Genomic DNA, 115343 nt, shown 5'->3' with positions numbered 1-115343 from the left:
TGCGCGCCACCGTGGAGGAGGCCGAGGCGATCGTCCCCGACATCGCCGTACGCGGCCTCAACGTGGGCGTGCACCTGGTACTCACCGCCAACCGCTGGGCGGAACTGCGAGCCAACCTGCGCGACACCATCACCGGACGCCTGGAGCTGCGGCTGGCCGAGCCCGCGGAGTCGGAGATCTCCCGGCCGCTGGCCAAACAGGTGCGTGCCTTCGTCCCGGGGCGCGGCCTCACGGCACCGGGCAGCTTCTTCCAGGCAGTGCTGCCCCGCCTGGACGGCGCCGCGTCCGTCGACAACCTGACCAAGGCACAGGAGACCGCGGTCGCGGATCTCGCCACCGCCTGGAAGGGCGCCGTGGCCCCGCCGCTGCGCGTGCTGGCCGACGTGGTGACGCCCAAGGACCTGGCGCAGGCCGTGGAAACCCTCCCCGGAGGCGCCGAGGCGCTGCCTGCGGGCGCCGTGCCGATCGGCATCGGGGAACTCGACCTGGCCCCCGCGGTCATCGACCTGGAGACGGACGGGCCGCACTTCCTGGTCTACGGCGACTCAGGATCGGGCAAGACGTCGTTCCTCCGGTCCTGGATGCGGCAGACGGCCGCCCGCCGGTCGCCCTGGGACGTGCGGTTCATCGTCGTCGACTACCGGCGCGGACTGCTGGGCGCCGTACCCGACGACTACATGGGCGCGGTCGCCGGCGACCCGGACACCGCCACCGCGTACCTCGGGCAGGTCGTGGAGAAGCTGAAGGAGCGCATGCCGCCCCCCGGCATCACCCCGCGCCAGCTCAAGGAACGCGACTGGTGGGCCGGGCCCGAGCTGTACCTGGTCGTGGACGACTACGACCTCGTAGCCCCCGCCGGGGCGGGCGGACGCGGGCCGCTGGCCGCGATCGGCGACTACGTGACCCAGGCCGCCGAGATCGGCTTCCACGTGGTGCTGGCCCGCCGCAGCGGCGGGCTGTCCCGCTCCCTCTCCGACCCGGTCGGCGGACGCATCCGTGAACTGGGAGCCGACGGGCTGCTGTTCTCGGGCGACCCCCGCGAGGGGTCCGTCCTGCACGACCAGCGGGCCCGGCGCCTCCCGCCCGGCCGCGGCCTCCTCGTCTCCCGCCGTGCCGGCGCCGCCCTGCTGCAGACCGTCTACGACCCGGCCGACGACTAGCAGGTGCGCGGGGTCCACGGCCCCGCGCACCACCGAGACCGACACGCGAACCTCTTGACCGGACCGCGGTCTACCGCCCCGGCCCCCGCTTGTGAGGACACACCATGCCAGTCCACTACGACGACGCGCACATCCGAGAACTCGGCCAACTGTGGATCTCCACCGGCGAGATGCTGCAGGAAGCCGTCGGGGTCATGGACGGCGCCGTGAGTTCCATGGCCGGAGGCTGGACGGGCAAGGCGGGCCAGGCGGCGGAACTCGTCTGGAACGGCGTCGCCGACCACAACATCCGGCACGCGCTGCTGGAGGCGGGCACGGTGGCCGTCGAGATCGGGCAGGCGATCATCAACTACGCCGACGAGTTGCAGAAGGCCATCGACGAGATCAACCGCGCCGCCCTCATCGGAGCGCTGACCACGATCTTCGGCATGGTCCTCGGCGTCGCCTCGTTCGGCATCGGCGCCGTCCTGGCGCGGCTGACCTCGCTCGTGGGCCAACTGGTGCAGAGCATCGCCTCCAGCATCTCCCGGATCGCCGCCGCGGCCGCGAACGTCGGGCGGGCGGCGGCGTTCACCGCGGACTCGGTGCTCAACGCGGGCGTGACCCTCGGCACCGACCTGTTCGCAGGGTTGCTGGGCTCCAAAGCGGGGCACGGGCCCATGCACATCGACTGGGAGTCCGAGGGCGTCAACATGGGCCTGGGCGTGTGGACGGGCTGGGGGATGGGCGGCGTCGACATCCTCAAGGGCCCGAACACCGCCGCGGGCGGCAAGGGCCTGCCGAACATCGCCACCCCCGGCCCCGCCCCCAGCCCCAGCAAGGCGTCCAGCCTCTCCGTGCCGCACGCGGGCAACAACATCCCCAACGTCGGGCTGCCGCACGTGGGAGACCTCGCCCCCTTCCCGAACTCGGTCGTCCAGACCAACCACGCACCGCCCACCGATGCCGGCGCCACCAACCCCGTGACCGCCGCGCCCGGACCGAACGCCGGGGCTCCGGGCAGCGCCACCCCGCTGCCGGGCACCGTGCGCCCCGGGCAGGAGCGGCCGGGCGCGCAGACACCCGGCACGGTCCGGCCGGACTCCCCGGCGCCCCACCCCCTCCCCACCTCCTCCGCGGGCCGGACCGAGGGCGGCGGACAGCGGCCCCACACCGTCCGGCCCGGTCAGGTCCACCCCGAGGGGACGTCCCCGGCAGCGTCGGGACCGAACGCGCCGGTCACCCCGCGTCCGGGGGAGGTCCGCACCGGCGGGAGCTCACCGGCTGCCACGGTGCCGAACGCGCCGGTCGCCCCGCGGCCGGGCAACCAGGTCCCCCACACCGCAGGCAACGACATCGCCACCGGCAACGGCACACCGCCCGCCGCCGTACGCAGCAGTCCCTCCACCCCCCAGACGCCGCACGCCTTTCTGGACGGTCCGCGCAGCGCCGGCCTCCCGGACGCCCCGGCGGTCTCCCCGAGCCCGCACGGCGGCGCCGGAGCGGTGCGCGAGACCGCCCCCGCCGGCCCCGGCGGCGTGCCCCGCACGAACAGCCCCCGGGGCGAACAGAACACCGCCACCGCGACGTCACACGCCCCGGGCCCGGGGGAGACCACCCCGCGCAACACCGTCACCTCGCACGCGGGCAACCCCCGGGCACCCCTCGCCGAGGGCGCCGCGGGGACGGCGGGCGCCGGACGGGCCACGACGCCGACGCCGCACGGCACGCCCGCCGAGGGAGCCGGCGTCACCCAGCCCCCCGCCCGCGGCACCGGCACGCCCGAACCCACTCCCGTACGCCCGGGCACGCCCGCACCCGGCACCGGCGAGCGCCCCGCGCAGGGCACGCCGGTGCGGACGGCGGCGAGCGTCGAAACCCCCGCGGCCCCCGTCCGCAGGCCGGACTCGGTGTCCTCCTCGGCCGCCGAGGCTCCGGCGCCCGCCCACCACGAAGCGGCAGCGGGCACCGCGGCCCACGACGGACCCCAGGGAGCCCCGCACCGCGGCGCGCGTCCCGTCGAGCCCGCCCACGGGGCCGCCGCCGTGCCCGCCCGCGCCGACCGTGCCGCGCAGGACACGCTCGGTCCCGAGGGCCCGCACACCCCCGCTCCCGACGGCGGCGCGACGCCCGAGCAGCGGTGGCACACCTACCGGCAGGAGCAGGACGAGCGGACCCTGCCCGTCGTCGAGGCCGAGGCCCGGCTGGAGTTCCGCCGGGAGGAACTCACCGCCTCATGGAACAGGGCGTACGACATGTTCGCCGAGAACAACGTGTTCGGCGGCACGCGCATAGCCCGGGACGGGCACGAGATGCGCAACGCCCACTGGCAGTGGCGCCACGACATCACCCAGCAGTTCCGGACCGAGGTCGAGAGCACGGGACGCGTCTCCTCCGAGGCGTTCGACCGCATCGTCCACGACGCCAAGGCGAGCGCCCACAACTACATCGTGCGCGCGGACCAGAAGGAGAGGTTCGCCGCTGTCGTCAAGGAAAGGATCGACTCCTACAAGGCGAACCGGTTCGGTGACGGGGAACTGCTGCCGGACTTCCAGCACGCGCCTACGAAGTCCGTCTTCGACAAGGACCTCAACCGATTCGTCAAGGACGACAGCAAGCTGTACGGCCACCCCGACGACGGCACCACCGCGCCCGCCGACCCCTTCCGTGACCGGTCGCACGACTACAACGTACTGGAGCAGTACTACCTCACCAAGGAGGCCCAGCTCGACGGGATCCTCGACCGGTACCTGCGCCACGGGGAGACCGGCGGGGGACTGCCCGCCCGCACCGGCCGCCAGATCGACACCCTCGTGGAGGGCGTGTCCGACGACATCGGGGCCATCGCATCCCGGGAGCGGGACATCCGGACCGCGACCGGCGAGCAGTTCGACGACCTCATCCGGTGGAACTCGCGGGGCCGCGACGCGCTGTCCGAGGACTTCGTGGCCAAGGTGCGCCAGGACTTCGAGCACGACCTGCGCACCGACCACGACCTCGTCTTCCGCCACGGCGACGGAGACGGACCCCGCGCTCTGTGGGACCTGAGGACGAGCCGGGCGATCGACGAACTCCCCGGCCGCATCGCCAAGGAGCACTTCGTCCGGGCCCGGTTGGCCGAGGAGACCGCCTTCGCGCAGAACCACCTTGCCCAGTTGGGCGAGGACTTCCTCGGCCGCTTCGGCGAGGGCGGCCGCGAGCGCGTGGTCGCCGAGTACCTCGACGCCGTACGGGCCACCGCCCAGCGGCACTTCGACGAGCGGCTGGACAGTCCGGCGAAGGCAGGGGAGACCGCCGCCGAGTGGTCCGGCGCCCGCGACGACCTGCGTACGTCCCTGCCCGAACGCATCCGGCACGAGGGCGACCTCCAGGCCGTCGTCGGCGAAGCCGCACACGCCTTCCACGAAATCGCGGGCCACCCCGGCAGCACCGAGGCCTTCCCCCTGCACGAGGACACCCTCAGCAGACTCGGCAACGACTTCCGCACGGAGCGCGTCACCCGGTACGACGAACTGTTCGCCCCCGAGGGACACCGGACCTCGGCCTGGCTGTCGCACGAGTCGCGCGGCGAGGACGGCTTCCAGGCCCGCCTCGACGACTTGCGTGACGGCGACTTCGTGCCCGAGTTGCGGAGCTGGTCCTACCCGGCCTTCCGGGACTGGCGCGCGGATCGGGTCCCGTCCGCCGAGGGGCACCCGGCCGCCCGCCCGGACACCCCGGACCGGCCCGTCTCCGGGGACGGCGACGCGGCCCCCGGGCACCGGACATCCGCCCCCGCACACGACGCGACCTCCGACGCACCGGTCCCCTCGCCCTCGCGGACACCGGCGCCCCCGCGGACGGACCCCACCGCTCACACGCAGGCGTCCGCGCAGCCGAAGCCAGAAGCACCCGCACCCGTACGCACGCAGGTGACCCTGGACCGGGACGCGGCCGGCACGCCCGGGACCGCGGTCCGCACACCCGAGGCGAGCGCCCACGGCTCGGAGCAGCAGCACCGAGCGCAGCAGCCGGCGCAGGGACTTCGCCAGGACGACGCACAGACCCTCGACCTGCCCGCCGAGGTGGGCCGCATCGTCCGGGAGTCCTCGGAGTTCACCGGCGCCCGGGCCCAGGCGGAGCACGCCCACCAGCGGCTGCTGGAGCAGCGTCCCGACGTCGTGAAGCTCCCCGCCAGGACGCAGGCGACGTTGGTCGCCGACGAGATGCTGCGCTCCCAGGAGCAGATGCGGAAGGCCGCGAGCCGCACGCTGCTGCGGTACACGGACCGTTATCCCGACAACCAGCGGATCCACCAGGTGCACCAGGAGCTGTTCGAGCAGTTCGGCACCGAGTTCCAGGACCTCACGCCCGCCCAGCGGGCGGACCTCGTCGTCGCACGGACCCTGGACGAGAACTTCGGCAGGCCGGCGGCGGCCCCGTACCACCCTGTCCCGTCCGTCGACCCGGCCGAGGCGGCGGAGACCATCCGGGGCGTCCTGGCAGAACGCGGCATCGAGGACCTCCCGGCCGACCGGATCGACCGCGCTCACGAGGACCTGCTGAACGTCGGCATCCTCACCCCGCAGTCGACACTCGCCGAACGCGTCGCGGTCGTGGCGGACTTCGTGACCGAGAGCGAGCGGCTGACCGACGCGGTCAACGACGAGCTGGGTGCGAGGGCCGGCCGGCCGGTGTCCTACGAGGAGGTCGGCGACGCGGCGTGGCAGCTGTCGTCGGAGACCGGCGAGGCGTTCACGTCCCTGTCGGTCCCCGCGCAGGTGGAGGCCATCGCCGACCACATCCTGGGGACGCACCGGCAGGACCGGGCCGAGACCACGGCAGCGCGCACGGTGGACAAGGGCAAAGCCGTGGACCGCGGCCGGGACCCCGACCCGCAGGAGCGCACCGAGGGGTCGGAGGACGGCTTCGACCAGGAACGGGCCCTTCGCGAACTGCAGGCCCAGGACCCTCTGCTGCGCGACCTGACCCCGGGCGAACTGCGTGACGCGTTCCGCATCCAGGAGCACACCGATCCCGCCGTCGCCGGCGCGGAGCGGCTCACCCGTCTGCACCACCTGGGCCGGATCGGCCGCGAGCTGCACCTGCACGGTGCCGAAGCCGCCTGGGACCTGGCCGGACGGCTGTCCGAACACGGAGACCGAACGGGTCTGTTCGGCGGCAGCTCCGAGCAGGCGGCGACCTCGACCGCCGGTCGGTCCGCAGATCCTTCGGGCGCCACGCAGACCACTGAGCAGGCGCACTTCGCACATCCGGAGGCGCACCTGAGCGCCGACCCCAAGTCGTTCCTCGGAACGCACGTACTGTCCCTGGACATGAAGACCGGTCTCGAGACCCATGCGCCGGGTCTGGGACCGAAGGACCTGGACGACTTCATCAACGCCCTGTCGATTCTGCCGGGTCACGCGGGGCACCTGTCCGAGCACCGCTTCGTCCTGTCGCAGCGGGGCGTGGACACCGCGGGGAAGGCGGTGTTCGCGCTGGCCCCGGCGGTCGAGTGGTACGTCGGGCACTACGGCGCCGACCGCTTCTCCCTCAGCGAGGACACGGTCCTGCCCGCCCCGAGGCCCGAGGGCGAGTACGTGAACGCCGTCTTCGTGCCCTACCTGACGCGCGGCTCGGAGGACTACGCGGACAACGTCGGTCACGCGGACGTGCTGGCGCATCCCGGCCTGTCGGACCCCCGCCTGGTGCTGACGCCGACGATGAACGGCTGCGCCTACGCCGTCACGCCCTCGGCGCGGGCGGGCCGGATCACGGTGTGGCACTACCAGTCGCCGGACACCAAGATGCCGGCCCCGGTGGTGTTCCGCAGGGAGCAGCGGCCGACGGACTGGTACGGCGCGGGCGAGTACTTCGGCGGCGTCGCGGAAGGACAGCTCTTCGAGGTCGCCAACGTGATGGCGTACGGCAGGGACGGCTGGGAGTTCGTCAGCCAGGAGACCCACACGGGGGCGACGGACACCACGACGACCCTGGCCCGCGTCCGCAGCCGCGCGGTGCACACCGAACCGGGCCACGAGCTGACGTACACGAAGACCGCCTACCAGAGCCTGGTCCACAGCGAACTGCACGACTGGGACCTGCCGCAGGCGTTGCGCAACATCGAGGGCGTGCGGCCCCAGGGCCCGGACACCGGGATGCTGCGCGCACTGCACGACCGTATCGCCGCGCACATCCAGGGCGAGATCGACCTGCTCGGCACGCCCACGACGTTCGACGCACTGCGTGGCCTCGCGGACACGTTCTCGAACGGGCGGGCCGCGCTGAGGACCGACCTGGAGGAGCAGGTCGCGCGGGCCGCCGCGGAGGCCGCCTCGTGGGCCACCACGGAGAAGACCAAGGCGGCTGTCACGGCGCGGCGCGACCACGCCGAGCGGATGGTCGACCAGTTCGTCAATCGGCCGGGCCAGGACTGGATCGAACAGTTGCGCAGCGAGTTGGCCCCGGAGAACCCGCGGACGACGGCCGCGTCGTACCAGCGCAAGGCGCGCACCGAGCTGCACAGCGTCCTGTCCACGGTGAACATCGAGATCAACCGCGCCCTGGGCGCCAAGCCGAAGGGCGCGGTGGCGAAGACCGTCTCCGACCTCGCGACCTCGGTGCGCGGGCAGATCAGGCGCGAGATCGTCCGGCTGGGCCGGGCGCAGGACTTCACCGCCCTGTGGGTTCTGGCCGACCGGTTCGCGGCGGAGCGCGGCGACCTGCGCATCACCGGAGAGGCGGAATACCACGCCAGGACTCGCCTGGAGAAGGACCGCAAGCAGGTGGAGAGGTTCCTCCCGCTGGTCCGGAGCATCCTCGACGCTCTGGTTACCCCCCGGCTGGAAGACTGGATCAAGGGCTTGCGTGAGGAGAGCGCAGCCGTGACCGGCGCCAGCGCCTGGCAACGGCTGCCGCACGACGAGCGGACGGAACTGGGCAGGCAGGTGCAGAGCCGGCTGCCCCGGGGCGTCAGGGAGGACCCGTTCTTCGACCTCCGGGTCCAAGACGCCTACGACGGACTGGACGACGCCGTACGCAACGGGCCGCCGGCCGACCGGGCGGAGCGGATCGCCGACTCCCTCTACGGAGGGCCCCGGAACCCCGACGTGGACGATCTCTTCGTCCACTCGGTCAACGACCTGCTCACCGGCATGGGCCGGGAAAGGGTGTCGCCCTGGCGGGTGCACCAGACCCACCGGAGCCTGGAATCCTCGCGTGGAACGGCCTTCTCGCGGGGCAACAGCGTCTTCCGCGCGGAAGCGGTCGCCACCCGTCTCGCGGGCCTGCCCCCCACCGCTCGCCCGGGAGGGGCACGCGACGACTTCGAGCAGCGGCCCCCGCGGACGCGGGCGGACGACACCACGGCCGTCGGCAAGGGCAAGGGCGTCGCACACGACCAGGTGGACGAGGACCCGGAGTTCGTCCAGGGCTCGGCGAGTTCGGGCCGCGTACTGGAGCCCGACCGGGAAGCGGTGACCCTCGACCAGGCCCTGCGGGAGGCCTACGAGGACGAGCCCCTGCTGCACGGACTGCCGCTGGACGCGACGCGCGAGGCCTTCCACATCCGGCAGTCCGAAGGATCCTGGCTCCCCGGGATGAGGCACGGGGAGCGACTTCGGGAGCTGGCCGACATCGGCTGGGAGTTGCGCCGCAACGGTCCCGAAGCCGCCCGGGCACTGGCCGCCCGGCTGGCCCGGGACGACCGCCGGGTCGACACGGACCGGCGGGCCCCGGTGTCGCAGCAGCCCCCGCAGGCCGCCGTCCCGACGGTCACCGAGGAAGTCCATGTCCCGGTCACCGTGTGGAGGTACGACCGTACGGCCTTGCCGCACACCCACACCGGGCAGCGGGGCGACGGCCTGTGGCGGGACGTCCGCAATCCGTCCCGCACCGCCACCTCGGAGCAACTGGGGCTCGGGCCCGGCCACCGGGAGCACGGCGACCAGTTCGACGAGGTGACGGACCGCGCCTACGGCAGCGGAAACGTCAAGATCTCGACGCTCGGCGAGATCACGGCGCCCGACCGCTGGGCCAACACGGTGCGCCGGGTGCTGCCCGACACCAAGCGGCGGGTCGAACTGGCCCTGCGGGAGCTGCGCGCCGCCGCCGACGCTCCTCAGGGGGCGCTGCTCGACGCGCTGACGAGCAGCTTCCCGCTGTTCCAGCGGGCGACCCCGCAGGAGGCCGCCCCCTTCCTCGCCCACCTCACTCAGGTGCTGGAGCGGGTGGGCGCCGGACTCGACTCCGGCACGGCGGCCGTCACCCTGGTGGGCAGGACCTCGTACCACCTGGCCGCGGCACTGGCGGAGAAGGCCGGCGCGGTGGGCTGGGTCGACCCCGTCGCCCGGGATGTGACCGGCCGTCTCCTGGACCCCCACCGGATGAAGCGCGACGAGATCGCACCAGTCTTCACACGCAAGGGCCCCATCCACCTCACCAAGGCGAACGACAAGGACTGGGACCTGGCGTGGACCCTGGTCCACGAGGCCACGCACCGGTACGCCGGAACGGACGACTACCAGTACAGCAGCTACGAGATGGAGCGGGTCGAGGACGCTCTCGGCACCCCGAGGCTGGAGAACCGGCAGGCCCGCGATCCGATGACCTACACCGGGTCGGACGAGGCGGTCCTCCCGGCGAAGCAGCACAACTGGTACGCCATGGGCAGACGTTCGCTGATGAACGCCGACTCCTTCGCGCAGTTCGTCATGACCCTCACCGGGGAGCGGCACGCCGGACTCGGCCGGTGGTACGCCGGACCGGGCGTCTCCCGCGTGCTGGGTCTGGACGGGGACCTGACCCACAGGGTCAACCGGCGGCTGACGCGGCTCGGGCACGAGCCCGTCGACGCCGAGCGGGCCATCGAGGCATACCGGGAGCTGGGATCGGTCGAGGACACCTTCGCGCACCTGGACTTCCGGGCGCGGGTGGAGAGGACCGCGCGGCACATCGCGGGACTGGGGGGCGACCTCACGCCAGGTGGTGCCAAGACGAACGGGCCCGGCGCGGCGGCGGGGCAGGAGGCGCCCGTCCACGCACCCGAGCGGGCGGCGTCGTTCCTGCCGACCACCGAGGGCGTCCCCGGTCACCCCCTGCGCCACGGCATCGCCGCCGATGTCACCACCGCGGCTGGGGCCCCCGAACGCCTGCTCGGCACCGCTCCGTTGGAGACCGTCCCCGAGGGGGAGGAGACTCCGGGAGCTGTCCACGAGACCCCCACGGCCACGACCCGGCCCGCGACGATCGGCGTGGACCTGGAAGAACGCCGGCCGCCGCGACTCGACCGCGAGCTGCCGCCCGCGCCGACGACCACGGGGCCGGTGAAGTTCAGCGACGGCACCCGGCTGCCCGTTCAGATGGCCGAGGGTGTCGGCACCCGGCTGACCCAACTGCCGCCGGACGTCGTACGCCGCTCGTTCGCCTTCGGCCAGAGCAACCCCCGACTGCGCGGCATCGACCAGGTCGTGGGCGAGCTGGGCCGGGAGCTGGCGACCCGGGAGAGCACCCGTCCCGCGCTGCCCAGGGGACAGAAGCAGGGCACCCCCGTCCTGTTGGAGCAGGTGAGCCGCGCCCTGCGGGACGACACACGTGGATTCTTCGGCGACGGCAAGACGTTCGGCTACCGGACGGCGAACGGGAGGACCCGCGTCCTGCGGATCACCGCCCGGGCCTACGGCAGCTGGGAACGGTTCACCTTCGGCTACGCGAACCCGGTCAAGAACGACGTGATGCGCCGGTCGACCACGACCGGTGGACAGGTCAAGGCCAACGGCACCTCCTTCGGTCTGTCCCCGAGCGTGCCCCTCGGCCCCCTCAAGTCGTTCCTGTCACCGTGGGCCCGGCTGCACGCGCAGGTCAACTTCGGCAAGCAGGTGAAGTACAACCAGCAGCGCCAGGTGATCAACCAGACCGAATCCCGCGCCACGGACGCATCGCACCTCCATGTCGACGACGTCTGGTACGAGTTCTCGGTCCACGACCGGCGCGGCCGGCCCGTCGACCTGAACGGCAGGGCGATCACCGACGGCGACACGGACCGGCAGGCGGCCGGGTTCGGCTTCGCCGTGCGCGACGGCCTCACGGTGCGCATCCCCGACTCGTCGACCAGCGGCGCACCGGCCGCGGGCCGGCTGCCGGAACGCCTGACCATGACGGGCGACGTCCGCTACCGGCTGGTGAGCACCGAGGACTTCGGTCCGGTGGGCCACATCCACGACTGGGTGGCCGAGCAGGCCGGTGTGGGACCTGACACCGTGGCCGCGGAACAGATCGGCGCGTTCTTCTCCACCAGCGGCTTCCACGCGATGTCCCGCGTACTGAACTCCGGCCCCGTGTTCACCCCGCCGCTCCTCGGCGGCACGCACGGCGCCGACCCGCTCGGCGTGTTCTCGGTGCGGGTCGAGTCCGGCGAAGCGGTCCTGATCAGCGAGACGAAGGCGGCGGAGCTGCGCGACATCGCGCAGAGCACCTCGCGCAACGAACGGCAGGTCGGCAAGGCGCGGACCGTCGACGTCGGCGCCGTGCTCGGCCCCGCCTTCCAGTTGTTCGACCTGGACGGTGGCGCGCTCAACCTGCGGGCGCAGGCGGGACTGACCGCCCGCTACGCCGCCGCGCGCAACCGCGGCACCGTCTCGGGCGGGACCGCCGCCGTGAAGATCGCCGGGCAGGCCAAGACCACCGACACCGGCCTGTACCTGGTGCACAAGAAGGTCACGGTGACCGCGCCGCCCAACAAGCAGGCCGCGCCGCTCAGGTCCGGGCCGGCTGAGGGGGACCGTCCCGGCAGGCTGCGCAAGCACTCGCCGCGGAAGTGGAGCGAGGAACCGGCCACCCGGGTCTTCGACACCTACGCCATTGAACGGATCACCCGCACCGAGGCCCGGCGGCTGGCAGGGCTGGACAGGACACCCGGGCGGACGACGCCGGAACCGCGGGCGCCGCGCTATCTGACGGAGAACGATCCGACGACGCTCGGCATGAGCCGGGTCGAGGAGTTCACGTTCACCGACGGAACCGTCAGCAAGGTCGTCGGCGGCAGGACGGTGACGTTCCCCGAACACTTCGCCGACGCCGTGCTCAAGGAGGTCGGCAGGGCCTATCCGGACCTGGTCGCCCCCCTGCGCGAGCTGAACCCGGACAACCCCCGCTGGCGCGGCGCCGACCACTTCAAGACGGTGCTGAACAACACCCTGGAGATCTACCACCAGCTCGCCCACCACAGCCTGGCGACGAACGTCGAGACGATGATGACCACCGGGCTCCGCATCGACCTGGTGGAGTCGGCCACGCTCTCCCGCGGCCACCGCTACGTGTGGATCGACGCCAAGCTGACCGGACGGCGCTACGAGGGGGACCAGCAGGATCTGCGGGTGCGACTCAGCGCTCCCGACACCGAGGTCGTCGGCGGCCAGCGCAGCGGTTCCCGCGGCGGCCAGGTGGGAGTGGAGGGCATGCTCTCGCTGAGCGACACCACCCCCAGCGACCTGGGTGGCGTACTCCAGACCGGCACCCTCACGGCAGGCGTCCGTGCGGGTGGGCGCACCGACTCCGAGAGCGGCTACGGCATGTCCGCGGCCAACGAGCAGATGTCGTACAACACCGGCGGCTCCCGCCTCTACAGTTACGCCCTGCGCCTCGAAGCCAAGCGCGGCGGTTACTCCCGTCCCCGCCGGTGGATGCGGGGCCTGGTGCTCCTGAACGTGCTGGGCACCCAGCCGTTCGTGTTCGGCGAGCCGGAGAGCCCCCTGTTCACCCCCCGGCCGGGCACGGAGGAGGCGGCGGGGCTGGGGAGGGTGCTGCTGAGCGTCCCGGTCGAGCACGCCCCGGCCGCCACCACCACACGGACCGAGTCCGGCCCGCGGACGCAGGACGTCTCGGAGACGGCGTCGGAGATGACCCGGCAGGAGGCCCTCGACCTGGCGTTGGGGACGGGCAAGGCGCTGGAGGACGCGGCAGGCCGGGAGGCCTCCGCGCTGGCATCGCACCCGCACCAGACGGTCTCCGTCACGTCCGGCCCCGAGATGACGCGGGCACTGGAGACGACGCTCGACAAGGCCACCGGGCGTTCCTGGACGGCCGGCCGGAAGGGCGCCCCGGTCCACGACGCGGCGATCCAGCTCACCGACAGCAAGACGCTGCGGGCCAACCACGACCAGGCCTCCACCCCCATGGGCTGGCGGGCACCGGAGCTGTGGGCGGCGGCACCGTACCTGAACCGTTCGACGTGGCTCGCCCACCGCACGACCGTCCTGCCGGGCCTGACCGCACTGACCCGGGCGGAGACCATCAACTCCGACTCCGTCGTCGGCGGCACCCTTCAGGCGTCCGGCCGCAGCGCCCGCACCACCACCCTGTTCTTCGGCGGCCAGGTGGGCTTCCGCAGGACCCACGACGCGGGAACGGGCGTCACCGGCAACTACGGCCTGGTCCTCAGCCCCTACCGGCGGGACCTGTCCGAGTCGGTCACGGTGCAGCGCTCCGCGGTGTCGGAGGTCACCCGCAGGGACAGCGGGCGCCACGCCCTGGTGGCCGCCTCGCTTCTGCACGAGTTCGCTGCCGCCTCCGACCGGCTGGGGACCTGGGCGCACCGCGTCCCCCACCTGCCGACGTCCCTTGCCTCGGCCGCGGGGAGCAGGGTCGTGGTTCCCGACGGCCTCCTGGTGCACGTCCCCGAGAAGAACGCCCACCGGCTCGGGGCCCTCAAGGACGCCTTCGGCGACGTACCCCTGTACAAGCAGCGTTCATGGTCGCCCTTCCCCTGGCTGCGCGGGGCGTTCGGCGGCTGGCCGGTCAACCCGCTCAACACGGCCGCGGCACTGAAGCGGTTCGAGGAGCAACTGGCGCCCCTGGGGCTCACCACACAGGACCGGGAGCAACTGCGCCGGCTCGTCTCCGGTCGCGTGATGCGGGCCGTCGGCAAGGAGATGAGCGGCGGTGCCGGCGCCTCCGTGCCCGCCCGCATCGGCCGCTGGGGGGCGGAGTGGGCCGAGACCTGGGTCGGCCACCGCCAAGTGAGGCTGCGGGCCCAGCTCGTACCCGTGCGTGCCACCCCGGACGGCTTCGGCGGCCTGGGCCACAGCGTGGAGCTGGAAGAGGCCCGCCACGCCGTGGAGTCCGTCCAGCGCGCCGAGGGGCGCAGCACGGGCCGGATGATCGGCATCGCCGTGACCGAGGGCGCCCACACCGGTGACACCGCGGTCCCGATGGCGGGACCCACGTACACGCAGACGGGCTCCTCGACGCAGACCCGGGCGCAGACGTGGAGCGAGGGCACCGTCGACATCTCGACGGTCGCGATCTCGCAGGCCCACGGCGAGTACGCCACGCAGTACGAGCTGAGGCTCGACCTGGAGATCACGGACTCCGCACCCGTCACCCCGGCACCGGCGCGGCGCGGCGGCGCGGAGCGGGCGCTGGACGCGGCCGGCGACTGGTGGCGCACGTGGACGGGGCGGCGCAAGCACAGCATCTCCGTCCAGCAGAACGTCGGACGGCTCGTCGAACACCTGCCGATGAGCCTGATGCGCCCCGATCCGCAGCCCACCGACGGGCAGGCCGCCGGAGTGGCGTCGGCCGACCGCCCCGATCCGCTGGCGCCGCCGGAGCTGGACGGGCACGCACAACCGCACCGGGCCGAGCTGCCGCGGGCGTTCGGCGCGGGCGGCTGGCACGAGGTCGCGCACCCGGGGCGCGGCCCGCGGACCAAGCCGTTCGAGATGCCCGAGCAGGGCTTCTCCGTACGCGGCATCGTCGGACTGGAGGGGCTGCACGCCGCCAACACGCTGGCGCTGGGCGCCGCCTACGACGCGTCCCTGCCGGTGCCCGCACACGGCCCGCTCGGCCCCGACCTGCTGGCGCGGGCACAGGACACGCCTCTGACCCGGGCAGGCTCCGGACCGGCCCAGAGCCTGGAGGACGGCACGTCCAACGGCGCGCTGGCCGCGTTCTACGGGCAGACGCTGACGCCGGAGGGTTACCAGGTCGCCGGGCTCACCGACCGCGGCTTCTGGGGCGGAGCGGACGGCAGCCTCACCCTGTACTCCAAGCCGGACCTGTCCGGGGCGCGGCTGCTGACCGTCACGGACGGCGCGAAGTTCGAGCACGCCCACCGCAGCACGCACGGCGCGGGGGCGTCCGCAGACCGGGCGGGGGCGGCCGAGCACGTCCTGCACGCCGGTCCGACGACCACCTCCCCGGCGCTCGGCACCAACCAGATCGGCAGCGGGTCGGGGGCGCAGGGGCTCGACTCGGCCGCCTCGGGCCAGACCGGCGAGCAGCTCGCGTCGGTGAACATCAAGCCGGACAAGGCCCGCACGTTCCTGTTCGCCATCCCCACCACGTGGCTGTCCGTCGCCCACGTGCGGCACCACGTCAAGGACAGCACCCCGGCCCGGTTCGTCCGCAGCGCCTTCGGCAACCCGCAACGGCTACCGCTGGCGGTGGAGACCGGGGCCACGGTGCTCGCCTGGGTGCGCGAGGACGTCGCCCGGCAGCTCGGCCTGATCGACGGCACCCTCTTCCCGGCCGAGGTGTCTGCGTCCTGGGACGCGGTGGCCGACGCGGAGAAGGCCTGGACCACCGCCGACGAGAACTACTGGAACCTGCGCCGCGGCGACGGCTTCGAGCGGGAGACCGCACTGACCGCCGCCGAACGCACGGTGTCCGAACTCAACGGCGGCGAGCCGCTGCCCGCGCTGTCCGTCGAGGACGCCCGCGCGGCCCTCGACGCCCTGGAACGGCAGGACACGGTCGCCGAACCCGACCACGACGGCTGGGCCGAGGTGCGCGACGAGCGGATCGAGCTGGCCCGGGCGCAGGTGGAGCGGGCGGTGGCGGAGCAGCGGCTGAACGAGGTGAAGGAGGACTTGGCGGCGCTCCGGGCCCACGCCGACGGTCTGGCGATCATCTACGCCGAGGTGCGCGAGGCCACTGACCGCCTGACGAACTGGCACCAGCTCAGCGCCACCCCGCAGGGGCGCATCCAGCTCGCGGACACCCCGGCGCCGCCCCGGGCCGTCTTCACGGAACCCGCAGCCCCCGAACCGGCGAGCCGCAAGCTCCCTGCAACCAAGGCGCAGGCCCCGAACGCGCAGCCCCCGAACGCGGCGGCTGTGAGGGGGGAGCCGTCCACGGTGGCGACAACCGCCGGACAGGAAGACGAGACACGGCCCGCGTACTCCGACGCACCCTGGCAGCGAGGGCAGGGCCGCGAAGACTCCGTACAACACCGGTATTTCGACGCCGCGTCCGATCATCGCCGCATCACGGCCACCGAGCCCGACGGCCGCCGCGTGCTCTTCGACCTGCACCGGCCCGAGGGCGACGGCAACGGGTTCTACGCGGCGGTCCTCGCAGCCAGGGGAAGCCGGACCGTTGACCCCGCGCGCCTGGCCGCACAGGTCGCGCGCAGTTCGCACATCCCGGACGGTCTCGGCCTCGACCCGCAGGCCGTCTTCCACACCAGGGAAGTGGCCGCCGCACTGGACCGGGCCTTCCGGGGCGAGCCGGGCCTGCGGGACCAGATCCGCGAGCGGATGTCGGCCGACGGCGGGCGACTGCCCAAGGCGCTGCGCTCCCGGCTCACCTCGCAGGAGACCCGGGGACTGGTCCGCCGGAACCTGCGCACGGCGCGAGGCTGGAACGCTCAGACGGCGGACGCGGCCGCCCGGGCGACCGCGCGGACCCTGGCCGTGAACCTGACCGTCGTCGAAGAGAACGGCACCCACACCACGTACCCGGGAACCGTCGACGACAATTCCGCCACCCTCCCCGAGGTAACCGTCTACCGAAGGGGCGACGCCTACCTCGCCGCGGTTCCGCGCACCACCCGGACCGCCGTAACGGAGCCCGGCGCCGGGCGGCAGACGCTCCGGCAGGTGCGCCTCGTGCGGGCCGCGGCCCTGCGCGACACGCTCGCCCGTAGCGCACCGGCCGAACGGCTGGGCGCCATGGAGGAGTTCGCCGGGGCGGCGCAAGGTCTGGCCGAGGCGTTCACCCGCGGGGCCGCCCTCCGGGAGCGGATCGACGGCGCGGGTTCGTCGGGGGACACCCGTTCCGCCGCCGCACACGCCCAGGTCCTGGACAGCGCCCTGTCCCGGTTCGACGCGGCCGAGCGCCGCATGGAGGAGGTGGGGCTGGGAGATCTCTCCGGCCGGGACGACCCCTTGCTCCCGGCACAGCTGAGCGAGCTGCCGGCCTCGCGGTTCCTCGCCCTCATGGAACGTGCCGGGCGGCTGCTGGGCTCGCCGGCCGTGGTGTTCGGTTCCGAGCGGGTCCTGCGCGAGGCTGCGGACACGTACCGCGCGGCGACCGTCGCCGTCGCGGCCGAACTGCTGCAGGGCGACGAGGCCTCGGCCCGCACCCTCGCGGCAGACCTCTCCGAACAGCTCGGCACCAGCCGCGAGAGACTTCCCGGCGGTGCGGTCACCGTCGGCGGCCATGACCTGACCAGGGACTTCTGGGAGACGGCGAGGGATCTGGAGGAGGGCCTCGAACGGGACCTGGAGCACCTGCGGGCCCAGCTCGACCTGCGGATCAAGCAGGCGAACGCCCCCAAGCAGGCGCCGTCGGTCCGTAGCCGGATCTCGGGATGGTTCGGCATGCGCTCCCGTCCCGTGGGGCCCGCCGTCGATCCGGCCGAGGAGATCGAGGAGCTCCGCGACGAGATAGCCGCGCTCCCCGCGGATGTGCTGCGCGAGCAGCGCAGGCACCTCGCCGATCTCGTCAGACACATCGAACGGAGCCTGGAGAACGAGTACCACCATGAGCTCCTCGACGAGCGGGAATGGCAGGCGCTCCGAGCCGACCGAGACCGGATCCGCAAGAGACTGTCGCGCCTGATCGTGGAGCCCACCGGGCACCGGGGCCACCACGACCTGCTGAGCAGGAGCATCGGCAGGCACCCGGACTTCGGTGCGAAGCGGCAGGACATCATGGTCGACACCTACTCCGACCTGGCCCGCGGCGTCATGGGGTGGATCGCGGCGAAGCCGAACCGGCACGCAGAGAAGGAACTCGCCCTCCGGGTCGAGTCCGAGGGACGTGTCGAACCGCTCCTGGACGTGTTGCTGACCCGCATCCACACGCACGTCCGGGGCCTTCCCGACGGGCAACGGATGCTCGCCGAGATGGAAGCAGGCTTCTCGCACGTCGACGGCACGCCACTGGGCGCCTATCTCAGACACTTCAACAGGCGGAACCTGCCAGAGGACTTGGCGCACCTGGCGACGACGGTGGGGGACCGCGGTGGCATGGCGGGCGTCCTGCGCGACCCCGCGGGGTTCGGCTTCCGCGACAAGATGATGGTCCTGCACGACCTCATGGAGTACTTCAAGGCGAGTTCCCACTACCCGCCGACGTACGGCAGCGGACTCCTGCCCGAGGACACCCTGCACGACCAGCAGGCAACGGTCGTCATCGGCGCGGACGGCCGACGCACCCACTCCTCGGCGCACCGCGCGCAGAACGTCCTCAAGGACGGCACGAAGCACCCCTCGACGCGGGACGAGCACGCTCCGTCCACGATCCTGGCGCGCACGCTGCGCATTCCGGTGTGGGCGGGACAGTCGAACACCGCCATGCGGATGTTCAACATGGCCCGATGGGCAGGCGCGTCCCGGCACGAGATCGCCGCGGAGGCGTGGGGCATCTTCGCCTTCTGGCGCCTGCACTACGACCACCGGGAGAAGCTGGCCTACCACACGCTCCACGAGACGTTGGACGTCGCCTCGAACTTCGGCGTTACCTACTCGCTGACCGACCGCGCGGCCGGGCTCGCCGACGTGAGCGTCGAAGCGGCCCTGGCGGAAATGGAGACCAAGGCCGCGGAACTGGCGATGCTGGCCGCACAGGTGGGCAGGGTCGGCGGAATCCTCTCCGGACGAGAGACGCCGGAGCGGGTCGCGCAGGCGCTGGACGAACTGGTTCCCGCCGTACGCACCATGTCCACCAGCGCCGCGGAGATCGAGCGGGGGGTGCGGTCGCTCCGGTCGCGCGCGGCCGAGCGGCTCACCGAGCCCGAGGTCCGGACCCTGATGGAGCTGCTGGACCACGAACGGACGGGCCTCGCCACGCTGTCGACCGTGGAGCAGCACGCGCCCGTCGTGACAGCCGCCCTCCAGGGCGGCTCACGCGAGCACGGCCTGGATCCGCGGGCCGAGGGCTGGGAGACCGGGCGTGGCATCACCGTCATGGCGCCGCGCTTCGGGCTGCTGGAGCGGGAGCAGGAACATGTGCTCACGGGGCCGGCAGCACACGGCGGCAAGGCAGCGGAGGAGTTCCGTTCCTTCAACCGTCCGTATCCGCACGCCTCGCGGTCGTACCAGTACGAGGTGGGCACCGCAGGCACGCTGGTGCTGCCGGACGGTTCCGTACTCACCGGTGACTGGACGCGGTTCGGAGACGACTTCCTGCACGAGCAGGGATTCGTGCTGCGGGGCGACCACGGCTGGATCGGCAGGGTACTGAACTGGGCCGAACTGCGGGCGGCGCTGCCGGCCGATCCGGCCCGGTACAGCCTGACGGCGGACGATGCACGGATGTATCTCGTCCCCGTCGGACACGTGGGCCGCGTGGTCGCCCTGCCGTTGGCCGAGGAACACGCCGCGACCGACGCGCCGTTGACCGACGGGGCCGAGCCCGCCGAGGCGGCAGCGGCGGCCGCCGAGGAGGCGGCGCTCACCGAGGAGGCGGAGAGCGTCGATCAGGCCGATCTTCTCGACTCGGAGCGGTTCCGTCAGCAGACCACGCATCCGGCGGCGTCCGGCCTCCGGTCGCTGTCGCGCGTGGCGGATCTCGACCGGTTGCTGAACGAGTACGGGCGGATCGACGCCGACGACCACGCCCTTCGCGCGCAGGCGCTCGATCGGCTGGCGGACCGAGCCCGCGCCTACGCGACCACGACGAAGGACGAGACGCGCCGCCTGGTCGTCGGCCGACTCGCCGAGCAGGCGGAGGCCCGGGCCACCCGGCACCGGCGGCAGGCCGAACAGGTGTCCCTCGACCCCATGGACACGGCGTCCACCGGGCCGCTCGGCTACCGCGAACGCATCGCGCTGGCCAAACGGACGTGGCAGGGGCCGGTGACGGAGGAGGTGGCACGACTGGAACGACTGCTGCTGGAAGCGGGTCCCGGCGCCCGCTCGCTCGTCCTGGGCGCGGTCCCCGGCGACCAGGTGTGGGCGATGAACATCATGGGCGAGATGCGCTGGTTGGAGCAGTCCACGGCTCAGGTGACCCGGGCGCCGCAGACCGCACAGGGCATCGTCGTGTCGATCGACCTCGATCCGCAGGCTCGGGTGATCAATCCGGATCCGCGGCTGTTGGCCGCCGAGGCAGGCGGCGGAGCGGCCCGCTTCTGCGAACTGGTGTTGGGCGGGAACCTGAAGCACGTCGTCTGAGGAAAGGCCCCCGGCGCGAAAACGCCGGGGCCGCCCGGACCGTGGCAGGTCCAGGGCAACCCCGGCGTCGTGGTGACGCGCTGCCGTGCGAGGTCGCGGCCGATCAGCCGGGGAAGTTGCCGAGCTGAGAGTCGAGTGACTTCAGCAGCGGCACGAAGTGCTCCTCGTGCCGCACCGCCAGCGCCCGCTGGGCCTCCCGTACGGCGGCCAGGACCAGGTCGGCCAGGCCCTGGGCGTTGTCCGGGGTGGCCACGGCCGGGGTGATCCGCAGGTCGGTGAGGACGCCGTTGCTGTCGACCGTGGCCTTCACCGCGCCGCCCCCTGCCGTGCCCTGCACGGTCAGCGCGCTGAACTCCTCCTGGGCACGGGCCAGGTCCTGCTGGAGCTGCCGGGTGTTGTCGAGGAGTCTCTGAAGGCCGGGGCCGCCGTCGAGGTTCACGTCTGCGTTCCGATCGTATGAAGGCCGGACAGGGGGTGGGGCGCCGGGTCAGCGCTTGCTCCACTTCTGGTTGTCGGTGCCGTAGCAGGTCCAGAGCTGGAGTTTTGTGCCGTTGGCGGTGCGCTTGTCGGTGATGTCCACGCACTTGCCGATCACGGTGTTCACCAGGTCGTGAGACTTGTTCACCTTGAACTTCTGGGCCCAGCCGCCATTGCACCGGGCGAGCTGGACGGGGGTGCCGCTGCCGTCGGAGGCGCCCGCCAGGTCCATGCAGAGGCCGTACATCCGGGCCGTGCCGTCGGAGCGGAAGTCGATCTTCTGGGAGGAGCTGCCGTCGCAGTCCCAGATCTGCAGGCGGGTGCCGTCCTTGGCGGCCGGCGCGGAGATGCAGCGACCGCTGTCGTGGCTGTAGACGGAGACGCCCGGCGCCACGTCCTGATCCCGCTGGGTGCTGTTCTGCTGGGTCGTGTCGGTCGAATCGCCCGAGGACGAACCACCGTTGGAGCCGCCCGAGGCCGAACCCGATCCGGAGGCGGGACGGGTGCCGGCCGGGGACGACGGCGGGTCCGCGGCTTCCAAGGCGGGTCCGCGACGTCGCCACCGGTGCCCCCGGATCCCTTCGTGACCGGCAGGCCGTAGGAGCCGCCTCCGCCCGCACCGCCGGTGCCGGGCGCGGCAGCCCTGCCACCGTCCGACTTGCCCGGCGCGGACGCGGTGTTGTGCGGTGCGGGAGTCGAGGCGGCCGGTGAGAGGACGTCGGCCGCTGCGGTCTTCTTCTTGGCGGCCGGGTCGGACGGGAGGTTGGCGACGGCGAAGACGACCAGGACCGCTACCGCGGTGAGGGCTCCTGCGGCGACCAGCCACTTCCACGGCCGGGGGCGTGGGTTGGTGCCTTGCGAGGACTTCGTCGTGCGCCGGACGAACGCGTCGGCGAAGCGCGAGGAGGCCCCGTCGAGGAGCGAGGGGTCCTGCGGCTTGGGCTGGGGAGGCACTCAGTCTCCTGGGAACTCGGAAACCACGGAGCGGTCATGGAAAGATGATGAGCCGACTGTCGCAGCGTAGCTTAGCGCTCCGGAGCCACACGATGCACACGGTGTGACGCGGTCTTCAGTCACTGGGCAAACGCCCGTGCCCCGGGTCGGCGCCCTCTTCGGGCGCGTGGGCCGCCCGTGCACCCAGTGGGGCGATCACAACGGTATTCAGCGAGTGTTGTGCCGTTCGTCCCCGTGCGGTGCCATGGTGTCGGGTGGGTGATCCGCCGGACGGCTGATCACTCGGGTGCTTGCCGCCGCCGGGCGGGAGGTGTGGGCGTGTGTGCACCCGTGGACTCCCGTACCACCAGATGCGGTGTGAGCCTCTCGGAGCCGACCTCCTGACCCGCCATGCGCCGGATCAGCAGTTCGACCGCCCGGTGTCCCTGCTCGGCCATGGGGGAGTGGACGCTGGTGAGCGGGACGGGGAGTTCGGCGGCCAGGGGCGTGTCGTTGTAGCCGGCCAGCGCGAGGTCGCGTCCGAGGCGAAGCCCGAGGTCGCGGGCGGCACCCGCGGCTCCAATGGCCGCGAAGTCGTTCACGGCGAAGAGGGCCGTCGGCCGGTCGTGTGACGCGGACAGCAGACGGAGCGCGGCACGGCGTCCGCCGGCCGTGTCGAAGGCCGAGTGCACGACACGCCGGGCCGGCAGGGGCACTCCCGCGTCCCGGTAGTAGTCGACGAACCCCTGGGACCGGTCGGTTCCGGTGCTGGCGAAGGGTTCTCCGGCGATGACGCCGACGGAGGTGTGGCCCAGGCTGAGCAAGTGCTCCGCGACGAGCCGACCGCCCAGCCGGTCGTCGCACGTGACGGAGGTGTGGCCGGCGTCGGTCCGGCGATTGACGAGGACGAAGGGCGTGGCGCGCAAGGCCGGCAGGGCGAGGGCCGCGCCGTCCAGGTGCGCGTCACCGATGACCAGGCCGTCCACGCGGCGGGCCAGCACCATGGCGATCCGCTCTCGCTGGAGGTCCGGATCGTCGTGTGTGTTCGTGACGAAGGCCGACAGTCCGTGTGCCGAAGCGGCCTGCTCGGCTCCTTCGTAGATCGTGGCCATCGCGATCTCGGACAGTCTCGGCACGAGGACACCGATGAGATTGCTCCGGCGGGTGCGCAGACCCTTCGCCAACGGATTGGGCCGATACCCCAGTTCGTCCGCGAGTTCCCGGATGCGTCGGGCCGTGGTGCCCGACGCGGCGCGCGTACCGTCGTCGCGCGACCCGTTGAGCACCCGCGAGACGGTCGACACGTGCAAGCCGAGCCGCTCGGCGATGCCCTGGAGCGTCACTGGACCTTCGCCCGTCATGACCGCACCCCGCCCTTCGTTCAATAGCCCACCCGTGCCTGCGGTGGAACCCATTGTCGCGCAGGCCCGTGAGGCACGGTCCGCCACGGGGGAGGGAGTCTGCGCGCGTCGGCTGCCGAAGGCCGGACCGAATCTACCCAAACGTTTGGCGCAAACGTTTGGGTAGCTGCATACTGACGTCGGCACAGACCTCAAATCCCATGACCCACTGATCAGTTGGGTCGGCTGCTCGACGAAGGAGCGAGATGGAGCGGGTGGAGTTCTCCGATCAGGTGCTGGCAGCGTTCCGGGAAGCGATCGCGGGAACCGGCTGGGGGGATGCGCGCTACAGCGTCGGGGGACGAAGACGCGGTGGGTCCTGGTTCGCGCTGACCGTTGCGCTCGGCTTCGCGCTCGTCATCGGTGGCCTGACGACCTGGCTGATGGTCTCCTTGTGGCCCGAAGTGCCGTTGCAGGGCGTCATGGCCCTGTCGTTCGGCTACGTCATGACCCTCCTGACACTGTGGCTCGCGTGGGCCTGTCGACCCGGCCTCCAGCACCCGGCCACCTGGGTCGTGGTGTGGGAGGAAGGGCTCGCATGGCTTTCGGAGGGTGGTGTCCCCGTGGTCCTGGCCTGGGACGAGATCGCAGGCGCGTGGCACACCGTGACGTCGGTGCGGGATCAGTACGGCAAGGAGTTCAAGCGGACCCACAGGCTGGAGGTCCAGCCCGCAGCGGATCCGGGCCCCTTCGGCCGCCTTCGGCTCGAGCCCGAATTCCCCCACGTGGCGGAGATCGCCGCGTTCGTCACAGCCCGGGTCCACGCCCCCTGAGGACTTCCGGAGCGGCGGCCGCGAGCGCCCCGAGAGAGGGCCCTGCCCGGGCCGGATGCAGCGACCCCGGACTCCGTCCGGCGGGCCTCTGCAGCCGTCACACGCGGCGTTCAGCCACCGGCCGGAGAGCGGGAGCCGCCCACGACGTGCACCAGGATGTCCGGCACGCCTACCAGCCCGGCCACGGCCTCGGACGACGCCTTGACGCCCTCGAATGTGCTCAGGTCGGCGGGCACGAAGGCCACGTCGGCCGTCTCCGGAGCCGTGCGGGCGATGGAGACGACCCTCGCCCCCGCCTCCCGCAGCAGCCGTGCCGTCGCCAGCCCGGCTCCCTTGCTGCCGCCCGCCACCACGGCGACGCGTTCGTCGAGATCATTGCTGTTCATGTCCGCCAGCGTGGGCCCTCTCCCGGGGGGAGACTCAAGCCGGGCAGCGGCCTGCCTCCGATCCCGTCGAGGCGTCGACACGGTCCCGGTTCGGGCCGGGGCGTCAGGTGGTGGACTTCTCCCCGAGCTTCCGGGAGAACGCGGTAGCTGACGCACGCGACGCCTCGCTCAGGGGCGGCTTGTCGCCGAAAACGGACTGGAACGGGGGTATCTGATCTTCCGCTGTGGTCTGGGTGATGCCCCAGACGGTGCTGGTCGATTCGTTGTCGCTCTTCTGGATCATGGCAGCGGACTGGGCGCGCTCCTCGGTGCTCAACCTCCGCCCCTGGTCCTGCGCTTGAAGCAGCAGGGTCGCCAGGATGTCCGCCTTCACGATGCCGGCGGTGTCGAAGGCGTCGTGTCCGTACGTCGCCATGGCACCGCTGTCGACGTCCAGTATCGCCACGGACATCCGGTTGTCGCCGAAGAGCGCGGTCACGGGCGCCAGAGCCGGTTCGAGAACGAACGGTTTCCGCGTCGGGGCGGGCGACGGGGACGCTTTTGGCGCTTCCGCAGGCGCCTCGCCCGCCTTTGCCCGGGCCGAGACGGCCGATGGGGACGGAGCTTTCGCCCGGGCGGACGCGGACGACTGACCGGAGTCGCTCCCGGTGATGGCATAGGTGCGAAGTTCGAGATCACCAGGCATCTCGACGGCGCGTCCCTTCCTGGTCGTCGACCGTTTCCTGTTCCGGACGGCGAGACGCACCTCACACCTTAGCGGCGTCACATATCAGGTCACGGATGGTCAAGAAGGGGTGTAACGGCGGAACAGTCATGAGCTGGGACCGACCGACTTACGCCCACGAAGGAGGTTCACTGTCATGAGCGCACTCACCGACCTTCTGTCGGCCGACGGCATCCGGCTCGATGTAGAGGCGGAGGACTGGAGGTCCGCCGTTCGCGCGTCCGGGCAGGTGCTGGTCGACGAGGGCATCAGTACGGCCGAGTACACCGAGGCGATGGTACGGAACGTCGAGGAGAACGGCCCCTACATCGTCATCGCCCCGGGGTTCGCTCTGGCCCACACCCGTCCCTTCGAGGCGGTGCTGAAGACCGGCATGTCCTGGGTGAGGCTGGCCTCCCCCGTGGCCTTCGGCCACGAGACCAATGATCCGGTGCAACTCGTCGTGGGGCTGGCCGCCGTCGACTCCCAGGCACACACGGCGGCGCTTGCGGCTCTGGCGAAGATACTCGCCGACGGCGACAACGTCCGCGCCCTTCAGCAGGCGACGAGCCCCGCGGAAGTGCTGCGGGTGCTCGAGGGTGAGCCCAGCGGCGCCGACGGCCAGACAGGCTCGCGGACTGCCGCGGCCAAGGAGGCTCCTCCGGCCCCTTCGGAGCACAAGATCCTCACCGTCTGCGGCAACGGCGTGGGAACCAGCCTGTTCCTGAAGAACACCCTGGAGCAGGTGCTCGACCGCTGGGGCTGGTCCCGTCAGGTGTCGGTGGAGGCCACCGACACCATCTCCGCCAAGGGGAAGGCGTCGGAAGCCGTCGCCATCCTCACCTCTCAGGAGATAGCCAGAACGCTGGGTGACGTCGGCATCCCCGTGAAGGTCGTCCGCGATTTCAGCAGCACCACCGAGGTCGACGCCGTCCTGCGCGACACCTACGACGTGTGACGAGAGAGAACCTGTCATGGACTGGGTCATAGACATAGCGAAGTTTCTCGTCAACGAGATACTCAGCCAGCCCGCCTACCTGATCGGCATCATCACCGCGCTGGGGCTGGCCGCTCTGAAGAAGTCCGTCGGGCAGACGGTCGGCGGTGCCATCAAGGCCACCCTGGGCCTGCTGCTGGTCGGGGCAGGCGCGGGGCTGGTCAGCTCGTCCCTGGATCCGCTGGGCCGGATGATCCAGGGCACCACCGGCACCCACGGGGTGATTCCGACCAACGAGGCCATCGTCGGCATCGCGCAGAGCGAGTTCGGTGCCCGGGTCGCCTGGCTGATGATCCTCGGATTCCTGGTCAGCCTGGCGCTGGCCCGGTTCACGCCGCTGCGCTACGTGTTCCTCACCGGCCACCACATGCTGTTCATGGCGACGCTGCTGACCATCGTCATGGCCACCGCCGGACAGGGCTCGGTCGCGGTGGTGCTCGGCGGCGGCGTGCTGCTGGGCATCCTGCTGGTCGCTCTCCCGGCCTTCGCACATCCCTGGACGAAGAAGGTCACCGGCAACGACACGTTGGCCATCGGCCACTTCGGCACCGCCGGCTACATCGTGTCGGGCGCCACGGGGCAGCTCGTGGGCAAGAACAGCCGCAGCACTGAGGAGATGAAGCTGCCCGAGGGGCTGCGCTTCCTGCGTGACTCCATGGTCGCCACCGCTCTGTCGATGGTCCTCATCTACCTGGTGATGTCCCTGCTGTTCCTGGCCAAGGTCGGCCAGGACGCGGCGTTCAAGGCGTTCGCCGGAAGCGGCGGTGACCCTGCGGCCAACGTGGGCAACTACATCATGCAGTCGGTGATGCAGGGCCTGCAGTTCGGTATCGGCGTCGCGGTCATCCTCTTCGGTGTCCGCACCATCCTCGGTGAACTGGTGCCCGCCTTCCAGGGCATCGCCAGCCGAGTGGTGCCCGGTGCCAAGCCGGCCCTGGACGCCCCGATCGTCTTCCCGTACGCGCAGAACGCCGTACTGATCGGGTTCATCTTCAGCTTCCTGGGCGGCCTGACGGGTCTGGCGGCGCTTATTTGGGTGTTCAACCCGGCATTCGGGCTGGCCCTGGTGCTGCCCGGCCTCGTGCCGCACTTCTTCACCGGTGGCGCGGCCGGTGTCTACGGCAACGCCACCGGCGGACGTCGCGGCGCCGCGGTGGGCTCCTTCCTCAACGGTCTGCTGATCACGTTCCTGCCGGCGATCCTGCTCAAGGCGCTCGGCTCGTTCGGAGAGGCCAACACGACCTTCGGCGACGCCGACTTCGGCTGGTTCGGTGCCGTGCTCGGCAGCATCGGCAAGCTCGACGGAACGGTGGGTCTGATCGGCATGCTGATCTTCGGTCTGATCATCCTGGCCGGTGCCTGGATCATGCAGACGAAGGTCGTGGACCGCGGCTGGATCCCGGGCGGTGGCATCACCGCCGCCCCCGCGGAAGCGGCCGCCGTCGTTCCCGCGCAGGCTGCGGGGAGGGCGACGTACGCGAAGATCGCCCCACCACGCGGCGCTCCCACCCCACCGCCCGCTCCCTGAGCGGTCGTTGTCGCTCCGGCGGCGGCGGGCGGCGGGCGGCGGTCGTACTCGGCGGACAGTCAGCACTGCCGGCTCCGGGAACGCGGGACGGCCAGCCGCGTGTCAGCGGCTGGCCGTCGAGCAATGCGATGTGGTGTGACGTATCCGGCGTCCTTCGGACCGCAAGCGGCGCCTCGGACACGTCGAGCGGATGGTCTCCAGCCGCTGAGTAACCCCATTACTCATCGTTTCGCCCGTCGGGCGGCCGGGGGCTCTCCCGGCCGCCCGACGGTGCTCTGTGTGAGCGTCGGACACTCAGGCGGTGGCCTGTGCCGCCTCGTTGATGAGGCGCGCGACATCGCCGGGACGCGAGACGCTGACCGCGTGCGAGGAGGTGAGGCTCATGACCGTGGCCTTCGCGCGTTCAGCCATGAAGATCTGGGTCTGCGCCGGGATGTTGCGGTCCTCGGTGGCCACGAGAACCCACGAGGCGATGTCCTTCCACGCCGCGGCCGAGGCGCCCTCCCCCAGCGCGGCATCGGTCACGGGCCGCTGGATGGCTGCCATGACCGCGGTGGTCTCCGCGGGGACGTCAGCGGCGAACTGCTGATGGAACGCGCTCTGCTCGATGTAGAGGTCCGCGGCCTGGCTTCCGTCGAGCAGCGTGACAGGCACCGGGCGGAGCACGTCCGCGAGTGTGCTGCCGGGGAACTTGCCGGACAGTGTGACGGCGCTCTCGCCCACTTCGGGCAGGAAGGCCGCGGCGAAGACGAGCGCCCTGACGTTGTCCAGTCCCTTCGCGGCGACGCTCATGACCGAGCCGCCGTAGGAGTGGCCCGCCAGGACCACGGGGCCGTCAATACCGGCCACGAGTTCCCTCACGTACGCGGCGTCGCTGGTCAGGCCGCGCAGCGGATTGCTTGCGGACACCACCTTGTAGTCATGGGACTGGAGCCTTTCCACCACGCCGTTCCAACTGGACGAGTCCGCGAAGGCGCCGTGGACGAGTACGACGGTGGGCTTCCCTGATGTCATCGGATTGACCTTTCCATTGTCCGCGCGAGGACCGTGCCACTCATGGCGCGCCCTCTCGGGTGAATGTTCCGGAATATCCTCTTCACTCCATGTGACCGCACGGAGGTGTGATGTGTGACGCACCCCGCTACCGGAGATGTCCGCGGGCACACGGCCGCCACTGGGAGCCTGGATCCTCGCGCGTTGGATACACCGTCGCAGCCGGAGGTTGAGCGCCCGGCCGGCCACGTCCGGCCCGGTCTGCCTGATGGCCGAGCGACTCCGCCGACCCCTTCCTCTACAAGGTGGCGGCTCAAGCGCCGCGGTGTCCGCGGTGGGGAAGAACGCCGCACGGATGGCGTCCGTACCACTGGACACGCCCCTGTCTCGGGCCGTCAAAGGTGTTGCTGTGCCGACCGCGCCTTCCGGCACCTCGAGATTCGGCGGGACCTTGTCACAGACGAGGCCCTTGATCGGTCCGTACAGTGACTCCGAGTGGGACAGGTGACACTGTGCGTTTGACTCTCCTGGTTTCCCGTGCGTCAGGGATGGCGCGCGCGGCACACCGAGCTGCGATGGCTCTCCGCGCGACTGTGAGGGGCCGGGCACCGCGCTCGGAAGCCTCGGTCGGCAGCATCACACCGGGACCGGGTTGGCAGCACGTGGGCGGTCCCTTCCTCAGCCGGGCCCAGTGTCTCACCGCGCTGGCGGCCTACCGGGCCCACGACCCGGGACGCGAGTACCGGTACGGCACAGACGGCGAGGGCACCTGGAACGTGTATCTCAAGGCGCTTCCGACGTACGGGCCGGACGGCACCGGCACCACGTCGAGCGGGCGGGGCCGCCCGGCCCTGCGGATCGTCCGTCCCGAAGAGCACTGACCGACGGCCGCGACGGTTCCGGGCCCGCAGCCCACTCCCTCCGGCCGGTCCGCCCCCGGGGCCACGGAACCGCCACGGCCGGCCCACCCCGGGGCCACGGATCCGCCAGGGGGCCTCACGCATCGGCCCACGGCATTCCAAGGGCGCCGCAGGAGGACGCAGGGTGTGCACTGGGAGAAAGAAAGGGCGGAGGCCGGACTCACCCACCCCCCGAGCGACCGCTTCGCCCGCACGACAGCACGAGTGAGGCGATCCGCCGGTCGGCACTGCAAACGCCCCGTGTCTCTCAAGAGGGACGGTAACCAATCCAAGGGGTAGACCAGAAACGGCGCCGTCGGATCAGCCCACGGAACCCGCGCCCCACCAGACGCCTGGACTCCGGCTTCGCCTCCGGCTGCCGCGCACGCCACCGCGCCGGTCGTGTCACATGCCCTGGTTCCGACCGGCCCCACCACGTGCTGGTCGCGGAAGGCAGGGGCGCGTCCCCGTTCCCCGCAGCGGTGGTCGCGCTCCTACCACCGGGAGCAGCACTCGCTGGGCATGCCGGTGCTGACGTCACCCGGCGGCCCGGCCCGGCCCGGTGTTCTCCTGCCGCAGTACGCGCACGTCGCACACGGCCGCCGCGAACGCCTCGGGACGTTCCTGTGGGAGGTTGTGACCGGCGCCGGCCACCTTGCGGTGCAGTCGGGGCCCGGTGAAGTACCGGGCCGTCGCGGAGCCCTCCGTGGCCGGGAAGTTGCCGTCGGCCAAGCCGTCGAGGGTGATCGTCGGCACGGGAACCGGTGGGAGGCCGGCGAGACGTGCTTCGAGCTGCGCGTACGCATCGGCGCCGGGCGCGAAGCCCAGTCGGTGCCGGTAGGAGTGGACCACGACGTCGGTGTAGTCGGGGTTGGCGAAGGCCCTCGCGGTCCGATCCAGGTCGCGCGCGTGGAAGGCCCACTCGGGGGAGTTGCGTTCCCAGATGACCCGAGCGACCTCCCGGGGGTCGGCGGCCAGACCGGTACGGCCCCGTTCGGTGAGGAAGTAGTAGAAGTACCAGAAGCCCACCTCGCGTTCGGGCGGGAGAGGCCGCGTCGCGGCGCCGATGTCCTGAATGAGATAGCCGTTCACCGAGACCAGGCCGAGGACGCGCTCGGGCCACAGGGCCGCCGTGACGCATGCGGCGCGGCCTCCCCAGTCGTAGCCCGCGAGATAGGCCCGTTCGACGCCCAATGCGTCCATGAGGGCGATGACGTCGGCGCCGAGCGCTGCCTGTTGACCGGAACGGGGAGTCGACGGCGACCGGAAGGCCGTGGGTCCGTGGCCCCGCAGGTAGGGGACCACGACGTGGAAACCGTGGTCGGCCAGCAGCGGGGCCACGTCCACGTAGCTGTGGACGTCGTAGGGGAAGCCGTGCAGGAGCAGGACGGTGTCACCGTCCTCGGGGCCCGCTTCGTGATAGGCGACGTCCAGGACGTCCGTTCGCACGCGCCGGATGGGGGTCAGTGTCTGGCGTTCTTGCATGGTGATCCTCTGTGCTCCGCGTCAGGGGGCCGGACGGGCCGGAAACCTCACCGCGCAGCCGGTCGTCGGCGGGCTGCCACTTGATGACATTGATCCGAGGGCTCCTCGGGACCAGGGAGGTTACGGATCACAGACCGCATACCCGTCAGAAGTGTGACAAGGAGATCGGCCTCAGGAACAGGGGAGGGAGATCGAGCCTGGGCGCCCCGACGAGCAGGGGCGTGCGGCCCGCACGGTGACGAAGCACCTCGCCGACACCGTCGGACCCGGCCGCCGTCGGAGGGCTTCTGTTCTGATCCCTCTCTCGGCCGTCCTGCCCGCCCATGTGAAACCGGCGCGTCCGCCGACGGGGGCAACGCATCCCCTACGGCCCACCGGGGGGCCACCACCCAGTTGCCACGGACTTCCCCTGGCGCGGTCACAGGGTCGGCGCGCGAGGTCGGATGCAGCGGCCGACTGGGGCCGTTGCCCCACCGAGCGGAGGACGACGGTGAACACGAACAGGATGGAAGCCGGACACCGCGCGGTGCCGGACGGTCGGGCGGCATCCCCGGCCATGGACGACCTGGACGAGGCCGCGTCGGTGCTCCGGCGTGCTCGGCCCGCTCTCCTCAAGATCGCCCACCAGGTCCTCGGCAACGCCGGCGAGGCGGAGGACACGCTCCAGGAGCTGTGGCTGCGCCTGCAGCGCGCCGACCCTCGGGCCGTGCACAGCCGCGCGGCCCTGCTACGGACGATGACCGTCCGGGTGGCCGTCAACGTCCTCCACTGCGCTCGCCGGCGCCGGGAATACCGCGCCACCCCTACCTGCCGGAACCGGCGGACGACGACGAGACCGAGCCGGACGTGGTGGTCGAGGGGCAGAACGCGCTGGAGTGGGCGGGAGCACGGTTGCTGAAGACACTGACACCGCTGTCGCGCGACCAGTAGCGCCAGGACACCTCACGACGGCGGCGGACCGTCGACGCCGCCACGCACCGCCGGTTCGTGCAGGCGTTCCTCGGCGCCGCACGAGGCGGTGACCTGGAGATTCTGGAGTGGATCCTGCTGCGCGAGGTGGCCCCGACACCGTCGAACAGGCGCCCGCTGCGGTTCACCACCCGGTAGGGGAAGGACGCCCGCGCGCAGCTCACGCCCGAAGCGAGACAGGAAACGCGCTGGTGACGGCTTCCGGAGGGCTCGTGCCGACGTCCGCAGCGCGGGACGTGCGACACCGGCAGGAGTAGGCTCGTCGCTGTCACTGCCTTCTGGTCCAGTGCGGGGTGCGTGGTGCTCGGTCGCAGCCGTGAACGTCAGACCGTGGAACAACTGGCGGCGCAAGTACGGGCCGGCCGCAGCGCCGCCCTTGTGGTGCGGGGAGAGGCCGGTATCGGCAAGACCGCACTCCTCGACCACTTGGCGGCCCACGCGCAGGGCTGCCGCACGCTTCGTGCCGCGGGCAGCGAGGCCGAGATGGAGCTGCCGTTCGCCGGACTCCACCAGCTCTGCGGCCCCCTGCTCGACGACGCCGACCACCTCTCCACCCCCCAGCGCGAAGCACTCGACGTGGCGTTCGGTCTCGCCGCCGGCCCCGCCCCGAACGCGTTCCTCCTTGGTCTGGCGACGCTGAACACGGTCGCGGAGGCGGCCCGGGAGAGACCGCTGATCTGCCTGGTGGACGACGCACAGTGGCTCGACCGCGCGTCCGTGCAGGTGCTCGGGTTCGTCGCCCGGCGCCTGCAAGCGGAATCGGTCGGTCTCGTCTTCGCCGTGCGGGAGCCTGACACCGAGGGGATGCTCGAGGGTCTGCCGGCGCTGACGCTCGAAGGACTGCCGGAGGACGAAGCCCTGGCCCTGCTGCGCTCGGTGATACCCGGACCGATCGACGCGCACGTCCGCAGCCGGATCCTCGCCGAAGCACGGGGCAATCCGCTCGCCCTGATGGAACTGCCGCGCGGCATCACCATGGCCGATCTGGGCGGCGGCTTCCCCCGCCGGGCGTCGCAGCCTTCGGCGAGCCGCATCGAAGAGAGCTTCCGTGACCGGATCGGGTCCCTGCCGCCCGCCACGCGGCGCCTGCTGCTCCTCGCGGCGGCCGAACCGCTCGGTGACGTCACCCTGCTGCGTCGAGGAGCGGAGCAGCTCGGTATCGACATGGACGCGGCGTCACCGGCCCTGGCGCTCGGACTGATTGAGATCGGCGGCCGGGTCCGCTTCCGCCATCCGCTCGTGCGCTCGGCCTGCTACGACCATGCGGACGAGTACGACCGCACCGAGGCCCACCGCGCCCTGGCCGAGGCCACCGACCCGGTGCTGGACGCGGACCGCCGGGCCTGGCACCGCGCCCTGGCCACCGTGCTCCCCGACGAGGACGTGGCCGCCGAGCTGGTGAGGTGCGCCGACCGGGCACGCGCAAGGGGCGGGCTCGCCGCGGCGGCGGCCTTCTTCGAACGCGCCACGGAGCTGACCTTGGACCGTACGACGCGGTGCGCGCGTGCCCTGACGGCCGCCGAGGCGGCATTCGACGCGGCATCGGTCGACTCCGCCTATCACCTGGCCAGAGCGGCGGAGGCCGGCCCCCTCGACCCTCTCCAGTCCGCCCGGGTGCGGCGGTTGCACGCGCGGATCGTCTTTGCCCGCAGCCGCGGCAGCGAGGCCGCCCCGCTCTTCCTGGAGGCAGCCGACCGCCTGGCACCGCTCGATGCGGCGCTGACCCGCGAGACGTGTCTCGAGGCCTTGGCGGCGGCCATCTACGCCGGGCGACTGGGCGGCGGGACAACCGTACGGGAGGCGGCGGACTTCGCCCGGGCCGCTCCTCGCGTGCCCGGCCCGCCCAGCCGCGTGGACCACATCCTCGAGGGGGTCTCGACGCGGTTCACGGCCGGTTACGCCGCCGCCGTGGAACCGCTCAGGGGGGCTCTGCGGGCCTTCCAGCGGGAAGCCGGAGGCGGACACGTGGACACCGCCCGCTGGCTGTGGCTGGCCTGCCCCGTGGCTCCCGAACCCATCGCGCCGGAGCTGTGGGACGACGAGGCGTGGCACAACCTGGCGGACAGCGCGGTCCGGCTCGCCCGCGGTGCCGGCGCGCTCGTGTCGCTCCCCGTCGCGCTCACCTACCGGGCCGGCGTGCACCTGCAGGCCGGTGAGTTCGCCGAGGCGTCCGCCCTGATCGACGAGGCGGACGCGCTGAGCACGGCCACCGGCAACGCCCCGCCGGACTACACCTCACTGTTGCTGGTCGCCTGGCGCGAGGACGAGTACCAAGCGAAGAAGGCGATCGACGAGGCGGTTCGGACGGCAACCGACAAGGGCCAGGGACGGGCCCTCGGGCTGGCTCACCACGTGACCGCCGTCCTGTACAACGGCCTGTCCCGGCACGGCGCCGCGCTCACCGGTGCCCAGCGGGCCTGCGAGTACGAGGACTTCGGCTTCTTCGGCTGGTACCTCGTCGAGCTGGTGGAGGCGGGCGCGCGCAGCGGTGCGCAGGACGCTGCGCACGACGCCCTGGACCGGCTCACCGGGACGACGGAGGCCGCCGGGACGAACTGGGCGCTGGGGGTGCAGGCGCGTTCGCGTGCGTTGTTGGAGAAGGAGGGAAACGCCGAGAAGTCCTATCGGGAGGCCGTCGACCGGCTGAGCCGTACCCGGCTACGGGTCGAACTGGCCCGCGCGCACCTCGTGTACGGGGAGTGGCTGCGGCGGGAGAACCGAAGGGGCGACGCCCGGGAACAGCTGCGGACGGCGTACGACATGTTCACCGACTTCGGCGCGAGCGGGTACGCGGCCCGTGCCGTCGGCGAGTTGCGGGCCACCGGAGAGACGGTGGCGCGGCGTGGCACGGCGGCCGGGGCGGCCCTGACCCCGCAGGAGGCGCACATCGCTGGGCTCGCCCGGGACGGGCTGACCAACCCGGAGATCGGTGCGCAACTGTTCCTCAGCCCGCACACGGTCGAGTGGCACCTGCGCAAGGTGTTCGCCAAACTCGGGATCAGCTCCAGACGGCAACTGCGCACGGTCCTCGCCGAACGGCCGACGACGGCACCCGCCTGAACGGGAGGCCCGCACGGAGGCACATGCATGGGGCCGTGACCGGAGGAACCGGTCTGGTGGGGAAGTCTGCCGCCCACCCCTGGGGATGATCTTCGAGTTGATCACGCCGGAGAGGCCGGGCGCGGAGAGCACGCCGCCGTCGCACAAAGGTCACCGGTACCCGGCCGAGGGCCGTCACCCTTGCGTGGCTGTATCACCGCTTCCCCTCTCAGCTTCCGCGAGGTCGAGTCATTCATGCCCGAGCGGCGGATCGTCGGCTCCCACCGACCTGGACGGGATGTGGTGTCAGGGCGTGGGTGGCCCCGGCCCGGGCCTTCGGTCGCGAGATGCCACCGAAGGCGGTCTCCGGCCCGAGGGGGTCTGCCGCTGCTGAACGGCTCATGATCCTCATGGTCAGTGAATGTCACAGCCGCTGCGGAAGGCGTACATCGACGCATGGGCCAAGTCCCTGCACATGCGGGGGACGGGGCAACCTACCCCGCGCAGTCACCGACGGAGCGCATCAATCTCATCTACGCGACCCGTAAGGTGACGCCCCCGGTCACTCAGGTACTCAGCGGCGACCCGACGGCATCGGAGCACCGTCCGCTCCTCAGCAAGGTGCTTATCGAGCCGTAGGGACATCTCGCAGAGAGCCGCGAGGTGCACGGCATGATTACCGGACACCGGACACCGGACACCGGGCGATGGCGTCGAACGCGCCGCCAGGCGGCGGTGCGGGCAGGCTGCGGCGCTTGCCGCATCCGGCCCGCATCCGCCCCCGTCCAGGACCTAGCTGACGGAATCGGCGGCGACGCCGAGGCTCAGTAGTCCCAGACCGTCGGCACGAAACGGAAGGCGTTGCCGGCGGTCGCCACGTGGCAGACGGACGGGAAGGGCAGGTGGCTGGCCATCAGGTGCTCACCGCTCGCCGCCATCTCGCTCAGCAGACGCATCCGGACCCGAGCCGATTCCTCAGGGTCGTGTTCGAAGCCGTTGTACCAGCCGGGCTGGTCGAACCCGCACTGGAACACGGCGTCGCCGGCGAACGTCAGGCGCTGTCCGCCCGACTCAAGGCGGACGATGCTGTGGCCAGGAGTGTGACCGCCAGTACGCTCGATCAGCACGCCCGGCGCCACCTCGAATTCGCTCTCGAACGGCCGCAACTGGCCGCGGTACACATCCAGGAACCGCGAGGCGGTCGTGACAAGAGTCTCGGGCACCGGCGCCGGCATGGCGGTGCGGGAGAAGTCGGGCGCTTGCCAGAACTCGGCTTCGGCGGCGGCCAGGTGGACGCGAAGATCCTTGCGCAGTCGGCCCCTCAGGCCCTCGACGAGCAGTCCCCCGATGTGGTCCATGTGCAAGTGGGTGAGCACCACGTCGGTCACGGACGCGGGATCGATCCCGGCGGCGTCCAGCCTCATGGCCAACTGCCCGGCCCGGGGGAAGCCCGGGAACTCCGTACCCAGCCCGGAGTCGATGAGGATGGTCCGGTCCCCACTCCGCACCACCGACACGTTCAGCGGGTAGTCGATCACCTCGGGCGGCAGGAAGTTGTCACTGAGCCAGGCCGACAGCTCGGCTTTGGCGGCGTTGGTGGCCAGCGTCGCGGGGTTGATCGCCAGCACCCCGTCGCTGATCACTGTGACATCGATGTCCCCGACCTTCAGCGCGTAGCGCGACGGAACTGCTTCGTCCCTCATCGGTGCGTCCGGGTGTGCGACGTTGATCTGGTTCATGTTGTCGTCCTTTGGAGAGCGTCGACCGAAGCCATCGACGAAGTGACGAGGTCACTCCGTCCTACTCTCTCCACGACAGTTCGCGATCAAAGCTTGTGACGGCCCATCACGCAACCCACACCAATGTGTGAAACCCACCGCAACGAACTCACATCATGTTCACGTCGGTGTCATGGGCGGGATGCCGCCGGTGCCCCGAACCGTTCAAGCGGCGTCAGGACGGCCGGGTGCGGCAACCGTGGTGGACCTGGGCCGGCAGGCCATGGAGCCGGTTGGGCACGCGGGCCGTTTCCCCGGCCGGGTCGTCGTCGAAGCCGACGATCGTCGGACAGACGACCGGACACATCCCTTGTGGCACCTCATCCAGGTCGTGGTACGTCGTGGAACCGATCCGACGCCCAGGCCCCCGGTGGTTCAGGTGAGGGCCGCGCGGACGGCCTTCAGGTACTGATCGACGTCGTAGACGGCATGCGAGATGGCCGGATAGCGTTTGATCATCGCGTCGTAGGCCTCGGGCCCCGCGTCCGATGCGGTGGCGTCGGTGAACGTGGTCACGTGGTAGCCGCGCTCCATGCAGCTACGGGCCGTGGACTCGACGCACATGGTGCCGATCATCCCGGCGACGGCGATGTATTCCACCCCGTGCTGACGGAGCTGCACGTCGAGGTCGGTCGTGGCCAGGACGTCGATGTTCTTGTGCGGAGCGATGACGACCTCGCCCCGGGCGGGAGAGAGGTCCGGGTGGAACTCCGCGCCCCAGCTGCCCTCCTCGAACATGCGGTTCTCGAACATCACCTGGTGGATGCCGGCCGGGCGCTTCCAGGTGGTGTAGTCCTCCTCTGTGTATGACATGGGGGCGAAGAACACCGGGAGGCCCAGTTCGCGCGCCCCTGCCAGCAGTCGCTTGAGGTTGCGGAAGGTGCCGATCCGGTCGAACTCCGCCTGGTAGAACGGGTATCCCTTCCCGTTCTCGTGGAAGACCTCGTTCGTCGTGTCGATGAGGAGCAGCCCGATCCGGCCCGCTTCGTACGGTGTGCTGGTCATGGCGATGCGCTTTCGACGTTGTTGTGACGCTTTTGCCCGAATGACCGACAAGACCCCCGGAGTGTGACACGCCGGACGCCCGAAGCTGTTCGTAGGTACCGCACGGTGTCATACCGTCCCGCTGGGCGCCGTAGAGCCCGTCGCCGGATGCCCTGGCACGTGGATCGCGGCCGCCGGCACGGCCGTCTGCCTCCTCAACCCCAACGGCATCACCCGGTGGCTCGTCACACCCGAGGGGACCACCCCGGGCGGAGCATGCTCATGAACGACGGGGTCGCCGAACCATGGGGCCGCTTCTGGGCGGGCAGCATGGCCTACGACAACACGCCGAACGCCGGCACCCTCTATCGCGTCGACAACGACGGCACCGTCATCCCGCCGTCCGCAGCGGCATGGGCTTCGGCTACACCCACTGCGCCGTCGACGACCACACCCGCCTTCCTCCGCCGGGCCGTCGCCTTCTTCACCGCGCACGGCAGCGACCACAGCAGCCCTGGCAGCCTTGCCTTCCTGCACACCCACAACCACCACCACTGACACGCGCACTCGGCGGCTGCCACCGATCAGCCGCGTGAAGAACGCTGCTGCACGCCTGATGCCGTGGCCTGCCCGAACGTACCGCCGCGGCGGGACCAGTCGTCGTCGACGACAGGCCGGGCCTGTGCCGCCTTGAGGGCTCCCCCTCCGCGGGTAATAGGGGGCTAAAAAATCTCACGACCGGTCACAAGGCCGAACATTCTCCGGTCTCAGTGAATGCGAGCGTGAAGCGTTCCCCTCGGACTGGCGGGGCGGTGTTCCCGGCCCGTCTGTCATCACCTGCCGTGCATGCCGGACGGACGTCCGGGAGAGCGGGGACGGCTCGTGGATGCCTACGCCGTGCAGGGACAGGGATGTCAGACGGCGGGCGGCCAACCAACAAACACGCGGCATGTCGCCGCATGGCCCACCCTTTCGGAGGAGATATGAGCACCACCCTCGACACCAAGGTCGCCCTAGTTACAGGTGCCTCCTCCGGCATCGGCCGCGCGACCGCGCTCGCCCTGTCCGAGGCGGGAGCCAAGGTTGCCGTCGGCGGCCGCCGGGCCGGCCGCATCGCCGGCCTGGTCGAGGAAGCGCCCGGCGAGATGCTGGCGCTCGACATGGACGTCACCGACCCCCAGTCCGTACGGGACGCCGTCGAGGCGACCGTGGACCGTTTCGGCGCCCTGGACGTCGTGGTGAACAACGCGGGGCTCATGCTGAACGGTCTGGTCCTGGACGCGGACACGACGCAGTGGACCCGCATGATCGAGACCAACCTGCTCGGCTCGATGTACACGGTCCACGCCTCACTGCCCCACCTGCTGGAGTCGAAGGGCACTGTCGTGCAGATATCCTCCACGTCGGGACGCACATCGTCGGCCGGGACCGGCGCTTACTCGGCGACCAAGTTCGGCATCACCGCGTTCTCGGAAGCGCTGCGTCAGGAGGTCACGGAGCAGGGCGTGCGCGTCGTCGTGATCGAGCCTGGCTTCGTCTCCACCGAGTTGATCAGCCACTCCACCAACCCCGCCAGCAGGGCCATGGCCAAGAAGCTGGCCGAGTCCATGCGGACCCTTCGGGCCGACGACATCGCGGCCGCCGTGCTGTACGCGGTCACCCAACCTCACCACGTCGCCGTCAACGAGATCCTCGTGCGCCCGACCGACCAGGCGCGCTGATCGACCGGCTGCCACGAAGCCACTGCACCCCCCCGGTCGCCGGGCCGTCGCGTGGACGCAACGGTCCTGAACGACTGTCCAGCTGCCAGCTACCCAGGCGCAACCGCTCTTCGCACGCGTCGATGATGGCGCCCCACGTGATGAAGCGGACCGTGACCCGATTGACCACGCTGCCCGGAATGGACAGCCCACCCGCGCCCCACGCGGGCGCGGGGCGCGGGTGGGCCTGTGGCGAGTGCTCGGTTCAGGTGCCGCGAGCGCTCGGCATCCGTACGGCCGGGCGGGAACTACCGCCGCCTGGCGTTGACCTCGTCCGCGTGTATCAGCGCGGTCTTGTGGCTGTACTGGATCGTGTACATCTTCTTCGCGCCGAAGACGACCTTGCCGCTGGAGGGGAAGAAGTCGTCGGTGAGCGCGGGTGCCGCCGTGGCCACGTACGCCTGCCCGGCGGGCACGCCGTACATGCTCAGCGGGGCCTGCGTCGAGGGCGAGAGGCCCTCGGGGTACTCGTTAGCGTCCGGGTAGCTGGTCCCGAAGACCTTCAAAGCCTCGGTGCCGGCCGGCCGGACGACGGTGACGCCGTGGGCGGGGATGGTGACGCTGCCGCGCGGGTTGTGGAACCACACCTTGCTGCCGCTGTACCAGATCGCGGTCCAGTCGCGCTTCTTGTCGGCGACGACGAACTGCTGGCCGGCCTGGGCGGCGGCTCCCCAGTCGCTGATCCGGTCGGTACCGGGCTCGTTGGGGTGGATCGACTGTTCGCCGAACAGCGGTGCGTCGGCGCGCGGTTCGGTGCGCAGGGGCACGAAGTTCGCCGGCCGGTTCACCGTCGAGCACTCCTCGGTGGTGCCGCTGCCGTCGTCCTGCGGGCACAGCTCCATGGTCTGCTCGTTGTCGGTGAAGCCCGGCGCGATGGTCACGGCCGAACCCACCGGACCGACGCCGTGCCGTCCCCGCAGCGGTGCCCCGACCAGGGACATGAAGCGCTCCCAGTCCCAGGAGGGTCCCGGGTCCCAGTGCTGGTCGTTGGTGAACCGGTCGGCCGGGGCCAGGACGTTGTCGTGCCCGACGATGTGCTGCCGGTCCACCGGGATGTCGAACCGCTTGGACAGGTACTTCACCAGCTCCGCGGTGGCGCGGTACTGCGACTCGGTGTACCAGGTCGCGCCGCGCGCGGCGTAGCCCTCGTGCTCGATGCCGATCGAGTGCAGGTTGGTGGAGTAGTTGCCCGCGTGGAAGCCCAGGTTCTTGGTGGGCACCATCTGGGTCACCGCGCCGTCGGAGGACCGCACCACGTAGTGCGCCGACGTGGAGCTGGTCGGGTCCTGGAACGTGGCGATCGCCGACTCGTAGGACGACTCGGTGTCGTGGATCACGATCTGGTCGATCCGGACCCCGTTCGCCGGCCGGTTCGAGGCCTGCCCGTTGCCCGGGGCCGCCGGGACGAAGGTGCAGTCCACGGTAGGCGGGCACTCGGGGTCCGTGGACGCCGGGGCGCTGGGCAGCTTGAGTGAGGTCACCTGGGAGGTGGCCGGGTCGACCTGCTTGTCGGCGCTGAGCCGCACGGTCTCGCCCGCGTCCGTCTTGCGGGCGGCACCCTTCTTCATGGTCTCGAAGACTCGGTCCGCGAACGCCGAGGCGCCCTGGCGCACCGTGGCCTGGCTGTACCGGGCGACGGCGCCGTACCAGTCGTCCGGGTTCTCGGAGGTCTTGCCGTTCAGCTCTTTCTGGTACGAGGCCAGGAGCGCGGCGCCCGCCCGGATGTTGGACGAGGGATCGGTGCGCACCTTGTCGGCTGACAGTCCGGAGAGCTTCGCGGCCCGCTGGAGGGTGTGCTTCGCCGCACCCTTGGCGAGGTGCGCGGCCTCGGCGCGGCCGGCCATGCCCGCCGAGCCGCCGGCGATCATCTCGGGGGTGACATCGGTCAGATGCATGGGGCCGTAGCCGCCCGAGGCGCTGTGCCGCCCCTTGTGGGTGTCCCAGGCCGACTGCTCGTAGGCCACCGCGAGCAGCACCTGCTGGGGGACGTCGTACTCGGCCGCGGCGGCGGCGAAGTCCTTCTGGAGGGCGGGGTCGTCGGCCGGATTGCCCTGTGTGGCCTGGGCCACCACTGGAATGGCGATGGCTCCGGCCACGGCCACGGCCGCCGCGCCGAGCACCACTGGGCGCCGTCGGAGAGCATGTTTCCGACGGGAGGTCGTCTCTCTTGTCATCAACTTCCCAATTCTGGGCAGAGGTGGGGGTCTCATCGACCGTCGGCGGATCAGATATCCACGCCGACCTGGGTCGATGCCCTTTGAACCTAGCAGACGATCTACACGTCGGATCACAACGTTGTGCTTTGGTGCGCCGCCGTTGTCGGACGTCTCGGGCCAGGTGTGGCGTTCAGAACTTCCAGTCGGACCAGCCCGGATGAAGCACCGCCAGGGTGACGCCGCCCTGGGGTCGATGCCCTTTGGGCATAGCAGACGTTTACGCGCCTGGTCACAACGTTGTGTTCACGGGACGCACCCGCTCGGGCGAATACGGGGTCGTGGTAGAGCCCGCCCACCGTGACAGCGCGTGATGCGGGGCAGGAATGCGGTCAACGAAGTGTACGGGTCGGAGCCCGGTTTGGTTGTGGTCGATGTCGCCGCGGCCGGTGACGCGTTCGCGTTCGCGTTCCACACGGTGTCGGCCGCTCGTTGGGCGACCGACCTCGGCGGTAGAACGTACGACGCGGGATGCGGGCCAACCGGGGGTGAGGCTGCGCTGCTACCTTGACCTGCGCCAGACCGAGCCTCCGCCAACTTGAAGTCGCAGCTCAATGGGCTGGTGTGACCGGTGTACGGGGTGCTCATGCCGGTCGTGGGGGACTGTCCGCGGAGTAGATCGCCCGTCAGCACGGTCGGTTCGCCGGTTCCTGCTCGCGCCGGCCGCACGGCCTCTACGATCCGTTGCATGCTGGATCCTGAGCTGCTGGAACGGATCACTGCACGGTGCACCGAACTGGACGAGCTCGAAGAACAGTTGGCCGAGCAGTTGGCGGAGATACGGGCCAAGGGGGACGAACTCGCCGTCGCCGAGAAGGTTTTGAGCGGATGAGCGAGCAGCTCGCCGGCGAGCGTGCCTCGGCCGTGTCAGCGTCCTGGCCCGCCCGGGCTACCGGGAACGCGCGGTGGCGCACCTGCGTGACCTGACCGGCATCCCCACCCTGGACGTGCCACGGCGCCCGCCGGAGCGAGGCTCCGGCGCTCCGGGTAGGGCGAGGCCGTCCACTGGGTCGGCTCCGGCGACTGGACGTTCACGTCGGTGTATGCGCCCGGCGCGTCCTGAGTTCCCCGGCGGCGCGCCCGCATAGCGCTACAGGCCCTGGCCACCGGTCCGCCCTGTGACCCCGTGCGCTCTCGGTCGTTTCCTGACCACCGGGCCGGTGAAGGATGGGAGCCGGAAGACCGCGGGCGAGAGCGTCCGCTGGGGGGAGGTGAAGCGGCTGATCCCGCCCCCTGGCCGTGTGCACGCCCGACGAGGACTCGTGCATGTCGTCGCCCGGCGCGGTCCCCACCGCAGAGTGCAAACGACCGACTCCAACGACTGCGACCCGCTCCCCGGCCTGCAAGCGAAGTAGGGAGTGTCCAATAGACGGCGGATCCGGTGATCAAGGAGACGCCTGAAGTGATCGAGACCATCAGCGAGCACGAGACGGTGGAGGAGCCGGTAGTCGAGTCGGCCGTGGAGAGGGTGTCGGACGAACAGTTGATCTCGATGCTGGTCGACCGGGCCCGTTCCGACGGGCGGCGGCTGACCGGTGAGAGCGGGCTGCGGCAGCAGCTGACCAAGCCCTGAGCATCGTCACAGACCTCGAACAGGCTGCTACCTCAGTGGCGAGCGGGAGGGCAGGCGCACCCGCTACACCCTCCACTCGGACGGCACCCTCCGCCATCCAGCAGAGGCACACCTGCCCATCCAGGGACTGCTGGAGGTCGCCGCCCGCCACGACAGCGTGCGCTGATCCGCACCATGACCGGCTACACAGCGCCGCACCTTGCCATGGCCTCATCAGCAGGAACAGCCACTGACATCCGTCTCCGACCGCGCGTCGGCGCCGCTTTCAAGTGGCACGTGAGTCCCCTGGCCGACAGCAAGAACCACCCATCGCCTTGAGGCTGGTGACGCTCATGCCTGCGATGCCTTCTTGACGAGCCGGACATCACCCACGCCCACCAGTTAGGTCTGGTCAAGCTCTTGGCTGACGGGCCCGCGGTGCAGATTCTCGCCGATGCCGACTACCAGGGTCTGGGCGTGCAGACCAGCGGCCGGGCGGTGACACCACCGCATCGCAATTCCGGTCGGAAGCAGTACACCGATGTCCATGTCGGCAATGTTCAGGACCTGTGCAAGTGGCGACAATTCCCTGCGGGGAATGGCCTGGGACCCTGCGCCGCCGATACAACAGGCCCGTGGACTTCCCTCGTGCGCTTCGTGAACGTCGTACCCGCCGTCATGTCAGCCAGCTCGATCTGGCGCTGCGAGCGGGCACCACCCAGCGCCACCTCAGCTTCATTGAATCCGGCAGGTCTGTCCCGGGCCGGAACATGGTCGTGCGCCTGGCCGAGTCGCTGGAGCTGCCGCTGCGGGAGCGCAACGAACTGCTGCTGGCCGCCGGGTATGCGCCCGCCTACCCGGAAAGTTCACTGGACGATCCGGTGCTGGCCCCCGTGCGCACGGCGATCGACCACATCCTCCGCGGGCATCTGCCGTATCCGGCGCTGGTTGTGGACCGAGGCGGTGACCTGATCGCCGCGAACGCCGCATTCGACCTGATCACCGAGGGCGCGGCTGACGAGCTGGTGGGTCCCGGCACGAATATTTACCGCCTGGCGCTGCATCCCGACGGACTGGCTCCCCGCATCCTCAACCTCGCCGAGTGGGCGCGCCACATCCTGGTGCGCCTTGGCCATCTGGAGGAGTTGCGCGCCGAGCTCACCGGGTACGTTCCCGAGCTGGAGCCGTCCGCCGGGCAACTCGGTTTCGCGGTGCCACTCCGCCTGCGGTCCTCGTACGGTGAGCTCCGCCTGATGACGACTGTGACGACCTTCGCGACCGCTGTCGACGTGACGCTTACCGAGCTGAAGCTGGAGGCGTTCCTGCCGACCGACCCGACGACGGCCGAGGCTCTCTCAGCAGCCGCCGGGGCAATGGGTTTTGCTGCCGCCGCTCAGGAGCCCGGGAACATGTAATCGGTCTTGATGCGGCCGTTGTCGTCAAGTACGACGATGTCCGAACCACCGCCCACCACGTCGCCGGTTGCGGTGGACACCGCCTCCCAACCGATCCTGACCACGCCGTTGAGACGTATCGCCCCGGGGCGCGCCCGGAACGCGAATCCCTGTTTCTCGACGAACCGCTCGTAGCTTCGCGCCACTCGGGTCTCGATGGCGTCGTATCCCTGTGCCTCCAGAGTCGGGTGGTCGAAGCCGAGCTCCGCGGCGGTCTCCCGTATCTCCGCAGGCGGGTGAAGGATATGGGTGCCGTCCTCGGCCCAGAGTTGCTCGATGGCCGCGCGGCGCTCTACCGCATCGGGCACATTCCATTGAGCCATGTAGCGGTCGGCCAACTGCTGCGGGTCGATTTCGATCATCTTCGTCTCCTTGCGCGGGCAGGTCCATTCGGACCAGATCCTGCGGGGCGCGGTGGAGACCGACAATTCCCTGTAGGGAATGGGACTTTCGAGTCAGAGACGACAGCGGTCATGCGTAGTCTCAGTGGAATGATCACTACGTGAGTGGTGTGATGACGACGTCGGTTCCGTCCTGGATGGTTCCGTTCACTGGGCTGAGCCCGGCGGCTTTCGGCAGCTGGTGGCGCAGCTGCGACGCGAGGGCGCCGACGCGTCCGGTCGGGGACGACCGTGGAAGCTGTCGCTGGAGGACCGAGTGCTGCTGGTGACGCACCAGCCCGATAACCGGCCGCTCCAGCGGCTGGGACGGTTCGTCCGCGTCCACGCTCGGCTTGCCACCAGCCCCGTCTTTGACTGATGCTGGGCAGTAAACATCATGAGGCCGGTCCACCCGGCCCGCGACCGTCCTTGAACTGCTATTGGCTGCAACCGACGCTGTCAAGGACACCCGGCAGAGCTCGCGTTGGCGCGTGGCCTGCCCGCAGGCACCCGGCCGCGGGCGCCGGCTCGGTCGTTCCCGCCCGGACGGCGCCTCAGGGCGGCTTCCGTGATTGGTGACAACCCGTCACGGTTACTGACGATCGGGGAGCGTGGTGCTTGCTGTTGGTGGGTGCCGTGATCGGCTGTGGCTGGCTGAAAAGTGCAGAGAGGGGGAGGGCGAGTGGGGAGGTTCACCGTCGAGCAGCTTCGGGTAGTCGATTTCGTGGAGCACGTGCGGCGACGCCCAGCGAGGTATTTTCTCGTCGACCAGGGCAGTCCCGAGCTTCCCACCGAGGTCCTGCGGGCGGTGGCCTGGGACGCGCTGCACCGTCGCGACGGCAGGCATGGACAGATCAGTATCGAGATCGGATCTGATGTCAGCTTTACCGTGGAGAGCGATCAGCGCCCCGGCGTCGATGAACGGGAGAGGCTTCTGCCGGAATTCTTCGGTTCCCTGCTCGACGTGTTCGACATGCAGCGTTGGGCCCCCTCCGCAGCTGCCGCACTCAGCGTCCGCACGGTCATCGAAGTGTGGCTGGATGGCCACGGCTATCGGCAGGCGCTGGTCGGGATGGACCCGAATGGTCCCAGGGAAGAGTTCATAGCGCCGAAACCGTTCGGAACGCGGACCACGTTCCACCTCGATCCTTCATTCTGCGGTCCGGGCGAGGCCATCGCCTGGGCGCTGCGGCCCGAAGAACTACACGGCGAAGCATGCAAGGGAAGTCGCTCACCCGCGGCGTTTCCGATCCACGATCTTCGCGCGGAGGCTGAGGAGTCACTCAGCGAGTAGGAGTCGTTTTCGCGGAAGGTCGAAGCCCGCGCGGCCGAACATCTGGCGCTTGAGCATCTTCATCCGGTTGACGTGTCCTTCGCCCACGCCTGAGCTCCGGGGCAGGGTGAGGCCGGCGATCACGGCGTCGCGGTCGCGCTCGATGCCCGCGGCGAGGGTATGGAGACTGGGCAGGTCGTCCTGGTGGACGGCCTCGAGTCATTCAGGGAGCCGTTGGCCCTGGCGCTCGGTGAGCATCTGGGCGAAGGACCGGACGTGGCCGGTCAGGGCGTCTGCGGTACGCGGTGTCCGCGACGGTCGGCGCCGCCCGGCAAATGCTGCCGCTGCGGCCCGCCCGGTTTCTGGCGTGGGCGCACCGGGCCGGACTGCTGCGCGTCACCGGGCGCACGTACCAGTTCCGCCACCGATCCCTCCAGAAGTGGTTGATCGACGAGGCACAGCGTCGGCCAGAACCCGAGAAATGACGTCGTCGCATGGGACGGCCTGGTGCCCGTGAGGTCGGGTTGCGTTGGGTCTGAGCTTCTCAGCCCTCGGATCCTGGCTTCCGTGGCGTTGTTCCGGCCGGGCTCGAGGTGCGGAAAGTGCGCCGGTATGCCGACGGGGCGACGCCCGCCTCCGCTGCCAGGTGCCGCCGCAGCGAGGTGGCGGTGGCGAAGCCGACCTCGTGGGCGACGCGTTCCACCGGCAGGTCGCTGGACTCCAGCAGGTGCCGCGCCCGCCGCAACCGTTGCTGGGTCAGCCAGCTGCCGGGGCTCACGCCAGTCTCCTCCCGGAAGCGCCGTGAGAAGGTACGGGCGCTCATAGCCGCGTGCGCGGCCATCTCGTCCAGCGACAGAGGCAGGTCCAGCCGGTGTAGCGCCCAGTCGCGGGTCGGCCCGGTTCCGGTTCCGCTTGTAGGCGGTAGTGGCCGCTCGATGTACTGTGCCTGTCCGCCGTCCCGGTACGGTGGCATGACACAGGTCCGGGCGACCTGGTTGGCCACCTCACTGCCGTGGTCCTGGCGCACCAGGTGCAGGCAGACGTCGACACCGCTCGTCGCCCCCGCGGAGGTCAGCACGTCACCGTGGTCCACGAAGAGCACCCCGGGGTCGAACTCGACGCGGGGAAACAGCTCCTGGAAGTAGTCGGTGAGCGCCCATTGGGTGGTGGCCCGGCGCCCGTCCAGGAGACCGGCGGCCGCCAGAAGGAAGGCGCCTGTGCAGATGGACACCAGTCGGGCGCCGGGACGGACACGGGACAGGGCGGCGAGGGCCGAAGGGTCCGGGGCAGCCGAGGCCGGAGAGATCGCGAACGGGGGGGTGACGACGGTGTCCGCCTCGGCCAGCGCCTCCGGACCGTGCCCGGGGGTGACGGTCAGATCCGAGTCCGTACGCACTGACCGCCCGTCCACGCTCGCGGACAGCACCTCGTAGCGACGGTCGTCGCCCAGCTGGAGGACCCGTTCGAAGTGATGCGTGGCGACGTGTCCTTCGACCTGCTGAAGCGGGTGTGACGCTGAGAGCGGATCCGGTCGGGTGTCACAAGCCGGTCGGCGGCACGGTCAGTTGTACGTGACCGACACCGACCGTCACCCACACCGACACCCGGGCCGTCGGCTCACCGCTCGGACGATTCGAGCTGCTGCCGCCATCCCTGCCGTCCGCCTTGGAGCCTCCATGCCCGAACAGTCGTCGACGCCCCTCGTCCTGGATCCCGCAGCCTCCGACCACCACGCCGAGAACCAGGCGTTACGCGACCGTGGCCCGGCCACCCGTGTGGACCTACTGGGTCTGACCGTCTGGTCGGTGACGGACCCCGCCCTCCTCAAGCAACTGCTCACCAGCACGCAGGTCTCCAAGGACGGCCGCGCCCACTGGCCCGCCTACGCCGACACCGTGTCCACGTGGCCGCTGGCCCTGTGGATCGCTGTCGAGAGCATGTTCACGGCGTACGGCGGCGACCACCGCAGGCTGCGCCGGATGGTCGCGCCGGCCCTCAGCGCCCGCCGCGTCCAGGACCTGCGCCCGACCGTGGAGACAATCGTCACGACGCTCCTCGACGACCTCGAAGCGCGGCCTGCCGGGGAGAGCGTTGACCTGCGCGAACACTTCGCGTACCCGTTGCCCATCGCGGTCCTGGGCCGCCTCATGGGCATCCCCGACAGTCAACTCCAAGGCTTCCGCAACGTGGTGGACGGCGTCTTCGACACCACGGCCACCGCCGCGCAGGCCGCCGAGAACACGGCGTCCCTCTATAAGGCCCTCGACGACCTGATCGCCACCAAGCGCGCCGAACCCGCAGACGACATGACCTCCCTTCTTATCGCCGCCCGCGACGACGAGGGCGACGGCGGCGGTTTCACCGACGGCGAGCTGCGCGACACGCTCCTGCTGATGATCAGCGCCGGTTACGAGACCACGGTGAACGTCATCGACCAGGCGGTCACCGCTCTGCTCACCGAACCCGAACAACTCAGCCACCTCCGCGCGGGCCGGGCGACCTGGGACGACGTCGTGGAGGAGACGCTGCGCCACGAACCCGCCCTCAAGCACCTCCCGCTGCGCTACGCCCTCACGGACATCGCTCTGCCCGACGGCCGGACGATTCCCCGCGGCGAGGCGATCCTCGCCTCCTACGCAGCCGCCAACCGCCACCCCGACTGGCACGGCCCCACCGCCGACCGCTTCGACATCACCCGCCTGAACAAGGACCACCTGGCGTTCGGTCACGGCGTCCACTTCTGCCTGGGCGCCCCGCTGGCCCGGATGGAGGTGGCCACGGCGCTCCGCATGCTCTTCACCCGCTTCCCGGACATCGAACTGGCTGTTCCTGCTCGCGAGTTGCGGACCCTCCCGACCGCGATCGGCAATGGCCACCGGACCCTGCCGGTCCGCCTCCGCCGTATGACCGGTGGGCCCGCCCGCTGACCCGTCCGAACCAGTGCAGGCAGTGCGGAGGCCGTTCCGTACGGAACAGCGCGTCCGCACGCGTGCGTCTCGCCCGTAGCCTTGCCGCCTCACCTGCCCCGGCCCGCACGGCAGCGCTGCGTGTCGTGTGCGCAGCGGATCACGACCTCAACCGGGCCGGCGCGGACCGGCTCGCCTGGTGCTCGTGGATGTCTGATGCGGTTATGCCATCTGTCAAGCAGTCTCAGCCTGTAAGTGTCTCAAGGCTCGGGGCGGCCCTCTTCTGGTCATTCAATGCCGCGTGAGCGCGGACTCATCTGGCCCGGGAAGTGTTCGGCTTGATCGGACCGAGGCATGGAGCGAAGCCGCTCCCTGGCTTCTGTCGCGAGGTCAGCGGCATCCTGCCAGGCGCCGTTCGCCGCGTGCTGGAATCCCTCCTCAGCCCCGGCGCAACCTCCGGAGGCCGCGAGACTATTGCCGAGGTCGATGGCAGCCGTGCCCCCCTTTACCGGATGACCGCTCGCCAAGATCCGACGGTAGACGCTTCTTGCCTCTTGCTCCTGACCGAGCCGGTCCAGCATGACGGCCACCTCGAAAGAGGCGGCGGGCGAGTACTGAGGGTGACCAGTTGCGATGGCGCGTTCGTAGGCTGTGCGGGCGGCATCGACGTCGCCGCTCTGCTGGTACAGACCGGCCTGGTCGGCGGCGGCGAGCTCGGCATCGCCTTCGGCGGCTGCGGCTTGGTACGCCTCACCCACTGACGTCACCGCGTTCCTCGCCAACAGCAGCCCCACCAAGATCAAACCAGCATGTTGATTCCGTGCGAGCCCTTACTGACCGTCTCAGAATGATCGCAAGAGCCGCCGCAGGCAGATGATCGAGCAGGCGAGTTCGAGGAGACCCCGGTGAAGGTCTGTCCGGCGCTCGTAGCGGATGCGCAGGCGCTTGAACTGGTGCAGCCATGCGAACGCGCGCTCGGTTGGGCTCCGGCCGGTGCCCTGACCGCCGGCGAGGCCGGACCGTCGGGGCTGGACCGGCACCGGCGGCGCGTGCGGTGCGCCGCCGGGGGGGGGAGGGGCGTGATCAGCGGGCCCGCGCCGCACAGGTGCGGTCGCTCACGGGCCGCTCGCACGTGGCCAGGGAGGCGACGATCGCGTCCTTCGCGCACTGGTTGCTGCCGTAGGAGTAGACGCAGCGACCGCCCTGGTCGACGGTGATTGTCGTAGCGCGTGAGCCGCCTGCCTGAGGCAGGCGTCGGGCTGCGGCCAGCGGTGTACCGGAGTGTTCGTTCGGCACTGGGACGACATCCGCCGGTCGCCGATGCGTACCTGCGACTCGACCGGGGCGGCCGGCCAGTATGCGCACGGGCCAATGTCGGCTGTCATGGCACCCAGCATCGGGTCAACGGATCCGGTCGACGGCGACCTGCGCCCGGTAGAGCCGGATCGATCGTGGCGAGGCGGTCGGAGGACACGTTCTCTGGGGCGTCCCCGGCACCCTGCGTCAGGGCCGGCCGGCAGTGGAGTGCCGGTGTTGAGGCCTTCCAGAGCCGGGCCACGGTGGTCATGTCTCCGTCGCACACCCCAACGTCAGGGGAATCTTGCCAGGAGCGTGCAGATCGGGACTGCTGCATGATCGGGTGACAGCGGCGGTTTATGCAGCCAGGGCTGCGGGTGGGGTCATGATGGTCTCGTACTCGACGGGGGTCAATCGGCCCAGGCGTCGTTGCCGTCGGCGCCGGTGGTAGGTCCGCTCGATCCAGGTGACGATCGCGATCCGCAATTCCTGGCGGGTGGCCCAGACGCGGCGGTCGAGGACGTTCTTCTGCAGCAGTGCGAAGAAGCTCTCCATGGCGGCGTTGTCGCCGGCGGCCCCGTCCCGGCCCATTGAGCCGACCAGGCCGTGTCGGGTGAGGACGGCGGCGACCTTGCGGGACCGGAGTTGCGATCCGCGGTCGGAGTGCACGATGCATCCCGCAGCGGGACTGCGGCGGGCGACGGCCGACTCCAGCGCGGCCACCGCGAGGCGGGACTTCATCCGGGTGTCGATGGAATAGCCCACGATACGGCCGGAGTACACGTCCTTGACGGCGTACAGATACAGCTTGCCCTCGCCGGTCGCGTGCTCGGTGATGTCCGTGAGCCGCAGCCGGTCGGGCCCGGCTGCGGTGAAGTTCCGCCGCACCAGGTCATCGTGGACCGGTGGCACGGCTTTGGCGTTCTTCCCGCGGCCCCTGCGTTTGCCGAAGGCACTCCACCAGCCCGGCCCGTACAGAGTTTTCACGTCCACGGTGAACGCCCGCACAGCGCAGGGCCCCGCGCAGAGCGCGGATGCTGGTGTCGCTCGCGACGGCCTCGGCGCCGGCAGCCTGCATCGCGGCGAGGCGCCAGTCGACCAGCCCCGGACAGAACGCATCACCGCCGGGACAGGGGAAGGCAGCCTGCCCGGCGGCGAGGGCCAGCACGGCGGTCGTTCGAGCCTGGCGGCCGAACCTCGGGATGGAGGACCGAGCAGATCACCGCACGGGCGGAGGGTCCGACACCACCCGCATCCCCAGCCCCCGTACCCGGTAGATGCACGTGTCGTCGCCCCACAGCGTCGCGTCCGCCACGGCATAGGGCCCGCGTGCGTCCGTACCGGTCTCCACGATGTCCATGTCCACCCGGATCAGCCGGTTGGCGGGGGTGATCTGGCCCCGGTACGTCCACACCGTCTCCCGGCCGGGCAGCACCGGATCGAACCGGGGGTGGACGATCCCGTCCGCCGCGCCGCCTTCGATCAGGTGGTACTGGAGCAACTGGCACATGGCCTCTACCCCCAGCGAGCCGGGCTGCACCGGGTCTTGGAAGAAGTGGGCCCGGAAGAACCAGGCGTCCGGGCGCACGTCCTTCTCCGACCGCAGTCGGCCGAGCCCCGCGCTTCCGCACTCCGGCCAGGAGCCGGTGACCCGGTCCAGCATCAGCAGCATGCGGCCCGGCAGGCGCAGCTCCCCGGCGCAGTAGCGGGCGGGCCTAGCGGTCAGGTCGACCACTCGGTCGCAGGGCTCGTCGAGACGGGCGCGTTCCTCGGCCGGGACCGGCAGCCCTTGCTGGTCGTCGAACGCCGACCGGGGGAAGTAGCCGAAGACCGTGGTGAGTTCGGTGAGGGGCGCGTCGTCGGCCGTGCACACTACCCGGAACGACTCGATGATCATGTCTCCGCTGCGCGAGACACGGGTCAGTTCGGCCCGGGTGCGGATCGTGCGCGTCCCGGAGGTGACTTCGCCGGTGACCGTCTTCACTCCGTCCAGGTTGCGGAACAGCAGGTCCTGCTCGCTGGTCGTCGCGCTGCCGGCGTACGAAGCCAGCCACCCGCAGGGCTGCAGCGCGACCTCCATGAGGACCGCGAGCGGCATGCACCGGGACGGGTTCTGCTCGAAGTACCACGCCCGTTCCGGTACGTCGTACTCGGCGACGACGACGCTGCCCTCTCGCATGCCGCCCTGGACGCCGTCCACCGAGACGATCCGGCTCATGAAGTGGTAGGGCGGCCCGGGGAGCCTGGCGACCTTGCGGGTGCCGTCGAAGGGTTCGTACATGGTGCCGAACGCCTCGCTGGGCCTGCCCCAGGCGCACGCCAGCAATGACGCGTAGTCGAAGCGGAACCCATCGGCCGCGACGGCCACCGCCTTTTCCTCCCGGTGCCCGGACAGCCCGCCGAGCCGTGGGGGCGGCACCGGCGCTCCGTCCTCCTGCACGGCGGGCGGGCCCGAGCCCCGCCACTGCGACAACGGCCAGTCGGGCACCAGCCGCAGTGCCATGCCGCGCCCCAGGAACGCCTTCCTGCCGTCCACCGACCCGAGGACATCGGCGTGGAGCGTCGGCACCGGCCCGGCCGAGATGCCCCGGACGAACACCTCGTAGACGATCCTCCGGGACTCCGGGGTCACCTGGCCCCGGCACATGGTCCGGGACGGCTGGGTATCGACCGGCTCGAAACGCCAGCCGTCCCGGTCGACGGTGTGGCCCGAGGCCGTCAGATGGAAGGCCATGGCCTGGAGACCGGCCTGGAGCATCAGGGTGCCCGGCATGCAGGGGTCGTTCTTGAAGTGGCCGGTGAAGAACCAGTCGTCCGGGGACACCGCCGTCTCGGCGCGCAGATACCCTCGGCCCCACGGTCCGCCGTCGGGGTCGAACACGGTGACCTCGTCCAGCAGGCGCAGCCGCTCCCCGTCGAGCATGGGTGTCCGCACATGGGCTGCTGTCGCCTCCCAGCCCCGCCCGAAGCACTCCGCGGGCGACCCCTGCGCCAGGGCCCGCACCCGGTCCGTACCGAAGCGGGACCGCTCGCAGCGTACGGCCGGAGGGTCGAACGGAAGGTCGTCGCCGGGAGCGTGCTCGACCGGGTCCCAGCGCACCCCGCCACCGGTGGCGAGCTCGGCGGGGGTGAAGAACCCGGCTTGGCCCTCGCGGACGCTGAGCCGCAACTCACCGTCCACGTAGCAGTCATAGTGGAAGAAGGCCAGCCGGACCCCGCCCGCCTCCGCGTGGCCGTCCACATGGATCTCGAAGCGCAGGGTGTCGCCGGGGCGGGGCGGGCCGCCATGGAACGTCACCTCGCAGCCGAGCAGGCGGTAGACGCGCTCGCCCCGGTTGAGCAGGTCCGCCCCCAGCCAGCTGAGCAGCAGCAGATCGGCCTGTCCCGCCTCGATCAGCACGCCGGCCGGCATGCGTCCCGTCGCGTCCAGATACCAGCTTTCGGTCAGGACGTCGGTCTCCGTCCAGATCCGCCCGTCCGTGCGGACCGGCCCCGGCAGGACGAGCGCCGCGGGCACCGCGTCGATGGCGGTGACCCGGTCGGCGAAGAGCATGGGCGGTCCGGGCATCCGGGTCTGCACCGCGTACCGGTCCTGCTCGGCGAAGCGCGGACCGAACAGCGTGGAGATCTCCCCGGAGGCGAGGTGCTCCAACTGGGCCCGATCGAACACCGGCTTCGCCCCCGGGACAGGGCCCGGAGCCGGAGCCGTGCCGGGGCGCGGGGCCGATACCGGGCCCGGCGGCCGCACGGGGACGGGCGGGGCGCCCGGCGGTCGTACGGGGAGGGCGGCGGACGGCGGTACGGAGGCAACGCCACCCTGGGGTGGGGAAACAGCCACGCGTCCGGCGTCCGCCCGGCCGCCCGCCGTCAGCGCCGTGACGGCCAGCGCGGACACGTGCAGGAACCGCCGGTGGGCCTCCGCGTGCGCGGCCATGATCTCCTCGTGCACCAGGGCGGCCCGCCGGCTCTGCCGGGCGATCGTGCCCGCGACCGCCGACGACCCCAACGCCGGGGACGCCGGGTCGGACAGCCGGGACACCGGCCCCACCGCGGCGGCGGATACCGCGGCAACCGGGGCACCGGGCCGTTCCCCGGGAGCGGGCCGCTCCGCCGGCACCGGCGCCAGCTCGGGGGCCCGGGGCAGGACGGTCACGACGGGCTCCAGGGGCGGCACGCAGGGCGTGGGGGGTACGGCAACGGTGACGGTGGGCCCCGGGGTCGGGAGACCAGTAGCAGCCTCGGCGAGCCGTGCGGTCAACGCGTCGGCCCGCACCGGCACCCCGGCCACCACGAGTTCACCGACGGCCAGGCACAGATTGCGCAGCCCGGCGTCGTCCGGGGTGTCGAGCGCCACGGCCACAAACTCCCGGTCCCCGAGGACCCGCTTGATCCAGCCGGTGCACAGCTTCCGGGGCCCGTGCTCCACGAAGACGCGGACACCGTCCGCCCACGCCCGCTCGATCGTCGCCGCGAAGTCGATCGTGCCCAGTCCCTGAGCGGTGAGCGCCTCGGCGGCCCGCTCGGTCGTCGGACGGTACGCCCGGCCGGTGGCCCCGCTGTAGAACCGGACCCCCGGCACCTCGACCGTGGGGCGGCGGTGGGCCTCGCGCCACACCTCGCGGACCTCCGCCAACTCCGGGGAGTGGGCGGCCATGTCGTAGTCCAGCTCGATCGCCCGGTCCACGCCCAGCCGGGTGACCACGGCCGCGCACGCCCCGGACTCGCCGCCGACGACGCAGACCCCCGGCGCGTTCACCGCCATCAGATGGACCGCCCGCTCCCCGGCGAGCTCCGCGCGGACGGCCTCCAGCGGCGCGGCGACCAGATAGCTCGACCAGCGGTCACCGCCGATGCCACGCTGCCGCCAATAGCGCCGCACCGCCCGCAGCTCACCCGTGAGCTCCGTGGTGAACAGCCCACTCTCCCGCGTCGCCTCGTACAGCCCCGAGGCGTCCGGCCACGCGCCCAGCGCGACCAGCGCCGTCGACTCGCCCGAGGAGTAGCCGATCGCGGCGTCCGGCCGCAGGCCCAGCACCTCACGGCTGAACACGGTGTGGAAGACAGCCAGTTCGGCGACGGACCAGATCTGGTCGAGTACGCCAGGCCCCCTCCCGGAGCGCAGCCGCGTCCCGATCGCCCGGTGCCCGGCACGGACGCTCTCGCCCAGCGACGGGCACGCCAGCGTCAGCGCGTGGCCCATCCCGGGGTACGCGGCCGAGCCGTTGGTGTACACGAAGGCGGTCTCGCCGCCGACCGGCGCGTCCCGGTACAGGACATCCGCCGGGCGGGCCCCGCCCTCCGCCAGCCAGCGACGGGCCGCTTCGCGGCGCTCCGCCCAGGCGGTGCCGCCGTCCGCCACGAGAGCCAGCCGGGCCGGACCCGCAGAGGACTCGGTCCCGGCCTCCAGCGCGGCCAGCACCTGAGCGCGGTCCGCCCCGGAGAAGACGCGCAGGCGCGGGGCGGGCCCCGGCAGCCACGGCCGGGGGTCCCCGGCGCGCAGCCGGACGCTCATGGCCGGCCCCTCCGCCGGTACGGCGACGGCCCGCGCGGTGTGCGTGACGGCCGCCGTGTCGGCGGGCGCGTCGGGGCGGGGGACCGCGCGGTGCTGGAGCGAGAGCGCCGCGACGGCGACGGACACCAGCCCGGATGCCGCATGGGCGCGCCCGAAGGCGGACGCCGGATCGAATCCGGCGTCCGGGCCGTCCCCGATGACCATGTCGGGTTCGTCGCCGGCTTCCTCGTCCAGCACGGCGACGACGGTGTCCCCGTCCCGGCGGGCGGCGTCCAGCGGCTTGAGGACCAGGACGACCGCCGCGTCACCGGGCTCCACGCCGGGAGTGGACTCCTGCACGGCGGCCCGGTGGACCGCTTCGCAGGACAGGTCGGTGGCGCCGACGAGCGCGGCGTCGACCTCCCCCGACCGCAGGGCGCGTGCCGCGGCCTCCAGCGCCACCAGCCCGGACGCCTCCTCGGCGGATACCGTGAAACTCGGTCCCGCCAGGTCCAGTTGGGTGCTGATGCGGTTCGCCGCCAGGTTCGGCATGCTGCCCACCACCCCCTCAGCCGTCATGGGCGGGGTGAAGGCGTCCCGGGCGAGGTCCGCCGACGCCGCGGTGACGGGCACACCCGACTCCTCCAGCCAGTGGGGAATCCGCCAGCGCGCGCCCGCCCGGGCCACCTCCGGGTCCACGCCGGTACCGATGACCACCATGGTCCGTTCCCGGGGCAGCTTCACCGTCCGGGCGGCCTCCCGGGCGGCCTCCAGCACCAGGAGTTGATGGCGTACGGTCCGCTCCAGGGCCAGCGGGGGGAAGCACAGGCCCGCCAGCTGCACGGCGATCTCCGCGACCGGGCCGCGCCGTTCACCGCCCAGCACCGCCTGGCGGAGGTCCTCGACCGACGTTCCCTCCCCGACCCGCGCCCCGATGGCGACGATCGCCACGGATACCGCGCATGCCCCGGGCGTACGGTCGCCCGGCGCACCGCTGTCGGCTGCCGCGGCCGAGGTGCCCGGCGCGTCGGGTTCCGGCACCGGGTCCTGCGGTGCCCGGTCCGCCGGTGCGGCCCGGCGCGCGCTGGGCCGCGGTCCGTACGCCGGCCGGGGCACGGAGGGCGGGGGAGCGTCGTCCGGGTCGTCCAGGAGCAGGTGGGCGTTGGTCCCGCCGAACCCGAACGCGCTGACCGCCGCCCTGCGGGGTCCCGCCCACTGCTCCGCCGTGTCCAGCACGCGCAACGGCGTACCCGACAGGGCGTCCAGCGGCCGACGCGCGCCGAGCGTCGCCGGGCGCACCCCGGAGCGCATCGCACCCAGCACCTTCAGCAGCCCCGCCACGCCCGCCGAGGCCAGCAGATGCCCGATGTTCGACTTCGCCGAACCGATCGGCACGTCGTCGGCGGCCCCGAAGACCCGGGCCATGCCCCGCGCCTCAACCGCGTCGCCGACCGGGGTTCCCGTCGCATGGCACTCGACGAGCGACACCGACTCGGGAGCGACGCCCGCCGCCTCGTACGCCAGGCGCATCGCCCGCACCTGGCCCTCCTCGGACGGGCTGATCAGACCGGACCCCCGCCCGTCGTTGGACAGCCCCACCCCGCGGATCACGCCGAACACGGGGAGCCCCGCCGCGCGGGCGTCGGAGAGCCGCGTCAGGGCGACGAACCCGGCGCCCTCGCCGTGCACCAGCCCGTCGGCGTCCCGGTCGAAGGGGCGGCTGCGCCCCGTACGGCTCGTCGCGGACAGCCCGCAGAACCCCACGTGCAGGTAGAGAGGGTCGGGCCGGCTGACCGCACCGGCCACCATCAGGTCGGCCGTGCCGTCGTGCAGGCGGTCGCACGCCAGCTTGATCGCGTACAGCGAGGAGGCGCAGGCCGCGTCGAGGGACCACGCCCCGGCCCCGAGCCCGAGCGCGCGGGCCGCGAGCATGGCCGGGAGGCCGGAGGAGAAGCGGTTGCGGGCATCGGGGCGGGGGCGGCGTCCACCCGGCAGCAGCGCTTCGCGGAGCTCCGGGCGCTGCGCCGACAGCCAGACGTGCTCGGCGAAGGCCGCCCCGGTGGGGGTGGGGTACGACAGGTTGCCCAGGATCAGCCCGCCGCGCCGCAGCGGTGTGGTGCGGCCCGCCTCCGTGAGCGCCTGCCGTACCCCGTAGAGCACCCAGTGGAAGAGCGGGTCCAGCGTCGCGATCCGCTCCGGGGAAAGGAGAAAGCCTTCCGGGTCGAAGACGGATTCGAATCCCTCGACGTACCCCCCGATGTCGGTCCAGGTGCGGTCGAGATGGTCGTCCACCGTGCCCATGACCCGATGACGCGGCAGCCGCCACCGGCCTTCCGGGGCCGCCGTCAGACTCGTACGCCCGGCGGCGACGTTCTCCCAGAACCCGTCCGGGTCCAATGCGCCGGGCAGGACACAGCCCCGGCCGACGATGGCGATCGGTTCGAAACGCATGCGGGTCTCACTTCACGGCGGGGTGGAGAGGGCGGGTTCGGACAGGAGGGAAAGTGCCCGGTCAGGAGGGGCGGCTGACGAGTTCGACGCCGGTCAGCTCCAGCAGGACGGACCCGCCGGGGCCGATCAGCGCAGCGTCGCAGCGTGCCCCGGTGTCGTGGGCCTTCCGTCCCCGCACCACACAGCGCACGGCGTCGTCCACCGGGCCCCGCCGGTACACCCTGCACTCCGCGACGGCCATCGGCAGGGTCGCAGTCCGGAGCACCTTCTCGCCCCAGAGCAGCGCGAGTTGGAGCGCTCCGTCCACGGCGGCAGGATCCAGCGGACCGTGCCCGCCCGGCCAGCCCAGGGACCGCAGGCCCGCGACCGTCGCCTCCGCCCCCTGCTCCGACACACCGCGCACTTCGCGCAGGGCGTGGAACCGGGGGCCGTGGAAGAGGACGCCCCCGTCGTACGGGTCGGCCAGGTCGAGCGGCTTCAAGTCCGCCGGCGTGTCCCAGGAGGACCGGTCGGGCGCACCGTCGCCGGTGTCCACGACGGCACGGAAATGCGCCGGGCCCTCCTCGCCCCGCAGCTCTGCCTCCACCCCGGCCGGGGAGCCGGGCGCGCCCCGGCTGCCGAGCACGGTGAGCCGGTGGCCCACGCCTTCCAGCTCCGGCAGGTCGTACTTCCGGTACACCCGCAGATCACGCAGGACGAGCTGCCCCTCGGCCGGCAGCCAGGCCGCCGCGGCGCCCGCGAACCAGTTCAGGACCAGCGCCACGGGCAGCACCGGGACACCGGCGGGCGCGTGGTCGGCCAGCTGCGGCAGGGTGTCCGAGCTGACCAGCACCTGTGCACGCAACCGCTCGTCCGCGGCGGCCGGCCCGTCGCCCGCCGTCAGCACGACACGGGCCTCGCCGGCCGCACCGTCCAGTTCGGCGGTGCAGGCCGCGGCCCCCTGGGCCGGAGGGATGAGCGGCACCCCGGACCGGCCGAAGTGCGCGGCCAGGGCCGGGGTGACCATGCCGCCCCGCCAGGGGCCCCAGGCCACGCAGCGCACCAGGCAGTCGGGGCGGCGAGCCTGCTCGGCCGACGCGACCTGCTGGAGGACCTCGTTGGCCATGGCGTAGTCGCTCTGGCCCGCGTTGCCGAACACGGCGGCCACCGAGGAGAACAGCAGAATCGTGTCCAGGGGATCGTCAGCCGTCGCCGTCAGCAGCGCCCGCAGGCCGTCCACCTTCGTGGCCATGACCAGCTCGGCCTGCTCGTCGGTCTTGTCCGCGATCCGCTTGTCGGCCAGCACGCCCGCCCCGTGCACGATGCCGGTCACCGGCCCCCACGTCGCGCGAACCTCGCGCAGCGCCGCGGTGAGGGCGTCGGCGTCGCGGACATCCACCCTGACGTACCGGGCGGGCGAACCGGCGGCCTCCAGCCCGGCCAGCGTCGCCCGTACTTCGCGGGCGGCGAGAATCCTCCGGGCCTCCTCCGCGATGCCGGCGGGCGAGGACCCCTCCGCATCCCGGGCCCGCTCCGCGAGCAGTCGGGTGAGGGCCCGTTCGTCGGTGGCCGATTCCAGGCCGGCGGGCTCGGCGGTGGCCTCCGTCCGTCCGAGCAGGACGATTCGTGGCCGGTGGGTCCTGGCCAGGTCGAGCAGCGCGGCGGCGGTCACCCCGCGGGCGCCGCCGGTGGCCACGATCACGGATTTCGCGCCGATGCGCGGGGCGCCGCCGGGTGTGAGCGGGCCGGGCACCATCCGCAGCAGGGCGCGGGTGCCGTCCGCGCGAAGGCCGACCTCCGTGTCGGCTCCGCCTTCGAGCAGTTCGCACACGATCGCGTCGGCGACCTCTTCGTCATCCCGCCCGCCCCGCTCGCAGTCGAGGACCCTCACCTGGATGTCCGGCCACTCCTTGGCGGCGGTCCTCGCCAGTCCGGCCGTCCCGCCCAGCCAGGCACGGCCGGGCGCGTGTCCGCCGAGCCCGAAGTCGCCGCCGCTGTCATGGACGGTGACGAACAGGCCGCCGCCCCCGGCCGCCCGCGGTGCCAGCGCGCGCGCCGCGCGGAGCGCCGAGCGGTGGACCTCCCGGGCCTCGTCCGGTGTGCCGTTCGCGGAGAGACCGCCGAGGTGGATGACGCCGCGCGCCCCTTCGGGCACCTCCGCCACGGCGGTGGCGTCCACACCGCGCTCCGCCAGCTTCCGGGCCACGAGGCCGACGACCGGGCACCCCGCCACGTCCTCGCCGCTCACCACGACCGGCCCGTCCAGCAGCCCCGCTGTGACCAGCCCGGACGCCGGGGACTCGACCATGCGCGGCACCAGCCGGGTCAAGGGCGTCCACGCGTCCGCCCCCGCGTCATCGGCGGACCGCCCGGATCCGGCGCCCCGAACGGCCGGGACATCGACGGTCGTGGAGAACGGGTCGTCCTCGCGAGCCTCCGCCGGGGAGGGCTCGAACGCGCGGGGGGCGGGCACGGCAGGGACGTCCGGCTCCGGCGCTGGCCCGGCGGCCGGGGCGCCGGAGGCGAGTGCCGCGGTGATCTCGCGCAGGGTACGGAGCTTGCCGAGCCGTCCGGGGTCCCCGACCGCAACGTCGCCCACCCGGCGGCGCACGGCCGACAGAATCTCGACACGCTTGATGGAGTCGACGCCCAGGTCCGCCTCCAGATCCATGTCCATGTGCAGCATGGCGGTCGGGTAGCCGGTGAGGTCGGCCACCACCGACAGGAGCAGCTCCTCCAGCTCGGAGGACGACAGCTCCGAGGGAGTACGTTCCGACGCCGATCGGTCCGAGGCCGACGCGTCCCGTGCCGGTGCTTCGGTCGGCGGTGCCGGCTCCGATGCCGAGGGGCGCACCGCGTCGCTCGCCGGAGGAGCGCTCGCCTCCGGCACGGGATACGGCGTCGCGGCCCCGACGACCGCCGCGGGAGCCGGCGCCGCCACCGGGGGCGCCACGGCGGCCGGTACGTCGAGCGGGCCGGCGGAGCGGGGAAGCGGCAGCGGAGCGGGTGCTGTCATGTCCGGGACCGCGCTCGGGACCGGCGCACCGAGCAGCGCGGCCAGGGTCGTCTCGGTCATCCTCAGGAAGGCCATATGGCTGTCCGTCAGCAGACGTTGACAGGCGAGGTGGGTCTCGGCCGTCTGCCGGTGGATGCTCTCGACGGCGAGCTGCCGATCGTCGCCGATGACCGGGCGGGCGTAAGCCGGCGCCTCCGCAGGGTGCGACGGCCCGAACTCCTGCTGCGAGGACGTGGCAGCCGGGACGTATACCGGTGGCAGTGGCGCGTCGCCGGGGGGCTGCGAGGGCAGAGCGACCGCCGGTGCGGGCGGGGCGACAGGCGGTACGGCGTCGGGGCGCGGCCCGTATTCCGGGGCGTGCGTCGGTTCGACGTGCGGGGTTCCGGAGGGCGGGAGCTGACCGTAGTTGGCTCCACTGATCTTCACGGTCATTCGGGGCTCGCGCTCCTTCGCTGGTGTTCCGGGCGATGCGTAGGGGGTCCAGAGGGGGATGAGGTCGAGGGGAACGCCCCGTACGGCGAGTTCACCGAGCGCGGCGTGGAAGGTCTCGGTGCCCGTCCCGGCCGGCCGGTCAAGGGGCACGGCCGCGTGCTCACGGTCGCCGAGGATCTGCCCGACCAGGCCCGTGAGCGTGGTGCCCGCGCCGACCTCCACGAAGGTCCGCACCCCCGCCGCGTACATCGCCTCGATCTGGTCCTGGAAGAGGACCGGCGAGGCGAGATGACCGGCGACCCGGCGGCGCACCGCGTCGGGGCTGGAGGGGTAGGGCGCCGCGTCCGTGTTGCCGTAGACCTCGATCCGGGGTTCCGAGAACGTCACCGTGCGCAGGTGGGCGGCGAGCGGCTCGACAGCCGGGGCGACCAGCGGGCTGTGGAAGGCGGTCGACGCGGACAGCCCGCGGGAGGCGATCCCTGCGGCCGAGAAGGCGCTCCTCGCCCTTTCGACCGCCGCCGCCGAACCCGAGAGCACCGTCTGACGGGGCGAGTTGTGGTTGGCCGGCCAGATGTCCTCGAAGCCACCGTCGGCCAGGACCTCCGCCACGCGTACGCGGTCCGCCGCCACCGCCAGCATCGCGCCCGGGGTGGCCGCCGCCTCCCGCATCAGCTCGCCGCGGCGACGCGCCAGCCCGACCAGCGACTCCGCGTCCAGGGCGCCCGCGCAGTGCAGTGCCACCAGTTCGCCGAAACTGTGGCCGGCCACGCAGTCCGGCCGCAGCCCCAGTTCCCGCACCACCGCCAGCAGCGCGAGCGCGTGCACCGCCAGCGCCGGCTGAGCCCACTCGGTGGCGTTCAGCAGGGCCGCTCGGGCGGCGCGCTCCTCCTCGGTGAAGGCGGGCGGCGGGAACACGACCCGGTGCAGCGGCCTTCCGTCGAAGCGGGTGGAGCCCAGCCGGTCCCACACGGCCAGCGCGGCCGGTGCCAGCATCGCGAGCTCGGCCCCCATCCCGACGTACTGGGAGCCCTGCCCGGGGAACAGGAAGCCGATGCGGCCGGGTGCGGACTCCCCGTACGCGTACCGGATTCCGGAAGGGGCCGAGAACGACGCCTCGGGACGCCGCCGGATGTGCGCGAGCGCCTGCGCGTACTTTTCCCGCAGGTCATCGGTGTCGGTGGCGACGACGGCCAGCCGCACCCGGGCGGTGGGCGAGAACGCGGCGTGGCTCTCCCTCGCCAGCGCGGTCAGCGGCCGTCCGTCCTTGGGCAGTCGTTCCTCCAGGGCGGACGGCGAGGCGGCGGCGAACAGGACCAGCTCGCTCGACGCCGTGCGGTGGCGCAGGGCAGGGCGGCCCGTGGTCTTCGGCGCGGGGCGCGCAGGGGTGTCTGCGTGCGTGCCCGATGAGGGGGCGGGCACGGTCGGCGGGGTGTATTCCTCCAGTGTGACGTGGAAGTTGCTGCCGCCGAAGCCAAAACTCGACACCGCCGCCCGGCGCGGATGACCGGTCGGCCGCACCCACGGCCGGGCCTCCGTGTTCACGTAGAACGGGCCGTGCGGGGCGGCGGCCGCGGGGTTCGGCCGTTCGACCTTGACTGTGGGCGGGAGCACCTTGTGGTGGAGGGCCATCACTGCCTTGAGCAGCCCCGCCGCGCCCGCCGCGCACTTGGTGTGCCCGATCTGCGACTTCACTGAGCCGATCGCGCACCACTGGCCGTCAGGACGTCCCGAAGCGCCGAACACCGCGTTGAGCGCGGCCAGTTCCGCGGTGTCCCCGGCCTTCGTGCCGGTGCCGTGCGCCTCGACCAGCTCCACGGTCTCCGGCGGGTAGCCGGCCTCCTCGTAGGCGCGTCGCAGGGCCCGTTCCTGCCCCTCGGGCAGCGGGGCGTAGATCGCTGTGCTCCGGCCGTCCGACGAGGTGCCGATGCCCCTGATCACGGCGTGGATCCGGTCGCCGTCGCGCTCTGCGTCGGACAAACGCTTCAGGGCGTACATCACTACCGCCTCACCGAGCATCGTGCCGTCCGCCGCCTCCGCGAACGGGCGGCAGTCGCCGCTGGGGGAGAGCGCGGGCGTCTTGGAGAAGCACAGAAACATGCCGATGTCGTTGCCGGTGTCCACGCCGCCGCTGATGACCAGGTCGGCCCGGCGGAGGGACAGCTCTCCGACCGCCGTCGACAGGGCGGCCAGCGAGCTGGCACAGGCGGCGTCGGTGGTGTGGTTGACGCCGTGCAGATCGAACCGGTTGGCGATCCGTCCCGCGACGACGTTGCCCAGCAGACCCGGGAAGGTCGACTCGCGCCACGGCTCGAAGCGGGCGGCGATGCGGTCGCACACAGCCTGCGCCTCGGCCTCGTCGAGCCCGCTCTCCCGCAGCCCCGCCAGCCACGCGGGGCGCTGGGAACGCCCGTACATGTGCGGCAGCAGTTCGAGGGCGGCCGCCCCGAGGACAACGCCGGTCCGGTCCCGGTCGATCCCGGACGTCCCGCCGGCGTCCCTCAGCACCTGGTCGGCGACCATGAGGGCGAGCAGCTGGGAGGTGTCCGTGGCCGGCAGATTGGCGGGAGGCACCCCGTAGGCCATCGGGTCGAAGTCCACCTCGGTAAGGAAGGCGCCCCGGCGGGCGTACGTCTTGTCCGGGGCGGCCGGGTCCGGATCGTAATGGTCCTCCACCCGCCAGCGGGAGGCGGGGACCTCGGTGATCAGGTCGCGGCCGCCGGTCACGACCCGCCAATAGCCGGCTGCGTCCGTGGCGCCCGGAACCAGTGCCCCGACGCCGACCACGGCGACGGGGCACTGGCGGGGGGTGGAGCCGGACATGGTCTCTCCTCGGGGTCGGGCGGCGGTGGACGGTGCTGCGGCGGTGGGACTGCTCATGCCAGCTCACGCGGCGTGTAGGTGAACGCCTCGGAAGTCAACGGAACGCCGTACGTGCGCAGTTGATGGGCTCGGGTGAGTGTCGCGGCCCCTTCCAGCAGGTTGAGGGCGATCTGCGTCACGGACCGGTGGGGCGGTTGCGCCAGGAAGGTGCCGGCCGCCCACCGGTTGAACGCGCCCATCGCCGGCCCGCACCAGATCTGGTAGTCGGCCCGCCGCGCGCTCTCCCCGGTGATCGCCCACCGGCTGGAACTGCCCAGGTACCAGCGGAACACCAGGGCCATGCGGTGCCGGGGGTCGGCCTCCGCACGGACGGTTTCCGCCGGATCGCGCTCCTCCCAGAAGGCACGCGTGCGCTGCCAGACCTCCTCGAACGGGGCGCCCAGTACGTCGCGTTCGATGGCGGTACGCAGCGCGGGCGGGATCTCCTCCAGCGAGCCGTGGTCACGGTAGGCCGTGTACAGGCGGCCGGCGCGCCGGGCGAACATCGTGCCCCGCGACAGCACTTGCAGCTTCACGCCCAGCTCGAACATGTCGGCCGACGGCGCCATGGCGACGTCGGCGACGTCCGCGTCGCACAGCATCGCCTTGGCCTCGTCGGACAGACCGGCCTCGACCGCCGTCTGGTTCACCGAACCGGTGACGACGTAGGACGCGCCGAGAGCGAAGGCGGCGGCCACCGCGTCCGGGGTGCCGAGGCCCCCGGCCGCGCCGAGGCGGACCGGCCGCCGGTACCCGAACCGCCGGCGGACCGTGTCGCGCAGGGCGGCGATCCGCGGCAGCAGGACCGACAACGGCCGGTTGTCGGTGTGCCCGCCGCTGTCCGCCTCGACGGTGATGTCCTCGGCCACCGGCACCAGGGCCGCCAGGGCCGCCTCCTCGCGGGTCAGGCTGCCCCGCGCGACAAGAAGGTCCAGCAGAGCGGGCGGGGCGGGGGAGAGGAACCTCTCGGCCACCTCGGGACGGGAGAGCTTCGCGAGCAGCCGCGTACGCCGGACGACGCCGCCGTCCGCACCCCGGCGCAGGCCCTGCGCCGAGCACAGGACGACCGCAGGGGTCAGCTCCATGAACGCCGACACCGAGATCCGGGGGACACCGCAGCGCAGCAGAAGCTCCGCGACCCGCCACTCCAGCTCCGGTTCGGCCGGTGAGTGGATGAGGTTGACTCCCCAGTTCGTGCGGGACTCCAGCTCTTGCGCCAGGGAGTGCACAGCCCGCTCCACCTCCGGGAGGGGCAGGCCGCCCGCACCGAAGAAGCCGATCATCTCCGCCCGCGCCATCGCCGCGACCATGGCGGTGGTCGCGATGCCGTTCGCCATCTCCCCCGCCACATAGGGGAAGCGGACGCCGTGCGCCTCGCAGAAGGTCCGGCCGCCGAGCCACTCGGGGTACAGCGGCGGCAGCGTGCCGAGCACCGGACCGGCGGGCGGTGCCCCGGTGGCGAGGCCCAGCTCCCGGCCGTCCGGCGCGCTGACGACGTGCACGGGTTCCCGGATCAGCCGGACACGGTCGGCGATGCCCTCGGGGGAGAAGACCGGCGGGCGCGTGGCGTGGGCGCGGGGAGCGGCGAGAACGGACACGGAAGCTCCAACGGGACGGGACGGTTGCTGCTGGTCGGACGTACGCCGGCTGCGACGTACGGGACGCTCAGGCGCACGGTGTGGGCGCGGGTGGGGTGTCCGGGGGCGGGGGGAGCGCCCCGCTCCGGGGGGCCAGTCCGGACCACAGCCGATCGAGACCGACGGGAGCGCAGACCGCTGCCGGACCGAGCAGGGTCCTCACCCGGGTGTCGTCGAACCGCCGCCGGTGGGTGAGGTAGGCCGTGATGCCCGGGTAGAAGTCGATCAGGGTCTCCAACGCCGACGGGTCCTCCGGCTTGGCGTCGACCAGGTCGATCGAGAGGGGGACGAGCCGTTCCAGCAGGGCGACGAGGGTGGGCACGGGGACATCGCGGTCATGGACGACGTGGTACGTGTCGACCCCGTGTGAGGACGGCAGTTCGGACAGGCGGACCATGACGTCGGCCGCGTGCTCCACCGGTAGCAGGTTCAGCCGCCCGTGCGGGTGCCCCACCGTCCGTACCCGGGGCCGGCCCCCGGGGCCCGGGGACCCGGGAGCGCCGCGGGAAGGACCACCCGGAGCCCCGGTGGGAGGGCTCGTGGCGGTCGGTGGTGCGGGGACGGTGGCGCGTCGCGCGTCGCGCAGGATGCGCTCGATGACCTGCAGTGGGTGCGAAGGCAGCTCCGGGTGCGAGGGCACGTCCGTGACGAGGATGCTCGGCCGCAGCACCAAGGCCGGTCGCCCGTGCTCGCGGGACCAGGCGTGAACCAGCAGCTCCGCCTCGTACTTGGACTGTTCGTAGGCGTTCTCGAAACCGGCGCCGTCGTCCAGTTCGTCCTCGTACGCCACCCCGGTGCGCCGCGCGCCGGCCACGAAAGCGGTGCTCACATGGCGCACCACCGGTTCCGCGCGCCCGGCGGCCGCCAATTCCAGGACGTGGCGGGTGCCTTCGACATTGGTCCGTCGCAGCTCGGGAAGGTCCCCCTCCAGATGGATGCTTCCCGCGCTGTGCCAGATCGCGCCGAGGCTGTCGGCCAGCTCCTGGAACGCCCGTGCGGACAGGCCCAGCCGGGGCAAGGCCAGATCGGTCTCCACCACCCTCAGCCGCTCCGGCAGTCGTGCGAGGAACGCGCTCGGCGCACCCGTCAGTTCGAGGGAACGGGTGATGCGGTGCAGCGCGTCGCCCGAACCGGCGTGCGCCAGGACCGTCACGCACGCGTGCGTGTCGAGCAGACGACGTAACAGGTGCAGTCCGAGGAATCCGGTGGCGCCGGTGAGTGCGACGTGCACGAGCGTGGCTCCCAGAGCGGTGAGAAGGGCGGTCCCCCGCCGTGCGGGGCGTGCGGAGGCGGAGCACCGGCGGTGCGGCGGACCGGAAGCGGAAACGAGCGGCACGGCGTCGACCGTCCCGCGGCGCGGGTCGTCGTCGGCGATCGCGCCGCGCACGGTCCGGATCGTCCCGCCGATCCGTGCTGCCGCTGCCCCGGCTCTCCCGACGCCCGTCCCGGAGTGCGCTCACCAGGCCTTCGAACCCCGGTGATCTCCGGCGCCTTCCACACAATGGCAGACGGCGGACGGAACACACCCATCGATCCGCCCTGGCCACCCGAACGGAGGATGTCGCTCGACCGTCCGTGCCGTCGCCGCACGCCGCTCGGTCCGGTCCCTCTTTCGGGGGAACTCGTCGCGGTACCCCAGGATGACGCCCTCGCGGGCCGCGGCCCGGGACACGGCCGCGCTCGCCGGGTACCGGGACCCCGCCGCGGCACGGGAAAACGAGGCCGCGAGGTGCGGATAGCGGGTGGGCGGCGACCGTCGCGGAACCGTCCGGTATCCGCCCGCGGAGACGGGACGGGCCGCCGCAGCCGGCCGACGCTGTCCCGGTCGCCGGTCATCCTGGTGAGCCGCCGGTCCCGGCAGCGCGACCGGCTCGGGTGGACGGGGCGCCCGGCCGCCGGAGTCCCCGCCCTTCGCGCGCTGCCGTACCTCTGTCCCACCACCGGTGGTCATCGCGACCGCCTCGGCCCGAACGGGAGCCCGCACCCGCATGCCCGATTCCGAGCAGTCCACCGTGTCCGCCCCGCCCACCGCGCCGGCGGACCCCTCTACGGGGTCCGGCCGGTCGAAGCGTTCCGTCCCCCCGCCCCGTCATCCCACCCACGCGGTCGACCGCGCGTTCCTCGACCTGGAGCGCCGCCGCCCCGAGGTCCGCTGGGACGCGGGCGGCGTCGCGTATCTCAGCGGTCCGCCCCCGAGCCTGGCCGATCTGCGCGCGTACGTGGCGTTCCGGCTCGGTGAACTGCCGCTGCTCACCAGCCGGGTGACGGGAGGCAGGCGGCCCGGGTGGCAGCCGTCCGAGGAATTCCCCGTCGACCGTCATGTGTTCGAGGTGGTGGCCGACGGACCCGCTGATTGGGACATCGCCCTGCACAGCGCGCTCAACGCCCCGTTCGCGCCCGGCGCCTACTGGGGGGTCTGGCTGATCCACGGCCACGAACCTGACGCGTACGCCCTCTGCTACCGCTTCCTCCACGCCTGCCAGGACGGCTCGGCCGCCGCCATGACGTTCCGTGCAATGCTGGGCGACGGGGAGCCATCAGCGCGTCCGCTGCCGGGCGGGAGCGGCGTGGTCGGCGTGCCCCGGCGGTTCGGTGCGGCCGTCGCGCTGGCCACGAGGTTCCTGGCGCGCACCTTCGCCGTGCGTGGTCACCGCCCGGCCCCGGCCTTCGCCCCTACCGGTGAGCGGCGGCTGTGGCGGGGGCGCGTCCCCGTGGACACCCTGCGGCTGATCGGCGCCGGGCGCGGTGGCTCGGCCCACGACGCGCATCTCGCCGCGCTGGCCGGGGCGTTGTCGGTGTGGGCGGCCCGCTCCGGTGTGCCACTGCCCCGGGTGACGGCCGTGCTGCCCGTCGACGCGCGGCGGGCCGAGGAGGAGCAGACCTGGGGCAACCGCTGCTTCGCGCTTCCGGTCGACCTGCCGGTGGGCCCCACCCGGGGCCGCCCGGACGGCTCCCGGGACGAGGAGGCGCCGCTGCGACGGCTGGACCAGGTCATGGCGGTGACCCGGAAGCTGCGGGGCGACACCTGGCGACAGGCTGTTCAGGACCTGGTCCGCTACATGCCGGACCGTCCCACCGCGTGGTACCTGCGCAGGATGCTGTCCCCCCGCGTCACCAACATCATGGCCACGTCCATGCCGCTCGCCGAAAAGGGGAACCTGGGGGAGACCCGGGTGACGGGGACGGCCCTGCTGCCGCTCCTCGTGCCGGGACACCTCTGCGGAGTGGGGCTGTCGTTCTTCGGTGACTGGGCGGAGGTGTCCTTCGTCGCGGACCGCGCCCTGCCGCTGGGCGAGCTGCTGCCGGAGCTGTGGGAACAGGCCGTGCGAGAGCTGGAGGAGAGCGTGCAGCGGGGATGAACGGGTGTACGGGCCCGGGGCGCGGGCCCTTGCCGCCCCGTGCCCGTACGTGACCGGCCCCGCCCCCTACCGGCGCGGGAGGGCTGGTCACACTGTGTCGGACACCGGAGCGGGACGAGGCGCGTCGAGGCGGCGAGCGGCTGCCCGGCGCGCTCGGCGCCTGCCCGCGCGGAGCTCCTGACGAAGGGCCCGCCGGTAGGCGCAGATGTCGATCTCGATCCCGTGCCGGTAGGTCGGCGCGTAGACCTTGTCATGCCTTTCCCGGGCACGGGCGATCGACCGGGTCATCTCCGCGGGCGTCGGCAGAAGGACCTCCCCTTCGATCAGGTCGGCGATCCATTCGGCCTGCGGTTCGAGCAACGGGAAGGCTGCTCCCGCCGGTTGTGCGAGCCCCATGAAGAAGAGCCCGGGAAGCCGGGGCGGCACCGTGCGCAGATACAGCTCGGTGCGGCCGTCCGGCGCGGCGAAGACGGCGGGGTCCAGGAAGGGGAAGGACAGCGAGTACCCGGTGGCGTACACCACGGCGTCCACGGTCTCGCGGCTGCCGTCCGTGAAGGACGCCGAGTCCCTGCCGAAGGAGCGGATGCCGGGCTTGACGGTGACCGCGCCCCGGGCCAGCTGGACGAGGAGCTCGTCCGACGTGGAGGGGTGGGCGGCGAGAGGCCGCCGCACCGGTTCGGGGAGCCCGTAGAGCGCGGGGGCCCCACGGGCCAGCCGCAGCAGGAGTGCCATCGCCGGGTCCTTGAGGAAGCGGGGCAGAGCGGCCGCCCTGCTCACCGCCCAGTGGTCCGCGGGCCGCCCGAGCAGCATCTTCGGGAACACGTGCGCCACGGCGCGGGCGGAGAGGAAAGTCCGCGCCGCCGAACGGGAGATCTCCGCTGCGATCTCGCACCCGGAGTTGCCCATCCCGACGACGAGCACCCGCCGCCCGGCGTACGGCTCGGGGGAGCGGTAGGCGTGCGCGTGGACGGCGGTGCCCTCGAACACCCCGGCCCCGGGCACGGCGGGGTCCGGAAGACGCGGGTCCCAGTGGTGCCCGTTGGCCACCACCACCTCGGTGTACCGATCGGTCTCCGCCTCCGCCGCTCCTTGGCTGCGGCGGGTGACCTCCCAGCCGCCGCCCTCCAGAGGGCGCACGGAGGTCACCTCCGCACGCAGCCCGACGTGACCGTGCAGTCCGAAGGTCTCCGCATAGCTCTCCAGGTAGGCGAGGACCTGGGTGTGGTGCGGGAAGACCGGGTAGGCCTCCGGCATCGGCAGTGAGGAGAAGGACATGCTCTCCTTGGAGATGTTCGCGTGCAGCGACGCGTACACCCCAGACATGCCGTTGTCGTTGCCGTAGCGCCAGAGTCCCCCGATGCCCGAGCCCGCCTCGTAGCAGTCGAACGGGATGCCGCGCGAGGCGAGGACTCTGCTCGCGGCCAGGCCGGACGGGCCGGCTCCGATCACGCACGTTCTCCGCATGGCTGACCGGCCTTTCACGTCAATTGGGTACGACCGCTCCGGGAGCCCGGTCACGGTAGCGGCCGCCACGGCAACCGAGGCGGTTTCGGGCAGGCTTCCCGCCGCACGCGTGACGGGCGGGCACCACGTTGACGCCGCAGGGGGCCGCTCTCCCGGCTGCCGTTTCCCTTGCCCGGCCGACTCGTTGGGCACGCGCGGACCGGTTCCGCGGACCGCTGGCCAGGTACGACGGAGCGAAGCGATGGACGTCCACGATGTGCACCATTCCTACCGGCAGCACGCCGTCCTGCGGGGCGTCGGCCTCCGGCTGAGGCCCGGCACCCTGGCCGGGATCGTCGGCGAGAACGGTGCGGGCAAGACGACCCTGCTGAAGATCCTCTCCGGTGAACTCCGGCCGGACCGGGGGGCCGTGCACCATAGCGGCAGGTTCGGCTACTGCCCGCAGACCGTGGTGCTGGACGACTCCTTCACCGTCCGCCAGCATCTCGACTTCTTCAGGAGCGCGTTCGGCCTCACCGGGCTTGAACGGGCCGAGGAGGTGATGGAGACACTGGCCTTCACCGAGTACCTCGACCAGCGCGCGGGTCGGCTCAGCGGCGGCTCGCGGCAGAAGCTCAACCTGACCCTGGCCCTCATGCACGACCCGGACGTACTCCTGCTGGACGAGCCCTACCAGGGCTTCGACTGGGAGACCTACCTGCGCTTCTGGGAACTGGCGACCAGGCTGCGCGACGCCGGGAGTTCGGTGCTGGTCGTCTCGCACCTCGCGTACGACATCGACCGGCTGGACCAGCTCTGGCGCCTGGAGGGCGGGCGCCTGCACATCCAGGAACGGCCTACGGAGGCCGCGGCGTGAGGCGGCACCTGTTCCTGTTCGTCACGGCATCGCGCTACGCGCTGATCGGACACGCCCGCAACCGGTTCGCGATGCTACTGGTGGTCGTGTACATCCCGGTGTGGATCGCCCTCGCCTATGTGACCATCCCCGATCAGCCCGCCCCTTTCCGGCTCCGGGCGACCGGCGAGGTGCTCTCCCCGCCCGGCAACCACCTCACTCAGATCACCGGCGCGCTGAACGCCGTCACCCTCATCGCAGGGTTCATGATGTTCGCGGCCACGTTCACCGGGGGAGCCTTCGACCGCCGGCTGGCGATGGCGGGCTACCCCCGGTTCCATCTCGTCCTCGCCAAGCTGTCCGCGCTCACGCTGGTCTGCGTCGCGATCTCCGTGTACGCCACCGCCGTCGCCGGGTTCGCCTGGACGCCGCGACAGCCCCTGCTGCTCACCGCCGCGCTGTTCGGCGCCGCCCTCACCTACGGCGCGCTCGGGGTGGTCTTCGGGTCGGTACTCCGGCGCGAGGTCGAGGGCATGTTCGCCATCCTGATGATCAGCGTCCTCGACGTTGCCCTGCAGAATCCCCTCTCCAGCTCCGGGTCCGACAGTGCCGTCGTGCGCTTCCTCCCGACGTACGGGGCGGTTCAGGCCAGCATGTCCGCCGCCTTCTCCGACGCGTCGGGCGGCCGGGCGCTCCTGACCCAGTGCCTCTGGCTCGCCGGTGCGTCGGCGGCGGGATTCCTGGTCTTCCGCCGACGTACCCGGAACGCGCTCGTGCGGCGCAGGAAGCCACCGCTTCCGGCGCCCCGCGGCGCTGGAGCGACTGAGGGCCCTGGCGATCACCGGTCCCCGGCGGAGTCCGGCCCGGCGCCGGAAAGGGTGGGACCCGCCTGACCGCCCGGCTGCCCCGGAGCCGCTCGGCGGACTCCGTCCGTCGCACGGACGGCCGTCGACTCCGTGTGCGCCCCCTGTCCCGCCGATACGCCCGTGACCTGGGCAGGCCGTGATCGTTCTGTAGCCGTCGGGCGCTGGATCGGTGCCCGGAACGACCCGTTCACCAGTGCAAGGAGCACCGCCCCATGTCTCTCTCGCGTACCGCCCGGCGCGCCGTCCTCACAGCGGCCCTGGTCTGCGTCTCCACGCTGACCGTCCCCTCCACCGCACAGGCCGCTCCGCTGCCGCCCGCGTGTCAGGAAGCGCTGCTCGAAACACTCGACAAGTTCCCCGTCGTGGACTTCACGGTCCCGGACAAGGCCAAGAACACCATGATGGGCCAGGTGTTGGGGCTGAGCGAGGCCGACCAGGCAGTGTTCACCGAGGTGGCGTGCGCGGCCTGGAACACCTGGGCGACCCAGAATGGCCAGGCGGTCGCGACGGACCTGGACAGCCGCTACCGGAACGCCGCCGGACCAGTGTGCAACAAGTTCGCCAGGTCCGCGTTGGCGACGATCAAGAAGTACGCCCCCAACGTCCCGGCCGAGACCCGGGAGATGGAGAGGGTGGCCAAGATGGTCTGGCGCGACTCCACGGAGAAGCTGGCCGCGGACGCCACCAACGCCGACTGTCGTACGGCCTACAACGCGGTCAAGGCCGGCTGGTAGCTGGGTCGCGCCGCTCATTCGGCTCTGTGCAGGCCCCAAGGCCCGCGGTAGCGGCACTTGGTGCTGGTACCGCGGGCCTTGTGCGCAAGCGGCTCTCAGCGCTCAGGTGCAGCGGGACCAGCACCTGGTCGCGGATCCAGCGGTAGATGTCGCTGTCGGCACTGGCCTTGGACACCAGGTAGTTCTGCATCGCCCGGGCCAGCGCGGCGGGTCATCTTCGCCCGTGCGCCTCGGCGTCGAAGAACGCCGTCATGCCGCTGCCGGACTCGTCGGACTCGAAGGCGCTGGAGGAGTAGTTGCCGGTGGGCATGTTCGCGGTGTCCTGAAATGTGACGCCGCTCCAGGCGGAGGTGTTCGCCTCGCTGACCCAGTCGCGGATCAGCTGCGACGGTACGCATGAGCCGTAGACCTGCGTCAGCCGCATCAGTACGATGCCGGCGAACATCGTCTTGGCCAGCGAGTACGACGGCAGCGCCATCTGGTTGGAGTATGGGTACGCGCCCTGCCGGGTCTGGCACGCGCCCACGTAGTTCACCCCGCCGTAGGACACTCTGTACGTGATCAGCGCCGAGGCGGTGACGCCGCTGCTGAACGCACTGGTGTCGATGCCGGCGTTCGGGTAGTCGGTGCTCAGCGCGCTGATCGGCTTGGTCGGCATGCGGTGGGCGGCCTCAGCGTTGTATGCGTTCTTCAGGCGGGTGCCACCGGCCATCTTCTTGGCCATGACAGATGCCGTGATCGGGCTGATCGGTGTGGTTGGCGGGGCTGCCGCTGTCTATGGCTCCCTGCTTTTGAGGGGTTCTTGCGGGTGTGGGCGAGGTGGCAGGCGCGGCCGACGTGGAGGAGTGCGGTGGTTTTCCCGGCTGCGGCGGGACCGGTGACGATGAGGGAGGGCCGTGCGGTGGTGTGCTGGTGGCGGCCGAGGATCGTCAGGGTGCGGACCTGGGTGGCGAGCTGGCTGAGGGCGGGGCGGCTCGGCGGTGGCGAAGCGGTGCCAGCCCTGCCAGGTGGCCAGGGGCCGGGATGGTTCGGCCGTGTTGCCGCTGCCTGCGTCGGCGGGTGCTCTGGACGGTTTGGTGCGCTGCGGGGTGGGGGCGGCTGTTCACCACTTGTCGGCTTCCTCGTGTGCGTCGTAGAGCCCGAATCCGGCGGCCGCGGCGGGGCGGGTGTCGTCCTCGGGGAGGTCGTCGAGCTCGTCGATGCTGTCGTTCTCGCTATGCTGCGCCGACTCCCCGATGGGGCCGGTGCCGTATCGGGCTTGCCGTGCGGCGGGAACCGGCAGCGTGGTGGCGCGCGCGAGGAGGGCTCGTTCGGTGGTGGTGGCGTGACCGCTGTGGGCGCGGCGCATGAGCTGGTCGAGGCCGTCGGCCAGCCCGGCCTCATGCTGCTGGCTGTCGTCGTGGTTGTTGTGGCGGGCGTGGGTGCGGATGTGCTGCCAGGTGTGGTCGTTGAACGACTGGTGGACGTGGTCGCGGTGGACCCACGGGATCTCGGTCAGCTCGCCGTCAGGCAGACGCACCCAGATCTGGCGGATACCGCGGGTGCGCTTGCCCTCGTTCCAGCAGTCGCCGCAGTGGAGCTGGACGGGCGGGCTGCCTCGATTGAGGCCCTGCTCGAGCAGCCAGTCGGGCGGCATCGGCCGGTCCTGGGCACTCCGTTGGCGTTCTTGCTCGTGTCGTTCCTCGTCGGCGATCCAGTGCTGTGTGCGTTCCAGGTCGCGCAGCTGTATGCGCTCCCGCGCCTCCTCGTCCAGCCCGCACACCGTCCGGAGCTGGCCGGGCACGTGCTCGGCGCTGCCGTAGGAGTGCCCCAGGGCTGCCCAGTCGATGTCGTCCAGCCCTGCCATGTGATCGTCGGATCGTTTCATGATCCGTATGCTCGCAGGGACCGCTGACGCCGATCCCGCAGGCGAGCTGTCTCCTTGAGCCGGCGGTCAAACTCACCTGTCCATCGGTTAAGACCGCCTGTCAAAGGACAGCTGTCCCGCGCCATCGAATCTTGAGCGTGGCCTCCACCTGCTCAGCGGACGTATGGATCACGCTCCCGCGGAGTACGCGAGCGTGGTCGAACGCCGTAAGGAAGTCTGAGTAGACCCGCCTGCGGGCGTCTTGGACGCGTGCTGCGCGCTGCTCGTCCAGAGTGCGGTTCACCGTGTCGATCACGGCTCGTGCCTGTTCGTCCCCGGCGTAGCGCGCTGCTGCTGCCGTCGGCCGGCTGAGATCGTGAACCAACCGGTGAGCGCGCTCCCCGCGAGAGCGGAACCGGCTGCGATGAGTGCGATGCCCAACTCCCCCATAAGCGATCAGTATGCACAGGAGTCATCGGGGCGTCGAACCAGTGCGCTCGCCCATACGTACGAGTGCAAGTGCCTTCGCGGTAGATGACGCGTCATGCATACCGGGCCACGGCACAGCATGACCTTGACCAGGGATTTCGCCACCTACCCTACGCGCTGTCCGTGCCGGCCGAGTTGGATGGCAGGCAGTAGAGGGCGATGTCGAGGTCCCGGGGTGTCCAGGCGTGGGCGGGGGAGGGGGCGTGGGCCAGGAGGTGGTCGAGGGCGGCGATGTAGCGGGCTGGAGCGTCGGTGAGCGGTATGCCCAGTGAGCGGAGTGAGGCGTGGGCGCGTCGGTCGTAGACGGCCATGCGATGGGGCGCGGCCGCGGTGAGGACGGTGGAGGACAGGGCGTCGCCGCGGGTGTAGCCGGGAAGGCCGGCCAGCGCGCCGCGTCTCGCCCGGGCGGCCTCGCTGAGGCTGACGGAGGCGTCGAGCACGGCAGTCATGGCGGCTGCGGTCGCCCGCCGTACCTCGGCGTCTGCGGTGGCCATCAGCGCGGAGGCCCAGCGGGTGTCGGCGCGCAGGCGTTTCCATAGCAGCAGCGCCCCGATGTCGGCTTTGCTGATGCTGCCTTCGCTGTGGGCCCGCTGGGCGACCTGGTCGAGGACTTCGTCGTAGTGGACGCCGGCCGACTGCGTATACATCTCGCGTGCGGCAATCAGCCGCTGCCAGCCGTCATTGCCGGTCTCACCGGTCTGGTACGTCACGCCCTGCTGGTTCCCTTCGATCTGCAGCCGTCCGGTGTGCGGAGGGGTGCCGGCTGCCGGGCGTCTGCCCGGCAGCCCTCTGCCTGCTCAGATCGGGACTGTTGGGTCAGCCGGCCTGACCTTCGCCTACGCCGACCCGACCGGCCTGTACAAGATGGGGCACCGCTACTACGACCCCGCCCTCGGCCGCTTCACCCAGCCCGACCCATCGGGGCGCCCCCTTCGAGTTGGGCCCCCAGGGAGCGTTCTCCGCGCGGTTTCCCGCGCCAGGTGCCGGTGGGCCGAAAAGCTACTCACCTTCCGCGGCAGCATCTGGTGGATCGCCGAGCCCACAAGTTCGACGAACAGCGAGCCGCCGGGCACCAGCGCCCGGGCGAGCGCGGGCCACAGGGCCCGCCGTTCGTCAGGGGCGAGACAGGCGCCGGTGTTCTGGCAGATCGCCACGTCCGACACCGCGTGCAGGCCGGCCTCCGCGAGGGAGTGCGGATGCACGGTGACCCGCTCCCGCAGGTCCCGCGGCGGCATCGCGATCCGGGTCATCAGCGGACGCGCATCGCCCGCGAGGGCTCGACCGCGTGGACGCCCACCCGGGACTCGTCCAGGCTCATCAGCGTGATGCGCCCGGTGCCGGCACCGACGTCGAGCACACCGACCCGGGCGCCCGCCGTGTCGCTGCCGTACAGCGCCCGGACCCGGGCCTCGTCCCGTTCGGCCTGGAGCACGTCGTAGAACTCCGCGGTGACCGCGTAGTCGTCCTGCGACGGTTCGACGACCGGCGTTCTCGGCATGGGGGAGTGCATGCAGAGCAAGACAGGTCACACGGCCGGTCCGTGACACCCGCAGGTCCGGGCAGTGTCACACCTGGGGTCGCCACACGGTCCTAGGTAGGGAACTGTCACGACACGTCACTCAGGGTGGAGCAGGTGGATCATGCGGGTTACACGCCGCGGTGAACGGATCCCGTCACCCGAGGGCGGCGGGATCCGACCCCCGGTGACAGTGCCCCCGCCGGACTCGGGCCGCGGACAGCGGCTCGACGGACACGACGCCGGCACCGGACGGTTCCTCCGCCGGTCTGCGCCGCCGTCCCCGCCACCCGGGACCGCCCGCCCCGGGACCGTCCGGCCCGGGACCGCCGCGCGGGCGGGCGTTGCGCCGCACCACCGGATCGAGCGCGCTCCGCGGGAGGCGGCGCGCGGCGTCACGACCGTGGTCCTGTCCAACGGCACCCGGGACCTGCCCCCGCCCGCTCCCCGCAACCTCGGCCCCTCCCGCCCGCCGACCCGCGCCGCCGTGCGCGGTGCGGGGCGCCTCGTCGACGAACCGCGCGTCGACGGGCCGGGTCCGTACCGGACCGGGAACGCCGTTCGTGCCGGGCCGGTCACGCCGTGACCGCTTCACCCCGAGACATCGCAAACCCACGTACAGGAGGTTGGCCTGTGAGCACCGTCGCGTTCCTCAACATCGGCATGCACGGGCACGTCAATCCGACCCTGCCGGTCGTGTCCGAGCTGGTCAAACGCGGCCACAAGGTCACTTATCACATCTGGCCGTCCTTCCGGGCGGCGATCGAGAACACCGGCGCCGAGGTGCGCCTCTACCCCGGCGGCGCCCCACCGCTGCCCGACCCGGTCACCCCGCTCACCCTGCTGGAGGCCCTCGCCGGCACCGCGGTACGGCTGCTGCCGACCGTCCTCGCCGAACTGCGCGACATCGGCCCCGACCTGATCGTCCACGACAACACCTGTCCGTGGGGCGCCGTCGCCGCCCGCGAACTCGGTGTGCCCGCCGTGTCGTCGTTCACCACGTTCGCGTACAACCGGCAGGTGCCCAGCCCCACCAGCGCCTCCTGGGACCTGCTGACGCAGGTGACGGCGAAACCCCGTCACCTGCAGGGCTATGTGCGCAACCGCCGGGAGCTGCACCGGCGCTTCGACACGCACGACGTGCCCCTGGTCGACCTGTCGGGTATCCGCCAGCACCTCAACCTCGTCTACACCTCACAGGCGTTCCAGCCCGACGCCGAGGACTTCGACACGTCCTACCGCTTCGTCGGCCCCAGCATCGGCGCCCGCCCGGATGATCCGACGTTCCCCCTTGACGGGTTGCGCGACCCCGTGCTGTACGCCTCCCTCGGCACGGTGTTCGACGCCACGCCCGGACTGCTGCGCACCTTCGCCACCGCGCTCGCCCCGCTCGGCGGCACCGTCGTCCTGTCCACCGGGAAGGCCGATCCCGCCGTACTCGGGCCGCTGCCGGACAACGTGATCGCCCGCCGCTTCGTACCGCAGACGCGAGTCCTGGAACGTACGGCGCTGCTGGTCACCCACGGTGGGATGAACAGTGTGAACGAGGCGCTGTACGCCGGCATCCCGATGCTGGTGATCCCGCAGGGCGCCGACCAGCCGCTGGTCGCCGGGCGCGTCGTCGAACTCGGCGCCGGCCTGTCCATGCACACCCAGGACGTCTCCGAACAGTCCGTACGCGCCCTGGCCCGGCGCCTGCTGGAGGAACCTCGGTTCAGGAAGGCCGCGGCGGCCATGCGCGAGGCCCAGCGCGAGCCGGGCGGATTCCGCCGCGCAGCCGACGAACTGGAGCAGTACCTGCGTACGGCGGCCCGGGTCCCGCGGGCCGGGGGCGACGGAGCACGGCATGGCTGAGACCATGTCCACGGCCGTCGTCGTCCTGCTCCTGCTCGCCGGGCTGTCGGAGGCGGCCGGGCGCATCATGCCGCTGCTGGTGAGCTGGCCCGGGGCGGCCCGCAGGAACGTCGTCGGTCTCATGCTGACCGGCGCGGTCGTCGAGGGCGCGGTGTTCGCGCTGTGGCCGCTGACCGCACAGACGGCCGCCGAACTGCTGGCGTCCGCACCGCCGTCGAAGGACCTGGTGTGGACCCCCGGCCTCCTCGCCCCGCTGCTGTTCACCGCCGTCCTCGCCTTTCCGCTGCTCGGCCCCTTCCTCCATCTGCTGCTCTGCGTGGGCGTCGGCGCCGGCCTGTCCGGCCCGCTGGCCGAGGTCACCGGGCTGGGCTGGTGGACCTCCGCCTGCTGCGTGGCCGTGGCCGGGGCGGTGCTCGGCGGTGCCGTGGAGGGCGTGCGGCGACTGGTCGTGCGCCTCGGCGCCACCGCGCCGCCGGAGGTGCTCGCATGAACCACTTCCTGCTCTGGACCGCGGCGCTGGGCCCGGCACTGCTCGCCGAGGGCCTGCTGGCCCGGTACGAGGTACTGGCCTACGGCGCGGGCTGGCGCAAGCCCCTCACCGCGCTCCCGGAGGGCGTGCCCCATGCCCGCGGCGCGGCCCCCGAAGACCCCCCGCAGGCCTACGTCGTCTATCTGGACGGCATCGGCAAACGCCGCGTGCGCGACAGCCGGGACGGCGGCCAGCTGGTGCAGGCCGTACTCGCTCGGGCGCCGGAGCTGCGGATCCTGGGACAGATCCAGCCCTACTCGCCGCTCGCCGACCCGCTGGCCGACCGCCCCGTGTGGGCGTGGCTGCGCCGTCGCATCGGGCTGCTGCTGTTCCTGCACAACGTGATGCAGATCTTCGTGGCCGCGGACCGCCGCTACCGGCCCCTGTACAACCGGGCCGTCGGCACGCAGATCGCCACACAGCTCCAGCTGGCCGGCTACCGGCCCGGCAGCGGCATCCCCGTGGTGCTGCTCAGCTACAGCGGGGGAGCCCAGGTCGCCACCGGCGCGGTCGACCGGCTGCGCGCGCAGCTCGGGGCGCCCCTGGTGCTCATCCTGTTCGGGGCCTTCCACAACGGGGCCAACGACCTGACGAACGCCGCGCACGTGCATCTGCTGACCAGCGCGTACGACCGCGTCGAGCGGGTCGGCACCTGGCTGTTCCCCCAGCGCTGGCCGGTCCTGCGCGGCAGCGCCTGGAACCGGGCCGTGCGCGCCGGAAAGATCACCGTCCACCGGCTCGAACCCGCCACGCATGTCGGACCGCGCAGCTACATCAGCCCGAGCACCTTCCTGCCGGACGGCCGCAGCCACCTCGACCGCACCACCGACACCGTGCTCGCCATTGTGCGCGCCATCGTGCGCGCCGACCGCGGTGCCACCGCGGTGGACCCGCCGGTGTGAGCGGCGCAGCGGTGCGGGGCGGCTCTTCTCGCCCCGCACCGCTCATGCGTGCGCCGGGTCCGCGATCAGCCCAGGTCGCCCTCTAAGGCGGCCGCCTCCAGGATCGCCTTGACCGCGGTCAGATATCGGGCCGTGTCCGCGCCGTCCACCATAGGGTGGTCGTACGACAGTGACAGGTACGCCATGTCGCGGATGCCGAGGCCCTGGCCGCCGTCCTCCGTCGTGACGACCGAGGGCCGCTTGACGACGGCCCCGGTGCCCAGGATCGCGACCTGTCCGGGCGGCACGACGACCGTGTCGAACAGCGCGCCGCGCGAACCGGTGTTGGAGATCGTGAACGTCGCGCCCGACACGTCGTCCGCGTGAGATGACCACTGCGGGCCCGGCCGGCCAGTTCGGCGGTGGCCCAGGCGATACCAGCGATGCTCAGATCGCCCGCACCCTTGATGACCCGAGTCATCAGCCCCTTCTCGGTGTCCACCGCGATGCCGACGTTCTCCCGGTCGAAGTACGTGATGGTGCCCTCGCCCTCGTTGATACGGGCGTTGACGGCGGGATGCGCCTTCAGGGCCTGGGCGGCGGCCTTGACGAAGAAGGGCATGGGCGACAGCTTGACTCCCTCCCGGGCGAGGACGTCCGCCCCGGCCCGCTCCCGCAGCCGCAGCAGGGCGGTCACGTCGACCTCGACCACGGAGGTCAGCTGCGCCTGTTCCCGCAGCGCCTTCTTGAGGTTCTCCCCGATGATCCGGCGGATCCGGCTCATCGCGACCGTCCGCCCTCGCAGGTCCGCGGCGTCCGAGCCGGCGACGGGGGTGGGAGCCGGGGTGGGAGCGGGTACGGATGCCGGCATCGCGGCGGGCGCGGGGACGGGTGCCGGCACCGACGGCGCAACCGGTGCCGGAGGAGACGGTGCAGGGGCAGGCGGTGCCGGGGTGGGCACGGGCGCCGGCGGCGGGCGGCGCCTCGGGGGCCGGAGGGACCACCGGCGCGGCCGCGCTTGGTGCGTCGATGACCGCGACCTCCGCCCCGATGTCCACGGTCTCGTCCTCGCCGGCCAGGATGCCGGAGACGGGGGGTGCCTCTATGTGTTTGGTTAAGGTCGAAGACCAGTAGGTTCGTGTGGTCGAGGGTGGTGGCCGGGCCGTAGGGGGGTGCATGGGTGATAGCCAGGTGACGATCAAGCTCACGAGTGACGAGGCGCTGGTGCTGTCGCACTGGCTGGAGAGGCTGCAGATGACGGACCTCAGCCGCGTTGTCGACGATCCGGCGGTGTGGGCACCGATCGGGACTGCTGCACGGATAGGTGACACCTGACCTGGCTTGCTGAGAGGCGGCCTGGAAGGATGTTGCAGTGCCCAAGCCGTATCCGAAGGAGTTCCGCGAGGACGTCGTACGGGTCGCGCGCAACCGCGAGCCAGGCGTCACGCTGGAACAGATTGCCGCCGACTTCGGCGTCCACCCGATCACTCTGTCGAAGTGGCTGCGCCGTGCCGACACAGACGAGGGCGCCGGGCCCGCAGCGGCGTCGGGTGAGTCGGCCGAGCTGCGCGAGGCCCGCAAGCGGATCCGGCTGCTGGAGCAGGAGAACGAGGTCCTCAGGAGGGCCGCGGCGTATCTGTCGCAGGCGAACCTGCCGGCAAAATGATGTACCCGCTCGTCCGCGAGCTGGCCGCCGCCGATGCCCTGGCCGGGTGCCGGTGGCGGTGACGTGCCGGGTGCTCGGGCTGGCTCGCCAGCCCTACTACCGGTGGCTGGACCGGCCGGTCACCGACGCCGAACTGGTCGAGGCTTACCGGGCCAACGCCCTGTTCGACGCGCGTCGCGACGACCCCGAGTTCGGCCACCGCTTCCTGCTCGACGAAGCGCGCGTCGCCGGTGAGGCGATGGCCGAGCGGACCGCCTGGCGGATCTGCCGGGACAACCGCTGGTGGAGCGCCTTTGGCAAGCGAAGAGGCCGTGGGAAGAACGCCAAGGCCGGGCCGCCTGTCCACGATGACCGGGTGCGGCGGGACTTCACTGCAGCCGGGCCGAACCGGCTGTGGCTCACGGACATCACCGAGCATGCCACCGGCGAGGGCAAGCTGTATCTCTGCGCGGTCAAGGACGTGTTCTCCGGCCGCATCGTGGGTTATTCCATCGACGCCCGGATGAAATCGAGCCTCGCGGTAACAGCCCTTGAATCCGCCGTCGCCCGCCGTGACCAGGTCGCCGGATGCATCGTTCATTCCGATCGCGGATCGCAGTTCCGCTCACGGAAGTTCGTGTCCGTTCTCGCACGTCACGACCTGGTCGGCTCCATGGGCCGGGTCGGTGCGGCCGGCGACAACGCGGCCATGGAGAGCTTCTTCGCGCTGCTGCAGAAGAACGTCCTCGACCGCCGTTCCTGGGCCACCCGCCAGGAGTTGCGGATCGCAATCGTCACCTGGATCGAGCGCACCTACCACCGACGCCGGCGTCAGAGACGCCTGGCCCGATTGACCCCCGTCGAGTACGAGACCATCATGACCCCAGCCGCAGCCCTGGCTGCATAAACCCCGCTGTCACCCGATCATGCAGCAGTCCCCGCCTCGTCATTGAGACCCGATCCTCGCCGCCTGCGAGGTAAGCCGCACCCCGGGTGGGTGATCATCAAGCAGAGGCCGTGACCCTTCCCCGGACGTCAGTGGTTGGTTGTGCGTGACACGACTGATGATCGCCGCTACTGCGGTAGCCACATTGGCCGCTACCGCCTTGCTCGCCCCGGCAGCTGATGCCGCTCCCGCTCCTGCCACGGCGGCCACCGCGCCCGCCAAGGCATGCGCCACGAAGTGGACGGTCACTGGGAAGAAGGTTGCGGTCCGGATGCCGGAGGGCAACGCACCAGTCGCAGCGCCCGACTCCCCGGTCGTGCGCTACCTCCACCGCGGCGACGTGGTGCGCTCGTGCGTGGAGGCGATCGCCCGCACGCAGAGTGGTCCGGCGTACCACAAGTGCGGCCGCGGGGGACACGTGTGGCGCATCGTCCGGGGCGGCCAGGTACCGGCCACCTGCCTGAAACGAGCGTAATTGCATCAAATGCAACATGACGCAGAGTGGCGGTATTGCCGTTTAGGCAGGTCAGAGCAGGCGGCACCGTGACGAGTCTCAATGCCTGCCTGACTGCCTGAGCTGCACCGTATCAAGCAAGCTCAACAATGTTGCATCTGATACAACAGCTTCTGTGAGTACACACGCGCCTGGGTCAGCGAAGCTCGTCCTGGCCCAGAACGTCGTCCACATCGACCCGGCACCTGCGGTCTTTGAGGCGATGAAGGAGGGTTGGGCGAGGCAGCAGTCGGCTCGGTTTCTACGGGCAGCCACGATCACCCCGCGACTGCGGCTGATCGAGCGGTTCGGGGAGTTCACCGGCCAGTACCCGTGGCAGTGGACGCCGGCGGAGGGGGAGGCGTTCATCGCTCATCTCCGTGGCGGCGCCAAGCCGATCCAGATGTCGACAGCTCGGACCTATGAGGTGACGATCGGGCTGTTCATCGAGTACCTCATGGATAGCCGTTACGGGTGGACGGAGGTCTGCAGTGAGCGTTTCGGTGAGGGGCCGCAGGCGGTCTTCCACGAGGGCAACTCGGTTCTGCACACCATTGAGTACGAGGGCGACCCCCGCAGGCGTCCGCTGGATTATGACGAGGTCCAGGCCCTTTTCGATGCCGCGGACGCCAGGCCCGCCAAGATCCGAGGACAGGGCCGCAAGGGTGTGCTTGCCGCACTACGTGATGCCGCGGTCCTGAAGACGATCTACGCCTACGGGACCCGGCGCACGGAATCATCCCGGGTGGACCTGGTCGACTTCAGGCGCAACCGGAAGGCGCCACGGTTCGACTACGGCAGCTTGATGGTGCGCTTCGGCAAGGCGTCGAAGGGGGCACCGGCCAAGCGCCGCACCGTGCTGACCGTCCCCGAGATGGACTGGGTGGTCGGTGTCCTCCAGGAGTGGCTGTCCGAGATACGCCCGCATTTCGCGCCGGGTCGGCATCCCGCGCTCTGGGTGACCGAGCGGGTGGGCCGCCTGTCCCCGCGGTCGATCAACGAGGCTTTCGTAAATGCCCGCCAGGCCGCCGGCCTGGACGAGGACCTGGATCTGCACTGCCTCCGGCACAGCTACATCACCCATCTGACTGAATTCGGCTACCCCGCCCGGTTCGTTCAGGAGCAGGTCGGCCATTCCCATGCCTCGACCACGGCGATCTACATGGGTGTCTCGAACGAGTACAGGAACAAGCTGCTGGAAGCCTCGATGAAGGCACGGCTCGGCGAGGACTGGGAGTGACGGCGTGATCAAGAAGATGGGCTACCAGTGGAAGCTGCGGCAGCTGATGGCCGAGCGGGAGATGTTCTAGACCTCGGACCTGGTGCCGCTGCTGGCCGAACGCGGAGTGACGTTGTCCCGCGAGCAGGTCTACCGGTTGGTCACCCAGCCCCCGCAACGGATGAGTATGGACACGCTCGTCGCGCTCTGCGACATCCTGGAGTGCACCCCGAATGACCTGATCAAACCGGAAGCCGTCAACGCCCAGGTCAACAAGACCTCCGACGGGACGCTCGGTCCCGCTCCGGCGGCTCCGCGGCGAGCCGTCGTCCGTCGGCCCGGTCAGTCGTGACGAACGGACCGCGAATACCGGGGCGGGAACTCGCCGAGGTCCGGTCCTGGCTGCTCGGCCGCCTGCGGGAAGTGGTCGGTCCGACGCTCTCAGCGAGAGACGCCGAGGTGATCCTCACGCAGGCCAAGGCATGGAGCCCCGTCGTCGCGAGAGAGATGGCCACCTACCTTGAGGAACACCCCGATGCTCTGTCGGCCCCTTCGTCGCACTGCCCGGCCGCGCTGCCGCGGCTCTTGGGGCAGCTCGACCTACACGGCTACGGCCTCAACGTCACCCAGCTCGCTTGTCCTCGCTGCGGACGAACCGACAAGCCGCTGGTCCGTCCGACGCCCGAAGGACGCTGCTGCGGTTGGTGCGGACACCGCACGGAACTGCGGCCATGCGCCCGTTGCGGCAAGGACGGCAACATCGTCACCCACCGCGAGGAAGGCCCGATCTGCCGGGCCTGCTACCGCAGAGACCCGGCGAGAAAGACGAAGTGCGCGAAGTGCGGCCAGTTGCGCGAGCCCGCTCGACGGGAGAACGGGAAGATCGTTTGCGGACCGTGTGCTCCCAAGCTGGAGCACGAGTGCTCGCGCTGCGGCCGGATGGCACCCTCCGCCGTCGCGGGCGATGAACCCATCTGCCGGTCCTGTTACACACGGCCGCCGCGGCTCTGCGGCGTCTGCGGTGAGGTCCAGCCAATGGCCAAACGAGCCGCCGACGGGCAACCGGACACGTGCATGAGCTGCTACCGCTCTCCGCTCGGCGAGTGCAGCGTCTGCGGCCGGCAGCGTCCCGTCCAGCGCCGCAGGGGGCCTGGCGGCGCTCTCTACTGCGATTCCTGCCGTCCGCGCAGCATGACAACCTGCGTCGACTGCGACAGGAGACGGCCTCTGAAGGCCACCTGGCCGGTCGGGGCTCTCTGCGACACCTGTTACCGCCGTCGCACCCGTTCCCCGGCCCCCTGTACCGGATGCGGCACTCTCCGGGTTCTGGTCGGCCGCTCCGAGCAGGGACATGATATCTGCGGGCCGTGCTCTGGCACGGAGATTGACTACGCCTGCCGCCGCTGCGGCTTTCCCGGAAACATCTACGCGGACGGGTGCTGCGGCCGCTGCATCAACAGCGATCGTGTTCACGACCTCCTCAGCGACGAGGACGGGAACCTGGTGCCGCACCTCGCGCCGCTTGCGGACAAGCTCACGGCTGCGGAGCCCTGGGCGGTCCGCAACTGGCTCGCCACGAGCAAGGGCGTTCAAGTCCTGGCGAGACTCGCCTCTCAGAAAGCGGAGATCACTCACGAAGTCCTCGACGGACTGGAACAGGACGGCAGCACCCGCTACCTCCGGGAACTCCTCGTCACCACGGGTGTCCTGCCGCGTCGGGACGAGAACTTGCACGGATCCAGCTCTGGCTCGACGCTGCCCTCAACGGCCTGCCTGCCACGCAGTTGAGGGTTCTCCGTCCCTTCGCGGAGTGGTGCATCCTCCGCGACGCGCGACGCCGGTCCGAACGCGGCAGATACACGTCCGGCGCCGCCTCCGTCGACCGCATGGAAATTCGTGCCGCCATGGAGTTCATTGCCTGGGTGGAGATGGAAGACTTCGATCTCGGCTCGCTGACCCAAGGCGATCTCGACCTTTGGGTGACATCCCACCGCACCCGGCGCATCGGGGCGTTCATCCGGTGGACCGTCGCCCGCCGCCTCACCGGGAAGCTCACGGCCGTCCCCCAGCACAGCGGCCTGCCGACCAAATTCCTCAGCAGCGAAGAACACCACGAGCAACTACGGCGATGCCTCAACGACGACGAACTACCGCTCGAAGTCCGCATCGCTGGAGCCCTGACCAGGCTCTACGGACTTCCCACCGTCCGCATCCTTCAACTCACAACAGACCGGTTCCACCATGAGGAGGACGGCACCTACCTCACCATCGACCAGAACCCCGTTCTCCTGCCGCCCAAGCTGGCCCGACTCATCGAACAACAGGCCACCCGTCCTATCGGCCACATCTCGATCCTCGACCAGCCGACAGGAGACCATCCGAAGTATTTGCTGCCTGGGCGCCCACCCAGCCGGCCACGATCGGCTGCCGGACTCCACTCCCTCATGCGCCAGCACGGCCTTCCCGGCCTCAGCGCACGCAACACCGCCATGATCGAAGCAGTCGCCGACCTCCCCCCGATCGTCGCGAGCGACCTCTTCGGCATCCACCCCCAGACTGCACACAGGTGGGCCCGCTTTGCGCAGGACAGCTGGACGGACTACCTTGCCGCCCGCGCCGCCACAGAGAAGTAAGCCCTCGCGTTGGCCTGCGGCTGACCAGCTTGATGGCTTGATCACAAGGTGGTCGTTGGCCGACTCACTACGCTGAGCGCCTTCGCGACTCGGGAGGTTCGGTTGGTACGGCGGAGCACGCTCGGGCAGGACTTCCGGCGGTTGTGGGGCGCCTACGCGGTCAGCGCAGCGGGCAGTGCCGTGGGCATGGGGGCGTTGCCGCTGATCGCCCTTCTGGTGCTGGATTCCTCGGCATTCCAGGTCTCGATGCTCGCAGCGTTGTCTGCGGTGGCCAGCGCGCTGATCGCTCTGCCGCTCGGTGTGCGTATCGAGCACCAGTACAAACGGCCGGTCATGATCACCGCCGATCTGGCCCGCTGCGTACTGTTGGTCAGCATTCCTGTCGCCATGGCTTTCGACCAGCTCACCTTCACCCAGCTATGTGTCGTCGGCGTTCTCCAGACAGCTGCGTCTGTCGCGTTCGACGCGGCCAGTGGAGCACATCTGAAAGCACTCGTCTTGCCCGAGCACCGCCTTCGTGCCAACAGCCTGTTTGAGACGACTACCTGGATCAGCGTCAGTGCCGGCCCGCCCGTCGGAGGGCTTCTGATCGGGGCATTGGGCGCGGCGGCCACGATGGTGGTCGACGCGCTGTCCTTCCTCGGATCGGCTGTGGGGATCCGTCGTATCCGGCAGCCCGAATCCGCGCCACCGGCACGTGCCGCCACCGCTCACCTGGGCCGGGACATCGCGGCCGGTTGGCAGTACCTACTGCGCCACCCAGGACTACGGCCGCTGTTCTTCAACGCGCTGCTCTTCGGCGGATCCGTCATGATGGCATCCCCGCTGATGGCCGTCCTCATGCTGGATGACCTCGGTCTGGCGCCGTGGCAGTACGGACTCGCTCTGGGACTGCCGTGCCTGGGCGGTGTGCTGGGCTCGCGCCTGACTCCGCTCCTTACCCGGCGATTCGGACAGCGTCGCGTTCTGCTGGTGTCCGGTGTGGCACGTACGTTGTGGACGATCCTGCTGCCGCTGACGCCCTCCGGCGCCCTCGGCCTGTTTGTCATCGTGGCCGCCGACTTCGGCCTGCTCTTCTCCGCCGGGGTCTTCAACCCGTCGTTCACCACCTACCGCATGGCGGCCACACCGGACGCCTTCATGTCCCGAGTCGGCACCTCCTGGTCAGTGGGCGCGAAGACGTGCCAGGCCGCATTCGTGATCGCCGGTGGCCTCATCGCCGCCGTCGCAGGCGTACGCGGCGCCCTGCTCATCGCCGGCCTGCTGTGCATGGCGAGCACGCTGCTTCTGCCATGGCGAAAGGCACGCTTGTCCAACGGGCATGTTCCGTCGCCTACGACAGAAGCGGCTCCGTCCCCGGCAACGGACAGTCCGGCCGCGTAGCGGCTTCCTGGCTGCAGGGACGGAGACTTGGTCAGCCCGGTCAGGCGTCCGCGCCTTTGGTGCCGACCTATGGGGCCACAAGCCCACGGCCGAAAACCGTCCGGGCCTTCGACACCCGCCGCCCTCCAACCAGTTCGATGTGCCCTCGGTCAGTCGGAGTTCGCCCTCGTGGTTCAGCCATGCGGTCCGATGAATCAGCCCTCTGGAACGTCCGGCCTGGTGGGCAAGAGCCGACACTTGGGTCGAATAGTGCAGGGTCGGAACACTGCCTCTTCGCCAGTAAAACGTGCTTGATTGCAGCGCGCGGTGCAGAGCCGCTCGGGTCTGCACCGCAGGGCGCCCCCGTCTCCTGCTTCAGTCCAGCTGCATGCAGACCGACTTGCGCAGGTAGGGCTTCTTGACCCATCCCGTCTTCCCGGCCTTGATGCCGGACGCGGTGCGGTCCATGGTGAAGGTCTTCCACCATCCGCCTCGCTTCGCCTTCGGCGTACCCAGCCGGTCTCCCTCCCGCAGAAGGCCGAGTGACACGTAGCCGCTGCCAGGGCCGGAGCGGAGATGCACCGTGGTGGTGGCCTCATAGCCGCATCCAGCCGCCGTAGCGGGTACGGGCCCGGCGAAAAGGGTGGAGGTGGCGAGAGTTGCTGCCGCAGCGGCAGTGATCATCAGTCGTTTCATGCTTCGCCCAACTGCGGGCACGCCCACTAGGCACGCCCTTTGCGCGTTGATCACCCGGCCGGGATGCCGCAATGCCAACTCGCCTCCCAAGAGGTGAGTTCCAGGGCCGGTTCGCTCGCATGGGTGATCATGACGGGTGCGGCGTCTCGGGACGGCTGGCGCATCAGTTGGGCCGACCAACCGCACCTGCTGGCTGCTCCGCAGCGGGTGCGGCCCGCCGATACGGGGCAACGTAGGAACATGAGTGACCAGTGGGAGTACCGGTTCGTGTCGTTCCCCGCTCGGACGGATGAGCAGGTAAACGCGACGCTGGCGGACTGGGGCGCACATGGGTGGGAGCCCGTGCACCATGCAGTCGCCATGGACCACGACGGCATCCCGACGTACTACTCATTCCTGTTCAAGCACCGTCTTGCCTAGTGGGGCATGCGCAGCGCGCTGTCCGGCCGGTAGTGCGGGCACGCCGTGACACCGTCCGCGAGGGCGCGCCGGGCCTGCTCCTGGTCGATGCCCTTGCTGCGGGTGCCCGTGTTCCAGCAGTCGCCGACGTGGACGTAGACGGGCGGGCTGCCCTTGTTGAGGCCCTGTTCTAGAAGCCAGTCGGGCGGGTCCGGTTTCTCCGCGATGCCGCGTTGTCGTTCGGTCCCGCGCCGCTCTTCCTCAGCGATCCATCGGCGGGTGCGGTCCAGGTCGCGCAGCTGCACCCGTTCCAAAAATCGGAGCAGTGTGAGGCGCGCTGGATCGTTCATGCGTTCGATTCTATGCTGTGCTGGTCACGCAGCAATCCAGGGGTGGGCGAACGGAGAGACGTCATGGAGCCCGCCGACCTGCTTGACCAGCACGGCATCAAGCCCGCCGGTTTGGAAACGGCACCGGCTCCACCCGCGCGGCGGGAGACGCTGGCCCGTATCCAGGAGACGCCACCCCGGGCCTGTGTGGTGTGCGGCGGCCCTGCGGCCACCGCTCGAGCCGTGCGCTTCCCGGGGGCAGGGCCGCGCTGGGTGGATCTGTGCTGGGACGACGGGATGGCGGTCCGTCCCCGATGCCGTGTCCCAGAGACGCTGGAGGCCATCGCCGCGGACCTGCGGGCGGCGGCCCGGGAGGCTGGCCTGCCGGGGGCGTCGCCGCTGTCGTTCTATTCTTCGTTCGAAGCGGCTGCTTGTGGCCGCCGGAACGGCGAGGAAACCCGATGACCGCCCCTGTACCGCCCACCAGCGAGCCGGACACATCAGCGCGCACGTGTCCCGGCGACCAGATCGGCCCGTGCTCCACGTGCCGTCGGCCGACCCACAAATACGGCTCGGGGGCCCGCTCTCCGCTGTGCGAGTACTGCGACGCCAAGGCAGTCCAGCGCTGGGGGAGGACGCTGCGCGCCACCTGACTCGGGCGGAGCGGTGAGGGGGGCGAGCCGGGAGGCAAGACGGCTGATCCGGCCGATCTGGCGGATACATGCAGCCATCCTTGTATGACGCAGATGTCTCGGCTGCGCATGCTGGCTACAACCTTGACCAGGGGTGTTCACTGAGCTGGTGGGGGTTGTGCGTGCTGACCATCAATGTCGCCGTGCTGCTGGCGGTCATCATCGTGGTGCGGTTGCGCCGACGGACCGAGGCGCGCAGCCGCAACGACGAGAAGATGACGGTGCTGATCGTTCTGGTCTTCGGCATCCTCGTCGCGCCGACCGCATTGGGGCAGGGCGTGCTCGACTTCGTGGGGCAGCTGGCTTCCGGCATCAACGACGCTGGCCGGTGACCGCCCCCGCGCTCTGCTCGCGTTACCGGACTGCCAGGGGCACCCTGGAGGCGTGAGCCGCGCGCCCATCGTCGTGCACCGGCCTTCGCTCTCCGGGGGCCGGCGGGTCAGCGTGCACCGGCACGGCCGGGACGAGATACTCGGCACCGCCTACAGCGATCACGACCTGCTGGTGTTCCTCGAAGGCGCCGGCATCGACGACGCAGAGGCCGTTCTGGACGACCGGCGGTGGGTGGAGTGGCGCGGCGGCCCTGCTCACGACTTCCGTGCCGCCTGATTCACAGGCACACGCAGAGCGAGCGCGTGCGTGGAAGGCATCAGGCATGACCTGGACGCTGCCGGAACCGATGCTCACCACACCGGTGGGCAGCCCCGACCTGCCCCCCGGATCCGCCGCTGAGCCGAAGTGGGACGGCTACCGCGCCCAACTCGCCCGCTACGCCGACGACAGGGTGATGCTGCGCTCAAGGCAGGGCACGGACATGACCGCCGCGTTCCCGGAGATTGCCGACGCCGCGCTCGCGCAGTTGCCCGGCGACTCCGGCCTGGACGGGGAGCTGGTGGTGTGGGAGGGCGAGCGGCTGGCGTTCGAGCGGTTGCAGCAGCGGCTGGCCCGCCGCCGCGGCGCCGGCGCGCTCGCGGCCGCCCGTACCTGGCCCGCGCACCTGGTCGTGTTCGACGTCCTGCACCTGGACGGCACCGACATCTCCCCCTGGTCCTACGCCCGCCGCCGGACCGTCCTGGAGACCCTGTTCGCGCACACACCACTGACAGCCCCGTTCACGCTGTGCCCCTCGACCACCGACCCGGACACTGCGCGGGACTGGCTCACCTGGACATCCGCCGGTCTGGAGGGCCTGTGCTTCAAGAGGCTGGCGGAGCCGTACCGCGCCCGGATCAGGGCGTGGGGGAAGTACAAGGTCCGCACCACCACCGAGGCCATCGTCGGTGCCGTCACCGGATCTGCCGCCGCGCCCCGCACGCTGCTGCTCGGCCGCTACGACGAGTCCGGCAGGCTGCGCTACACCGGTCGCACCGTCCCGCTCGACCGCACTGCGGCGGCCAGCCTCGGGACCGCGCTGGTACCGACCCGCGGAAGGCATCCGTGGACGGGACGGACGTTCGCCGCCGGGTGGCCGCGACGTCCTGGACGTCGCGCTCATCGACCCGCAGCTGGTGGTGGAGGTCGCGGTCGACGTTGCGCGTGATGGGGCCGGCCGGTGGCGCCACCCGGTACGCCTGCATCGGATCCGGGCGGAGTTGCATCCGATACATGTCCCGCTCTTCGGCGAGGAGGACGATTCGGCTGGTTGAACTGGCAGCCAGTGTGTTTTGGCAGGTCCCGTGCGGGGCCCGGACGGTATGACGCCGGGGCCCCGCACGGGCGGGGTTGTCAGCGCTTCATGAGGGCGAAGACGCCCCAGTTCAGGTACTCACGCCCGTAACGAGCGTATTGGGCGGGTCCGGTGGTGAGTTCTTCTCGTACTTCGGGGGCGAGTTCGTCGTCCGGATTCTCATCGAGCCAGCGGCGCATGGTGAGCCACTGGGCTGCGAAGTAGCGGTCCCAGCCGTTGTGGTCGGCCAGCGTCATTTCCACGACGTCGTATCCGAGGTCCTGGAACTGCCCGATCAGTTCCGCCAGTTCCAGGAAGTCGGCGGTGGAGGTGGCGAGACACGCCTTGGCCGTCTCCTCGTCCGGAGGGGTCTGCCGCCAGAAGGGTTCACCGATCAGCATCATTCCTCCCGGGCGCAGGCTGCGCTGGAGCAGCTCGGCCGTTCCGGCGACGCCGTTGCCGATCCAGGTGGCCCCGACACAGGCGGCCAGATCGACCGGCTGGCCGGCGACATGGCCGGCGGCATCGTCGTGAATGAACTCGACCCGGTCTGCGACGCCGAGTTCGGCGGCGCGGGCCCGGGCCTGCTCGGTGAAGAGCGTGCTGATGTCAACGCCGGTGCCCGTGAAGCCCAGGTCGCGAGCCCAGGTGCACAGCATCTCTCCCGAGCCGCTGGCCAGGTCGAGTACCCGTGTCCCGGCGGGGAGGCGGAGAGACTCGCCCAGAGTGGCGAACTCGTTGGCGGTCAGCGGGTTGTGGATGCGGTGGCCGCTCTCGCGGATGGTGTACATGCGGGGAAGGTCCATGACCTGATTCCTTTTCGTCATGCCTTGAAGTTCGGGGACTGCTTGAGGGCGCGCACCTGGCGGGCGATCTGCTTCATCGGCCGTTCCAGCTCGGCGCGCAGCCGCGCGTCGGTGCGGGAGGCGGCGTAGGCGTTCTCGCGCTGCAGCCGGTGCCAGCTGTCCAGGCGCCGCTGGGGGAGATGGCCGCCCTCGACGGCGGCCAGCACCGCGCAGCCCGGCTCGCTGGTGTGGGCGCAGTCCGCGAAGCGGCAGTTGCGCGCCAGCTCGGTGATCTCGGCGAAGGTCTGCTCCAGGCCCTCATCGGCATCGTGCAGGCCCACGCCGCGCAGACCCGGGGTGTCCAGCAGAACCCCGCCATGAGGCAGCGGCACCAGCTCGCGCCAGGCGGTGGTGTGCCGCCCCTTGCCGTCAGTGCCGCGCACCGCGCCAGTGGCCAGGAGGTCCTCGCCCAGCAGGCGGTTGCCGAGGGTGGACTTGCCGGCGCCCGAGGGCCCGAGCAGGACGACCGTGCCCGACAGGACCGCAGCCAGGACGTCCAGGCCCTCGCCGGTGGCGGCGCTGGTGACCAGCACCTCCACTCCCGGGGCCGCCTCGGCCACCTCGGACGCCGCGAAGGCGGGGTCGGCGGACCGGTCGGCCTTGGTGAGCACCACCACCGGTGTGGCGCCGCTCTCCCAGGCCAGGGCCAGCATCCGCTCGATCCGCCCGAGCCTGAGCGGGTCGGCGAGGGAGACGGCCACCGCCACGGTGTCGACGTTCGCGGCCAGGACCTGGGCCTGAGAGGTGCGCGAGGAGGTGGAGCGGACCACGGCGGTCCGGCGCTGAAGCACCTCCACCACGGTGGCGGAGGCCGCCGTGCAGGCCGGCCGGACGGACACCCAGTCGCCAGTGCACGGCGTCAGCCGATCACCGGTGCCCGACGAGGGAAGGAGCACCGCGCGGACGGGGCCGGTCTCGGCGACGACATCGCACAGGCCGCGCTCGGCCCGCACGACACGGCCCGGAACCAGCCCGTCGGCCCGCGACGGGGCGAAAGAGTGCTCGCGTTCGGTGTCCCAGCCATAGTCGGCCAGCGTCAGGACGCGCTCACGAGACGTGTGAGCAGGTGGGTATGAAGTGGGTTGATGAAACAAGGTGGAGACCCTTGATCAGGGGCCCCGCCGGACGACAGGCGTGCCGAAAACACTCCTACAAGGGAGGAAGGCAGGCGAAGGTCAGGACGAGGCCCGGGAGGTGAGGATGATCCGGGCACCGCACACAGCGGTGGTCTCCACGACAGTCATCAACACACCTCCTCAAATCTCCGCGAGCGAGCTGATCATCGCTCTCACACCCACGATAACACCCACCGTGGACATTGCCGCCACTCGGACGGCACGCTCAAGACGTAGACCACCGACGGCATCCGCCGGGCAACAGCGGAAGCGCGCTACGTCCTCACGCTGTTCGACACCACTCCCAGGCGAGCAGCTTGGTCCGCCTCGCGCCGCTGATACGCCTACTTCGTGATTCATCCCCGCTGACGTACGAATACCGCAGCCTCGGAATACGTACCTGGTACCAGCTCTTCGCCCCGACTTGCCTGCGCGGGCTGTGCCGCCGTTTGGCGCATGAGCCACAGCGGGATGCACCAGGTCGGAGAGCGGGGGAGCGGCACAGGGCAGCGGCACGTCACGTGGGTGAACGGTATCCCTGTGGACTGGTGTGGTGGAGGACGCGAGACGGCTCGATGTGTTGCGTTCTCCAGGCGCAGCGGGCCCGGGGCCGCTACCAGGAGTGGCCGGGGCGGTCGGGTGTGGTGAGGGGCTGGCGCAGGTCGAGGTAGCAGCGCAGTCGTACGCCTGGCTGCCCGGCCTCGCGTGTGGTGCGTTCCACCGACGTCGTTGCCCACCGGGCGGTCAGCGCGGTGTGGAAGGCAAATGCGGTCTCGTCGTCGGCCGCGGCGACATCGACCACGACCAGGCCGGGTTCGGACACATGCACATCGTTGATCGCTTCCATGACCGGCACGACGCCTCACCCTGGGGCGGCAGTTCTCATTCCGCTGCGCATTCACCCCTGCGTGGGGGTGCGGGCAGCTCCCTCTGGTTAGGCGCGCAAGTCTGACCGGGGAGAACGTTCTGCGGCAGCCGATGCGCAGTCACATTTTCTTCACCCCTCCTCCACTTTGCGATCATGTCCGGTAGGCTCCGGGCGCTCCATTCGCACCACTGAGGGGGGATTCCTCATGCGCATCAGGCGCACTCTGACCGCTGCCGCGACCACGGCGGCCGTCACTTTGCTCGGCCTGGCCGCGGCTGTTCCGGCGCAGGCCGCCGAGTACTCTTCGGCGCTGAAGATCAAGGGCGTGCAGTACGATGCTCCGGGCCGGGACTCCAACAAGTGCTCGGGCGGTAACACGAAGAACGAGTACCTGACGATCAAGAACTACTCGAAGACGGCGACCGTGAACCTGAAGGGCTACAAGGTCAAGGACGCCGCCGGGAACACGTTCACCTTCAAGAACAGCCACACCCTGCAGCCCGGCGACTACATCAGCCTCCGCGGCGGCCGCGGCACCGACTCCGACGCGAAGAACGTCGTTTACCGCCAGAACTGCAACTTCATCTGGAACAACGACAAGGACACCATCTACTTCTACAAGCCGGGCGGCTCCCGGGCCGACGTCCACGCCTACACCAAGAAGTCCAACGACCGCGACGGCAACGGCTACATCACCTATCACGGCTGACCCGGCCACCCACGCACACGGGCCGGCCGCCGGGCGTCTGCCCGGCGGCCGGTTTCATGTTTGCACCGCGTCCCCGTTCCCAGGCGGGAGCGGCGGCACTACGCGGCGAGCTCGTAGGTCACCTGCTGGTTCGGGCAGTTGCCTGCAGCGTCCCGCAGCGCGGCCACCTCGGTCTCGTCCGCTGTCAGGCTCCAGCGCAGCTTCGTGCCGACCCACTCGGCGATGTACCGGCAGTGCACCTCGGCGGCCGGGGGCATCCACTGGGCCGGGTCCTGGTCGGCCTTGGACCGGTTCGAGCGGGCCGTGACAGCCACCAGCGAGGTCTGTGCGCCCTGGTCGTTGGCGTATGCCTCGCGCCGCTGCGCCGTCCAGGCGGAGGCGCCGCTGTCCCAGCTCTCCGCCAGGGGCACCATGTGGTCGATGTCCAGGCCGGAGGCGGAGGTCACCCAGACCTGGTCGTAGTAGGACCACCAGCGTCCGCCCGTGATCCGGCACCGGGGGCCGACCGTGGGCGGCTCGACGGCTTCGGCGATGAGGACCTCGTTGCGGGTGCTGCAGCCGTCGGACGGGTTGTCACCACTCGTCCAGTGGCGGAAGGCGTCCCGGTCGTAGCCGGCGCGGGACTCGGCGCTGACCGGCAGGCGGGTGACGGCTTCGGCGACCGTGAGTGTCTCGGCCGCGTGGGCGGGCGTGGCCGCGGTGAGGGACAGGACAGCGAGGAGCGCGGCGACCAGGCCGCGCAGCACAGGAGTGAACACGTATCGGTGATAGCGGCCGCAGCCGGGGCGCGGTAAGCGGTTCGGCGAGTGCGCCGCCCGTGTGAGTGCAATGGTCATACCGGACCAGCGTCGACGCGGCTGCTCCCTGCACCTTTGATGCCGGCGCGAAGCAGGTCCGTCCACGCAGCGAGGGCGAAGAGTGGGATGTGCCCCGGTGGGGCTGCTGTTGCCCGGTGCTGCCTCTTCGCCGTCTTCGGGGGAGGGGCGTGCGCCGTGGGCGCGCGGCGGTGTTGGCGTACCGCACGGTTGTCGACCGTTGGGGGAGGCGTGGGCCGGCGTGTGTGGTGTTGGCTCCCGTCCGGCGGCTTCGGGGTGCCGGACGGGAGCGGCACGGGGCCCTCCTGAGGTTCCTTGAGCACGAGGGAACCCGCGCGCCTTCCAGACGGGAAGGTGCGACGCCGAGGCGTCCCCCTCATGGTGACGACCCTTGGCCACCGGCCGTGCAATTGCATAAATGCTGATCAGAAGTGGCTGATCTGTTGCGCTTCTGTCCGTATGGATGCCGGGATTGGCGTTTCTGTGTTCATAGCAGGGTCCATCGAACGTATTTGTTCCGTGACTTCATGATCACGTTGAGTGTCTGCCGGGGTGCCCGCAATGCTGTGCACCACCTCACGCCCCGGCGCTTGAGCACCGCCGGGGCGTGAGGCCTTCCAGACCCCTCACTCTCCATCCAGGGAAGGTGCAATGCCCAGTCGAAAGGTGTGGACCGTCGCCTTACTGGCGGTGGTCCTCGCGTGGAGCACGGTGATGACCGTGCTGGGACACCTCGCCGCGGTCGTGACGCTGCTGCCCTCGCTCGGCCTGCTGCTGCAGCAACTCACCGCCGCCGCCCACGGCTCCGGTGCCGTACCCGCACGCGCTCCTGCACCGGAGCCGGCAGGCCATGAGGAGCCGCAGCCATGATGCCCTCGCCGCCGCCCCAGGACGATCCGCCGGCTGCCGGCGACGTCCCGGACGCCCCGCTGTCCGTCAGCCCAGCCCCGTTCGGGCCCGGCCGCCGCGGCCGCCGCGCCGAGCCGATGTCACAGAAGATCGGCCCCAGCCACCAGGCACTCCTGGAACGCCTGCGCCGCCAGATATCCGCCCAGCGACTCACCCTTGAGGAGCTGGCCCGGCGCACCGGCTTCTCCAAGGGCCGCATCTCCGTTCTCCTGCGCGGAATCGAGTACTACCCCAGCTGGGAACTCACCTACAGCCTCGTCCACGCCCTGGGACTGCCGCCCTGGCCCCTGTGCCGCCTGTGGACCTCCGGCGCCTACGAGGCCTCCAAAACCACCACCTGGATCAACCAACGCATCCACGATGTCCGGCCGCTGGGGCCCGAGGAGCGGCCCGTGGAACAACGCGGCTTCATCCAGCAGATGGAGCACTACTACACCGCCTACGCCCGGGCCCTGCTGCACATCGAGCGCCCCGAACGAATCGTCGGCGAAGCCTTCGACATCCTGTGGGCCGGCTGGGACGAAACAGAGGCGGCCGCCGGCCCCAACCTTCCCCGCTACGCCTGGCGGCTGCTGCGCTCACGCGTACTCCTGCGCGTCAGACGGCACCCGGACGACCGCCCCGACCTGCGCCCTGCCGCATTCCTGACCATCGCCCAGAGCCGGATCGAGGACCCGGTGGCCCGGTTCGTCGAGATCAGCGAAGTCGCCGACTTCTTCGACGCGATCAGCCACCTTCCGCCCGACCAGTTCGACGTCGTCGTCCTGCGCTACCTGTGCGAATTCACCCCCCACCAGGTCCAGGAAGCCACCGGCCTGTCCCCGGCCCACGTCCACACCCTCGACCACCACGCCCGAGGAGCCCTCGAGCAGCTCCACCACCGCCCCACAGCCCGGGAGTGATCACCCCGCCATGACCGCCATCGACGACCTCCTCGCCCGCTCAGCCCTGCTGAAAAACCCCCACATCCCTGCGGACACCGTTCCCTGCCTCGCCACGCACCCGGGCCCCTCCCACTCGACCGGCGAAAACCCCCTCGCCGAAGAGGCCATCGCCGACATCCCAGCCGCCGAACACTTGCGCTCCCTGTGCGAAGTCGCCGTCACACACGCCAGCGCACCCCAGATCACCGACTTCATCACCGAGCAGCTCCCCAGCCCCGAAGGCGCCTGGATCCTGGGCTGCGTGCTGCACCTGGCCGGCGCCGAGGACGGGGCACGCTACTGGTGGCAGTACGCCGCTGGAGCCGGCGACCGCGGCGCCGGATACTGCCTGTCCCTGCTCCACCGGGCCCGAGGCGACGACCAGACAGCCGACTTCTGGCTCGACCAGACAGACGACACCGCCGACCTCAGCCCCGGCGAAGGATGCGCGGCCAGCACCGCCACCGTCCTGCGCATGATCGTGCAGATGACCGCCGACAGCGACCGCACCTACAGCGACACCACCCTCGCCGTCATGTCCTACACCACCGCAGCCGTCACCGACGGATACCGCCGCCACCCCGACGTCGAAATCCCCGCACCAGGCCCCTACTTCGCCGAAATGCTCCAGATCATCCTCGCTGCCCTCACCGACCCACACGACAACCGCACCGCCCCCACCGCAGGCCCCCTGCCCGCCCGACCGGTCGAAGACGACGACATGACCACCCGCCCCCACCGAACACCAGACCCGGACCACGTCCTGGTCCAGTCCGCCGCGCCCGACGCCGAATCTGCCTCCGCCTTCCGCGAGGCAGCCCTCGCTCACGCCTGGACACACCTCCCCCCGGAACAGCCCCAAAGGCCCGGCCAGAGGGAAGTCCTCGTGCGCTTCCTCCTCGACCGCCGCTTGAGCAGCTCCGACCGAGCCCGTTCACGCGGCTCCGCAGCTCACAGCCTCTTGTGGTCCGCCCCGTCTTGAGGTGAGTGGTCTGGAACAAGCAGTTGGCGATGACCTGTTTCAGGGCAGGCAGGACGGACGATGATGCCGGTCACTGCGGCAGGGATACGACGACTGCGCCGGGCGCCCTGCTGCGAGACGTGCCAGGCGAGCCCGAGGAACGCATGTCCCGGCCTCCGATGGCGTGCGCGCATGTCGACGCGACGCCGGGCACACCAGTTCCTTGTGCCGCACGGTCGGCGACTGGTGGTAGACGCCGTCGATGATGACGACCGTGTCATCGGCCGTGATCTGCGGGTCGAACAGGTCGCCGAGCCGGATCGGCGGTCCTACTCCTAGATACCGGTGTCGCAGGGCGGGATCGTCCGGGCTGAGCGCCCGGTGAAGACGTGAATCACGAGGTCTCCCAGGGAAGCGCTATAGGGCGGGTGCCCGGCCACGGCCGTGGCCGGGCACCGTCGAACCGGCTAACTCAGGTCAGAAGGTGTAGCCGCCCTCCTGCTCGACGTCCTCGGAGCGCGCCACCGCGGCGGTGACGACCAGGCCCGCGACGTCGGTCGCGTCGACGGTGATCTCCGTGCTCTCTGCGGCTTCCTGCGCCGTAGACATGAACCCTCACGGTCCTTTCGGCGGTGGGTACGCCTGGAGGGCGGGTCGCTCTGCAGGCCCCGGCTCAGACGGCGCCCGTGGGGCAGCCCCGGGCCGTACCCGCTGCGGCAGCTTCGGGCCAGCGGGAGTCTCGAGGCGGCACTGTCGGGGCGCCGCCAGTCCTCGGGCAGTGCACCGTCGAGATGCTCGGGAAGCAGCTCGCCCGGCTCGTCCGCCGTGTTGGCCACGGCGTCCATCGCGGTCACGATGACGTCGGCCAGCTCGGGTTCACGTCGTCCCATGTGTCGAGGCGCTCTCGCGCGGGTTCGCGCTGGTCGCTCCGTGACGCGCTTCGTCGACCTCGCCCATCTCCTGGAAGGGGAGCCGCCTCCCAGGAGGATGGCGCTTCAGGCCGGGAGTGGAGTCTGTGGGACGGCCCCGACGGAGGCCGGTTCCTTCAGGTCCGCGCCATGACGAACCGGTCGATGGCCTGCTCGCTGTATCCGTAGAAGTGGCCACGCACCTGGTCGTCGTCGGGGTCCGGAGGGGCCTCGCCCCACTCGACGTTGTGGCACACTCTGCGGTCGCTGGACACCGCACGCGCACTGCGGGGAAGCCGGGACGGCCCAGCAGCGCGTAGCGCAGACAGCGGGCGGTCAGGCGGTCGTCGACGGCCAGGAACCCGCCTCGCCGCTGCCCGTCGGTTTCGCTCACGGGTACGGCCAGGTAGCCGACGCGGTCCACGACGGCCACGACCGCAGCGTCCAGCAGGGACAGGTCCGCCAGCCGCTCGCTGTACCAGATCACTTCCCAAGCGTCGGGCGCGCCGGGGAGCCTCAGGTACACGCTCGGCGGGCGACGCCTGAACGGGGGCCTGACCGTCAACGGGACCTCCTCGGGAATGAAATGGGGCGAGCGGCAGGGCCGCTGCGGGCTGAGGGTTTCAGGTGAGAGCGATGACCGCGGCGGTGAACAGGACGGCGCCGTAGGGCGCGCAGAGCATGGCCAAGCGGGGGTGTCTGCGGCGGATGCTGTGCCACGCCTCCCGTCCGCTCCGGCCACCGGCGTGCGGCCGGATTCCGAAGCCGTTGAGGGACACAGACACGTTCTGGACGGGCTTGTCGTGTTCGTCGAGCGGGGCGTCATGCATGGGGTTTCTCTTCGGGGGGCGCCGGCGTTGCGTCGTGGGGCCAGGAGAGCGAGATCCGGCTGTGTACCTTGTCGATGACCCGGTCGGCCGGGATGTGGTCATCGGGGGTTCCTGCCGGATAGACCCGGATGACCGGGCTGGGGCCGCCGCGCCGGTTGGTCTCCCAGTCGCGCAACACGTCGGCGATCTGGTCGGCGAGTTGCGTCGCGTGCGGTCCGAGGGAGTGCACGCCGTACTCGAGGTGCTTGTTGTCCTCGGTGCGGCGGGTGACGAGGTAGGCGAAGCTGTCGCCTTCGACGGCGGCGAGGGCGAACCGCTTGTTCACGGGGGCGACCAGGCCCGTGTCCAGGATTTTGTCAACGGCCATCGTGCAGAAGCCTGGCAGGCTGATCGCCATGGCCATCTGGAGGCTGTCGATGAGCTCCTGGGGGCGGACGGTGACGCCGGTCCACCGTTCGTGGCGCGGTGTTGTGACGGCGTTGTCGAGCCGGTGTAGGTCGGCCGGCATGCCGTCATCGAACTTCAGCCCGATCTCCGGGGCGCCGTTGACCAGGAGGAGTTCCTCCCGGTGAGCGGTCGAGCCCTGCATCGGGACGAAGCCGCAGATCCGCGCCGATTCGCTCTGCAAGTAGGTGCCGTGTTCGCCCGTGCCCTGGGTGAAGGTGACCGACCGGGTCAAGCCGCGCATTCGCAGCGGCACCACGAGCCGGCCGCCCTGCTTGAGCTGAGTGGTCCATGCCGGTGCGATGTCCCAGGCTCCCGCGGTCACCATGACGACGTCGAACTCACCGAGGCCGGGGATGGGCTCGGCCGCGTCGGCGGTGACGACGCGGACCTTGCCGTAGCCGTGCGCCTCCAGCAGCCGGGACGCACGGTCAGTAACGACGGGGTCGATGCCCACGGTGACGACCCCGCCGTCCTCGCCGACGAGCTCGGCGAGGTAGGCCGCGTTCAGTCCGCCCGATCCGATCTCCAGCACCCGCATCCCGGGCCGCACCTGGGCCTGCTCCAGCATCATCGCCTGGATCTGCGGGGCGGAGACGGAGCTGAGATGCACGCCGTCCTCGTCCGTCTTGGTGATCACCGCGGCGTAGGTTGCGTATGCCATGTCCAGTGGAGTGTCCGGGATGAATGCGTGGCGGGGTACCTTGCGCATCGCCGCTTCGATCGCCGGGGTGGAGATCGTGCCGTCCGCGCACAGCTCGTTCACCACCCTGTTCCGCAGGCGGGCCGCCTCGTCAGGCTCGATGGTCGTGTCGGTCATAGGGGGTTCCTTCGGTTGTACGTATTCGGAGGAGGCCGGCATGAGCGAACCGGTGGGCCGGGAGGCTATCGACGAGCGTGCTCGGTTCTCGGAGGCTCACCCGGGGCCGGAGGAGACGTAGCGGACGGCGCTGGACAGGTTTGGCGCCGAGCCGTCCGACTGTCCGACCCGTCACGTCAGTACCGTCGGATGGCCGTCTCTGGGGTGGGCGCGAGATCGTCCAGGTTGACGATCGTGTAGTCCCGCAGTTCGCGGACGAGCTGCGACGCTAGGAACATGCCGATTTGCGGATGGCTGTAAGGGATGGGGGAGTCGACGTTCGAGAGGGCCTGGAGGCCGTTCCCGCCGTACTGGTAAGCGTGGCCGATCACCCCGTACATGGGGAAGCGAGTGGCCAGCAGCGCGACGTGCCCCTTGCTTCTGAGCCTGGGACAGCGGTCCGCCGCACCACGGGCGTGCTCCAAGCAGACCGGCGGCTGAGCTGTCTTTACCGGGCCGTCGTAGTCCGCCTGGTCGCCTGCGGTGTCCAGGAAGAGGATGCCGTCCTTGCGCCGCAACTGAACGGCGCATACCTGGCACCGCAGGAGCGACATGGTTACCCGCTGACGGTGCGGATGGACCAGCCTCCACTGCGGAGTCCCGCACGGGTTCCCGAAGGCGTCGAGCGACATGGAGTACCGGGCCCAGAGAACGCCGCGGAGGTCACGGTCTCGTGGGTCCTCGTCGACGTACCCCAGTCGCGGGCGGCCGCCGGGTCCTCGGCCCATTCGCAGGTTGAGCAGGGAGTCGGCCTGCTCGCCCGTGCGCGCGGTGATGTAGGGCACGACGAGTGGTGCTGCGGCGGTCACGCGGCCCTCCCCACCGGGTTCGCGTTCCTGTGCGGGCCGAAGGTGTTGCCGCTGGGCAGCAGCTCGCCGGTGTCTTCGAAGAGCACCACCCCGTTGCACAGCAGGCTCCAGCCCTGTTCAGGGTGGGACACGGCGAGTCTCGCGGCCTCCCTGTCGGAAGCATCGGCCGCGGGGCACGGCGGGTTGTGCACGCACATGGTGCTTGTCCTCTCGAGCGGGAAGTTGGCCCTCTTCGGCGGATCACGGTGCCGAGGGCGAACACGAACGCGATCACGGTTTGGGATCTGTCAAAGCGGGATGTGAGGGCGGCCGGATCCGGGCCGGAGTAGGCCGTGGAAGGCCAGACGCTCGTTCTCGTCCGGCCACATGGCCGGCGGCTGGTCGCCCCATTCAGCGACATACGAACCATGGGGCCTGCACCGCCAGGTGACACGCGGGCTGGAAAACCCGCCGAGGGGCACCAGGACGGTCCGGACGGCCTGCGCGATCGTCAGGTTGTCTACGCCGAACCACCCGCCGCGCCTGGTCTGGCCCACCGGTACGGCGAGAAGAGGGACGCCCAAGACGCGGATAGCGATACTGCGCGCCAAGAGGTCGGCGTCGACCCGGGCTCGGAAGTAGTCGAAGTCGTAGGCCTCTGCCGGGGGCATCACGGTGATGTCCGGCTCCGTCAGCGGCTTCAGGCGCGGCATGACGCCTCCGCCTCGTCGTCAGGCAGAAGAAGCTCCAGCAGGTCCTCTGCGGCGGAGGCCAGGCGGCGAAGGATTCCGAGCGACGTCCTGTCTTCTCTGGTCGCCGTCTCGGCCCCGATCTGTCGCGCCCGGAGGATGAGCCGTTCTCGCTCGTGCGGCTCGTCGCCAGGCTGTCGCCTCTCGACAGCGTCGATCAAGACCGTGAGGTGGCCGGGGGAGCCAGCGGTGCCGCGGAACCGTGCGATGAGCAGGGGGATCTCTTCGTCCGTCGGTGTGGTGCCGTCTCCGACGACCGTTGCGACGTCGTCGTACGCTTCGTCGATGGGCAGGCCGGCGCGGAGCAAGTCGACGATGCGTTGCAGATCATCCCTGCTGTGCGTCCAGGACGGACGGCGCCAGAGCTGGCCGGGTTCGCGCAGCGAGATCGGTGCTTCGTCAGTCGCGGTGGGCGGCATGGGTTCAGATCCTTCGGGGCGTAAGAGAGTAGACATCGAGCTACCGCCGGCGCGGTGGGGCGTGCTGGGCGCACGGAGGGAGCTGGATTGGTCGAAGAGCCAGTGCAAGGTCTGTTCGTACGGCTCGTCAGTGTCCGAAACCGCGAATCGGTCTTCGGCCACCACGCCCTGGGCGAGACCGCCGCACAGCTTGACGCGGACCTGCCTGTCCGCATTCGATTCCACACCGCGCTCTGTCACGCCGACTGAGGCATTGACTCGGGCAGTGAGGCCAGCTGCGGGCACTTGAAGAAGGCCCATACCGCTTTTCCGCTGGCACCCTCCCGACCGTAGCGAAAAGCCGCAGTCCAGCCATCGGACTGCGCTTTCACGAGAGCCAGTCCGCGACCGCTGATCGAGCACACGGACGGACGGATGTTCACAATTGGGAGGCCGCAGGAGTTGTCCGTCACCATGACTCCGAGCGCGAAGTCCCGCTTCAAAGCGAGCGCGACCTCTAAGGTCTCTGTTTCCGCGTGCGGCCTTGTCCGACCGTGCAGAACCGCGTTGGTGACCAGCTCACTGACGACCAGAAGCACCCGGTCGGTGAGTTCGTTGTCCTCGGGCAGACCCCAACACACGAGCTGCTCCCGAGCGAAGCGGCGGGCTTTGCCGACGTTGTGTTCACAGCTATCGATCTCGACGGCGACCCGCTCAACCTCAGTGCCGTATGCGAGTACCGCCAGGGATTCCCGGCTCGACAAGGCTGTCATCGCGTCCACCTCCCGGTTCTGGTAGGCGGGCACCGTTCCGCATGAGGCCTCGTTGGCGCGTGCTGGAGCGGCGCCCGTTCACGGGTCCGCCGGCCGGGGGTGCCAGGTCCCTCCGGTGGGCGGACATCTTGTCGGGTTTCCGTGATCAGCAGGATTCGCCTGGAGTCGACGCCGGGCAACCGTGACAGTTCACTGATCAGTGACCTCAAGCATCTGCAGTGACGGATCAGGTCACTGATTCGCGATGAAGTCACTGCTTTTCACGCAGAGTCGATAGATCGTCACTACGATGTCAGGAATCGGTACGGGCTGAGGAGGTACTGATGGCCCGCGCAGCGCACGCTCCGTCTTGTGCCAAGCGGTTACGACAAGAGGCCACCCAGCGCAGGGAGTCTCATGGCGAAATCGCCCGCATCATCCACGCTCACTGCGAGGTATCCCTTCTGCGCGCCCAGCGTCTCGCTCGAGGACTGACGCTGAAGGAGGCAGCCGAGCGCCTTAACGAGTTGAGCGCGGGACGTCACGGCGCCCCTCGGGTGGATGGTGACCAACTCGGACACTGGGAGAACGGCCGTCAGCCTCGCGCGGCAACCATCAGACTGTTGTGTGAGTGCTACGACAACTGCACCCCCGGGGACTTGGGGTTCACGCGCGCGGGGGATGTCGTAACGCCGTCTTCCTTCGACCCAGCCCTGACTGGACGTCTACTGCCGTCACGCACCGCTGTGTCTCGGCCCTTCAGTCCGGATGCGCTGGAACAACGAGTTGACCTGGCACGACGCTCGGTGGACCGGACTCTGGCGGCCGGCACCGTCCGTTCGACCCAGCTCGATATGTTCGACGAACAGGTGCTCTGGGCGCGGGAGCAGTACGTCTGCACGGCTCCGGCGCCCATGATCACGGTGCTCCTGGACCTCCTCGAGGAGGTCGAAGAGCTCGCCGGCCAAAGGCAGCCGGCGGCCGTCCAGGTCCGGCTGTCGGAGCTGATCTCCATGCTCGCCACCCTTGTCGCTGACGCCCTCATGAAACTCGGACAACTGCTCCGGTCCAGGGCCTGGTATGCCACGGCAAGGAATGCCGCGGACGACAGCGGCAACACGGAACTCCGCGCCCGGGTAAGGGCACAAGCCGCGATGCTCCCGTTTTACTACGGCCCGGTGGAAGCGGCGGTCGCTCTCGCCCGGGAGGCCCGGATCATTTGTCGCGGGCGTCCCAGCGCCACGGCCGCCTTCGCCTCAGCCGCCGAAGCCCGCGCCCTCGCCAAGCTGGGAGATAGGGACGGAGCCGAGACAGCACGCCGACTGGCCACGTCCGCGTTCGAGCAGAGCAGAGCCGGTAGCCCGGCAGACAATGATGCGTTCGGCTTCCCCGAGCGGCGATTCAGGCTCTACGAGAGTGGAACCCTGACAGCTCTCGGCAAGACGAGCGAAGCACGTCGCGTTCAGGAGGCGGCCCTTCGTCTCTATCCCTCGAAGACCGGCATCGATCCGGCTCTGCTCAGTCTCGAAGCGGCCCTCTGCCTCGCACAGGATCGCAGCCCGACGGAGGCCTGCCAGTTGGCGGCCACCACGTTCTTGCGGATCGCTCCAGAGCACCGGACACCGATCGTGGAGGAGCGGGCACGAGAGGTCTTCGGGGCGCTCCCGCCCGGCGCGGAGTCCGGCCGCGCAGCGCGCGAGTTGCGGGGAATCCTCGCACTTCCATCCGGACAGATGTGACAGCGGCCGTACGCGTCGGCGAGCCTGGACCTCATGACACAAGCTGTACCGGCCCCCGGTGGGTACGACGAGTCCGAGATGTACCAGGTTCTGGAGCGAGGGTGCGCGGTTGTTGGCCTCGACGCCTCCGACGCTTGCCTGCTTCGCGGGCACACCAACGCGGTCATACTCCTCAAGAGGGAGCAGGTCGTCGTCAAAATTGCCCGCCGTGGGTCACGGACCGACGACGTAGCACGCACGGTCCGGTTCGTCCGCTGGCTTATGAACAGCGGCTTCCCCACCGTTCCCCTGCACCCGGCCGACCAGCCCGTCGTCATCGATCAGCACACCATCACCTTCTGGCAATACCTGCCCCAGCCGGCTCAGCCCGTTGTCGCAGCCCAACTCGCCAAGCCGCTGTACGCACTCCACACGCTGCCGTCCCCACCCGTGTCCCTACCCGCTCACGACAATATCGCGGCGATCCGCCGGTCTCTCGCCGCGATCACCTGCTTGCCCTCAGAGGCGCTGTCCTTCCTGAGCGAGTACGCCAGACAGCTCGAGTCCGACCTCATCGCCGTGGAGTTTGAACTCCCTGAGGGAGTGATCCAAGGAGACCCGCAGCACCGCAATGCCTTGCACGCGGACGACGGCGAGACCTTGCTGTGCGACTGGGACACCGTGGCGCTCGGACAGCCCGAATGGGATCTGGTCACTGTAGAGGTCCACTGCAGGCGTTTTGGTCATGGAGAGCAGCATTATGGGGCCTTCGCTGACGCGTACGGCTGGGATGTCACACGGTGGTCCGGCTACGAGACCCTAGCGGCGATCCGCGAGCTACGCATGATCACGACGAACGCTCGGAAGGTCCATCACGCCCCAAGCAGCTTGGAAGAGGTACAGCAACGGGTGGACGGTCTTCGCCGCCATGATCATTACCTCAGGTGGAACATTCTCTAACAACAACTAACAAAATGGGCGTCGGGCTGTGCTTACAGATATCCCGGATCGCCGTCGGCGTTGAACCTTGTCAGGGAACGCTCCAGCAGCTCCAGAAACTGTCGTAGGTCATCGGCTACCTTGTCGAGCTCCGCTTCGTCCAGCGAAGCCGTCCGCGTCCGGTAAACGGCCCCATGAGGCCCCGCGACATAGATCAGGCCGCCGCCGTTCGAGCCGATGACCAGGCCACGGCTCTTTTCGTCCGTGCCGACGTCGACAACGCCGTACTCCTGGAGCCGCAGCAGGAGGTCACCGGCCGGATCGAGGAAGTAGCCGTTGCCGACGTCCTCCCAGGTGACATCACCGATGCCTTCGTAGAAGGTGACCAGATCAGCTGGTGTAGGGGTGACTTGGGCGAGCGTGCGAGCCGCGGCTTGATCATCGTGGTCGGCCGGCCGGACCTGTTGATCCCAGGAGGAAAGCCGTGCCGATGCTCGAACTCGCCTGTCATGGCCGTGAGTGTCCCGCTGACCCTCTCTGTCTACGAGGCCAGCCAGGCAGGCGAAAGCGATCGGTCACTCATGAGGCCGGATCATGGCATGAGCCACGGACATCCATGGAGTGCCCAGCGGTTCCCGTGTCAGCGCAATGCCCTGAGCTGCCGATCGGTGATGAGGCAGCAGGCAAGTCTGAGCAACGCTTCGTGGATGTCGGCTCGCCGCTCCCAGCGAATTCGCAGGCGACGGAAGCCGTGCAACCAGGCAAAACTTCTTTCCACAACCCAGCGGTAGGTGCCCAGTCCGGTGCCGTTCAGGGTGCCGCGACGGGCGATCGCGGGCACGATGCCGCGGGCACGGACCTGGTCCCGGTAGATGTCGTGGTCGTACCCGCGGTCGGCGAACAGCGAGTCCGGCTTCGGTGTGAAGCGCAGGCGGAACCGCGGGTGGGCCAGTAGCCACCGTTTGATGTCGGACGTCTTGTGAGTCGCATAGTTGTCCAGGATCAGATGACCAGTGCGTCCTGGCTGAACCTGGTCGAGCGGTGGTTCGCCGAGCTGCCCCAGAAGAAGCTCAAGCGCGGCGTCCACCGCTCCGTCCAAGCCCTCGAACGCGACATCCGGGCCTGGCTCACCGACTGGAACGAACATCCCAGACCGTTCGTCTGGACGAAGACCGCCGACGAGATCCTCGACAAAGTCGCCGCCTACTGCCGACGAATCTCTGACTCAGGTCACTAGCCCGCTTCCTGCCGCTGCGCGGTGGCCCTGTGGAGCGGCGTCTCCGAAGGCACACGAGGCGGACGGCAGACATTGCGAAGAGCCTGGCGCCCGGGACTATGCCCGACTTCATCGACTGGCACATCGAGCAGGGCCCCCGCGGCCTTGAGGGCGTCATCACCTGCGACCACCCGGCGACGATCTTCGTACTGAAGGGGACCCGGCCGCACATCATCCGGCCCGGCCGATGATGCGGTCGGCTGCGGACTTCGAGACCCCGAACAGCGGACCGAGCTGGCGCAGCGTCAAGTTGGTCCGCCAGTGCGCTGCGACCAGCAGAATCCGGTCCTCCAGCGACAGGCTCCACGGTCGGCCCCGCCGGACCGCGTCCGCTCCCTCGCGGCGCAGCGCGGTCACGAGCTTGCGGAAACAGCGCGGGCTCAGCCCGGTGAACGGGCCTATCCAGGACGGCTGCGACGCCGTGATCACACCAGCCAAGTGATCATTCCAACTGGTCGGCCGGGTCGGAACAGTCTCAGGGCTCTGGGATGAAGGCCGGGTCGATGCCCATCCCGGCGATGCCCTCGCGCACGGCACCGTCGAACCGCTTGATCTCTGCTACGAGAACGTCCCAAGGGACGGGTGGGGTCCAGAAGTCCGGCGTGAAGATGGAACCGACCCGCCAGCCCTCATCGGAGTGGACGATGCGGATCATCCCCTCCTCGGCGTGCATCGAATGAAGCTCGAAGTCCTCATGACCGGCAGCCGGGCTCTGGAGCCAGAGCGCCAGGTGGTACGCCAGCTCAGCCACCGGGAACGCCTCCTCGGACCACACCTCCCGCCCCTGCTCCCAGATGGATAGCTCTGCCTCGATGTCGAGGAGCAGCACCTCCAGGAGCGCCTCCTGCGGAGTGAGGCCGCGCCGGGGCAGGTCCGACAGTCCAAAGTTCCGGCAGACGAACTGCATCGCCCGGCCTCCATGAGATCTGAGGCCAGCTGAATGCCCAGGCCACCTAAATACGGACAACCGTACCAACTGATGCCGGCCGTCCCACCGGGCCCCTGTTTTACGGGACGCCCCTTAGGTACGCGTACTCACGCGCGAGCCGACGATCTCAGGGACGCTGAAGCCATGCGCTCGCCTAAGACTGCCGCCGCTGTTGGCGTCGCCATCGCCGCACTCGTTCTCACAGGCTGCGGAGACGACCTCTTCTCGAACATGAACGGGACCCAGAAGGCAAACTCAGCTCCCCCTTCTGCCGCAGAGACCCACTCGCCGTCGGCCGATTCACCGCCCAACTACGGCGACAATGGTACGGCTCGACGGCCCGGGGGGATGGCACGCGAAGACGGGCAGGTAGCTACCGGCAAAGCCAAGGAGATCGAAGTAGCCCTCAAGGCGCAACAGCAGCGTGGACAGATCTCCCCTCAACAACTGCTGCCCGTCCTTGAGGACATCGCTGCCCCCTGGCGAGTTGAAGTCAGAAGCCGTACGACGGGCACTTCCGGAACCGTCCCGGCCGACGGAAGTGTCTTCGGTCTGTACATCGGCGACTCCGCCTGTGTCTCTGGTGCCGTGAGCAGTTCACGCATCTGGGTCGCTGTCAACGGACACTACCCAGAGACAGGATGCATCGAGCCTCCCGCTTCGCATTGAACTCCGGGACATGACGGACGAGGACACGGAGTACCGCACCCGCGGAATTCCTTTCACAGGGGCCAGGCCGCCCGAGCTGGCCCCGGAGGGCCGACTGGCAGTCAGTCGGCCCTCGTAGAGTGTCCGAAGGGAAGAGCCGGAGCTCAGGGGGTGCCGGCGGCGGAGACGACCGCAACCAACGTCCATGACAGCACATTCGTCAGGGAGTTCTGTCGTGGCGTGCTGCTTGACCTGTTGACCGGCGTGGGAGTGAGCAGCGATGACGCGCGCGGCGTTGCCGTTGATGTGATTCGGCGCGCGCGGATGCTGGCAGCCTTGCCGATCGACTACTTCGACGTTCTGGTGACGCCGTTTATCGAGGAGGTGGCTTTGTCCATGAGAACGGGTTCTGGTCCAACTTCTGTGGAGCCCTCACACTCTGTAACCTGCCGGGCCTGGATGGCCCCTTCGGCACTCGCTGACAGACCTGTTTGGGATCATGCCCGCATGGACTTCGACCTCGCCCCACCAAACGGCGTTGGCCCGTTGCGGATCGGTATGACTCGACACGCAGCCAACACCGCGTTGGACTCGCTCCGCGATCTTTCGGCGATCTCGGAGTCCGACCGGTCGGGACAGCACGTGTTCCGTCTCAGCGGGCTGATGATCAGCATCCACTGCGCGCGCGACATGCTCGAAGCCATCGAGCTGGGAAGACCGTCGTCCCAGAAAGACCGAGTGTTGTTCCAGGGTGTGGACGTGTTCGCGCCTCCGGCCCGCGAGGTTGTCCGGCGCGTCGGTGAGCTCACCTCGATCGAGGAAGATCCTGACGACGATGCTTCATTCATCGCCCCGGACTTGCTGCTGAGCTTCTGGCGTCCGTTCGCAGCCGACGATGAGCCGGAGGAAGAACAGGGCTACTACTTCAGCTCGGTCCTGCTGGCACGGCCTGGCTACTACGACACCCCCGTTCAGGCTGCGGAGCGACTCCAGCAGAGCTCGTGACTGTCCCGTCAGGATGCCAACAGGACTCGTTTCCGCAAGAGACCGAAGCCGGCCCGGCCGTACATCTGGCGCTTGATCGTTTTGATCCGGTTGACGTGGCCTTCGACGATGCCGGAGCTCCACGGCAGCGTTAGGCCGGCGGTGACAGCTGCGAGATCGCGTTCGAGGCCGTTGACGAAGGCGTGGAGGCTGGGCAGGTCGTCAGCGCGGACCGCCTTGATCCATTGCGGGAGCTGGTCACCCTGGAGCTGGGCGAGCATCTTCCCGAATGCGGGTTCTGGTCCAACTTCTGTGGTGCGACTACTCCCTGTGACCGTGGGCCCTGCTGGTAGGTCCCGCGAGATGTGACCGAGCACCGTGCCTCGGCCCCGGTGGACAACTTCGATGCACAAACAGGGCCGAGGCCGGGCGCTCAAGGCGAGGAGGCCCAGGGGTCGTCCGACGGTTCGGGCTCTTCGGAGTGGAGCATGCAGCGAATACAGCGCCGGAGTCCCGGTTCACCGGATCCGGCGGCGGCGTTCATCCACGGCAGGGCGTCCATGGCATGCGCGCGTTCGTCTGTGGCGAAAATGTTGATGGCCTGGTGAAGGTCCTCGGGGGCGGGTTCGTCCGTGAGGCAGAGCCAGCCGATTGCCGCAGCTAGGCGGACTTCGGAGGCCTCTGTCCAGTCTCGCCACCGCTCACGGAGCCACCAGACGGTCGGCGGATGTGCGTGGGCCCGGTGATCTCCGCGGCGGCGAGGAGCAGGGCGGCACGGACTATGGCGTCATGCTCCATGGCGAACCTGGTGGCGAGGGCGGTTCGGACCGTGTGGTCGGGGTCGGCGGCGGTGGCCAGAGCGTAGGCGGCGTCGATGCGGATAGTGGGGTCGGAGTCGTTGAGAAGGGGCAGGAGCACGGGTGCTTCGGCGGTGATCGCGGCGCGGGCGGCGGCCACCGACCAGCCTGCCGGGTAGCCGGTCACCTCGACGCCGTAGTCGTCGTAGTCGTCGGGGGCGTGACGCCGAGGATCGGTGCGGTGGAGCAGGAGTTCATCGCGGGAGGCGACGCCGAAGTGCTGGGCGCGGGCTGGGATGGAGAGTACGCCGAGGGCGGCGGCACGGTGTGGGTGGCGGGCGTCGGTGGCGATGGAGGTCAGGAACGGTACGGCGAGGGCGACGGCGGCCCGGCTGTCGTTGGCACACAGGCCCCCCAGCACGTCCGTCGCGTGGCTTGCGGGGCCCTCGCCGGTGTGCAGCAGGTGAACGGCCTTCCGGGCATCGTTCCCGTGAGCGAAGTTCCCCCACGGAACGGCGTCGAGAAGCAACCCGCTGTGGGCCCCGGACTGGATGCCGGCCACCACCGCCCGCACATCGAACGCGCCTCCCGCGAACGAGGCCAGATCCGCGCCGTCCGCCAGCGCCCGGCACATCTCGAACGCCGGATCGGTCGGCCAATCCCTCACACCACATCCCCGCCATCGAAACCCCAGAGACTCGATCATGCCCTGCCCGTCTGCCCCCGCCGGTCGGCTGCCGGACACTCAGGGGCGCATCCCGACGCACCACCAAGCGCGGAGAACCCGGAAGGCATCCTTCTCAGGGCGAAATGCGGTCGGGCCAACCGGAATGCTCAGGGGCCACCTATCGCGTTCAGTCACACGAGATCGGGACCCGGGCCAGGGGCAGCGATCCCGTCGAGTGCCGGCGGTGCTCCGTCTGTCGCCGGAGCGGCGCTCACAGGGTCTTGCGGGCACTGCTGTCGGCGTCGTTGAGGAGTTCCTTGATGAGCTGTTCGGTTTCTGTTTCCAGGGAGCAGTCGAGTTCGCGGTTGACTTGTTGGATGCGGGTGATCGCGGTGTGGAGTCCGTGCCGGTTCCCGGCTGCGTGTTCGAGCCGCATCCAGTCGCGGTAGAGGAGTTCGGCGGTGTGGTCGGCGTCGAGGCCGGTGGTGACGGCTTGGCGGGCGGCGTTGAGGTTCTGGTGGGGGCCGGGGGAGGTTCGGTAGGTGGCGACGGTGTGTGCGATGTCGATGATGCGGGTGGTCATCTCCTGCTGGTAGGGCTCGGCCCATGGCAGGGGGGCGCCCCCGAATGGTTTGCCGCGTACGAGGGAGAGCGCCTCCTCCAGGTCGGGCAGGCCGGCGGGGCCGGAGGGCAGGGCGTGTTCGGCGAGTTGGAGGAAGTGGGTCCAGTCGCATCGCACGGCGGGGGAGAGGCGGTAGGGGTCTTGGCCGGTTTTGCGGCGGGGTACGTAGGGGTTGCCGTCGGGGTCGTTGCCCAGTGAGCGGCGCAGGCCCTGCATGCGGGCGTTGAGGGTGCTCAGGTGCCAGGGGTGGGTGGGGTCCATGTCGGCACACAGGGTGTCGGCGCTGCGTCCGGGCCGGAAGTACAGCAGCGTGGCGAGTTGCGCGAGCCGGGGGCCGTGGCCGGTACTGGCGACTCCGGTCACCTCGATGGGGCCTAGGACCCGGATCTCCGGCGCGTGCAGGTCCTGGGCCGTACCTGCGGCCGAGCCCGCCTGCGCCGTCGTGCTTGCTGCACTGGCCGTCGGTTCGGCGGCGGGCTTGTCGTCGTCGGAGTCCGAGCGCGGCGCGGTAAGGGTGGTTGGAGTGCCCGTTCCGGTAGAGCTTTCCCCTTGAGCGGGGGGCGGCGGTGCGAAGGAAGGCAGGAGACGCCGGGTGGCTGGATCGGTGGCGGCGGCGAGCAAGGCCGGGAAGACTTCGCCATCTGCCTCTGCGTCCTGCGCCACCGCGTCGTCTGGCTCCGCTGTAACGGGCCCTGGTCCGGTCGGTTGCTGCGCCTGCTCGCTCTGCTCCCTATGGGTGGGCTCGTCCGGGACGTCCGTCCATGCGCCTTGGGCCTCGTGGGCGGGCTGTGCGGCCATGTGGAGTGCGGTGGTGATCTGGAGGTAGGCGGCGTGTTCCAGGCGCTGGACGGTGACCTCGTGGCCGGCGGGCTCG

Annotated in this window: 83 protein-coding genes and 14 pseudogenes (2 of these 97 cut by a window edge); 49 read left to right on the top strand and 48 right to left on the bottom strand. The window is 70.6% G+C overall.

Annotation, left to right across the window (positions count from 1 at the left end; translation table 11 throughout):
- Both eccCa and ACGH52_RS00920 read left to right on the top strand, forming a co-directional pair.
- Positions 1 to 1160, top strand: the 3' portion of a protein-coding gene (gene eccCa, locus ACGH52_RS00925; protein ID WP_399936786.1) for a type VII secretion protein EccCa. It extends 2902 nt beyond the left edge of the window; the window shows 1160 of its 4062 coding nt (coding positions 2903–4062); its start codon lies off the left edge, out of view; the stop codon is at positions 1158 to 1160.
- A 104-nt stretch (positions 1161 to 1264) separates the two neighbouring features.
- Positions 1265 to 20521, top strand: a complete 19257-nt coding sequence (locus ACGH52_RS00920; protein WP_399936785.1) for a hypothetical protein — start codon at positions 1265 to 1267, stop codon at positions 20519 to 20521.
- A gap of 103 nt (positions 20522 to 20624) precedes the next feature.
- Here ACGH52_RS00920 and ACGH52_RS00915 read toward each other — a convergent pair whose 3' ends face one another.
- The 3 genes from ACGH52_RS00915 to ACGH52_RS00905 form a co-directional block, all read right to left on the bottom strand.
- On the bottom strand, positions 20625 to 20960 hold the full coding sequence (locus ACGH52_RS00915; protein ID WP_361468058.1) for a YbaB/EbfC family nucleoid-associated protein: 336 nt from the start codon (positions 20958 to 20960) through the stop codon (positions 20625 to 20627).
- A 48-nt stretch (positions 20961 to 21008) separates the two neighbouring features.
- On the bottom strand, positions 21009 to 21539 hold the full coding sequence (locus ACGH52_RS00910; protein ID WP_399936784.1) for a ricin-type beta-trefoil lectin domain protein: 531 nt from the start codon (positions 21537 to 21539) through the stop codon (positions 21009 to 21011).
- A gap of 691 nt (positions 21540 to 22230) precedes the next feature.
- Complete coding sequence (locus ACGH52_RS00905; RefSeq protein ID WP_399936782.1) at positions 22231 to 23292, bottom strand: LacI family DNA-binding transcriptional regulator; 1062 nt, start codon at positions 23290 to 23292, stop codon at positions 22231 to 22233.
- 245 nt (positions 23293 to 23537) lie between these two features.
- On the opposite strand from ACGH52_RS00905, the gene ACGH52_RS00900 reads away from it, so the two are divergent.
- A complete protein-coding gene (locus tag ACGH52_RS00900) occupies positions 23538 to 24104 on the top strand; it encodes a hypothetical protein (protein ID WP_399936780.1) in 567 nt (188 codons plus the stop codon).
- A gap of 110 nt (positions 24105 to 24214) precedes the next feature.
- On the opposite strand, the gene ACGH52_RS00895 is transcribed toward ACGH52_RS00900, so the two are convergent.
- Positions 24215 to 24490: an SDR family NAD(P)-dependent oxidoreductase gene (locus ACGH52_RS00895; RefSeq protein ID WP_399936779.1), complete on the bottom strand. Its 276-nt coding sequence runs from the start codon at positions 24488 to 24490 to the stop codon at positions 24215 to 24217.
- Positions 24491 to 24593: 103 nt separating this feature from the next.
- Complete coding sequence (locus ACGH52_RS00890) at positions 24594 to 24968, bottom strand: hypothetical protein (protein WP_399936777.1); 375 nt, start codon at positions 24966 to 24968, stop codon at positions 24594 to 24596.
- 382 nt (positions 24969 to 25350) lie between these two features.
- Here ACGH52_RS00890 and ACGH52_RS00885 point away from each other — a divergent pair, with 382 nt between their 5' ends.
- The gene (locus ACGH52_RS00885; protein ID WP_399936775.1) at positions 25351 to 26151 is read left to right on the top strand and encodes a PTS sugar transporter subunit IIA; all 801 of its coding nucleotides are present in this window, start codon (positions 25351 to 25353) and stop codon (positions 26149 to 26151) included.
- Positions 26152 to 26167: 16 nt separating this feature from the next.
- Entirely contained in the window at positions 26168 to 27718 is a 1551-nt protein-coding gene (locus ACGH52_RS00880) for a PTS ascorbate transporter subunit IIC (RefSeq protein WP_399936774.1), read from the top strand.
- Between the two features lie 294 nt (positions 27719 to 28012).
- Here the strand turns inward: ACGH52_RS00880 and ACGH52_RS00875 are convergent, their stop codons facing one another.
- The gene (locus ACGH52_RS00875) at positions 28013 to 28732 is read right to left on the bottom strand and encodes an alpha/beta fold hydrolase (RefSeq protein WP_399936772.1); all 720 of its coding nucleotides are present in this window, start codon (positions 28730 to 28732) and stop codon (positions 28013 to 28015) included.
- A 641-nt stretch (positions 28733 to 29373) separates the two neighbouring features.
- Here ACGH52_RS00875 and ACGH52_RS00870 point away from each other — a divergent pair.
- Complete coding sequence (locus tag ACGH52_RS00870; protein WP_399936770.1) at positions 29374 to 29592, top strand: hypothetical protein; 219 nt, start codon at positions 29374 to 29376, stop codon at positions 29590 to 29592.
- Positions 29593 to 30147: 555 nt separating this feature from the next.
- Here ACGH52_RS00870 and ACGH52_RS00865 read toward each other — a convergent pair.
- Positions 30148 to 31059, bottom strand: a complete 912-nt coding sequence (locus ACGH52_RS00865) for an alpha/beta fold hydrolase (protein WP_399936768.1) — start codon at positions 31057 to 31059, stop codon at positions 30148 to 30150.
- A 526-nt stretch (positions 31060 to 31585) separates the two neighbouring features.
- On the opposite strand from ACGH52_RS00865, the gene ACGH52_RS00860 reads away from it, so the two are divergent.
- Together ACGH52_RS00860 and ACGH52_RS00855 are read left to right on the top strand one after the other, a co-directional pair.
- Complete coding sequence (locus tag ACGH52_RS00860) at positions 31586 to 31993, top strand: sigma factor (protein ID WP_399936767.1); 408 nt, start codon at positions 31586 to 31588, stop codon at positions 31991 to 31993.
- 371 nt (positions 31994 to 32364) lie between these two features.
- Positions 32365 to 35124 carry an AAA family ATPase gene (locus tag ACGH52_RS00855; protein WP_399936765.1) on the top strand — a complete coding sequence of 920 codons (2760 nt, stop codon included), beginning with the start codon at positions 32365 to 32367 and terminating at the stop codon, positions 35122 to 35124.
- Between the two features lie 803 nt (positions 35125 to 35927).
- Here the strand turns inward: ACGH52_RS00855 and ACGH52_RS00850 are convergent.
- Both ACGH52_RS00850 and ACGH52_RS00845 read right to left on the bottom strand, forming a co-directional pair.
- Positions 35928 to 36842, bottom strand: coding sequence for an MBL fold metallo-hydrolase (locus ACGH52_RS00850; RefSeq protein ID WP_399936763.1), 915 nt, complete (start codon positions 36840 to 36842; stop codon positions 35928 to 35930).
- A gap of 414 nt (positions 36843 to 37256) precedes the next feature.
- On the bottom strand, positions 37257 to 37886 hold the full coding sequence (locus ACGH52_RS00845; protein ID WP_399936761.1) for a cysteine hydrolase family protein: 630 nt from the start codon (positions 37884 to 37886) through the stop codon (positions 37257 to 37259).
- 261 nt (positions 37887 to 38147) lie between these two features.
- On the opposite strand from ACGH52_RS00845, the gene ACGH52_RS00840 reads away from it, so the two are divergent.
- Together ACGH52_RS00840 and ACGH52_RS00835 are read left to right on the top strand one after the other, a co-directional pair.
- Positions 38148 to 38423, top strand: coding sequence for an SMP-30/gluconolactonase/LRE family protein (locus tag ACGH52_RS00840; RefSeq protein ID WP_399936759.1), 276 nt, complete (start codon positions 38148 to 38150; stop codon positions 38421 to 38423).
- A gap of 425 nt (positions 38424 to 38848) precedes the next feature.
- Complete coding sequence (locus tag ACGH52_RS00835) at positions 38849 to 39586, top strand: SDR family NAD(P)-dependent oxidoreductase (protein WP_399936757.1); 738 nt, start codon at positions 38849 to 38851, stop codon at positions 39584 to 39586.
- A 287-nt stretch (positions 39587 to 39873) separates the two neighbouring features.
- Here ACGH52_RS00835 and ACGH52_RS00830 read toward each other — a convergent pair whose 3' ends face one another.
- The gene (locus tag ACGH52_RS00830; protein ID WP_399936755.1) at positions 39874 to 41799 is read right to left on the bottom strand and encodes an N-acetylmuramoyl-L-alanine amidase; all 1926 of its coding nucleotides are present in this window, start codon (positions 41797 to 41799) and stop codon (positions 39874 to 39876) included.
- 352 nt (positions 41800 to 42151) lie between these two features.
- Between ACGH52_RS00830 and ACGH52_RS00825 the strand changes: the two genes are divergently transcribed.
- The 5 genes from ACGH52_RS00825 to ACGH52_RS00805 all read left to right on the top strand — a co-directional run bounded on the left by ACGH52_RS00825 (position 42152) and on the right by ACGH52_RS00805 (position 44805).
- Positions 42152 to 42349, top strand: coding sequence for a DUF6207 family protein (locus ACGH52_RS00825; RefSeq protein ID WP_399946595.1), 198 nt, complete (start codon positions 42152 to 42154; stop codon positions 42347 to 42349).
- Complete coding sequence (locus tag ACGH52_RS00820; RefSeq protein ID WP_399946592.1) at positions 42327 to 42380, top strand: hypothetical protein; 54 nt, start codon at positions 42327 to 42329, stop codon at positions 42378 to 42380. Before ACGH52_RS00825 ends, ACGH52_RS00820 begins: the two co-directional genes overlap by 23 nt.
- A gap of 146 nt (positions 42381 to 42526) precedes the next feature.
- Entirely contained in the window at positions 42527 to 42670 is a 144-nt protein-coding gene (locus tag ACGH52_RS00815; protein WP_399936753.1) for a hypothetical protein, read from the top strand.
- 570 nt (positions 42671 to 43240) lie between these two features.
- Complete coding sequence (locus tag ACGH52_RS00810) at positions 43241 to 43411, top strand: hypothetical protein (protein WP_238696687.1); 171 nt, start codon at positions 43241 to 43243, stop codon at positions 43409 to 43411.
- A 614-nt stretch (positions 43412 to 44025) separates the two neighbouring features.
- Positions 44026 to 44805, top strand: a complete 780-nt coding sequence (locus ACGH52_RS00805; RefSeq protein ID WP_399936750.1) for a helix-turn-helix domain-containing protein — start codon at positions 44026 to 44028, stop codon at positions 44803 to 44805.
- Here ACGH52_RS00805 and ACGH52_RS00800 read toward each other — a convergent pair.
- Entirely contained in the window at positions 44784 to 45206 is a 423-nt protein-coding gene (locus ACGH52_RS00800; RefSeq protein WP_399936748.1) for a hypothetical protein, read from the bottom strand. The genes ACGH52_RS00805 and ACGH52_RS00800 overlap by 22 nt on opposite strands.
- Positions 45207 to 45346: 140 nt before the next feature.
- On the opposite strand from ACGH52_RS00800, the pseudogene ACGH52_RS00795 reads away from it, so the two are divergent.
- Both ACGH52_RS00795 and ACGH52_RS00790 read left to right on the top strand, forming a co-directional pair.
- A pseudogene (locus tag ACGH52_RS00795) lies at positions 45347 to 45513 on the top strand (IS5/IS1182 family transposase); the annotation flags it as partial.
- 393 nt (positions 45514 to 45906) lie between these two features.
- The gene (locus ACGH52_RS00790; protein WP_399936746.1) at positions 45907 to 46518 is read left to right on the top strand and encodes a hypothetical protein; all 612 of its coding nucleotides are present in this window, start codon (positions 45907 to 45909) and stop codon (positions 46516 to 46518) included.
- A gap of 523 nt (positions 46519 to 47041) precedes the next feature.
- Here ACGH52_RS00790 and ACGH52_RS00785 read toward each other — a convergent pair.
- Positions 47042 to 47986: pseudogene (locus ACGH52_RS00785) on the bottom strand (GlxA family transcriptional regulator); the annotation flags it as partial.
- Between the two features lie 187 nt (positions 47987 to 48173).
- Between ACGH52_RS00785 and ACGH52_RS00780 the strand changes: the two are divergent.
- Positions 48174 to 49424 carry a cytochrome P450 gene (locus ACGH52_RS00780; protein ID WP_399936744.1) on the top strand — a complete coding sequence of 417 codons (1251 nt, stop codon included), beginning with the start codon at positions 48174 to 48176 and terminating at the stop codon, positions 49422 to 49424.
- A 266-nt stretch (positions 49425 to 49690) separates the two neighbouring features.
- On the opposite strand, the gene ACGH52_RS00775 is transcribed toward ACGH52_RS00780, so the two are convergent.
- From ACGH52_RS00775 to ACGH52_RS00740, 8 genes and pseudogenes are all read right to left on the bottom strand, one after another.
- Positions 49691 to 50197 carry a tetratricopeptide repeat protein gene (locus tag ACGH52_RS00775; RefSeq protein ID WP_399946589.1) on the bottom strand — a complete coding sequence of 169 codons (507 nt, stop codon included), beginning with the start codon at positions 50195 to 50197 and terminating at the stop codon, positions 49691 to 49693.
- A 48-nt stretch (positions 50198 to 50245) separates the two neighbouring features.
- Positions 50246 to 50437, bottom strand: a pseudogene (locus ACGH52_RS00770) (IS5/IS1182 family transposase); the annotation flags it as partial.
- A gap of 49 nt (positions 50438 to 50486) precedes the next feature.
- Positions 50487 to 50699, bottom strand: a complete 213-nt coding sequence (locus ACGH52_RS00765; RefSeq protein WP_399936742.1) for an alpha/beta hydrolase — start codon at positions 50697 to 50699, stop codon at positions 50487 to 50489.
- Between the two features lie 357 nt (positions 50700 to 51056).
- Positions 51057 to 51659 (bottom strand): annotated as a pseudogene (locus ACGH52_RS00760) (IS3 family transposase); the annotation flags it as partial.
- Positions 51660 to 51918: 259 nt separating this feature from the next.
- Complete coding sequence (locus ACGH52_RS00755) at positions 51919 to 58641, bottom strand: beta-ketoacyl synthase N-terminal-like domain-containing protein (RefSeq protein WP_399936740.1); 6723 nt, start codon at positions 58639 to 58641, stop codon at positions 51919 to 51921.
- A 61-nt stretch (positions 58642 to 58702) separates the two neighbouring features.
- Positions 58703 to 64888, bottom strand: coding sequence for an SDR family NAD(P)-dependent oxidoreductase (locus ACGH52_RS00750; protein ID WP_399936738.1), 6186 nt, complete (start codon positions 64886 to 64888; stop codon positions 58703 to 58705).
- 53 nt (positions 64889 to 64941) lie between these two features.
- Entirely contained in the window at positions 64942 to 66525 is a 1584-nt protein-coding gene (locus ACGH52_RS00745) for a PfaD family polyunsaturated fatty acid/polyketide biosynthesis protein (RefSeq protein ID WP_399936736.1), read from the bottom strand.
- A 67-nt stretch (positions 66526 to 66592) separates the two neighbouring features.
- The gene (locus ACGH52_RS00740) at positions 66593 to 67795 is read right to left on the bottom strand and encodes an SDR family oxidoreductase (RefSeq protein ID WP_399936734.1); all 1203 of its coding nucleotides are present in this window, start codon (positions 67793 to 67795) and stop codon (positions 66593 to 66595) included.
- Between the two features lie 781 nt (positions 67796 to 68576).
- Here ACGH52_RS00740 and ACGH52_RS00735 point away from each other — a divergent pair.
- A complete protein-coding gene (locus ACGH52_RS00735) occupies positions 68577 to 69923 on the top strand; it encodes a hypothetical protein (protein ID WP_399946586.1) in 1347 nt (448 codons plus the stop codon).
- A gap of 87 nt (positions 69924 to 70010) precedes the next feature.
- On the opposite strand, the gene ACGH52_RS00730 is transcribed toward ACGH52_RS00735, so the two are convergent.
- Complete coding sequence (locus ACGH52_RS00730; RefSeq protein WP_399936732.1) at positions 70011 to 71372, bottom strand: flavin-containing monooxygenase; 1362 nt, start codon at positions 71370 to 71372, stop codon at positions 70011 to 70013.
- A gap of 256 nt (positions 71373 to 71628) precedes the next feature.
- Between ACGH52_RS00730 and ACGH52_RS00725 the strand changes: the two genes are divergently transcribed.
- From ACGH52_RS00725 to ACGH52_RS00715, 3 genes are all read left to right on the top strand, one after another.
- Positions 71629 to 72243 (top strand): ABC transporter ATP-binding protein, encoded by a 615-nt coding sequence (locus ACGH52_RS00725; RefSeq protein ID WP_399936730.1) that lies wholly within the window; start codon positions 71629 to 71631, stop codon positions 72241 to 72243.
- Positions 72240 to 73115: an ABC transporter permease gene (locus ACGH52_RS00720; protein ID WP_399936728.1), complete on the top strand. Its 876-nt coding sequence runs from the start codon at positions 72240 to 72242 to the stop codon at positions 73113 to 73115. Before ACGH52_RS00725 ends, ACGH52_RS00720 begins: the two co-directional genes overlap by 4 nt.
- Before the next feature lie 185 nt (positions 73116 to 73300).
- Positions 73301 to 73822, top strand: a complete 522-nt coding sequence (locus ACGH52_RS00715) for a hypothetical protein (RefSeq protein WP_121701712.1) — start codon at positions 73301 to 73303, stop codon at positions 73820 to 73822.
- A gap of 211 nt (positions 73823 to 74033) precedes the next feature.
- Here ACGH52_RS00715 and ACGH52_RS00710 read toward each other — a convergent pair whose 3' ends face one another.
- The 3 genes from ACGH52_RS00710 to ACGH52_RS00700 all read right to left on the bottom strand — a co-directional run bounded on the left by ACGH52_RS00710 (position 74034) and on the right by ACGH52_RS00700 (position 76867).
- The gene (locus ACGH52_RS00710) at positions 74034 to 74546 is read right to left on the bottom strand and encodes a hypothetical protein (RefSeq protein ID WP_399936726.1); all 513 of its coding nucleotides are present in this window, start codon (positions 74544 to 74546) and stop codon (positions 74034 to 74036) included.
- Between the two features lie 378 nt (positions 74547 to 74924).
- Entirely contained in the window at positions 74925 to 75689 is a 765-nt protein-coding gene (locus ACGH52_RS00705; protein ID WP_399936724.1) for a hypothetical protein, read from the bottom strand.
- A gap of 578 nt (positions 75690 to 76267) precedes the next feature.
- Positions 76268 to 76867, bottom strand: a complete 600-nt coding sequence (locus ACGH52_RS00700; RefSeq protein ID WP_399936722.1) for a hypothetical protein — start codon at positions 76865 to 76867, stop codon at positions 76268 to 76270.
- Between the two features lie 124 nt (positions 76868 to 76991).
- Here ACGH52_RS00700 and ACGH52_RS00695 point away from each other — a divergent pair.
- Positions 76992 to 77084 (top strand): annotated as a pseudogene (locus ACGH52_RS00695) (RHS repeat-associated core domain-containing protein); the annotation flags it as partial.
- A gap of 322 nt (positions 77085 to 77406) precedes the next feature.
- Here the strand turns inward: ACGH52_RS00695 and ACGH52_RS00690 are convergent.
- Positions 77407 to 77655, bottom strand: coding sequence for a class I SAM-dependent methyltransferase (locus ACGH52_RS00690; protein WP_399936720.1), 249 nt, complete (start codon positions 77653 to 77655; stop codon positions 77407 to 77409).
- 205 nt (positions 77656 to 77860) lie between these two features.
- On the opposite strand from ACGH52_RS00690, the gene ACGH52_RS00685 reads away from it, so the two are divergent.
- Genes ACGH52_RS00685 through ACGH52_RS00670 form a run of 4 tightly spaced genes read left to right on the top strand, consistent with a single transcriptional unit; the run spans position 77861 to position 80958 of the window.
- Positions 77861 to 78259 carry a hypothetical protein gene (locus ACGH52_RS00685; protein WP_399936718.1) on the top strand — a complete coding sequence of 133 codons (399 nt, stop codon included), beginning with the start codon at positions 77861 to 77863 and terminating at the stop codon, positions 78257 to 78259.
- A gap of 47 nt (positions 78260 to 78306) precedes the next feature.
- Positions 78307 to 79527, top strand: a complete 1221-nt coding sequence (locus ACGH52_RS00680; protein ID WP_399936716.1) for a macrolide family glycosyltransferase — start codon at positions 78307 to 78309, stop codon at positions 79525 to 79527.
- A complete protein-coding gene (locus ACGH52_RS00675) occupies positions 79520 to 80017 on the top strand; it encodes a hypothetical protein (RefSeq protein ID WP_399936714.1) in 498 nt (165 codons plus the stop codon). The genes ACGH52_RS00680 and ACGH52_RS00675 overlap by 8 nt, the downstream gene beginning before the upstream one ends.
- Positions 80014 to 80958, top strand: a complete 945-nt coding sequence (locus ACGH52_RS00670; RefSeq protein ID WP_399936712.1) for a hypothetical protein — start codon at positions 80014 to 80016, stop codon at positions 80956 to 80958. Before ACGH52_RS00675 ends, ACGH52_RS00670 begins: the two co-directional genes overlap by 4 nt.
- Before the next feature lie 65 nt (positions 80959 to 81023).
- On the opposite strand, the pseudogene ACGH52_RS00665 reads toward ACGH52_RS00670, so the two are convergent.
- A pseudogene (locus ACGH52_RS00665) lies at positions 81024 to 82031 on the bottom strand (2-oxo acid dehydrogenase subunit E2); the annotation flags it as partial.
- A 97-nt stretch (positions 82032 to 82128) separates the two neighbouring features.
- On the opposite strand from ACGH52_RS00665, the gene ACGH52_RS00660 reads away from it, so the two are divergent.
- The 7 genes and pseudogenes from ACGH52_RS00660 (at position 82129) to ACGH52_RS00630 (ending at position 89256) form a co-directional block, all read left to right on the top strand.
- Positions 82129 to 82272, top strand: a complete 144-nt coding sequence (locus tag ACGH52_RS00660) for a hypothetical protein (RefSeq protein ID WP_399936710.1) — start codon at positions 82129 to 82131, stop codon at positions 82270 to 82272.
- 37 nt (positions 82273 to 82309) lie between these two features.
- Positions 82310 to 83489 (top strand): annotated as a pseudogene (locus ACGH52_RS00655) (IS3 family transposase).
- A 755-nt stretch (positions 83490 to 84244) separates the two neighbouring features.
- Positions 84245 to 85261, top strand: a complete 1017-nt coding sequence (locus ACGH52_RS00650; RefSeq protein WP_399946583.1) for a tyrosine-type recombinase/integrase — start codon at positions 84245 to 84247, stop codon at positions 85259 to 85261.
- Positions 85262 to 85265: 4 nt separating this feature from the next.
- Positions 85266 to 85592: pseudogene (locus ACGH52_RS00645) on the top strand (helix-turn-helix domain-containing protein).
- Between the two features lie 1151 nt (positions 85593 to 86743).
- A complete protein-coding gene (locus ACGH52_RS00640; protein ID WP_399936708.1) occupies positions 86744 to 87028 on the top strand; it encodes a hypothetical protein in 285 nt (94 codons plus the stop codon).
- Positions 87029 to 87126: 98 nt separating this feature from the next.
- On the top strand, positions 87127 to 87873 hold the full coding sequence (locus tag ACGH52_RS00635; protein WP_399936706.1) for a hypothetical protein: 747 nt from the start codon (positions 87127 to 87129) through the stop codon (positions 87871 to 87873).
- Between the two features lie 102 nt (positions 87874 to 87975).
- Positions 87976 to 89256: an MFS transporter gene (locus tag ACGH52_RS00630; RefSeq protein ID WP_399936704.1), complete on the top strand. Its 1281-nt coding sequence runs from the start codon at positions 87976 to 87978 to the stop codon at positions 89254 to 89256.
- Between the two features lie 354 nt (positions 89257 to 89610).
- Here the strand turns inward: ACGH52_RS00630 and ACGH52_RS00625 are convergent, their stop codons facing one another.
- Positions 89611 to 89784, bottom strand: a complete 174-nt coding sequence (locus ACGH52_RS00625) for a hypothetical protein (RefSeq protein ID WP_399936701.1) — start codon at positions 89782 to 89784, stop codon at positions 89611 to 89613.
- Positions 89785 to 90171: 387 nt separating this feature from the next.
- Between ACGH52_RS00625 and ACGH52_RS00620 the strand changes: the two genes are divergently transcribed.
- Positions 90172 to 90351, top strand: coding sequence for a hypothetical protein (locus ACGH52_RS00620; RefSeq protein ID WP_121703446.1), 180 nt, complete (start codon positions 90172 to 90174; stop codon positions 90349 to 90351).
- Here ACGH52_RS00620 and ACGH52_RS00615 read toward each other — a convergent pair.
- On the bottom strand, positions 90348 to 90680 hold the full coding sequence (locus tag ACGH52_RS00615; RefSeq protein ID WP_399936699.1) for a DUF6233 domain-containing protein: 333 nt from the start codon (positions 90678 to 90680) through the stop codon (positions 90348 to 90350). The two genes, ACGH52_RS00620 and ACGH52_RS00615, sit on opposite strands and share 4 nt — an antisense overlap.
- 63 nt (positions 90681 to 90743) lie before the next feature.
- Between ACGH52_RS00615 and ACGH52_RS00610 the strand changes: the two genes are divergently transcribed.
- The 4 genes from ACGH52_RS00610 (at position 90744) to ACGH52_RS00595 (ending at position 92891) form a co-directional block, all read left to right on the top strand.
- The gene (locus ACGH52_RS00610; RefSeq protein WP_399936697.1) at positions 90744 to 91124 is read left to right on the top strand and encodes a hypothetical protein; all 381 of its coding nucleotides are present in this window, start codon (positions 90744 to 90746) and stop codon (positions 91122 to 91124) included.
- A gap of 349 nt (positions 91125 to 91473) precedes the next feature.
- Positions 91474 to 91683, top strand: a complete 210-nt coding sequence (locus tag ACGH52_RS00605) for a hypothetical protein (RefSeq protein WP_399936695.1) — start codon at positions 91474 to 91476, stop codon at positions 91681 to 91683.
- 52 nt (positions 91684 to 91735) lie between these two features.
- Positions 91736 to 91960: a hypothetical protein gene (locus tag ACGH52_RS00600; protein ID WP_399936693.1), complete on the top strand. Its 225-nt coding sequence runs from the start codon at positions 91736 to 91738 to the stop codon at positions 91958 to 91960.
- A gap of 46 nt (positions 91961 to 92006) precedes the next feature.
- Positions 92007 to 92891, top strand: coding sequence for an ATP-dependent DNA ligase (locus ACGH52_RS00595; RefSeq protein ID WP_399936691.1), 885 nt, complete (start codon positions 92007 to 92009; stop codon positions 92889 to 92891).
- 185 nt (positions 92892 to 93076) lie between these two features.
- On the opposite strand, the gene ACGH52_RS00590 is transcribed toward ACGH52_RS00595, so the two are convergent.
- The 3 genes from ACGH52_RS00590 to ACGH52_RS00580 form a co-directional block, all read right to left on the bottom strand.
- Positions 93077 to 93823: an SAM-dependent methyltransferase gene (locus tag ACGH52_RS00590; RefSeq protein ID WP_399936689.1), complete on the bottom strand. Its 747-nt coding sequence runs from the start codon at positions 93821 to 93823 to the stop codon at positions 93077 to 93079.
- Between the two features lie 17 nt (positions 93824 to 93840).
- Positions 93841 to 94896, bottom strand: coding sequence for a ribosome small subunit-dependent GTPase A (gene rsgA / locus ACGH52_RS00585; protein WP_399946580.1), 1056 nt, complete (start codon positions 94894 to 94896; stop codon positions 93841 to 93843).
- A gap of 694 nt (positions 94897 to 95590) precedes the next feature.
- Entirely contained in the window at positions 95591 to 95824 is a 234-nt protein-coding gene (locus ACGH52_RS00580) for a DUF6207 family protein (RefSeq protein WP_382105481.1), read from the bottom strand.
- A gap of 226 nt (positions 95825 to 96050) precedes the next feature.
- Here ACGH52_RS00580 and ACGH52_RS00575 point away from each other — a divergent pair, with 226 nt between their 5' ends.
- Complete coding sequence (locus ACGH52_RS00575) at positions 96051 to 96554, top strand: lamin tail domain-containing protein (protein WP_399478532.1); 504 nt, start codon at positions 96051 to 96053, stop codon at positions 96552 to 96554.
- Between the two features lie 98 nt (positions 96555 to 96652).
- On the opposite strand, the gene ACGH52_RS00570 is transcribed toward ACGH52_RS00575, so the two are convergent.
- Complete coding sequence (locus ACGH52_RS00570) at positions 96653 to 97312, bottom strand: HNH endonuclease family protein (protein ID WP_399936687.1); 660 nt, start codon at positions 97310 to 97312, stop codon at positions 96653 to 96655.
- A gap of 708 nt (positions 97313 to 98020) precedes the next feature.
- Between ACGH52_RS00570 and ACGH52_RS00565 the strand changes: the two genes are divergently transcribed.
- Genes ACGH52_RS00565 through ACGH52_RS00555 form a run of 3 tightly spaced genes read left to right on the top strand, consistent with a single transcriptional unit; the run spans position 98021 to position 100183 of the window.
- Positions 98021 to 98239, top strand: a complete 219-nt coding sequence (locus ACGH52_RS00565; RefSeq protein ID WP_052842435.1) for a hypothetical protein — start codon at positions 98021 to 98023, stop codon at positions 98237 to 98239.
- Positions 98236 to 99180 (top strand): helix-turn-helix domain-containing protein, encoded by a 945-nt coding sequence (locus ACGH52_RS00560; RefSeq protein WP_399936684.1) that lies wholly within the window; start codon positions 98236 to 98238, stop codon positions 99178 to 99180. Before ACGH52_RS00565 ends, ACGH52_RS00560 begins: the two co-directional genes overlap by 4 nt.
- Positions 99181 to 99190: 10 nt before the next feature.
- On the top strand, positions 99191 to 100183 hold the full coding sequence (locus ACGH52_RS00555) for a hypothetical protein (RefSeq protein ID WP_399936682.1): 993 nt from the start codon (positions 99191 to 99193) through the stop codon (positions 100181 to 100183).
- Positions 100184 to 100639: 456 nt separating this feature from the next.
- Here ACGH52_RS00555 and ACGH52_RS00550 read toward each other — a convergent pair whose 3' ends face one another.
- From ACGH52_RS00550 to ACGH52_RS00505, 10 genes and pseudogenes are all read right to left on the bottom strand, one after another.
- Positions 100640 to 100771: a hypothetical protein gene (locus tag ACGH52_RS00550; protein ID WP_399936680.1), complete on the bottom strand. Its 132-nt coding sequence runs from the start codon at positions 100769 to 100771 to the stop codon at positions 100640 to 100642.
- Positions 100772 to 101207: 436 nt separating this feature from the next.
- On the bottom strand, positions 101208 to 101345 hold the full coding sequence (locus ACGH52_RS00545; RefSeq protein WP_399936678.1) for a DUF6302 family protein: 138 nt from the start codon (positions 101343 to 101345) through the stop codon (positions 101208 to 101210).
- A 17-nt stretch (positions 101346 to 101362) separates the two neighbouring features.
- A pseudogene (locus ACGH52_RS00540) lies at positions 101363 to 101557 on the bottom strand (DUF6302 family protein); the annotation flags it as partial.
- 136 nt (positions 101558 to 101693) lie between these two features.
- Positions 101694 to 101900 carry a hypothetical protein gene (locus ACGH52_RS00535; protein ID WP_399936676.1) on the bottom strand — a complete coding sequence of 69 codons (207 nt, stop codon included), beginning with the start codon at positions 101898 to 101900 and terminating at the stop codon, positions 101694 to 101696.
- Positions 101893 to 103164 (bottom strand): methyltransferase, FxLD system, encoded by a 1272-nt coding sequence (gene fxlM / locus ACGH52_RS00530; protein ID WP_399936674.1) that lies wholly within the window; start codon positions 103162 to 103164, stop codon positions 101893 to 101895. Before fxlM ends, ACGH52_RS00535 begins: the two co-directional genes overlap by 8 nt.
- A gap of 176 nt (positions 103165 to 103340) precedes the next feature.
- Positions 103341 to 104012 (bottom strand): hypothetical protein, encoded by a 672-nt coding sequence (locus ACGH52_RS00525; protein WP_399936672.1) that lies wholly within the window; start codon positions 104010 to 104012, stop codon positions 103341 to 103343.
- Entirely contained in the window at positions 104009 to 104209 is a 201-nt protein-coding gene (locus tag ACGH52_RS00520; RefSeq protein WP_399936670.1) for a DUF5999 family protein, read from the bottom strand. The genes ACGH52_RS00525 and ACGH52_RS00520 overlap by 4 nt, the downstream gene beginning before the upstream one ends.
- Positions 104210 to 104299: 90 nt before the next feature.
- Entirely contained in the window at positions 104300 to 104704 is a 405-nt protein-coding gene (locus ACGH52_RS00515; RefSeq protein ID WP_399936668.1) for a DUF6302 family protein, read from the bottom strand.
- Positions 104692 to 105159, bottom strand: coding sequence for a DUF6415 family natural product biosynthesis protein (locus ACGH52_RS00510; RefSeq protein ID WP_399936666.1), 468 nt, complete (start codon positions 105157 to 105159; stop codon positions 104692 to 104694). Before ACGH52_RS00510 ends, ACGH52_RS00515 begins: the two co-directional genes overlap by 13 nt.
- A 236-nt stretch (positions 105160 to 105395) precedes the next feature.
- Positions 105396 to 105944, bottom strand: coding sequence for an ATP-binding protein (locus ACGH52_RS00505; protein WP_399936664.1), 549 nt, complete (start codon positions 105942 to 105944; stop codon positions 105396 to 105398).
- Positions 105945 to 106234: 290 nt separating this feature from the next.
- On the opposite strand from ACGH52_RS00505, the pseudogene ACGH52_RS00500 reads away from it, so the two are divergent.
- The 3 genes and pseudogenes from ACGH52_RS00500 to ACGH52_RS00490 all read left to right on the top strand — a co-directional run.
- A pseudogene (locus ACGH52_RS00500) lies at positions 106235 to 106516 on the top strand (helix-turn-helix domain-containing protein); the annotation flags it as partial.
- A 228-nt stretch (positions 106517 to 106744) separates the two neighbouring features.
- The gene (locus tag ACGH52_RS00495) at positions 106745 to 107629 is read left to right on the top strand and encodes an XRE family transcriptional regulator (RefSeq protein ID WP_399947043.1); all 885 of its coding nucleotides are present in this window, start codon (positions 106745 to 106747) and stop codon (positions 107627 to 107629) included.
- A 33-nt stretch (positions 107630 to 107662) separates the two neighbouring features.
- Positions 107663 to 108568, top strand: a complete 906-nt coding sequence (locus ACGH52_RS00490) for a phosphotransferase family protein (protein ID WP_399936662.1) — start codon at positions 107663 to 107665, stop codon at positions 108566 to 108568.
- Positions 108569 to 109187: 619 nt separating this feature from the next.
- Here ACGH52_RS00490 and ACGH52_RS00485 read toward each other — a convergent pair.
- Positions 109188 to 109556: pseudogene (locus tag ACGH52_RS00485) on the bottom strand (transposase); the annotation flags it as partial.
- Here ACGH52_RS00485 and ACGH52_RS00480 point away from each other — a divergent pair.
- Both ACGH52_RS00480 and ACGH52_RS00475 read left to right on the top strand, forming a co-directional pair.
- Positions 109557 to 109784 (top strand): annotated as a pseudogene (locus ACGH52_RS00480) (IS630 family transposase); the annotation flags it as partial. It abuts the pseudogene before it with no gap.
- A gap of 98 nt (positions 109785 to 109882) precedes the next feature.
- Positions 109883 to 110014 (top strand): hypothetical protein, encoded by a 132-nt coding sequence (locus tag ACGH52_RS00475; protein WP_399936660.1) that lies wholly within the window; start codon positions 109883 to 109885, stop codon positions 110012 to 110014.
- Here ACGH52_RS00475 and ACGH52_RS00470 read toward each other — a convergent pair.
- Positions 109998 to 110261: pseudogene (locus tag ACGH52_RS00470) on the bottom strand (transposase family protein); the annotation flags it as partial. The gene ACGH52_RS00475 and the pseudogene ACGH52_RS00470 overlap by 17 nt on opposite strands.
- A 37-nt stretch (positions 110262 to 110298) precedes the next feature.
- Positions 110299 to 110730, bottom strand: a complete 432-nt coding sequence (locus tag ACGH52_RS00465; RefSeq protein WP_399936658.1) for a hypothetical protein — start codon at positions 110728 to 110730, stop codon at positions 110299 to 110301.
- Positions 110731 to 111639: 909 nt separating this feature from the next.
- Here ACGH52_RS00465 and ACGH52_RS00460 point away from each other — a divergent pair.
- Positions 111640 to 112404 carry a hypothetical protein gene (locus ACGH52_RS00460; RefSeq protein ID WP_399936656.1) on the top strand — a complete coding sequence of 255 codons (765 nt, stop codon included), beginning with the start codon at positions 111640 to 111642 and terminating at the stop codon, positions 112402 to 112404.
- Between the two features lie 8 nt (positions 112405 to 112412).
- Here ACGH52_RS00460 and ACGH52_RS00455 read toward each other — a convergent pair.
- The 3 genes and pseudogenes from ACGH52_RS00455 to ACGH52_RS00445 form a co-directional block, all read right to left on the bottom strand.
- Positions 112413 to 112646, bottom strand: a pseudogene (locus tag ACGH52_RS00455) (transposase); the annotation flags it as partial.
- A 397-nt stretch (positions 112647 to 113043) separates the two neighbouring features.
- The gene (locus ACGH52_RS00450) at positions 113044 to 113847 is read right to left on the bottom strand and encodes a hypothetical protein (protein ID WP_399936654.1); all 804 of its coding nucleotides are present in this window, start codon (positions 113845 to 113847) and stop codon (positions 113044 to 113046) included.
- Between the two features lie 271 nt (positions 113848 to 114118).
- Positions 114119 to 115343, bottom strand: partial view of a LysM peptidoglycan-binding domain-containing protein gene (locus ACGH52_RS00445; RefSeq protein ID WP_399936652.1) — the 3' end only. 2210 nt of this gene lie beyond the right edge of the window; the window shows 1225 of its 3435 coding nt (coding positions 2211–3435); the start codon falls outside the window, past its right edge; the stop codon is at positions 114119 to 114121.

Source organism: Streptomyces sp. BBFR25 (genome assembly GCF_044590125.1).
GTDB lineage: Bacteria > Actinomycetota > Actinomycetes > Streptomycetales > Streptomycetaceae > Streptomyces > Streptomyces canus_D.
This window is presented reverse-complemented; position numbering and strand designations above follow the sequence as displayed.

Bases quoted from the DNA above. Each gene is read 5' to 3' on its own strand.
- ACGH52_RS00920 (WP_399936785.1), top strand. From the start codon at position 1,265: ATGCCAGTCCACTACGACGACGCGCACATCCGAGAACTCGGCCAACTG.
- ACGH52_RS00905 (WP_399936782.1), bottom strand. From the start codon at position 23,292: ATGACGGGCGAAGGTCCAGTGACGCTCCAGGGCATCGCCGAGCGGCTC.
- ACGH52_RS00900 (WP_399936780.1), top strand. From the start codon at position 23,538: ATGGAGCGGGTGGAGTTCTCCGATCAGGTGCTGGCAGCGTTCCGGGAA.
- ACGH52_RS00895 (WP_399936779.1), bottom strand. From the start codon at position 24,490: ATGAACAGCAATGATCTCGACGAACGCGTCGCCGTGGTGGCGGGCGGC.
- ACGH52_RS00885 (WP_399936775.1), top strand. From the start codon at position 25,351: ATGAGCGCACTCACCGACCTTCTGTCGGCCGACGGCATCCGGCTCGAT.
- ACGH52_RS00880 (WP_399936774.1), top strand. From the start codon at position 26,168: ATGGACTGGGTCATAGACATAGCGAAGTTTCTCGTCAACGAGATACTC.
- ACGH52_RS00875 (WP_399936772.1), bottom strand. From the start codon at position 28,732: ATGACATCAGGGAAGCCCACCGTCGTACTCGTCCACGGCGCCTTCGCG.
- ACGH52_RS00850 (WP_399936763.1), bottom strand. From the start codon at position 36,842: ATGAACCAGATCAACGTCGCACACCCGGACGCACCGATGAGGGACGAA.
- ACGH52_RS00845 (WP_399936761.1), bottom strand. From the start codon at position 37,886: ATGACCAGCACACCGTACGAAGCGGGCCGGATCGGGCTGCTCCTCATC.
- ACGH52_RS00840 (WP_399936759.1), top strand. From the start codon at position 38,148: ATGAACGACGGGGTCGCCGAACCATGGGGCCGCTTCTGGGCGGGCAGC.
- ACGH52_RS00835 (WP_399936757.1), top strand. From the start codon at position 38,849: ATGAGCACCACCCTCGACACCAAGGTCGCCCTAGTTACAGGTGCCTCC.
- ACGH52_RS00830 (WP_399936755.1), bottom strand. From the start codon at position 41,799: ATGACAAGAGAGACGACCTCCCGTCGGAAACATGCTCTCCGACGGCGC.
- ACGH52_RS00825 (WP_399946595.1), top strand. From the start codon at position 42,152: ATGCGGGGCAGGAATGCGGTCAACGAAGTGTACGGGTCGGAGCCCGGT.
- ACGH52_RS00815 (WP_399936753.1), top strand. From the start codon at position 42,527: ATGCTGGATCCTGAGCTGCTGGAACGGATCACTGCACGGTGCACCGAA.
- ACGH52_RS00800 (WP_399936748.1), bottom strand. From the start codon at position 45,206: ATGATCGAAATCGACCCGCAGCAGTTGGCCGACCGCTACATGGCTCAA.
- ACGH52_RS00780 (WP_399936744.1), top strand. From the start codon at position 48,174: ATGCCCGAACAGTCGTCGACGCCCCTCGTCCTGGATCCCGCAGCCTCC.
- ACGH52_RS00755 (WP_399936740.1), bottom strand. From the start codon at position 58,641: ATGCGTTTCGAACCGATCGCCATCGTCGGCCGGGGCTGTGTCCTGCCC.
- ACGH52_RS00750 (WP_399936738.1), bottom strand. From the start codon at position 64,888: ATGTCCGGCTCCACCCCCCGCCAGTGCCCCGTCGCCGTGGTCGGCGTC.
- ACGH52_RS00725 (WP_399936730.1), top strand. From the start codon at position 71,629: ATGGACGTCCACGATGTGCACCATTCCTACCGGCAGCACGCCGTCCTG.
- ACGH52_RS00715 (WP_121701712.1), top strand. From the start codon at position 73,301: ATGTCTCTCTCGCGTACCGCCCGGCGCGCCGTCCTCACAGCGGCCCTG.
- ACGH52_RS00710 (WP_399936726.1), bottom strand. From the start codon at position 74,546: ATGGCCAAGAAGATGGCCGGTGGCACCCGCCTGAAGAACGCATACAAC.
- ACGH52_RS00705 (WP_399936724.1), bottom strand. From the start codon at position 75,689: ATGAAACGATCCGACGATCACATGGCAGGGCTGGACGACATCGACTGG.
- ACGH52_RS00690 (WP_399936720.1), bottom strand. From the start codon at position 77,655: ATGCCGAGAACGCCGGTCGTCGAACCGTCGCAGGACGACTACGCGGTC.
- ACGH52_RS00675 (WP_399936714.1), top strand. From the start codon at position 79,520: ATGGCTGAGACCATGTCCACGGCCGTCGTCGTCCTGCTCCTGCTCGCC.
- ACGH52_RS00670 (WP_399936712.1), top strand. From the start codon at position 80,014: ATGAACCACTTCCTGCTCTGGACCGCGGCGCTGGGCCCGGCACTGCTC.
- ACGH52_RS00650 (WP_399946583.1), top strand. From the start codon at position 84,245: ATGAAGGAGGGTTGGGCGAGGCAGCAGTCGGCTCGGTTTCTACGGGCA.
- ACGH52_RS00635 (WP_399936706.1), top strand. From the start codon at position 87,127: ATGGAAATTCGTGCCGCCATGGAGTTCATTGCCTGGGTGGAGATGGAA.
- ACGH52_RS00620 (WP_121703446.1), top strand. From the start codon at position 90,172: ATGAGTGACCAGTGGGAGTACCGGTTCGTGTCGTTCCCCGCTCGGACG.
- ACGH52_RS00615 (WP_399936699.1), bottom strand. From the start codon at position 90,680: ATGAACGATCCAGCGCGCCTCACACTGCTCCGATTTTTGGAACGGGTG.
- ACGH52_RS00610 (WP_399936697.1), top strand. From the start codon at position 90,744: ATGGAGCCCGCCGACCTGCTTGACCAGCACGGCATCAAGCCCGCCGGT.
- ACGH52_RS00595 (WP_399936691.1), top strand. From the start codon at position 92,007: ATGACCTGGACGCTGCCGGAACCGATGCTCACCACACCGGTGGGCAGC.
- ACGH52_RS00590 (WP_399936689.1), bottom strand. From the start codon at position 93,823: ATGGACCTTCCCCGCATGTACACCATCCGCGAGAGCGGCCACCGCATC.
- ACGH52_RS00580 (WP_382105481.1), bottom strand. From the start codon at position 95,824: ATGGAAGCGATCAACGATGTGCATGTGTCCGAACCCGGCCTGGTCGTG.
- ACGH52_RS00575 (WP_399478532.1), top strand. From the start codon at position 96,051: ATGCGCATCAGGCGCACTCTGACCGCTGCCGCGACCACGGCGGCCGTC.
- ACGH52_RS00565 (WP_052842435.1), top strand. From the start codon at position 98,021: ATGCCCAGTCGAAAGGTGTGGACCGTCGCCTTACTGGCGGTGGTCCTC.
- ACGH52_RS00560 (WP_399936684.1), top strand. From the start codon at position 98,236: ATGATGCCCTCGCCGCCGCCCCAGGACGATCCGCCGGCTGCCGGCGAC.
- ACGH52_RS00555 (WP_399936682.1), top strand. From the start codon at position 99,191: ATGACCGCCATCGACGACCTCCTCGCCCGCTCAGCCCTGCTGAAAAAC.
- ACGH52_RS00550 (WP_399936680.1), bottom strand. From the start codon at position 100,771: ATGTCTACGGCGCAGGAAGCCGCAGAGAGCACGGAGATCACCGTCGAC.
- ACGH52_RS00535 (WP_399936676.1), bottom strand. From the start codon at position 101,900: ATGCATGACGCCCCGCTCGACGAACACGACAAGCCCGTCCAGAACGTG.
- fxlM (WP_399936674.1), bottom strand. From the start codon at position 103,164: ATGACCGACACGACCATCGAGCCTGACGAGGCGGCCCGCCTGCGGAAC.
- ACGH52_RS00520 (WP_399936670.1), bottom strand. From the start codon at position 104,209: ATGTGCGTGCACAACCCGCCGTGCCCCGCGGCCGATGCTTCCGACAGG.
- ACGH52_RS00515 (WP_399936668.1), bottom strand. From the start codon at position 104,704: ATGCCGCGCCTGAAGCCGCTGACGGAGCCGGACATCACCGTGATGCCC.
- ACGH52_RS00510 (WP_399936666.1), bottom strand. From the start codon at position 105,159: ATGCCGCCCACCGCGACTGACGAAGCACCGATCTCGCTGCGCGAACCC.
- ACGH52_RS00495 (WP_399947043.1), top strand. From the start codon at position 106,745: ATGTTCGACGAACAGGTGCTCTGGGCGCGGGAGCAGTACGTCTGCACG.
- ACGH52_RS00490 (WP_399936662.1), top strand. From the start codon at position 107,663: ATGACACAAGCTGTACCGGCCCCCGGTGGGTACGACGAGTCCGAGATG.
- ACGH52_RS00475 (WP_399936660.1), top strand. From the start codon at position 109,883: ATGCCCGACTTCATCGACTGGCACATCGAGCAGGGCCCCCGCGGCCTT.
- ACGH52_RS00465 (WP_399936658.1), bottom strand. From the start codon at position 110,730: ATGCAGTTCGTCTGCCGGAACTTTGGACTGTCGGACCTGCCCCGGCGC.